The sequence below is a fragment of the Desulfovibrio sp. JC010 genome, assembly GCF_010470675.1.
GTDB lineage: Bacteria > Desulfobacterota > Desulfovibrionia > Desulfovibrionales > Desulfovibrionaceae > Maridesulfovibrio.
In genome coordinates this window covers 1-113,864 of record NZ_VOIQ01000001.1, presented here as the reverse complement: position 1 = coordinate 113,864, position 113,864 = coordinate 1, and the positions used below count along the sequence as shown (strand labels likewise).

Below are 113,864 nucleotides of genomic sequence, written 5' to 3'. Positions count from 1 at the left end.
AAAACCTGAAATTATATTTCCCGCCGACGTTCTGGGCACTCTTTCCTGTTGCTGTGGCTATCCCTACAAAATCAACAAGGTCAATCTCCCGGAGCAGAGGTAGTAAGGTTCCGGTTGCGTAATTACCGGCTCCGAATAATGACAAACCCAGAGCGTCATTTTCGACATTCTGAAAATGACGCCTGACAGAGTGGTCGGTCTCCACCGAAACGTTTGCATCATAGTCCATTATGATGCCCAGATATGGTTCTTTTGTTTTGCCTTCGATCACCGAGTATGCTTCCAAGGCTTCATCAATCATAAATCGGTGCGTAATGAGTTTTGTGACATCTATTTTTTTCTGAGCCAGAAGATCTAAGAATGATTCCATATTCCGCTGCTCGGTAAAGCGTACAAAACCTATAGGATAATCATTTCCCGACTCCTCATAGAATGGATCATACCTGCCGGGACCATATGATCTGGAGATCACGACGCTTATTTCTTTTTTAAAATAATCTTCCCTCGGAATATCCATCCTTACCGCGCCGACGACCACCACACGTCCCTTCTCACGAGTCACCACGCCGCATTGCTCTATGGGGGTATTGCTTGAGGTTCCTGCGCAAACAATAACACCATCAACACCACGCTCTTTTGTCAAAGCACGGCACGCCTGCACCAGATCCGTTTTACCGCTGACCCCGATTGCGCCATATTCTTCAGCTAAATCCACCTTATTGCGGACAAGGTCATATCCGATAACATTACAACCGTTTGCCTTGAGCATCTGCACTGTCAGTTGCCCTACAAGGCCCAGACCCAAAACAAGAAAAGTTTCGCCAAGCTTCGGATCAGCCAAGCGGATTCCCTGCAAAGCTATCGCCCCCATTGTGGTGAAGGCAGCCTCTTCATCGCTCACGCCTTTGGGAATTTGAGATACCAGATTTTTGGGAATTGAATTGAACTCAGCATGATTGGCATATCCTGCCCCGGCGCAGGCAACACGGTCTCCCGGTTTAAGCCCCTGAACGAGCCCTCCCACAGCAATAACTTCTCCCGCCAGACTGTATCCAAGAGGATTCGGGGCACCAAGACGGGTTTTAACCATTTGTATTGTCTTCGTCAGTCCCACTGATTTAACCTTTTGCAGCACTTGGCGTACTAAATCAGGGCGAGCCTTCGCCTTTTGCAGTAAATTTTTTTTGCCTATATCAATCTTAGTCTTCTCGGTCCCGGCACTTATCAGGGATTTTTTTGTCTGAACCAAAACAAATGAGTCATGCAGAGTCGGGACAGGAACATCCACTACTTCAACAACACCTGTTTTCAAAGTTTGTACAACCTGTTTCATAAGTCCCCCAAATAAATACAGCAAATGTTTGTGCAATACGCGAGAAACAAAGACAAAAGTCTTTTAAAAGGTATACACCAATCAAATCGATAAAGATACACTATGAATGGATAATCAGGGCAGGTTGTGCTTTGAGCTTACTTTAGCTGCGGGTATTCTCTATTGCCAGCTGGTCGCGACCGTTACGTTTGGCTTTATAAAGGGCTTTATCTGCCCGGTGCAGAATGTCTGATGCAGGGTTTTCTGATTGAGGATTGCCTTCAGCCATGCCTGCGCTGACAGTTAATTGGATCTGCATCTGTTTGCCATTGTCTGCTTCTGCTGACAGATATGTGCTTTTAATTGTCTCTCGTAATTTCTCTATAAGCTCAACTCCCTCGTCAAAAGTAAAGCCGCTGAGACAAATGGCAAATTCCTCACCACCGTAGCGTGCCGGGAAATAGACCCGCTCGCTCTGATCTGCAAATGCTTCGCCCGGCTGTTTCAAAATTTCAGCCACGGTTTTGAGTACATAATCGCCAACCGGGTGCCCAAAAGTGTCATTGACCTTTTTGAAGTGATCCAGATCCAGCAGGAAAAATTGCAGCCTGTGGTTTTCCGGTCCGTTTTTGTCCAGCATTTCTGAAAGAAAGGCATCCAGAGCACGGCGGTTGAAGAGACCGGTCAGGCCGTCCGTGTCAGTGATTGCCCGCAGGGATGCGATGTCCGCTTCCATTCCCGCTACAACCTCCCGGAAAGAAGAACGGATATTCTCGATCATGGTTTCAGGATCAACCCCGGATTCAATGTCGCGTACGGTGTTTTCGCCGAGGTCGGAAACCCGGTTCTTGTTTTTACTCAGGACACTGCTGTATTCGTTTGCAATGCTCATTGTCTCCAGTAACGCCTCTTGCAGTTTGCGTTGCAGCGGGGTGTTAATGATGTCCTGCATGTTCTGAATCAGGTCCCGGTAGCATTGGTCTGAATAGTCACGGGCTTGAATTGTGCGGATGACAAGTTGTTGCAGGTCTTTTTGCTGGTCTTGTTCCAGATGGGCCTGATCTCCCAGACTTCTGAAGTATAAAATCAGGGATCTCCATTTTCCCTGATTCGGAACACCGGCCCGTTCCAGGTCAACACACATGGGTCTGTTGCCGGAGAATATACAGTTTTTATGGTTGCAGGGTAATATATCTTTACTTGTACAGGGGGTGGACTTGCTTTTATTAAAGGTCATGAATCCTCAACTTTATGAAAATAAATTTATCCGGGAGTATAGCCGAAAGGTTTAAATTATTCCAACGAAAATATGTATTGTAAGAGATATATTAGTTTTGCTGTCAGTATTTTTTTAGTCCTTTCGTAATCCGGTTTCCCCGTGCCTCTCTAAATGATTTCTGTTATTCTTCCTCAGTATCTGTCTATCCCGGCAGCTGAAAACCCGTTTTGGAGGACAATATGAAAAAGATATCCGGCTTTAGTCTGATGATTCTGTTTGCTCTGGCATCTGCAGTGTGGGCCGGGCCGCCGTGTCCGGATTGCTGTTCCCCGGAATATGGGAATACTGTTATGGACAGCTACCGTAAGCTGATGTTTAAGGATTCGGTCTACGGTGAGTTGCCGGAAGAGGGGAAGGGGATCAGGCTTGGTGTTTATCAGGCACAGGCCGATTGCGGACCCGGTGCTTCCGTTAAAAATATGGATCGGTTGGAAAAGGTGGCCGGGCTGGCCAAAAAGCGCGGAGTGCAGCTGCTTTCCTTTCCTGAGCTCTATGTGACCGGGTACACATTAAGCCCGGAGCAGGCCAAAAAAGTTGCAGAGTTTAAGGACGGTCCCAGTATCAGCCGGGCTCGTGGTGTTGCCAAAAAACTGAATATGGCTTTGATCGTGCCTTATGCGGAAAAGGCCAAAACCAAGGCGGGCATGCAGTATTTTGATTCCATCGCCATCATTAATGAGCATGGCGAGCTTTTGGACAGTTATCGCAAGGTGCAGCTTTATGCCGGGCAGGAGCGGGCTAACTGGTCATTCGGTGACACTCCGCCCAAAATGTTTAAGGTGTTCGGTTTTCCGGTGGGTGTGCTCAATTGCTATGAAAATGAATTCCCGGAACTGGTCCGTTCCCTCGCCTTGCAGGGTGCGAAGCTCATCGTCGGTCCTACTGCCGCTGACTGTTATTACACCATGCCCAACGGCAAACGCAGCGATGTTCCCTATCCTGACATTTCGACTCTGCTGCTGCCTGCCTTTGCCTACGCAAATAACGTCTTTTACGCCTACAGCAACCGCGCCGGGTACGAGAAGCGGGAAACCGGGGAGTGGCATTACCGGGGCAACAGCATAATCATCGGTCCCCACGGGGATATCATCGTCAAGGCCGGGCACCAGCAGGATACCATGCTCATAGCCGACATCATTCCTGAATATTACGGCCCGACTCATCCTGAACAGGATTACTATTATCTGAAGGACCGCAGACCTGATCTTTACAATGAACTGCTCAAAACCAAAGTCGATTTCCTGAAGGGCGGGTATGAATATCCGGTTCATAAGGATGGTAAGGAAATACCGCGTTAACTTGAGTGGAGTGAAGCATGAACAGTCTTGTGGTTACCATTGCGGCTTTGGTCTGGTTTGTTCTCGGCTATATTTATTATGGCCGGTTTATTGAGAAAAAACTGGTGGAACCGGATGATTCCCGGCGAACACCCGCTTATGAGCTTGAAGACGGGGTGGACTACCACCCCAGCAAAACCCATATGCTCTGGGGCAACCATTTTGCTTCCATTGCCGGGGCCGGGCCGATCATCGGGCCGATTCTGGCGGTATCCATTTTCGGTTGGGGATACACTTTGCTCTGGGTTGCCATCGGTGCGGTTTTCATGGGCGCGGTTCACGATTACCTGACCATGATGATCAGTGTGCGCAATAAAGGGCGGGGCATTTATGATTTGGCCGAACCCATGCTTGGGCAGGTGGGGAAGGGGCTGGTCTCGGCATTGGTTTTTATGATGCTGACACTGGTCGTGACAGTGTTCATGGTTTCAGTGGCCGATGCCTTTGTGAGCAGGCCGGAGCTGGTTATTCCCACTTTTGGTCTGGTGGTTATTGCCATGGTTATGGGCTACTCCGTAACCCGCTTGGGGCTGAATGAGACTTTCGTCATGGCTCTGGGAATCATCGCGGCCTACGCACTGCTCTGGGTAGGAAATGCCCTTCCAGTGGCCCTGCCTGAATCGTGGGGCAAAGAGGCGGTCCTCATATTCTGGTGTACCTGTTTGACTCTTTACTGCCTGCTGGCTTCCATCTCACCCATCTGGCTGATTCTGCAGCCGCGTGATTTTATCTCCTCTGTTAAGTTGTTTGTGGGCATGGGGCTTGGGTTTCTAAGTATCATGGTTATGCATCCGACCATAAATGCTCCGTTCCACCGTGGGGAATTCTTCTCAGGGGATAAGCCCATCTGGCCGATTTTATTTATTATCGTAGCCTGCGGGGCCATCAGCGGATTCCATTCCCTGGTTTCCACCGGAACATCTTCCCGGCAGCTGGAACGCGAATCTTCAGGCAAGCCGGTGGCTTTCGGCGGAATGCTGGTTGAAGGTGCGCTGGCGGTGATGGTAATCATGGTCGTCGGGGCCGGGTTGAAGTGGGGGACCGCCCCGGAAGGAACTCCTGCCGCCGCAGCGGGAATGTGGTTCGGCAGTGCCTTGAAAGAAGGCTGGATCGTAGCTTTCGGCAACGGTTTCGGCAAACTGGTCAGCGGTATGAACATTCCCTATCTGACCCTGCCTATAGCCGGATTGCTGGGGGCGGTGATGGTCAAGTCCTTTATCCTGACCACTCTGGATTCCGGCACAAGACTGGGGCGTTTTCTGGTGGCGGAAACCCTCGGCGAAAAGATTCCGCTGTTGAAGAAAAACAGGCTGGCGGCAACTCTGGTCATGCTGGTTCCGGGATATCTTCTGGCGGTGACCAATTCATGGGAAAGCGTCTGGAAGCTTTTCGGGGCATCAAACCAGCTCATCGCCGCAATTGCGCTGACCACGGTGACAGCATATCTGTCCTCACAAAAGAAACCCCGTCTTTACACGCTTATTCCGGCCCTGTTCATGCTGCTGACTTCGGCGGCAGCACTGGGGTGGGAGGCTTTCGCCCCCAAGAGCGGCTACCTGACTGGACCCGAGCCTTCATATGATCTGGGGATTATCTCCATTGTGTTGCTGCTTCTGGCGGCTTTGACGGTTCTCCGGGCGGTCAAAGCAATTTCCGTTTCGCACAAGGAGGTCCCTCCGGTTCCAGAGCATAGCGGACATCCGGGCTTTCGATGATTTTTTTAGGGTGTTGAAAGAATTGATTTTATTATGTATTTAATTCTCTCGTTGTGTAGGTTGTGCTGATTTAAATGAATTGATCCAAGGAGTTACACGTGGATGGACTTCCACTCTGGTTGATCTGGCTGGGTGCCGGACTGGTGCTGGCATTGCTTGAGCTCGCAGCACCGGGGATGATTTTGATCTTTTTCGGTTTCGGATGTTTCGCTGCCGCAGTTGCCGCATACTTTTCAAGCGACGCGCTGATTATGCAGGTCGTTGTTTTCTGTATTATCTCGGTGGCAAGTCTGCTGCTCCTGCGCAAGTCCTTTATGGGATGGTTTCAGGGGCAGGTTTCCGACACAGCCGAGGACGGTTATGATGATTCACCCGAAGGTGCGCTGGCTGAGGTCTGTAAGGATTTCAATGCTGAAGGCTACGGTCAGATCAGGTACCGGGGCTCCTTCTGGAAGGCTGTTTCCCAGTCAAAACATAATTTTGTAGTTGGTGATCAGGTCCGCATAGTCAACTGGACCGATAAAAGTAAAACATCATTCTTTGTGGAAAAAATATAAAAGGAGAGTGGCTATATGGCTCCCGGATTGATCGCAGTAATTTTTGCTGCACTGGTTTTGATTGTAATTATTATTAAATCCGTACGCATTGTTCCCCAGAAAACCGAGATTATTGTAGAGCGGCTCGGCAAATACCGGGTTACCCTCGGTGCCGGGTTTCATTTTCTTTTTCCGTTCATTGACAGTGTGGCCTATCAGTTTTCCCTTAAGGAGGAAGCTCTCGATACCCTGCCCCAGACCTGCATCACCAGCGATAACGTCAGCGTGGTGGTTGACGGGCTTATCTTTATACAGGTGCAGGATGCCAAAGCTGCGGCTTACGGTATCGACAATTATCGATATGCGGCCTCCCAGCTGGCCCAGACTGCGCTGAGGTCCTGTGTCGGTAAGCTTGCGCTGGATAAAACATTTGAGGAACGTGACTCCATCAACGCTCAGGTTGTCGAAGCTATCGATGCTGCCGCCGCTTCTTGGGGAATCAAGGTCCTGCGCTACGAAATCAAGGACATCACTCCGCCGGACAGCGTGAAAGCGGCCATGGAAACCCAGATGATCGCCGAACGCCAGAAGCGTGCTGACATTGCCCGCAGTGAAGGTGAAAAGCAGGCTACCATCAACAAAGCCGAGGCCGCCAAGCTCGATGAGGTGCTCAAGAGTGAGGGTGAACGTGAACGGCTGGTGAACGAAGCCCGCGGTAAGGCCGGAGCCATAACCATGGTTGCTACAGCTAAAGCCAAGGCCCTGACAGTTGTGGGGGAAACCCTTCAAACAGAAGGCGGTGCGGACGCTGCTTCACTGCGTGTGGCTGAACGCTACGTAGAAGCCTTTGAAGGACTTGCCAAGGAATCAACAACTCTGATTCTGCCCGCCGAAGCAGGTGATGTAGCCTCTATGGTCGGTACAGCCATGAGTGTTTACGGCAAGGTTAAGGGAAACGGTGGGGCTGCCAAGGGTTCTAAAAAGCAGGAAGGGCAGGGCGAGTTCGGGTTTACTTTGGAGTAGGTTATTGTGCTGTCTGGCGTGTAAGGTTTGTTGATTAATGGAACGAAGGAGATGGGCGTATGCTTGTCTCCTTTGTTTGTTGTTTGGTAAGGGGGGAAGGGGTGTTTGTTTTGAAATTGATCAACCGATTTCTTTATACAATACAAGGATTAGTAATCTTTTTGTTGTTTTTTGTCGGGGTAGATGAAATCAGCTATAGCGTAATTGCTTTGTTTTTTCCTTTACTTGGTATGTTGACTGACTATTGTATCTTTGTTTCTGAAATAGTTGATGCAGATAGACAAAAAAGGAATATCTCAACAAGGCTGAGTTTTTTAATCGGAAAGTATAAGACTTCTTTCCGATTATTTTTGAAGTTTGATTATGAACCTTCCAGTTTGAAAAAGCCTCGACCGATAGTCTCTTTAGTAATTAATGTTTTATGTATTCTAATTTTAATCGGTGTTGCTTTAGATTTTTCATATGGCAAGTTTGTATTTTATACACGTGGTGGTTTTTACGATTTTGTTTCTAACTATTCTGCCGAACGTGATTCGTTGGAGGAGATAGCTCTTGAGGGAAATATTCCTGCTCAATTGAGACTTGGGTATTTGTGCAAGGAAGGACTGGGTGGCGATGTTGACTATAGGAAGTCTGCTGAGTGGTATGCTATGGCCGAGAAGCTCGGGTCAGCGAAAGCAGCATATGAACTTGGATTGCTCTATAGAAAAGGGACGGGAGTTCTTAAAAACTGTAGTTTGTCTTTTTCTTTGTTTAAGGAGGCTGCACACAAAGGATATGTTCAGTCTATGGGAGTGCTTTCTTTTTATTACTATACGGGAATGTGTAATGTTAAGGATTTTGGCCTAGCATATAAATGGGCAAAGATAGGTGCATCTAAAGGGGACATAGCTAGCAAAATAATGATCGCAGATTATTTTTATCGGGGAATTGGAATCGAAAAAGATGTTTTAAAAGCAAAGTTAATTTATAATGAATTAGATAATCTTGATGTTTCGTATGCACAATTTGAATTTGCTAAAAAACTTTTAGAAGAAGATGCAGAAAAAAATAAAGTTGAAGCAATTAAATTGTTGCAAAGAGCATCTGGTAATGGCGATGAAGATGCTGAAGAATTTTTATCTAAACTTGAAATAAAAGAAAATTAATACTCTATAAAATCCCACAATAAAACCCGGCTCTAAAGAGCCGGGTTTTACATATCAGGCGCACAGACTGCCCGTTTAGGCTTTAGTGTTGGCAATGGTCCCAACGCCGGAATAAGCGGCACTGAGTACACTTTTCTGGAAATCATAATCGCTATTGGTTGATCCACTGAACTGATCGGAGTTCATGTAATCAAGGGTCTTGGTTACAACCTGAGCTCCGAAAAGCTGCTTGTCACTTACCACTCGCGCGGTATCCATGGCTGAACTGATTGCTGATACGTCCATAAAACCCCTCCCGTAAAAGGGCAATATACGCGCCTATCTGGTGAATCGGCCAAAACTTGAAAATCTTTAGGGTAAAAATAAGATAAATTAATTTTGCTTAATCAAATATTGATAATGTTTAACTAAAAAGATCAAAAAAAATCCCGTCGCAAGTAATTACGACGGGATTTTTGCTGATCGTATGGCGGCAGATTTATTTTTTCACCTGCTCCCAGAGTTCGTTCTGTTCAATGAGGTTCATCTCGGAAATATCCTTGCCCTGTGCTTTGGCGAGGTCTTCCATTTTGGCGAAACGCTCAAGGAATTTGTTGTTGGTGATATCAAGGGCGGTGTTGGCTTTGATGCCTTTGCGGCGGCCCAGTTCAATCAGGGTGAACAGGTAATCGCCGAACTCTTCGTTAATGGCTTCCTGGTCTCCTGATTCAAGGGCGGAGTTCCATTCCTTCCATTCGTTATCCAGCTGACCGAGACATTGCTCGTCGGATTCAAAGGTGAAGCCGCTGCGAGCTGCCTTGGAGTTGATGCGGTATGCCTTGAGCATGGGCGGCAGTCCCTTGGGCAGGGAATCGAAGATTTTTTTGTCGTCTTTCTTTTCGCTGCGTTTGATTTTTTCCCAGTTGCGAAGCAGTTCTTCCTGATCCTCAACCTTGGTGTCAGCGAAAACGTGCGGGTGGCGGCGGATCATCTTTGCAGCGCCGGAGTCAACAGCATCGGCGAAGGTGAAAGCTCCTTCCTCTTCATAGCGATGGGCAATAAAGAGCAGCAGAAACATGACGTCGCCCAGTTCTTCCATGGCTTCCTGTTTGTCGTCGGCGCGGATGGCTTCCACCAGTTCGAAAGCTTCTTCAATGAGATAATCGCACATGGAGAGCGGGGTTTGGTCCTGATCCCACGGGCAGCCGCCGGGGCCGACCAGAGTAGAAACTACATCTTTCAGTTTTTCGATTGATTTTGAGTTCATTTTAAATGGTGTCGCTTAAAGGGTTAGTGAGTTCTGAGTGGTCGGGAAACATTGATTTGATGTCCAGTGAATCCAGCACATCGTCCGGTGCGAAGCTGATGAAAAAGCTTGCCGTGGACATTACTTTCGGGGCCAGCTTGGATTTGGTCAGGAATTCGGAATTGGGGGTAAAGCTGTTCAGGACCACAATGATAATGCCGCCTACAATGATCGCTTCAACAAATCCGAGAATTCCGCCGAGGACCTGATCCGCCCAGCTGAGCATGGTAACGGTCAGAATCTTTTTGATGGCAACCCCGATAAGGAAAGCCACAAAGAGTGTGGCCACAATGATGGAAAGATAGCTGAAAGCTTTGACTGTGCCGGGGCCGTCAAAAAAAGTCTCAAAGTAAGGTGCCAGCTTATAATGATATTTTGCAGCCAGATAAAAACCGAAAATCAGGGAAAAAACGGAAATAGCCTCCCTGACTATCCCGCGCAGCAGTCCCCTGAAAATCAACCCCCCGGCAATTACGATCAAAATTATATCCAGCGCGTTAAGGGCTAAACCGGTTGTTTGCATACTGAAATCCGTTAAATGATAGAGTTTGTGAAAAAATGCGCGATCGTCGCATGTGTCCTGATCTTTAAAAGAGTCAGCGGAAGCGTAGCAGACCCCAAGGGAAAAGTGAATATCATGAACCTCCCATAAAATAATAAAAAATATGACAATCAAGTGAAAAATGAGGTTGTGTCATTTCGTGATCTCAGGTAATTCTCGATTAATTTTGGGGGAACGGTTTTTTGATGTCAGGAACCTCATTGTTCATGCTTGGAGGATATGCGTGAAGTTGATTGAAACAGAATTTCCCGGACTTTTGGTTGTTGAACCCAAGGTTTTCAGGGATCGAAGGGGCTTTTTTCTGGAAAGCTTTAATAAAAATGTCTTTGCGGAAAAGGGATTGCCTACTGATTTTGTTCAAGATAATCATGCTTATTCATCCGGTCTCGGCGTTGTACGCGGCTTGCATCTGCAGATGCCGCCGCATGCTCAGGCCAAGCTTGTCTGGGTCACTAGGGGAGCGGTCAATGATGTGGTGGTGGATCTGCGCAAGGGTTCACCGACCTATCGGAGATCGTTCAAAATTGAACTATCTGCGGAAAATTTTCTCAGACTGTTCATCCCCAAGGGGTTTGCCCATGGATATGAGACCCTGACTGAAGAAAACGAGTTCATGTACAAGGTAGATTGCGGGTACGCCCCCGGCAGTGAGGCCGGGATCAGGTGGGATGATCCGGAACTTGAAATAGACTGGAAGACTGAAAATCCGGTACTTTCCGATAAGGACCGTGAGCTTCCGTTTCTGGCTGAGTTTGACTCACCGTTCCAGTTTTAACTGATTTGCGGGAAGTGCTTGGCAAAGGCTTTTCCGCACCCCTTTGTTAAAAAATAGAGGCTTTTTCTGTTTTTCGGGAGTTTGTGAAAAGTTTCATATTCTCTTGACAGAGAAAGATACTCTATTTTAGAAGAAATGGCGTTAATTGGTTGTTTATGTTTCACAAAACTTAAGGAGTAGTGGGGCGAGGTTATGGAGGAAAAAAGAACATCGAAGCAGTGTGGAGGAGTTCTTCCTTTCTTCATCGGTGTCCTTGCGAGCCTGATCGTCGGCTGGTGGGTTTTCCCGCAGGTTATTTATAGCCAGAAGACTCAGCCGATCGATTTCAGTCACAAGGTTCATGTTGAAGGTGAAGGTATGGACTGTGAGTCATGTCACATGTTTTTGGAAGACGGTTCCTTTGCAGGACTGCCTTCCAACGAGCAGTGTGCTGAGTGTCACGAAGACATTCTCGGTGAAACCAAAGCCGAGGAAATTTACGTGACCGAGTATCTGCAGAAGGGTGTGGAAGTACCCTGGCTGGTATATCAGTATCAGCCCGATAATGTTTACTTTTCGCACATGGCACACCAAGGCTTCGAGTGTACGGATTGCCATCCCGACGTAGGCAACAGCGACACGCTGCCGACGTATTACGAAAACAGAATCAGCGGTTACAGCAAGCAGACCATGAAGATGTGGCAGTGTGAACGCTGTCATGCGGAAGTTGGTACCAGCAACGCATGTTACGTCTGCCATAAGTAAGTGAGGGACTGCAATGGGTATTGATCGCAGAACTTTTATTCAATTGGTAACAGGTGGTGTCGTTGGTTCACTCTTCACCCCTGTAATTTGGAAAACTCTGGATGACGCTTCCATCTGGTCTCAGAACTGGCCCTGGATTCCCAGACTGAAATACGGTGCAATCACAGAACAGGCTTCTGTCGCCAAGTTCGGCGCGGCTCCCTGTGCGGAGATTGTAAAATCCGTGGGCGGAAGCCCTTACCTCACCAGAGGAAATGCTGAAAACGAAATGAGCAAGGGCGGCGTAGACTCTGTCAGCGCCTGCGGCCCGCAGCTCATGTACAGCCCTTCCCGCATCAACGGTCCTATGAAGAAGACCGCGGAAGGCAAATACGAGTCCATCTCCTGGGAAGAGGCTGAAAAGCTCCTCTCTGAGAAACTCGCCGCAGTTAAAGGACAGAAAGGCAAACTCGCTGTTGTTTCCGGTGATACCACCGGCAGTGCAACTGAGGTTCTGTCCGGTTTCGCCGCAGAAATGGGTGCTGATTGCTACCTGATGCCCTCTGAAGAGCAGGGCGCAGCCGCAGCACTGGCAAGCATGGGCGGAAAAGGTCAGATCGGTTATGATCTGGAAAATTCCGACTTTGTCCTTTTTGTAGGCGCAGACGCTATGGATTCATGGGGTTCGGTTGTGAGAAACCAGTGTGTTTACTCCGCCAGCCGTCCCACCGGCGAAGAAGTGAAAACTACTTATGTATACGCCGGTTCCTTCCAGAACAGCACAGCAGCCGCAGCAGACAAGTGGGTTCCGGTAGCTCCCGGCACCGGCGCAATCTTCTGCCTCGGTCTTGCTTATCACATGCTCAAGGCCGGAGCTTCCGCTTCCGCCTCCGACTTCGCCGATTTCAAGACTCTGGTCATGTCCAGATTCTCTCCCGATAAAGTGGAGAAAGCTACCGGCGTAGCTGGCGCGGAAATGGCCGCAATCGCCAAGAGCCTTATGAAATCTTCCGCTCCCGTTGTTGTTGCCGGTTCCGAGTTCGCTCAGGGCGCAGGCGCAGCAGACGTTATTGCCGCTGCTGCAGTGAACATGCTGCTCGGCCGTGTTAACGAAGAAGGCGGAATGAAGATTCTCCCTGAACTGCCCGTGGCTGTTGAAGCCGCTGCCGGCCGTTCCGAACTGGCAGCTAAAGACTTTGTCGGCTACCTCGCAGGTATTGCCGCAGGCAAGGTTGCAGCTCCCGCAGTAATGATGGCCTACGAAGCCAACCCGGTTTACGCCCTGCCCCAGAATACAGCTCTGGCTCCGGCGTTTGAAAAAGCGGGTTTCCTCGTAAGCTTCAGCACTTACATGGATGAAACAGCTTCCAAAGCTGACCTGATTATGCCCAACCCCACCAGCTACGAGCGTTATGAAGATGCCCAGACTCCTTACGGTGTCGGCGCAGCAATGCTCGCAGCCAGTGCTCCTGTTGCAGAGCCTCTCTACAACAGCAAGCCCACTGTAGACGTAATTCTCGGCGTGGCTTCCGGACTGGGTATCGACCTTGGATTTGAATCCGCAGACGCTGTTTATCAGGCGAAAGCCGAAAAAGCAGGCGCAGACTGGGATTCCCTTGTTGAAGGTGCTGCTTATGTATCCGATTCCACTGAATCCGGTTCCATCAAGTTCGCAGCTTCTGTCCTGTCCAAGGCAGTGGCTATGCCCAAGGGCGGCGAGATTGCTCTCGCTCCTTACTCCAAGCTCATCTTCGGAACCCCCACCACGGCTATTCCGCCGCTGAACGTGGTTGCCATCAGCAAGTTTGAGCTTCTGGGTAAAGACACCGTGGTTCAGGTCAACTCCAAGACCGCCAAGAAACTCGGCGTGTCTGAAGGTTCCAAGGTCAAGCTTGCCGGAGCAGGCGGAGAGTGCGCCGTAAGAATCCACATTAATGAAGGCGTAATGAATGATGTTATCGCCGCACCTCTTGGATTCGGTCACACCGCATGGGATGCATACTCCAGCGGTAAAGGCGAAAACATCTCCAAACTTCTCACCGTTGGCACTGAGTCCGGCACCGGTTTGTCCGTGTGGGCCAGTTCTTTCGTGAGCATCGCCTAAATTAAAGTCAGGGGATTCACGTTATGCAACAAATGGAATTTGATACTAAATGGACCATGGTAGTCGATGTCGACAAGTGTACCGGTTGCGGTGCTTGTATGGTGTCCTGCCAGGCTGAAAATAACATAGCTCCCATGGAGGAAGGGTCCAACAAGCTTAAGACCCTCACCTGGATGCTTGTTTACGAACTCAACAACGGTAAGGAATTCCCCAACAGGGAAGTTGCCTACCTGCCCAGACCCTGCATGCAGTGCGGACACCCTGCCTGCGTTCCCGTCTGTCCCGTAGTTGCTACTACCAAGGACGAAGAAGGCGGAATCGTCAGCCAGATTTACCCCCGTTGCATCGGTTGCAGGTACTGCATGGCGGCATGTCCTTACCACGCTCGTTACTTCGGATGGTTTGATCCGGTCTTCCCGGGCGGTATGGACAAGGCTCTTTCACCCTCAACCTCTGTCCGCCCGCGCGGTGTTGTTGAGAAGTGTAACTTCTGCCACTCCAGACTGCTGGACGCGCGTCAGCGTGCCCGTAACGAAGGTCTGGATCCCAATAAGCTGCCCGACGGCTGGTACCAGCCTGCCTGTCTGGAAGCCTGCCCCACCGGCGCAATCTCTTTCGGTGATATCAAGAACCCTGAGCACAAAGTTCATGAGCTGGTTAAGAGCCCCAATGCTTTCCGCATTCTGGAGTCTATCGGCATGGATCCTCAGGTTTACTACATCAGCCGTCGTGACTGGGTCCGTGAGCAGAGTGATAACCACGTCGCTGAAGACAAGCACTAGGAGGGAGGTTTACCATGGATAGCAATCTCTTCCCCGAAGGCACAAAACGCTGCGGATTGGCCAAGTTCCTGCTGTGGATGGCTTTTCCTGCTGCCATTCTGCTCTGGGGCGTCTACGCTGCCGGACAGATTTTCTATTACGGCATCGGCGTAACCGGCCTTGATAACTACTTCGGGTTCGGCCTCTGGATTACTTTCGACCTTGCGGTTATCGCACTTGGTGCCGGTGCATTTTTCACCGGTTTTCTCAAGTACATCCTCAAGATCGATCAATTAAAAAATATAATTAACCTTGCAGTAGTCTTAGGATTCCTGTGCTACTCCGGTGCCATGCTCATTCTGACCATGGATATCGGGCAGCCCATCCGCGCATGGTTCGGTTACTGGCACCCCAACGTGCACTCCATGCTCACAGAAGTTATCTTCTGTATTACCTGCTACTGCACCGTTCTGATCATTGAATTCATTCCGCTGATTCTCGAGCAGAAGCAGCTGAACAAGATTCCTTTTCTGCACCACTTTGCCCATCACCTGCACGTGAATATGGCTCTGTTCGCAGGTATCGGAACCTTCCTGTCCACCTTCCACCAGGGTTCTCTCGGCGGTATGTACGGCGTTATGTTCGGTCGTCCTTACGCCTTCCGTGAAGGTTTCTTCATCTGGCCCTGGACTTTCTTCCTCTTCGTTCTCTCCGCTGTGGGTTCCGGTCCGGTCTTCACCGTTCTGGTTTGTACCCTCATCGAGAAAATGACAGGTAAGAAACTGGTGGAATACAAAGTTAAAGCCCTGATGGGTAAAATCGCCGGTACCATGCTCTGCGTGTACATGTTCTTCAAGATCATTGACACCTGGGCCTGGGCTGTTGGTTACCTGCCTACCGTCGGCCTGACCTTCGAACAGATGTTCTACGGTAATGTCTACGGCCAGTGGCTGCTCTGGACTGAGCTCGTGCTTTGCGGCATCGTTCCCGCAATCATGCTGATCACTCCTTCCATCAGAAACAACCCCACACTGCTGTATTCCGCAGCAATTCTGGACTGCATCGGCGTATCCATCAACCGTTACGTATTCACTGTCCAGACCATCGCTCTTCCGGTTATGCCTTTTGATAACTGGGAGATCTATGTACCGAACTGGGCAGAATGGGCCACCACCCTGATGATCTGCGCATACGGTGCTCTGGTACTCAGCCTCTGCTACCGCTACCTGCCTATGTTCCCTCAGGAACTGAAGCTGAACAAGAAGTAGTCTACGGCTGATTACACAAGTTAAGTCAAAAGGCCCCGCTCGCGAGAGTGGGGCCTTTTCTTGTTTAAATTTTGGTGAAAGTGAGAGGTTCAGCGTGTTGTGTGATGATTCCAATTGCTGATTGAATCACCAAGGTGATAGAAGTCCTCTAAATTATTCCTGCAAAATGAATGAATGTGTCTCCAGTCTAAATTAGTGAAGTCGTGAACAGCAACAGAGCGAATCTTGACACTTGTAATCATAGTCGCAGTGATATTTAGAGAGATAATTTTATGCTTTTCAAGTTTTCTGAAGGAATCTTCAAGCGATGACGGAATATCTGACTTAGAGCACAATATTTGTGTGGCAATGTTAGCTTCTCGCTGTACTGCTCGTTGCAAATTAAAGATAACGATATCTTGAATATCTTCGTTATGAAGCAGTTTAGAAACATCGGAGGGTGTCTTGAGACGAATACGGTTTAAAGATTGATGAAGGAGTGCTATTTTGTCTTCGATTAGTTGTTTGTTCATAATTTCATTTTATCTGCTTCCAGATGTATATTCAATCAAATTAAAAAAGCCTCCCCGCAAACGCAGGGAGGCTTTCTCTTTCGTGCTATCCAATATCAACCTAGTACGGCAGAAACCATTTCATGCCTTCCATCTTTGCAGGGATGGGCTTTTCGTTAACAGGAGGGTGCATTTTATCCCAGCATTCCATTTCCTGCTCAATCCATGAAGGACGGGAAAGGCGGATGGAGTTTCCTTTGGTGATAGAATCATCATCTCCGCTGAAATGTTGCAGGATGAGGCTTACATTGCCGTCAGCGTCGCCCAGCGACCACTTCCAGACCTTGAGGGTTCCGAAAGGATTGCCGCGCCAGTCATTAGGCTTGCCGAACCTTTTTTCAATCTTGCTGTAGAGCTTGTTGAAAAAACTCATACTGGGGTCTTTGTATTTGAGCTTCATGCGCAGGATGATGTCTTTGCGTTTGCAATTGCCGACTACGATGTAGCCGCCTTTGTAGCCTTCCATATCCTTCAAACCGATCCGCCTGATATATTCTTCCTGCCAGGGGGAGGTCTCAGAAGCTGTTTCCAGCAGGGAACGGACGGTGGAGTAGTTGTTGCCGATGGTAATGCCTGCAACGGATTCAGGGGCATTCTGAGCGGCAAGGGCACTGGAGGCAAAGAGCATGCATGCGGCCAAAGTCATAAAGATAATCTTTTTCATTTGATCTATCCTGTAAGCCGTAAAGGCTTTTCTAAATGAGAGTCAGTCCGATTCCGGCGGAACATCCGGAACAACCTGAATTGTAGTTACTTATAAATCTTTCTTCCCAGTTGCTGATCATGTCAACTGTGGCTTTCAAGAATTTTTTGCTGATTTCAGGATACTGCTCCTGAGCTTTTTTGAATTTTTCACTGGTCAGCCGGATGCATACGCAGTCGGAAGTTGCCTTCAGGGTGAACAACCGTTTGGAGTCACCGATGAGTGAAAGTGCACCTACAAAATCACCGTCCTTAAAGGACTGGATTTTGGTCGGTCCGTTATCCAGATAGGCTTCCATGGTTCCATGGATGATGAAGTAGGCGGACTGGTCCAGATCACCGTTGGCGAAAACTTCGTCACCCTCGGAGAATTTTTCGCGAACACAAAGGTAGGCGATCAGTTTCTGAGCTTCAAGGTCCAGTCCTGAAAAGTACGGGATTTCCCGCATTATTTCCAAATGCTCCTGATATTCACTTGTTTCTGCTGCCATGACTAATGTGCTCCGTGTACGAGTTCATAAAGCAGTCCCTTTTTAGCCATCAGCTCGTCATAGGGACCTACTTCCATTAATTTACCAGCCTTCATGACTGCCACTTTATCGTAGTTTTTAATGGTATCCAGCCTGTGGATAACCGAGATAAGCGTTGCTTTTCCTTTCCACTTGGTTTCCAGCAATCCCTGAATGCGGTTCTGCGACCTGTTGTCCAGTGCGGAGGTTGCCTCATCCATGATCATAATCGGTGGATTCTTGAGGAAGGTCCGGGCGATGGCCAGCTTCTGGCACTGTCCGCCGGAAAGCTTATCACCCTTGGTGCCAACCTGGAATTCCATACCCAGTTCGACCACTGTTTCAAGCAGGTCTTCCTCAATGAGCAGCTGAATCATGGACTGGTTGATGGTATCCTGCACCTTGGGATGGTCAGTCTTGGGTTTACCGAAAAGGATGTTGTCCAGAATTGTCTGGGAGGGGATGAATTCAGTCATCTGATAGAAGCTGAAAGTCTCCGGCCTTTCTTCGGTAACCTTGCTATTGAACATCTTGCGTCCGTCAAGGATGAGTCCCTGCAGCACTGCCGGAAGGGCAACAATCTTGTGCTTGCCGGGAACAAATCCAAGGGCGAGGTGCAGTAGCATCTCGCGGTCCTTGCCCTCAAGTTCCTGCAGCGGAATATCATCAATACGGGCAGTCAGCTGCTTGTAGTCTTCGAATTCCTCGGAAGGAATGGGGCTTTGTTCAAAGAAGACTTCGTCTGGCGGGAGATTGCCCAGAATATCGACAGTCTGCTTGGCCAGTTCGCGTCCGAGGCTCAGCAGCGGTGTCTCAAGTTGTGCTTCTTTGAGGAAGGTCAGGAAGTATTCGTTGCTGACCAGCTTCCGCCCGGAGAAGCTTTCGTCATTGGCATGGCCGAAAGTAATGTTTCCGGCCACGCTGGAGTATTCCAGATATTCGCCGTCGCGGTAGAATTCCACATGTTCGGCAAGCTTGTCTCCGAAGTCGGCATGGAAGTTTTTGCGCACCCTGACCAGCCGTTCGGAAAGTTCGACCTTTTTATCAGGGTCGAGCAGGGTGTTCAGGCCGAAGCGGAGCACATCCACAAAGATTCCGGCCTGCTGTACGGCTTCAATCATGTTGTCGCGACTGGGCATTTTTTTCTCGGCATCGGGATCGCCTTCAAGAACAGCCGTGCAGGAGTAGAGCAGGTTGTCCTTGATGGTTCCTGAAAAGATAAACGGTGACTGGGCCACTATTCCCATGTTGTGGACCATATCGGCCTTGGTCAGTTCCCCGACCTCGTAACCGTCTATTTTTACCGAGCCGCCCGTGTATTTATATAATTGGGAAATGCATTGGGCCAGCGTACTTTTACCGCTGCCCGAGAATCCCACAAGAGCCATTTGCTCGCCGGGTTTAAGCTGCATGTTGATTTGTTTGAGCAGCCTGATGTTGCCGGAAACAGTGAAACCGAGGTTCTGGACTTCGATATCTCCTTTCAGTTTCACAGGAGCACGGTCTTTCGGTTCAAGCTCGAATTCGGGCTTGGTGTCGAAATATTCCATGACCCTTTTGTAGCGGACTCCGGCATCATTGTGGACCTGATAAAAGTCCATAAGCTCTTTCCACGGATCGTAAATTTTTTCATAAGCGGAAAGGAAGGCGACCAGCGCACCAAGGTCGAAGCGTCCCTGAATGGCAAGGTAACCGCCGACAATAAAGAGCAGGAACGGTCCCAGATTCTGGAAAAAGTTGTTCAGGACCTTGATGCCCTGCTTATAGAGAATCCAGGTGATTCTGATCTTAAACAGTTTGTCCACAAAAGCACCGTACTTGCGGTTCTCGATGCGGTAAGAACCGTTACCGTGGATTTCGTGGATACCGGAAATTGTTTCGTTGATATGGCTGGAGAGGTATCTGGTGGTATCAACCCTTTTCTTGTTTGCTTTGTTTGATCTTTTCTGGAGCTTGGGAACCAGATAAATCACAAAGGGGTAGAGGGCGATGGAGATACCGGCCATGATCGGGTTCAGATAGAACATATACCCTGCAAAAGCGATGAGCGTGAGCAGGTTGGTCACCGGAACGGCCACGGACTGACCTACATATTCACCTGCCGGAGCCAGCTCGGTCACCAGCGAGGAGACCACCATGCCCGGATTGGCTTTTCGGAAATAACCCAGCGGCAGGGTCAGGATGTGAGCGTAGAGTTCCTTACGCATCTTTGCCAGTGCTTCCTGACCGATATAAGTCTGCAGGACTGTAATCAGGTATTTAAGCAGGCTGGCGGAGACTACCGATGCAATGTAGAATCCACAATACATGAAAAGCAGGTCAACCTTGCGCATACTGATGGCCTGGTTGATGATTTTCTTCTGCATTTCCAGCGGAATCAGTCTGACTGCTACTGTGAAAAAGATGACAACAAGCAATATGAGCTGCAACTTCATATTACTGTTTTTCACCCAGTAGGTTAGCGGACGCTTGGTGATCATTAAGTACTCCTGTTGGTCTATATATCTAACAAAAATTTATTACCTTTTTGTTGACGCAGCGACAAGGGTTTTCTAACTTATGTGTGGTAATCGTATTTTCTGTCCATAATGAGAAAATTGAGGATAAGGCTTTGGTAAATAATATGGAGTCGCAGTTAGACAGCGGCGTCACATCTTCCTTCTCGCTGAAATCAGATATTGCTGAGCTCCGGGTTCTCGCTGAAAATATTGAGAAATTCGGACATGATAACGGTATCTCAGATAAGACTGTATTCGAGCTCAATCTTGTTCTGGATGAGTTGTTTACTAATCTTGTAAGTTACGGTTGCCAGTCTGATAAACACAATTTTGAAATCATCATGAATCTTGCTGACGGTCTCCTGACTCTGCTGATTGAGGATGACGGGCACAGGTTCAATCCTCTTGATGCCCCGGAGCCTGATATGGAGTGCGCTTGCGAGGAGCGTAAAATCGGAGGACTCGGAATCCATTTTATGCGCAAGATAATGGACAGCATTGAATATGCTTGGGAAGACGGCAAAAACAAATTGAAGTTGACCAAAAATATTCAATAATCATATGATGCAATATAGATAACCAGTCCGCTGGGCGGATTTTTATATTAACGGTGAATGATGCAAACCGCATTTCTGGCGGTAAAAATGGGAAAAACGGAGGAAAAGATGGGTCTTGAAGTTGGTGAAATCAAAAATGACGGAGTTATTACCTTTCAATTAAAAGGACGTCTTGATTCCAATACATCCAATGATTTTGAAGAAAGACTTCTGAATTCTATTCAGGGCGGGGAAAGCAAGATTATTCTGGATTTCGAAAATCTTGAATATATTTCCAGTGCCGGGCTTCGTGTGCTGCTCAAAGCCGCAAGGGAGCTTAAGGGCGGAGACGGGAAACTCGTGCTTTGTGCTCTTAAAGATTACATTCGGGAAGTTTTTGATCTGTCCGGTTTTGTCTCTTTTCTGCCTATCTACAATACTAAGGATGAGTGTCTGGCCGCTTTCTAGACATTTCAGGATAATCAGGCCATAATATGCCTTTATATATGAACTGCTTCCTGTGCGCTATCCTGCGGACAGGAAGTTTGTTTTTTGAAACTGTGTTTGTTTATTGCTATAATAGCCGGAGTGCTTTTCATATACAGCGGAGGAAAAAATGAGCGGAATATTTACATCACTCGCAGTGATGCTGTCCCCCAGAGGGCTTGAAGCTGTCGGGCACGGTGCCGGGCTGGGCGGAGCTGTTTTTATGGGATTGCTGGTTCTGGCCGCGCTTGTGTCTGTCTGCACCGCGCGTAGCATTGATAAACTTAATTCCGGGGAACTGCGGGCAACCCCTGTGGACCGTGTGGCCTTCGGATTTCTTGATGCAGCTCGTTTTTTTACCCTGACCGTTCTGGCTGTTTCCTGGCTGGGGATTGCAGGGTACGGACTCAACGAAATTTTTCTCAGTTCATTTCCCAATCTCGCGGCGTCCTTCACCATACTTGCTGTCGCCGTCTGGGCCTGTTTTCTGAATGATAAGTATGCCGGGGACCTTTTCGGGGGCAGTCTGACTCTGGCTTTTCTTTCTTTTGTATATGTAGCGGTTATGGTTAATCAGCCTGTTGCCGGGGGAATGGGCTATCCGACGTCATTGCCGGAATTTTTCACTCCGCTGTTTCCTGCCGGGCTGCTGGAAGCCGGTCCCGTGGGCTGGATGCAGCTGGTCTTTCTGGCTGTGCTGGTTTTCATCGGCTTTGATCTGCCGCTGGTTTTTGAAAATAAGAGTTCACGGGCCTATCCTGCTATTTTTCTGATTCTGGTTGCCTTTGCCCTTTTCAGCTGGGCGGCCCTGCTGGTTGAAACTCCCGAAGGTCTGCTCGGAACCACCGTTCCCCATCTCAAAGTCGCCGGCCATGTACTTGAGGGCAAAGGGCGTCTGCTTATGGGCGGAACAATTATTCTGGCAACCTTTGCAGCTATTTTCGGTCTATTCCAGCTTTTCGGGCAGCGGGTGCGCGGGGTTGTTGCTGAAAATTATTCCCGTTATGCCGCCGGGGGGGCCGCTGTTTTTATCGGTGGCGTGATCGCTGTCATGCTTGCCAAAGGCTGGGCCGGAAAAGATGAACTTGAATCCCTGATTTCCGCAGGACTCTGTTTCTGGTTCGGTTCCTACGCACTTATCGATCTGTTGGGCATCATCGCCATGCGCAAGGCCGGACGCTTTTACCTGCCCCGTCTGCTTACTCTGGCTCTGCATGCAATCGCTGCGGCAGTCTGCTGTCTGCATATTGAATTTACCAATTACTTCCTTTACGCTGTGGGCTGCATGGCCGTGGCCGGTATTGCCCTTGGTTTCAGTATGAAGGAGTATTGCAACTATCCTCCCTTGGAAGAAGCCGAAGAAGCTGAAGCCGAGCCTGTCTTTGACCCTGAGACCGGGGAAATTATCGAGAAGGAACAGAGTGATCCTGTGCAGGACGATCCTGAAGACGAAGATTTGAACATCGTCAGTTATAAATAATCCGGCTATTGCCGTTTTTTACTTGTCCTACCATTTTGATCTGATATTATGAAAGCGAGCCTCAGGGTTCGCTTTCTTTTTGTTTATCAAAATACCGGGAGGTAATAATGGGTAACCGTTTGATATTACTTGCCGTTGCTGTTGTTGCTGCGGCGAGTTTCATGGTCTTTCCTGTCTGCGCAAATGCGGCAGATGTTCTCCGGGTTTCTGCGGATTATCTGGAACGCAAGCTCGGGTCGGAAGGGGTTGTGGTGGTAGATTCCCGTTCCGGTTCCGACTGGCGGGGCAGCCAATTGAAGATCAAGGGCGCCATACGCGGCAAGCCGGGTAAGGAAAAGGAATGGTCTGCCGACCTGCCCAAGGATGCGGAGATCATCATCTACTGTGCCTGACCCAGCGAATACACAAGCTCCCGTGTGGGGCGAAAGTTGAAGAAGCTGGGTTTCAGCAATGTGAACGCGCTTCTGGGGGGCTGGCACCAGTGGCACAGGTTCGATTATCCCGTTGAATCAAAGTGAAAAGTGAAAGGGGGATTGCTCAGGCAATCCCCCTTTTTTATTCAGGCTTATCCATTTCGATTTTGTTCAGAAACCTGTGCTTGCGCAGTGCTGCCGACCTGAAACATTTGCTGACCAGCTTTCGCTTTTCTTTGAGTGCTTCTCGCCTGGCCGCAATCTGGGCCGCTTCGTCGCCTTTAGGTTTGTACTTGGTCTTGACTCCCCGGAAGGCGACTTTGATTTTCTTGCCTTGGAATTTCTGGTCAAGCTCATCCACGATATCTGATTCCGTGGGGAATTTATCCTCAAAGTGGCTGACCCAGAAAAGTATCTCAAAATCAAGGCCTAAGGTGCCGAACCTTTTGAAAAGGATATTGGGGGCAGGATCTTTGAGTACCTTGGGATGCTTTTTAACCACTTTCATCATGATTTTCTTGGCTTTCTTGACCTTTGAACCGGGGACAAGGGTTAGGGGAATGGTCGCCCTGATGCGGGTGTCCTGATAGTTGAGGTTGACAATTTCCCCTTTCAGGAAGCTGGAGTTGGGGATGATGACCATGCTGTTATCCAACGCCTTGATGGTGGTGTTGCGGATGGAGACATCAGCCACAGTGCCGATAATCTTCTTGTGTTGCAGGGTGTCGCCTTTTTTTATGGAACCGCCGAAGAGGATGATCAGTCCGCTGACAAAGTTGCTGACAATATCCTTCATGCCGAAACCGATACCGATGGAGAGGCCGCTGGCGATCCATGTCAGAGCGGACATGGGAATGCCCAGCAGGAAGAATGAGGTCAGCAGGAAGACCACCCAGACGATGTACGATCCGATGGTGGAAAGGGTGTGGGCCAGTGCCGATTCAATGCGCTGCCCGTTAATGGAAGCATTGCTGACAAATGACTTGAGCCAAAACAGGGCCAGTCGTGCGGCAAAAAAGAGGATCAGGATATAAGAGATGTTTTTTACCGATATATCCACCCCGGCAATATTCATGTCCAGATGCCGGAATACAAAGTGGGCAAAGGGAATGCCGCCCATATAGGCTGTAGCCCAGCCGATAAACAGGAAGATTATGATTGAAATGGAAAGCGGGTAGAAGAGCTGGACCATCTGGTTATGGTGCCGGGCCTGCCGGTATGCCTGTTCCATTTTTACCTGCTGCTCAGCATCAGGTTCTTCTTCCGGGGGCAGATATTCCGGCTGCGGCAGGTCGGTGATCATAATGGTTTTCAGAGCAGTGCATATTTTCATGGTCACCAGAAAGAGAAACCAGATCTGGGTCAGGATCATGGCCTGAGTACCGAAACCGACCAGTGTGAGCAGTGCTCCGCTGCCGAGTATTACTTTGTTTGCCTGTGATGTGGCCTGCGTGATCGGAAGTACGTATCTTCTGCGGTTAAAGTGCAGGGCGGCCAGTCCGCTCAGGCTGAGTACAAACCAGATTACGGATAGGCATTCCGCCGGAAGGGTCAGCATGTGCATTATATCCCCGGCGGTCATCAGGCTCCAGAGGATGAACATGGGCGTGTAAATCAACGGGGCGGGCTGAACTTTTTCCCGCGCCCAGAGGAAATTGCGGGTGCATATGATTGCCCCGAGGGTGATGATCTCGGTCCAGACCAGCCCGGTAACCTGATTGGCGGTAAACAGGGTGAAGAAGCGGGCAAAGAGGATTGCTGCGCCAAGTGAGATCAGGAACAAACCTTTATTATAAAATGAAAGCTGATGCTTGCTGAACATGGGGCGGCGCAGCATTTTTTTCACCAGATAGCGCAGGGTCAGCCAGAGAAAGACAGTTATGCCGGACATGATGAGCAGGAAATTTCCCCATTCAACCCAGACAATGAGCGGGTGATAAAATTTGGTATAACTTTCCTGCCATTCAGCAAATGAATATGAAATATCTTTCCAGGCCTGTGGAAAAAACAGAATCAGGTGCGGCTGGAAGTAAAACCGTTTCAGGGTGGATGCATAGAATTTTTCAGTGACCTTGGTTGCCTCTGTTATGTACTCCATCAGCCGGTCTGACTTTTCAAGCTCTGCATCAAGATTTCTTTTCACCGCAGAGGCATCGTCGCGGACTCTTTCGTATTCAGTTTTGGTTTCAATGAGTTTTTGTTTGAGCAGAGGGTCTGTGATTTTTGTTTTGAAATGAATTTCATTGATTACGTCAAAACCGGCTTTTATTTTTTTCAGTCTGTTTTTTTCAATAAGCAGATCGGCTTTTGCCAGCCGCACATATGAGCCCAGATCATGCAGCTGCATGAGAACCGTGCGGTAGGACCACGGAGTTTGTTTGGCCATTCCACGCAGCATCTTCAGCTGATCCATACGGACTTGCGCTTTATGCAGCCGCTGTTCATATCTGGCTGTCATGGAGGGGCTGTTCTTGTTGATCTCCGTGACAATCTGTTCCTGGTGCTGAATATCCGCTTCAAGGGTATTGACCATGTTAAGTAGTGTTTCAGTGGCCGTTTCTGCCTGTGATTCCGGGGTAGTGGAAAAACTGAACAGCAAAATAAAGAGGATGAGGGTCAGTCCTTTGTGTGCGCATCGTGGCATGGTTGTCTCCAAGGCTTGACAAGCCTGCTGTTTTTCCGGTTAATTGTCTTCAACCGCAGACTGCTTTTCAGTCCGTTTCTTCACAGTCCTGCCTGTGACCTTTTATTTCTTGAAAATTCTGCCCGCACCTTACTTCGGTGCAGTCGTCATTTCTTTTTAATCATTGTATAAATTTGTTTGTACTAAATGTGCCGGACAAATTAAACTCTTTTTACATCCGAATATCATCGGGGTTATTATGCCATCCAATATTTACCTGATAGGTCCCAGAGCCTGTGGCAAGACCAGCGTGGGAAAGCTGCTTGCCCGTAAGCTGCGGCTTGATTTTTTCGACAGCGACGAAGTTTTGGTCCGGAAAGCCGGCTGCGAAATTGCAGAGTTTGTTGAAAAGAACGGCTGGGATTCCTTCCGTGATCTGGAAGCGCAAGTGCTTCGTGAATTGTCGGAAAAAGACGGTGCGGTTATTTCCTGCGGCGGCGGCATCGTGCTCCGCGAGGAAAACAGACTAGTGCTGGGCAGCAGTTTTACTGTCTATATCAAGACGGATGTGCAGACCCTCGCCAATCGTCTGCAGCTTGATCCAAACCACGATCAGCGTCCGTCGCTTACCGGAAAGTCCATTGTGGATGAGATCCGGGAAGTGCTGGAAGCGCGGGAAGAACTTTATTCCGGGTGCGCAAGTCTGGTTGCGGACGGAGCAGGAACCATTGAAGAAATATGCCACACAATTCTAGAAAGTTACCAAGGCAGCAAAGGAGATAAATAATATGAGCGGCAATACATTCGGCCAGATTTTCAAATTGACCACTTACGGTGAATCCCACGGTCCCGGACTTGGCGGGGTTATTGACGGCTGCCCGGCGGGCATCGAACTCAGCGAGGAAATTATCCAGCTGGAGCTGGACCGCCGCAAGCCCGGACAGGGCATCGCCTCCACCGCCCGTAAAGAGGCCGACCGGGTCAAAATTCTTTCCGGGGTCTTTGAAGGGCGCACCACCGGGACTTCCATCGGATTTCATATTGAAAATACCGACCAGCGTTCCCGTGACTATTCCAAAATCATGAATGTTTATCGGCCCGGCCATGCCGACTGCACCTTTGACGCTAAGTACGGTTTTCGTGATTACCGTGGCGGCGGGCGTTCATCCGGCCGTGAGACAGTATCGCGCGTAGCCGGAGGGGCGGTGGCACAGGAGTTCTTGCGCCAGCAGGAAATTTCCTGTCAGGCATACACTGTGCGTATCGGCGGCATAGATGCTGAAGTTAAAGATCCGGCAAAAGCTTATGAAACCCCGTTTTTTGCTGCCGATCCTGAGGTCATTCCCCGCTGGGAAGAGCGGGTCAAGGAAGTCCGTTCACAGGGGGATACCCTCGGCGGAGTGGTAGAAGTGTGCATCAAAAACGTACCGGCCGGACTGGGCGAGCCTGTTTTTGATAAGATCGATGCCCGTCTGGCTTACGCGCTCATGTCAGTAGGGGCTGTGAAGGGCGTTGAAATCGGTTCCGGGTTTGAGGCTGCAGACATGCTGGGCAGTGATAATAATGATTTTATGGATGGGAATGGTTTTCACAGCAACAATGCGGGCGGCATACTGGGCGGAATTTCCAGCGGGCAGGATATTATTGTGCGTGCATACGTAAAACCCATCCCGTCCATCAGCAAGCCGCAGCAGACCGTTGACCGTGACGGCAAGCCTACAGAAATCAAGATCGGCGGCAGACATGATATCTGTGCCATTCCGCGTATTGTTCCGGTGCTCAAATCCATGGCCATGCTCACCGTGGCGGATTTTATTTTATTACAAAGGCGTATGGGCTGAAAATAGAAATGGCCGACACCTAAGTGTCGGCCATTTTTTATTGTTGAGTTTTGTTTAGTTGTTTTAATATGTTGCGTGTTTGAACGTCCCTGCTTAATATGTAAGTGCCGATTCTGTTTCCCTGACGAAAGTCGCAGACACTAGGCAATATCTCCATGAGTCTCTCGTGGGTGTATGAGTCTTCCACATGTTTTTCAAAGGGATTTCCTCCCCACTCGTCCTGCGGCATGTGTACTATCGGTATTGAGACAAAGATTACCTTTGTTATTCGCAGAAGTTCCAACAAAATCTCACGCATCTCATCTTCACTTATGTGTTCCAGAACATCACCGGCTATTATGCAGTCCGGATGTTTGATTTTGGAATAATCAAGGTAGCGCAAGTCGGCCACAATAATCTGGTCATATTTCTGTTCCAGATTGTATTCTTTTATGTATGGACCCCATATTTCTACGCCGGTCCAGTACACATCGGGGGCATGCTCCCGCAAAAGGTCAGAGTACGTTCCGCAGCCGGGACCTATATCCAGAACGGAATTGATTGTTTTCATCTGGGCAAGAGTGTAAAATCTCTTAAAAATCCAGTCTTTTCCTTCTGTTTCGCTTAGGGGCATGCTTCCCTCTGGCTATGTTTTGATTATGTGCAGTGTTTAATTAATTCTGCCACGCATAAACAGGTATTAATCTTGATTATTAACCTGTGCAGGTCTTACAGATTTTTAAATTTGTGAAATCTCCGGCATAATACTGGCGGATCAGGGAAATAAAATGATCCGAGTTCCAGATTTCCTTCAGGGTATTCTTGTAGAGGTTGCCGAGAACCACGGTCCTGCGCCAGTCGTGACAACAGATGATCACATCCCCGTTGAAGAGTACATAAGCCTGCTTGAGGAAGAGATCACAGTTGCGTTTGACCTTGGGCTTGTGAGTTCTGAGTTCACTGATGTCGTCTCCTGCGCGGTTGTCGACATTGTGGATTTTGAAAGTGACATCACGTTTGGCCCAATGCTTTTTAGCGTATTCCAGCTCATCGTGAACGATGGTGGTATCAAGGGTGGTGATGGACAGTTTGGGGCGTTTAGCACCTTTTTTGTCCCGGATATCGAGAAATCTGTCGATGTTATCGAGAATGTTGAATTTCTTGATGCCCATGGACTCCGTATAGGTCTCGGCAGAGTAGCCCTGTACGGAAACCCATAGGTGTCGCAGGCCGGAATCGATGAGTCTTTCACTCATATCTTCGGTGAGCAGCGCGCCGTTGGTATTGATCTTGGTCTTGGTAAAGGGCTTTTTATTTTTCTCTATGTAAGCAATGCGTTCAGGCAGCTTTTTATCCATGAGCGGTTCATTCATTAAGTATGGGCTGACCCGGCCGATGAAATGCCGGCTGGTCTCATCGATGATTTTTTTGAAAAGATCATCTTCCATATGGCCCTGAGGCTGTGTATTATGTGTGTGTTTCCAGCCGCAGAATAAACACATGGCATTACAGTAGCTTGTAGTCTGAATTTGGATGGCGCGCGGAAATGAGGGACGGGGACGCTTTTTGTCCTTGATCCAGGTCATCAATTGATTAAATTTACCTTCGTTTTCCGCAGGCATATAATATTCACCCATGTGATTTTACTCCTTGTAAAATTTATAGCGGGTAATTTAAGTGTCAATATTCGGGAGGCCGAACTTATAATGAGTTGACGAGCAGTGTCAACGTGTATGGAGAATCAGGAGATGAGTGTTCTTGTTGAACTTACAATTTTTCCTACAGACAAAGGCGAAAGCGTCAGCCCTTATGTGGCACGGGTTGTGAAAATTATTCGCGAATGCGGGCTGCCCTGCCAGCTCGGTCCCATGGGTACCTGCATTGAAGGGGAGTGGAATGAGGTCATGGCTGTGGTAACAAAATGTTATCAGGCCCTTGAAACTGATTGCGAGCGCATTTATATGTTGATGAAAGCCGACTGCCGCAAAGGTGCGGTGGACAGGCTGCACGGTAAGGTGAAATCCGTGGAATCCAAACTCTAGCCGGGGTCGGTTAGGAGAATTTAATGAAAATTTTAAAGCCCGTTGTTTGTGCAGGATTGCTGTTTCTGCTTTTTGCTGTGTCCGGCTGTGCCCATCTGGGAGTGTCGCATCTCAAGCGTCAGTCATGGAAGCTGGAGACTCCGCGGACCATGCAGATGGAGTTCATGACTTTTGATTATGAAATTGTGCCGCGCAAGGACAGTTTCGGGTTGCGGGGCATGGCCTACGTGAAAAAGAACAGCGTGCCCATGTGGGCCGGCTGGATCGGGGAACTCTGGATTCAGGGTTATCTGTCCGATATGGACGGCGAGGTATTAGCGCAGGGCTTGCAGGTCTTTTCCCCGGAAAAGCTTGAGGAAGGCAAGGGCATTCCCTTTGATTTCGAACTGAGGCCGGAGCAGCTTGATTCCGGGCCGCTTTATATTTCATTCGGATATCGCATGGCCCTCTACAAAAGCCGTGAGGATAACAACGGCCCGCCGTTTATGGCTATTGAGCGTGCTGTAAGTCATTAATTTGATGCGCTTGGCATTTTTAATGATAGGATTTCGCCTCCGGCGGCCAAAGAAACTTTTTGGAAAAAGTTTCTCTGGACTCTTCAAAAACTTTTATTATGCTTCGCAGCTTTGAGTTCTAAATGACTGAAGTTTTTTAGAGTGCTAATAGTTCCAGATCGCCCCATGCTCCGATTTTTGAATCGTACTGTACGAAAACACCATCAAGCCCGTGTTCTGAAAGAGCGCGGGCTTTTTCTATGACCAGTGGAACATCGGCAGGGGATTTGAGCAGGTTGGCGAGTGAGGTGGCTGCGGCGTCCGCAAATCGTGCGTCTTGAGCGCGGACAGTGACCAGATCACCGCTGCCGAGACTTAAGGAATGTCCGATAGTCCCTGAGGAGGAACAGATGGAAAGAGGAAAGTCTTCTGCTTCCACAGCCAGTCCGATTCTGGTCCCTGAATCAGGCTCGGAAAGCAACCCGATTTTTCGTTGGCGAGTGGAGTGCATGTAAATATCGCCGCCGTTCTCAACAATGACATTAGAAGAAAACTGCAGCAGCTTTTCCGCTACATACTGGGCCACAGCTCCGGCAACGGCAGCCATAGGACCGACTCCGCAGGCGAGTGCACCGTCGGCCATGGCCTTGATTACCGGATGAACATTCTCAGGCACGGCAACAGGGACAAGGCTGGTGGCGAAATCAGGATTAAGTACAAAATGAGCTTGCAGAATCCCCCTGATTTCGTGAATTGCATCAAGGGCCTGCTTACTTAAATCCTGCTCCGCAACAATAAATAAATCAGTCTGCTCAACAATAACCTGAAATGATGTTTCGTTTTCAGATGAGGCAATGCTGTCGCGATAGCCACGGGTATGATCTGTGTGAATTTTCTTGCTCAAGGTAGGATCTCGAAATTTTGCAAAATATTTAAAGAGAAAGCGGCGAAGCAAATTAAAAGGTTTTGGGAAGGGGGAGTCCAGAGGGGGAAACCCTTTTGCAAAAGGGTTTCCCCCTCTGGACGCCGAAGGCAACTAATTAGAATCCCAGATCTTCATTAATAAATACTACGTGGATACGGCCTTTGGGCGAGGACTTTTCAGTAATAGCCCAGACATTACAAATCCGGTCCTTGGAATTACAGTCCTGACACTTACCGGTAACTGCGCAGGGAGTCTTGCGCTTGAGGCGCATGGCATTGACCGGGGCGGCGTATTCTTTCACGCGGCTGACAGCGGCGTCGAGGTCGGGACAAAGCTTGTTGCGACCCACGAGTACGATGACGTTGCGGGGACCGAAAGCCATGGCGGCCACACGGTTTCCGGTGCCGTCGAGGTTGACCAGCTCGCCTTCTTCGGTGAAAGCGTTGGCGCTGGTGATGAACAGGTCGGTCAGCAGGGCCTGACGGCGGCGTTCGATTTTTTCAGCCATGGGCGGCTGGGTGTCGTAGGTGTCGATTACCTTTACCTTCTGAAGTTTTTTGACCTGATCGTAGATGCCGGAATCAACCACGGTCATGGAACCGCCGAAGCTGATGGATTTGGGTTTCAGCTTGGGGATGATTTTATCCAGAACGAGTGAAGCCGCTGCTTTCTGGCTTTTGACTACGGAAGTCTCGTAGCCGTTATCTTCGAAGACTTCTTTTATTTCACCAAGTTTGATGTCCCAGAATGTTTGTACGGGTTTCATTGGTTTCTCCTTGAAATTATTTCAGCCCATGGGAGTGGAGCTGTTAAAATGTTGCCGCTTGAAAATGTGTGAAAAAAGCGGTGAAAAAAAAATGCGTACGTGATAAGTCTAGACTACTGAATAGCGATTCTCGTCAGCATTATGTATGAATTAACTTTGACAGTATGGCCGCATCGGGTTATGCGGACTTGTTTTCGTTTTGCAGCAGCATAGATTATTCAGAGTGAGATTAAAAGCACTTAGCTGCACGGTCACATTGAAAACATTTCTTGACGATACCAGAAGTTAGGGATATATGTTCCCGTTCCTCGTAGCCGGAATTTTGTTGCCCGGCTTTATAACGTTATTAATTTTTGGAGAAATAGAAAATGAAAAGAACTTACCAGCCCAGTAAATGCAGAAGAAAAAGAACCCACGGTTTTCTCGTTCGCTCCCGCAGCAAAAACGGTCGTGCAGTTATCGCAAGACGTCGTGCAAAGGGTCGCAAAAGATTAGCCGTTTAAGTTGGACAAAGGAGCATAAGCTCCTCAGAAAGCCTGAATTTGATCTCTGCTATGAGCAGGGAAAAAAGCTCTTCACAAGGAGTTTTATACTCTTTGTGCTGTGTCATGGTAGCGGCCCCGGCGGGGTCCGTTTGGGCCTTACCGTGAGCAGAAAGAAAGGGCCTGCGGTAGTCAGAAACCGGATTAAAAGGATTCTGCGCAGTTTCTTCAGGCTCAATCAGGAAAATTTTCAGGTGCGTGCGGACATTATCATTGTGCCCAAGCGCGCGCTGGACGGCAGGACCATAACCTATGCCCTTGCCGAAAAAGAACTTCTCCCGATGATCGGAAAGATTAACAAGCTTTTTGCAGAGGGGGAGTAGTGAGAAATCAGGGAATGCGGACTCTGTTTCTTTATCCGATACGCTTTTATCAGAAGTTTATATCCCCGTTGTTTCCGGGGTGTTGCCGCTTTCATCCAACCTGCTCGCAATACGCCATAGAGGCTATATCCCTTCATGGAGTACTGAAAGGAGGGATGTATGCTTTGTGGCGTCTGATGCGTTGTAATCCGCTATGCAAGGGCGGATATGATCCCGTTCCCGCCCATAAAAAAGTACCACCGCGCAGTCCCGGCTTGATCTGAGGGACCAATTTTTAGTGAGAAAAAAAAGACATGGAAAATAAACGCGTTATTTTGGCTGTAGCCCTTTCGTTTGCAGTTCTTCTCGGCTGGCAGTTCCTTTTCCCTCCCCAGCCGCAGCAGCCCGCGCCTGCCCAGCAGGAGCAAACCGCTCAACCAAATCAGGCCGTTGATTCCATTGTCGCCGGGCCTGAGTCAAACCAGCTGCCTGATCCCGCTTCCACAAGTGCCATTGTTTCCGCCAAAGGAACAAAACTCACTGTGGACACCCCCCTCTATTCCGCTGTGATCAACTCACAGGGCGGACTTCTTGAAAGCTTCGAGCTGAAAAAATTCAAGGCAACCATTGATGCCGATTCCTCCAATGTGGACATGGTCGGTGCCAATGCCCTGAACAAAGCTCCCATGGGACTGATCGTCAACGGCATCCCCACCTGGGTAAACGGTGTCTGGGGTTATGAGGGCGGAAACCTCAGTCTCGAGGGCGACAAGCTCGGCACACTTATTTTCCGTGGCGATGTAGAAGGCTTCAGAGTTGAGCGTCGTCTCACTTTCCATGCCGACAACTACCTCATCGATGAAGATGTGAGGGTTATCAACAAATCCAATCCCAGCGGCATGGGACGCGTCGCATTTACCACCGCCACCAAAAGCCTGACCGCGGAAGACGATCGCTACAACCCCACCAGAATCGCATGGTACAATGCTGAAGGTCTGGTCGAGGAAAATGACCGCGAGGAACTTACCGAAACCGGCGTGAGCGAATCCGGCCAGATCGAATGGGCGGCCATTGATTCCAACTACTTTATCCTTGCCCTTGTTCCCGGTGCCGATTCCGTGACCATGAAGGGTAAACTGCAGGATAATATTTTCCGCATCGCAGCAGAGCAGAATGTTTCCTTGGACAAGGACATTGAGCGCAAGCTGGCCTGTTCCTACTATTTCGGTCCTATGGATGCACAGCTCATGGCTAAAGTTCCCGGCGAACTTTCCAAAGCTGTTGACTTCGGCTGGTTTGATATCATCGCCAAGCCCCTTGTTGTGGCTCTTGAATGGTTCCACCAGTATACCCACAACTACGGTATCGCGATCATCCTGCTGACCATCGTAATCAAGATTATTTTCTGGCCCCTGTCCCACAAGAGCTACAAGTCCATGGAGCAGATGAAACGTCTGCAGCCCATGATGGCCAAGCTGCGTGAGAAGCATGGCGACGACAGGGAAGCCCTTAACAAAGAGATGATGCAGCTCTACAAGACATACAATGTCAACCCGGCCGGCGGTTGCCTGCCTATGGTGCTGCAGATTCCTGTATTTTTCGGACTGTACAAGGCGTTGATGGGAACAGTAGCCCTCAGGCATGCTGATTTTGTCCACTACCTGCCTTTTACTGATATTGTCTGGCTGGCCGACCTTTCGGCAAAAGACCCGCTTTACATCACTCCTATCGTGATGGGTGCGACTATGTTCCTGCAGCAGAAGATGACTCCTTCCGCAGGCGACCCGACCCAGCAGAAAATCATGATGTTTCTGCCCCTCGTGTTTACTTTCATGTTCCTCAACTTCCCCTCCGGGCTGGTTGTATACTGGATGGTGAACAACGTACTTTCAATTGCACAGCAGTGGATGATGATGCGCAAAGTAAAGAATTAGCGCGTAAAAGCTGATCGTATTTAATGGAGTGAAGAACAATCAGGAGATAGAATGAGCGAATTCATGGAATTCCAGGGGAAGAATTTGGACGAGGCGATCAATACCGCCTGTGATCATTTTGGTCTGAATCGCGACAAACTTGAAATTGAGATTATCAGCGGAGGTTCCACCGGGGTTTTCGGTCTGGTGGGCAAGAAAAACGCTAAAGTCAAAGCACGTCCCAGAGGCGGTGATAGAAGCGCGGACAACCGTTCTGCAAACGATGATTCCAGAAGAGGAAGAGGTCGTCAGCAGAGAAGGGAATCTGAACAGAGAGCACCCAGAGGTGACCGTCGCCGCGAAGAGCAGGTTCCGGCTGCTAAAGAAGAAAATGCTCCCGCGCCGCGCACTGAGCCTGAAGTTCCCGCAGTCAAGCCTGATGCTGACTTAGCGGTGAAGGAAGAAGGCGAAGTTGCTGTTAAACCTGATAGCGAAGTGGCTGTAAGAGAAGATGCTCCGGCTCCGGCTGTTGCTGAAAGCTCCGATGCTCCGCAGGACGAAGTCAGGGAAGAGCGCGCTGAAGAACAGCGTGAACGCCGCGAACCGCGCAGCATTATGGAAGGTGATCCTGAAGAGATTGCCGCCGCTGTGCGTGAAGCCCTTGAAATGATGATTGAACCCATCATTCAGGATAAGCCCAACCTTGAAGTTGAAGTGGGTGAAGACCGCGTCAACGTTCTGGTTAACGATGAAGAAAACTCCGGCCTGATTATCGGTCGCGAGGGACAGACTTTGTCTTCTCTGCAATATCTCTGCAACCGTATGGTCTCCAAGAAATTGCAGACCTCCGTGCGTGTGCAGATTGACACCGGCGACTACCGTGAGCGTCAGGACGAAAAACTGCGTCAGCTGGCCTGGCATCTTGCCGATAAAGCCATGCATACCGGACGTGTTCAGTCCACCAAGCCTCTCAGTTCTTACCACCGCAGGGTTGTGCACATGGCCCTGCAGGAAGACAAGCACGTCAATACCCGCAGCAAGGGTGAAGGCCCCATGAAGCGGGTGCTGATCCTGCCCCGTCGCAGTCGCAGCGGAGGTCCCGGTAGACGCAACGATAATTACAGCCGCGGAAATGACCGTTACGATTCCCGCTCCAATGACCGCAGCAGAGGCCGCCGCAACGATCGTAATGATCGCAACGACAACTTCCGTGGTCGTCGCAACGAGCGTACTGAGCGTAATGATCGTAATGAACGCACCGAGCGTAATGACAATTATCGCGGTCGTCGTAATGACCGCAATGACAATTACAATCGCGGTCGCCGCAATGACCGTAACGACAATTATAATAACAGAAGTCGTGACGAGAACTTCGGCAACCGCGAAGAATTCAACCGTCCGGCTCCTTTTGATGATAATTACGGCAACCGTTACCAGCGAGACGACAACTTCGGTAACCGTCAGTCCCGCTACAATAACAATCGCCGTAATGACCGCAATAATGACCGCAATAAAGACGGTAACAGCACTAACTATAACAGCGAGCGCTACAACCGTTATTAATTGTTCACGCGCGGTGAATAATGATTTTGAAAACCCCGTGGACTCAGGTCTGCGGGGTTTATCCTTTCAGGGAGAATTCATATGTCCATAACTTCTACCGGAACCATTGCCGCAATCGCCACTCCTCCGGGTGACGGCGGGGTAGGGATTATCCGCATCAGCGGAGGAAAGGCCCTGTCCATAGCCAATGATATTTTTCGTCCGGCCAAAGATTCTTTTTTCGGATTCAAGCCTTACACCATGCATTACGGTACTATCCATGACTCCGAATCTGTAGAGATTGATGACGTGCTGGCTGTATTCATGCCCGGTCCCAATTCCTACACCGGAGAAGATACCGTGGAGCTGAACTGCCATGGCGGGCGGGCTATTCTCTCTGCCGTTCTCGGTGAAGTGCTTTCCAGAGGCGCACGACTGGCTAACGCTGGCGAATTCACCTTGCGGGCTTTCCTCAACGGACGTATGGACCTCACTCAGGCCGAGGCTGTCGCTGAAATGATCCACGCCCCCTCACGTGGTGCAGCCCAGCTGGCCAAGGTTAAGCTTTCCGGTGTGCTCGGCGAACGGATTAGCGGACTTCGCGCCCGTCTTGAGGAGCTTCGGGCCCAGCTTTGCGTGGCTGTTGATTTTCCCGAAGACGAGCTTGAATGTCTGCCTCTTGAGCAGATGCAGTCAGAAGTAGGGGATGCAGCGAAAAATATCGCTGAAATCCTTTCCGGCGTGGAGCGCACCAAAGCATGGCGTGAGGGCGGGTTGGCCGTTCTTTCCGGCAAGGTCAATGCCGGGAAATCCAGCCTGCTTAACGCCCTGCTCGGACGCAACCGGGCCATTGTCACCGATATTCCCGGCACCACCCGTGATTTTATTGAGGAAACCCTGAATCTTGACGGTTTGCAGGTTCGCGTGGTCGATACTGCCGGTTTGCGCGAAACCTCCGATGCCGTGGAGCAGGCCGGTCTGGACATGGGCCGCGATCTGGCTGCCCAAGCAGATTTGGTGCTACTCATCATTGACGGTTCCAAGCCTTTTGCCCTAGCTGATCTTGACCCGCAATTTGCTGATATGTCTGCCAAGTGTCTGGCAGTAATCAACAAGTCCGATCTTGATCAGGCTGCTCCGGCCCCTGCAGAAATCATGCGTGATGCCGGGTATGAGGTTGTTGAAATTTCGGCCAAAAAGGGCCAAGGTATTGAGCGTTTGGCCGCACTGATCCGTGAGCATATTCTCAAAGGAGCAGGCGAACCAGATCCCGACGAGCTGGTGCCCAACTCGCGTCAGGCTGCCACCCTCAAGAAGGCTCATGCGGAGCTTGAGGAGCTTATGGGTGACATTGAAATGCAGGTTCCTTACGATCTGCTCGGCGTGCGTCTTGAATCGGCCTGCAGTGCCCTTTCCGAAATAACCGGGGAGATCACTCCGCAGGAAGTTTTGAACTCAATTTTTGAAAATTTTTGCGTTGGAAAATAAAATGGAAGACAGTAAATTTGTTGATCTCAAAGGCGTTACCTGCGGCCTCGTGCCCATCATCGTGAACCATCTGGATACCACTTCCAATCCGGTTGTGGAATTTCAGGTACGGCTCAACATCCGTGAGGAAATCATCAGCGGATTCGGCTCAGGCGGGAACTGGGATATAGAAGTATTAGACGATCTCGGCTGCGACCGTCTGCGCTTCACCCGCCGTAAAGATTCTAATGAAGACCGCTTGAATATTGTAGAGTATTAGATAGATTAGCCTCCGGCGGCCCTACCGGGAGTCCCTCCGGGGGCCAAAGAACCCTTTTGCAAAAGGGTTCTCTGGACTCTCCCAAAACCTTTTATTGGTTTTGGACTGAGCTAGTGCGGCAATATTGTCCTTAAGATAGTAAAACTCTTGGGACATAAAGTCTGTGTTCTGGGATTGTTATGAAGTCTTTCTAAATCTTCCATTGTATCCATGTCTTGATGCTCCGGAAGAATGGCTGGCTGAATCTCTAATTTTTCCAGTCGGGAAATAGTTGTCCCAAAAACTCTCTTCGTGCTCCATTCCATATTTTTGAAGATGGAATCAGTTAAAGATTCTTTCTGAAAACCGACCAGGTAATAGCCCCCGTCATTTGCAGGTCCGATGCAGGCGGGGGATTTTTGTATGGATTGGCGGGCTTGAAGAATTAATTGCGGGTCGAGGTCTGGCAAATCGCTTCCGGTGAGGATGCAGGAATCAAAGTTAAGGTTGAAGGCGGATTGCAGGGCATTGAACATGCGTTGGCCGAGGTCGGCTCCCTGTTGAGATATGTAAGTTCTATCTCCAAGCCATTCCTGATATTTATCTAGAGGCTGAAATGGATCGTAAGCGATGACCGGGTAGAGCCCGGCTTGGTCAAGATTATCCAGCATATCTTCCACAAAGGCTGTGTATAGTTCGGCAGCTTTTTCATAGCCGATATCTTTTCCAAGACGGGTTTTGACTTTGCCCGGTTCCGGGAATTTAACGAAAACTATGAGTGCGCATTTCATTATTGCTTTTCCCGTCTGCGGTACATATTTTTAAGTGTGGCGTGCTTTACCCCGCAGAGGTGTAGCAAGCGCAGGAAAGTATTGCGAAGTCCGCAGCGCAAAGGACCTGTAGCCAGATAGCGGCGGGCGGAAGTGCTGATGGATTCTTTGAGGATGATGATTTCCAGCCGTCTTCTTTTGATGTTCTGGAAAAATTCAACATCTTCCATGAGCTGTATTTCAGGGAATCCGCCGAGTTCGTGAAATTTGGATTTGGAAATAAAAATGGCCTGATCCCCGTAGGGGACGCGCTCAACGCGGCAACGCAGGTCGGCGAGAAAAGCGATAACTTTTATGGTCCGTGAGGGAGCGTCGAAGCTGAGTTTGAATGCACCGGCAGTGGCGCAAGGCGCGCTAAGTGCTTTGCGGACAAGGCTGCCCGCAGCGGGCGGCAGGGTGGTGTCGGCATGCAGAAAGAGCAGGATATCACCTGCGGCTTTTTGCGCGCCGCAATTCATCTGGACCGCACGTCCGGGAGGCGATGCAAGCAGCATCACCCCGTCATCGTCAACAGCGGACAGGGTGGACTCGTCAGCGGAACCGTCGACGATTATTATCTCAGAATTTTCCCCGCAACATTCCTGCACATTCGCGATGCAGGAGCGAATAGTCTCCGCCTCATCATACACCGGAATGATGACAGATATTTTCAAGCTTGATGACATGGATAGATAACTATCCTTTTCCTCAAGCCCGATAAAGGGAATTTTTTTAAGTTACCAGCGGCGAAGCCAAATAAAAGGTTTTGGGAGTGTCCAGAGAACCCTTTTGCAAAAGGGTTCTTTGGCCCCCGGAGGGACCCGCGGTAGCACCGCCGGAGGCATTCTTTATCCAACGCGGCCGAGCTGGTCTTCTTCCATGCGTGACTGGCAGGACACGCAGAAGCGGGTGGTCGGGTTGGCTTTGATGCGGGCGATGGCGATTTCTTTACCGCAATCTTCGCAGATACCGAAATCCCAGTGATCGACACGTCCGAGAGTTTCTTCAAGTGCTGTGATCAGTTCAGCTTCACGCACGTGCAGCGCAAGGTTGATTTTTTGTTCGCTGATGCGGGACGCGTATTCGTTATCGTCTGCGCAGCTTTCAACGGCAGTGTCACGGGCCTGAGTGCGTTGGATGAGTTCAGCAAGCTTTTCTTCAAGATGTTTTCTGATGCTGGTCCTCTGAGAAGAATTCATAATAAACCTCCGACTTCAGTTGTGGAATTGATTATTAAATCCTTTGACTGTGAGGCTTATACGTCTCCCGGTCCCGGAAAAAATCGCATTCCTGTTACGGAGGAGAGACAATTTTATAACGCTATAAAAAGTCTAAAAATATCGGAGATTTTCCGTACTGAAATTAATCAATTTTACTGGTCCGCCCGAAAAGTTCTGTCATTTCACCTAATCGCTCACGGATGAGCGGGGTCAACTGGCCGGGGGTAAGCTTCCAGCCCCAGTTGCCGTCAGCTTCTCCGGGAATGTTCATGCGTGCGCTTCCGTCGAGGCTGAGCAGATCCTGCGCTTGAATGACGCACAGGCAACCTACGCTGGACATGAGCAGCCGGATCAACTCCCATGAAATCTTGGCATCGTCGATCCAGTTGTAACCTAGATAGGCAAGCAGATTCTTGCGGCTGATTTCGTCCGCGTCGTCAAGGAACCAGCCCCGGTTGGTGTTGTTGTCGTGGGTTCCGGTGTAGACTACGGAATTTCGTTTATGATTGTGCAGGGCATCGCCGCAATAGCCGATGTCATCGCCGAAGGAAAATTGCAGGATGTTCATACCCGGCAGCTGGAAACGGTCTTTGAGCCAGATGACGTCCGGGGTGATGTGACCAAGGTCTTCAGCAATTACCCGCAGGCATCCAATTTCGTCAGTGAGCTTTTCAAATAGCTGGTGGCCGGGCGCGGGTACCCAGTAGCCTTCGATGGCTGTTTCAGCATCGGCGGGAACTTCCCAGTAGGCCGAAAAACCTCGAAAATGGTCGAGTCGCACCCAGTGGTAAAGGCCGAGATTGTGCTTCATACGGCTGATCCACCAGCCGAAGCCGTCGCTTTGGAGCACTTCCCAATTGTAGACCGGGTTGCCCCAGAGCTGGCCGTCCTCACTGAAGTAGTCCGGCGGAACTCCGGCCACGCAATATGCTTCGCCTTGCTCGTCCAGCTTGAAAATTCTCCGGTTGGCCCAGACATCGGCACTATCGTGAGTCACGTAAATGGGCACATCTCCGATAAGTTCCACCCCGATTTCATCAAGATGATCCTTGAGCTGCCCCCACTGGCGGAAGAAGGTCCACTGGCAGAATTTTACGTAAAGGATTTCGCGGTAAAGCTTTTCACCCCAGTGGCGCAAGCCGTCTTCGGTACGGTTGCGGATATCATCCGGCCAGTTGAGCCAGCTTTCACCTTTGAAGTGTTTTTTCAGGGCGGTGAACAGGGCGAAATCATTTACCCAGTGCATGTTGTCCCAGATGAACTGGTTGAATACCACGTCATCAAGCAGGGTGTTGGCTACTTTTGAAAAGGCTTTACGCAGCAGCTCTTCCTTGACCTGTCCGGCCGTGTCGAAATCAGCTTTGTCTGATTCCGGTTGGGTGTGGCGGAGAATGTCCTCGTATTCGAGGAGTCCGTGTTCCACCATCAGCTCCGGGCTGATCAGCAGCGGATTGGCCGCAAAAGCTGAAAAGCCGGAATATGGGGAATTGCAGAGATCCGGGGCTGTGGGGGTGATAGGCAGCACCTGCCAGAACCGCTGCCCGGCTTCGGCCAGAAAGTCCGCGAAATCATAGGCAGCCGGGCCGAGGTCGCCGACGCCGAACCGGGAAGGCAGGGAAGTGAAATGCAATAATACGCCGCTGGAACGTTTCATGGGGAGATCTCCTGTTTACTCTGCAAAATATGCTGAAATCATTTACTGACTTTAACATTATCATAAAGCAGGGCAAGAGGGGAGATGTCCGGCAGCGATGTTTTTACCTGATTGAAATATCTTCGGCCCGGACCATCAGCTCGGAATACAGGAAAAGGGCAAAGGATTTTCCGGCAATGCTGATCGATCCGTCCTGCGGCAGGATTCCCGGCAGGGCGGCTGCGGTTCCGGCGTAAGGACTGCCCGCGCTGTATATTTCCGTGGTCCAGACTCCGTCCGGCAGGTGGCGGGCTACGCTGCATTCCGCTTCTTTGGTGCCGAAATTGAAGACAACGGCGGCGTATTTGCGGTCACCGGAAGTGGGGTTCCTGAAGATGAGGATAACACCCGGAGCTATTTCCTGTACCTGACATCTGCTGCGGCAGGGCTCGTGGATTGTGGGATGCTCTTTGCGTACCTTGAGCAGCTTGCGGTACAGGGCCAGCATGGCTTTCCCCTGTCCGTCTTCAATGTTCATCCAGTTCAGTCTGCATTCATCCATGGCGGATTTATTTTCATAGCCATCGAAAAAATTGAACGGTGCGGTCTCGCCATATTCCTCGCCCATGAAAATCATAGGCACGTATGGTGAGAGCAGGGTGGCTCCGGCACTGAGTTTTGCGGCTTCGAATCCGGCTTTTTCGATGATGCGGCACTTGGATTTTTGCCCGTCGTTTTCATCATGCCCCTGTGAATAAACCACGAATTTGCAGCCGCGCAGTTCAGCTTGACTGCGTCCCTGAAGCCTGAGGTAGTGGTCGGAGACTTCGCCGCGATATGCAAAGCCGTATTGCATGGCCGAAACCATGCGGTCCGGGTCGGAGTAGTCTTTGAAATGGCCTTCGCTGTTCCCGGTTATGCGGTTTTGCAAGGCACAATAGAAGTCATCGTTGTAGAGGGCATCGAGACCGTAGCCTCCTTGTTCCGGGGCCATTACCGGACGCAGGGCATTGCGTTTGTCGCCGGTGATAAGCACGCAGGTACGGTTGTTTGCCACGGCAAACGATTTGATGCGGGACGAGAGTTCTTCCAGAAAATGGACCGGAGTCTGATCAAAAATCATGTCGGCATCCTTGATGCGCAATCCGTCCACCCGGTAGTCATGCAGCCATGAAAGGGCGCACTGGATATAAAATTCGCGGACTCCGTAACTGTACTTTTCGTCAAAGTTCAGGGCGCGGCCTTTGGGGGCGTTGTATTTGTCGCTGAAAAAAGGAGCGTAGGCCGGAGCAAGACGGTCTACCGGGATCAGGTTGCCGAAGGAAACATCCAGAATTACCGCGATACCATTGCGATGGCACTCTCTGACCAGTTTTTTCAGTTCATCTGGTTTACCGTAGCTGCTGTGCACAGCGTAGGGGTAAACAGTATCGTAGCCCCAGCCGTGTGCAGTTGAAAACTGGGCCACGGGCATGAGTTGCAGGGTGTTTATTCCCAGTTCTTTCAGGTGGGCCAGCCGTGAGGTCAGTCCTGTGAAATTCTGTTCAGGGCTGAAGGTGGCGACATGTGCTTCATAAATAATCATTTCGCTCATGGGCAGGCCGGCAAAATTGTCCCGTTCCCAGTCAAAAAAATGATGGCTTATGATCGTTGACGCTTCACCCATCCCTGCGGGCTGCCATTGTGATGCCGGGTCCGGCATTTCCGGCCCTCCGTCGAGAGCAAAGGAATAAAGGTCTCCGGGATGGATTTTTTCAAGGGTGGTTTCATGAAAACCGTATTTGTACGGAGTCAGTTTTTCCACCCTATCCTGCTGACTTTGTATTTTTATTTTAACCTCTTGGGCGTGAGGGGCAAAGATTCTAAAAGAGCAATTACCATCTTCCTGAAGCCGTGCACCGAAATAATTTTTATGCATAGTAGCGCCCGTGTTAAAAATAAATTTGTTTTTGAGCTAGTAATAATGTATACTGATACCAACAGTCGGCTCGTCTTTTGCATGTGATTGAGTACTTGCATCTCGTAACAGCATCAGGAGGCAGACCATGAATAACCGTGAACACCGTGAACACCGTGAAGCGTCTGAGGAGCGGGTTAAGATCGCCCAGGTCATGGCCGGTGAAAGCGCAATTCTCCACGAACTGGATTTTCAGGATGTGGCAATTTCCACCAATGCCGTACGAACCCTGAAAAAAGCTGCCGTTGCAGTGATGCAAAGATTCATGCCCGGCAGCCGCCCCGAAAAGTTGACCAATTCACAAGCTATAGCCTTCTTTATAGATCGTGTGTTTTGGGATCAGGATACCAAGGGGTTGATTCTTTGTGCCGACGTGGCGGAACGCAGTTTCTGTATCCCAATCCCAAGGGATCATTGGCATATGAAAGCCGATCTTGGAACTATTCAATAGTTCCTTTCTGAACGTTTGACAAGTATTAAATAAAAGCAGGCAGAATTTGTCTGCTTTTTTATTTTTAAACAAGTATAGGATTGTCTATTCGGGTTTAAGGCTGGAAAGTTTAAAAATGTAAAACACATGTCACTGCAGGGTAACACATGCGGGCGGCTGCTTCGGTATTGTTGATAATTAAAAAAATCAATAGCAGGGAGCTGCCGATGGTTCGCGAAACATGTTCTGAACTGTTCAGTTTAAAATCTCCATTTGAGGATCCTTTCAGGGAAACTTTGTTCTCTCTGGTGGAAAAACCCTTGTCACATCTTTTATGCCTGCCGCGGTTGAATACATTGTACAGCCGGGTGCATGATGAAGAACATTGGGTTGAAAAGGATCATGAGGATTTTGTGAGCAAAGTGCTCAACTTACTGGGTGTGAGTGTTGAGCTGGATAGCCGGGAGTTGAAACGTATACCCAAAAGCGGTCCTTCTGTGGTGGTGGCCAACCATCCTTTCGGTGTTGTGGAAGGGTTGATTCTGATGCAGCTGCTGAAAGCGGTGCGACCTGATGTCAAAATCATGGCAAATTTCATGCTCGGCCTGATCCCGGAAATGAAGGAACACCTTATCGCAGTGGACCCCTTCGGACGCAAGGATTCCCATCTCGGAAATATTTCCGGCCTTAAAGAGGCAGTGAAGTGGGTCAAGGGAGGCGGCATGCTGGCGGTTTTTCCCGCCGGGGAAGTTGCCAGCCTGAATATCAAGGGTGCTAAAGTTGAAGATCCGGTCTGGAGTCCTACTGTGGGCGGGATTATCAAGCGCACCGGTGCCAGTGCCACCCCGGTGTTTTTCCATGGTCGGAACAGCTTGCTGTTTCAGGCTGCGGGCATGGTTCATCCCAGCCTGCGCACAGTGCTGCTGCCTCGCGAGAACCTGAAGAAGAAATCAGGTCCGGTGGAATTCGCAGTAGGTAACACTGTCAGCGGAGAACGCATGGACGCTTTTGACAATAAACGCGAGCTGATGGAGTATTTGCGTTTTCGTACCTACAGCCTGCGGTCCCGTTTCAAGAAGAAAAAAATTGCCCTGCCCGCGTTCAAGAAAAAAGAAAAGCCCATCAGTGACCAGACCGCACAGCGCAGGATTATTACCGAATTGACCATGCTCGGACCGGAGTCCGTATTGGTGGAGAATAACGAATTTGCCGTGCATGAAGTGCATGCCGCGAGCTGTCCGTTCGTGCTCCATGAAATCGGACGGCTGCGTGAAAAAACTTTTCGGCAGGTGGGCGAAGGCACCGGGCAGGCCGTGGATGTGGACCGTTTTGACAATACCTTCATCCATCTGGTGCTCTGGCACAAAGAAACTAAAGAGATTGCCGGGGCCTACCGTATTGCCCGTGCGGACGAGCAGATTGAGCGGTTCGGGTTGAACGGGGTCTACAGTCATTCTTTCTTCCGCTTTAAGCCGGAGTTTTTTGAAAAGGTTAGCCCAGCCCTTGAGTTGGGCAGGTCTTTTATCCGTCCCGGCTTTCAGAAGAACTTCTATTCTCTGATGATGCTCTGGAAAGGGATCGCTGCTTATCTGGCGCGCAACCCGCAGTACCGTTACCTGTTCGGCTGTGTGAGCATTTCCAATGACTACAAGAAAATATCCCGCGAATTCATTGCTGATTCACTCATGAAGTATAATGGCCGCGCTGATCTTGCGGAGCTTATTTCCCCGGCCCGGCCCTTGAAATTCAAGAAGCTGAAACGCTGGGAAAAGTACATGCCCGGCATCGCATCCTGCGATCCTAGTGATCTTGAAAAAGTAGTGCAGGATATTGAAGGCGGCCCCGGAATTCCAGTGCTGCTGCGTCATTACCTGAAGATAGGCGGCAGGCTGGCCGGGTTCAATGTTGATCCTGATTTCGGCAATGCCCTTGATGGTCTGATCGTAGTCGATCTGCTGGAGACTTCCGAGCGCAGTTTGTTCAAGTTCATGGGTAAGGAACAGGGACGTAAGTATTTAGATTTTCACAGGGCGAAGCATAACTAAAACGTCTTTGAAAGAGAGGGGATGGGGTCTGGGGAAGGGGAGAGAAAATCTTCGGGCGTTAGCAAAGTTTTCTCTCCCCTTCCCCAGCCGCCGGAGGCATTTATACTAATTCTTCCAACGCACTACAAAAATTATCAATATCTTCTTCAGTAGTAGACCATGAGGTCATCCAGCGCACTTCTCCGGTCTGTTCATCCCAGACGTAGAAGGGGAATCTTTCCTGTAGTTTTTCCACGGCATGTTCGGGGATGATGGCGAAAACGCCGTTGGCTTCCACCGGGCGGGTGATTTTTACGCCTTTGATGGCTGCGGCTTTGTCGGCCAGCTTGCGGGCCAGTGCGTTGGAGTGCTCGGCATTGCGTTTCCATAGCTCGTCAGTGAGCAGGGCTTTGAACTGCGCGCCCACGTATCGCATCTTGGAGATAAGCTGCATGTTCTGCTTGCGCAGGTATTCGAAATTTTCGCCCGCTTCAGGGTTGATGAAAACCGCTGCTTCCGCGCACATGCAGCCGTTTTTGGTACCGCCGAAAGAGAGTACGTCTACTCCGCAATCCACGGTCATTTCTTTGAAAGTAATCCCCAAAGCAGCTGCAGCGTTGGCAATTCTGGCTCCATCCATGTGTACGTAAAGTCCTTTGCTGTGCGCGAAATCGCAGATGGCTTTGATTTCGCCTACGGAGTAAAGGGTGCCCAGTTCGGTGTTCTGGGTGATGGAGATAACTGCGGGCTGAGCACGGTGTACGTCCGGCTCGGCAGGAACCAGCGGTTTGATGGTCTCCACGGTGATCTTGCCGTTTACGGTTTCTGCCAGCATGAGCTTGATGCCCATACTTTCCGGTGAACCGCACTCATCCACATTGATGTGCGCGTCGTGAGAACAGATAACGCTGTTCCAGCTTTTGCAGAGATGGCGCAGGATCAGGGTGTTGGTGGCGGTCCCGGTGGTCAGGAAGAAAATTTTGGCCTGCTGCCCGAAAATATCTTTGAAAAGTTTTTCCGCTTCTGCGGAAACAGGATCTGCGCCGTAAGAAGACATGTGGTCTTCGTTGGCTTCTACAATGGCTTGCATGATTTCGGGATGCACCCCGGAATAGTTGTCGCTGGCAAATGATCGCATGGGAAATATCCTTGTAATATTATTGACGGCATTTTCATATTACGAATGCTGTCTTCTTAGTGGGTGGTTTGGCGAAAAGTGCTTTTCAACTGGCATTCCGCAGGTGGGAATTAATGTCAGGACGTGATATGTCAAGGTTTACATGGCGTTAAATATCTTGTCGCAAAAAGATAGTGCAATTCATTCTCAATTGGGATATCAGCTTGGGTGCCGAATAAGATTAAACTCGGTAAAGGTTGCAAGTTATATGAATCAGGAAAAAGTCATAAGTTTTGCCGGGGTAAGCTTCGGTTACGGAAAGCATACAGTGCTCGATGACGTAAGCTTTGATATTCTCTCCGGAGATTATCTGGCCGTGATCGGGCCTAACGGCGGGGGCAAAACCACTCTGCTCAAGTTGCTGCTGGGGCTTATTGAACCGCAGCAGGGCAATATTGAAATACTTGGGCTGGAGCCGGGCAGACATGGTGGAAGCATCGGCTATATGCCTCAATATACGACGGTTTCCACTAGTTTTCCCATTACAGTGCGCGATGCCGTTCTTATGGGCAAGGTTGCTTCAGGATTGAAAGGTGTTTTCGGACTCAATTTCGGTAACGGCTCCGGTGGTGATGTGGAGAAGGCACTTGATCGGGTAGGCATGCTTGAACATATCGACCGCCGTATTTCCGATCTTTCCGGCGGGCAGAAACAGCGGGTGTTCATTGCCCGGGCAATTGTGGATGAACCGCAACTGTTGCTTTTGGATGAACCTGCGGCCAGCGTGGATCAGGCCGGGAAGAGCGGGCTGTACTGCCTGCTTAAGGAGCTTAATGAAGAGATGACCATCATCATGGTCAGCCATGATATTTCCGTGCTTGGGCAGGGTGTGAAGTCAGTCGCCTGCGTAAATCGCAAGGTACACCTCCACGACCAGCCCAAGCTTACCCATGAATTGCTCAGCGAAGCGTACGGTGAAACAATCAAGGGAACCTGCCCCATTGAGCTGGTTACCCACGGCGAGGTGCCGCACCGGGTGCTGGAATTCCATCCTGAATCCGATGACAACGAAGGAGACTGGAATGCTTGAGATGCTGAGCTATGAATTCATGCAGAATGCCCTTATGGCCGGGGTGCTCGCTTCCATCATTTGCGGGGTTATCGGTGCGCTGGTGGTGGTCAACCGGGTGGTGCTGCTGGCCGGTGGGGTTGCTCACGCTTCGTACGGCGGGGTGGGGCTGGCCTTTTTTCTGGGCTTGCCCATGCTGCCGGTCACAGCCGGATTCGCAGTCTGCGCAGCCCTGCTCATGGCGTTGGTAACCATGAAGGTAAAAGAACGGGCTGATGCTTTTATCGGGGTCATGTGGGCTGCGGGCATGGCACTTGGAATTATCCTGCTGGACATAACTCCCGGCTATAATGTGGATCTGATGAGCTATCTTTTCGGGGGCATTCTTGCCACTCCCAAGTCCGACCTGCTGCTTATGGGAGGCATGGCAACACTCGTGCTGCTGGTGGTTTTCGCCTGCTACAAGGGATTCTGGGCCATGTCTTTTGACGAGGAATTTGCCCGTGCGCGGGGCGTTCCGGTGACCATGCTGTATTTCATCATGCTGGCTTTGATCGCGCTAAGTGTGGTCATGGTTATCCGGGTGGTGGGGCTGATTCTGGTCATTGCTCTTTTAACCATTCCGCCCCAGATAGCCGAGGGCCGGACATCATCACTATTTTCCATGATGGTCCTGTCTTCAATCCTGAGCATGGTCTTCTGCGTAAGCGGACTTTTGCTTTCCTATCAGCTGAATCTTTCATCCGGGGCCACCATCATTGGAGTGAGCGTGGCGGGGTTTGTTTTATCGGCGGTTGTGGGGAAGGTGAGGAGTTATATTTAGCGACCCGTTTATAATTTTCTTTAAAAATAAGACGGTTTGGTATACCTAAGATCAGCTTAATTGATTTGGATTATTTTAAATTTTAAACGCTGGTCGTGGTCTGCAATGCAATGGGATTATATTAAAGAGGATTTGAAGATCGAGGTTGATGCTGTCAATTATGATCTTGAGCACCTCAAAACATCTGTTGATACTGTTACTATCCCGGCTAAAGGACGCTACCCGGAAGTTAAGCTGACCTTGGTTTTGAAATACAGCTCGCATTGTGTGACCGAAGGTAAACAATGGCTTTTGCGCAAGGGAGTTACAGCGTGTTCTTCAATTATTGATGAAGGTGGGCAGGAAAGGTGTTTTTCAAAGGAAAGGTATAAATTATCGTTGTCGCTTCCGGTAATTATGAAGGATATTGTTGAAAAACAGTGCTACTTTGGAAAACATAGGAATTTTATTGTTGTAGAACAGCTGGATAACTTTGGGCAGATCCAAAAATATCACGTGTTTTTCAATATCAGGAAGAAAGGAAAGGGTAGAATCGAAATCTATGTGGAGAGTGCTTACGTGCCCGTCCACAGCATGAAGTTGCATAAGAAAGTAAAAGGTTTTGTTTTGCTGGGGAAAACTTATCGTGGTGAAAAAATTAAAGCCCCTAAATAGGGGCTTTAAAAAATCGCGGGTACTCTTGATTATCCAGCACGGCTCGGACCATTTGCATGGCGGCAAGTAGAAACCGCTCATTACTGAACAGCCCCGTTCAATCTACCTGTATACAATATAACCACGTATGTTGATTTTGACAACATTAATCTACATGGATTCGTGTGTCGTTGCCTTCAGCCTAAACCCGCCCGGCCCCATGCTCCACAGCCCAGAGAGCGAGGTTCAGGATATTCCAGACAAAATTCTTGTGCTTTTTACGGCCTGACACATGTTCATTAATGCGTCTGTTCAGCATGTTCATATCAAAGAACTGCTGCAGGAACGGGGTTGCCTGACTGACGGCATCAAGGGTGAAGTCTGCGGAATCGCCGCTGGTCCACTTGGCAACGGGCATGGAAAAGCCCTGCTTGCGGCGGTAGAGGATGTCCTTCGGCAGATAGCGTTCGGCCAGTTTCTTGAGCAGGTATTTTGATTCGCCGCCCTTGAGTTTCAGTTCCGGGGGCAGGGTTGCCATGTAGTCGAAAAGTTCATGATCCAGCAGCGGAGAGCGCACTTCAAGACTGTGGGCCATGGAGGCGATATCCACCTTGACCAGCAGGGCATCGGCCAAAAAGTGGACTGTGTCCATCCAGAGCAGCCGTTCAGCCGGGGTGCGGGCATGGGCGCAGGCCTGCCGGGAAAGTTCGTACATCCATTTTAAATTAAAATCTCCCAGTTGCTCGCGGATATCGGTGCGGTAAACATCATTTTTGTAGCGGGATACTTTGTACTCGTTGCGCAGGATGCGTTTGAATTCCGGGTGGAATTTGCAGATCATTTTGCGGCGCAATTTACCCAGTGCGGTTTTGCTGTTGAAGGCGGCGGCGATATTTTGCTCCGGCAATATTTTTTTGCCGATCAGCGGAGCAAGGGTGGAGGCTAGTTTTACGTGGGTGTATGCTGAATATCCGCAGGCCAGTTCATCGCCGCCGTCACCGCTTAAGGCCACGGTTACGTGTTTGCGGGTGGCCTCGCTGAGCAGCATGGTCGCCAGTGCCGCGTCATCGGAAAAAGGCTCGCCGTATTGGCGGACTACCGCCGGGAGCATGTTTTCAAACTGGGACGGGTCCAGATATTCCACATGGTGGTTCACGCCTAGATGTCTGGCCACCTTGGCTGCATGGCCGGATTCATCATATTTTTTCTCGTGGAATCCGATGGTGAAGGTATCAATGGATTTACTGCCGCACTCGGCCATGAGGGCCACGATGAGGCTGGAATCAACCCCGCCGGACAGCAGTGCACCCAGCGGGACGTCACTTTCCAGCCTGATCCGGGTCGCCTCCATAAGTTGTGTATGCAGGGAGTCCAAAGCTTCGTCTTCGGAACAGTCAATTTTCTGCGTGAAATCAAGGGACCAGTAACGTTGCATGCGTAAGCCGGACGCGTTTACTATGCCGTAGTGCGCAGCCGGAAGTTTGCGGATGGCGGAATAAATGGAAAAAGGTGCCGGGACGCATCCGGTGCTCATGAACAGGTCAACGGCCTGTACGTCTATGTCTTTGGAAATATCCGGGTGGGCGGCGAGTGCTCGTATTTCGGACGCGAAAATGAAGCCGTTACCGCTTTGCGCGTAGTAGAAAGGTTTTTTACCCAGTCGGTCCCTTGCGATGAGCAGTTGCTGCTTTTCCTCATCCCAGATGGCGAATGCGAACATGCCGCGCAGCATGGAGATGCATTTTTCGCCGTACTCGGCGTAAAGCTTGAGCAGTACTTCCGTATCTCCGGATGAAGTGAAGCTGTGTCCTTTGCTGGCCAGCTTTTCGCGCAGGGATTTGAAGTTGTATATCTCCCCGTTGAAAACAATGGTGTTGCCGCTGTCCGGGGCGATCATGGGCTGGTGGCCATGTTCGGAAAGGTCGAGGATGGAGAGCCGGGTGTGCCCCAGTTCGATGCTGTCTTGCGTGTGAATATGTTGAAAGTCCGGTCCCCGGTGGGTGAGGAGGTCGAGTATCGGTTTGATGCTTTTGGGCTGTCTTCCGGGCTGGAAATATCCTGCAATGCCGCACATGTTTTTTATACCGCCGGGTCGAAGGGTTGATGTTTCAGTCTGAAAGCTGGTTACACATAGTTTTTTGCCCGGTCAAGGAAGGGGCATGAGCGCAGAAAAAAGGCGGTCCCCGCATGGGAGACCGCCGTTATTTGTACTTGTCCGCAGCTTTTATGACTGCATGTTGCGGATCAGTTCCTTGATGTTTGCGGCAAGTTTGGCAACTTCGGAAATAGCCATGGCCGACTGGACAGTGGTTTCAGCGGCTTCGGCTGAGATCACGTTGATTTCATCCGTTGCGCGGCTGATCTGTTCACTGGATGCGGACTGTTCTTCCGCTGCTGCTGCGATACCTTCAATCTGGTCTGCGGAAGCTTCCACCATGCGTACGATTTCATCAAGGGCATCACCAGATCTGGATGCCAGATCAGTTGATTGTACAACGGATTCCACTGCGCTTTCAGTTACCCGGATGTTGGTTCTGGTGCTTTCCTGAATGGAAGTGATGGCTTCGCCCACTTCCTTGGTGGCATCCATGGTTTTTTCCGCCAGTTTGCGAACTTCATCGGCAACAACTGCGAATCCGCGTCCTGCTTCCCCGGCACGGGCCGCTTCAATGGCCGCATTCAGGGCCAGCAGGTTGGTCTGGTCCGCAATGTCGGTAATCACGTTCATGACTTTGCCGATGGAATCAGTACGCAGACCCAGTTCTTCCATGCTCTTTTTCAGCTCTTCGGAATTCTGTTCAAGAACCTTGATGGCACTGACAACCTGTCCTACAAGATCCTGCCCTTCAACAGCCTTATCTCTTGTGGAACGGGCATTTTCAGAAGCTTCGCCTGCATTGCGGGCCACTTCCATTACAGTGGAGTTCATCTGCTCCATGGCGGTGGCGGTTTCACTGGCCCGCTGCTGCTGCACTTCCGCACCCCGGCGCGATTCTTCCACCTGTGCGGAGAGTTCGTCCGCAGCAGATGAGAGCTGGTCGGAGATTTCGTCCGCATCCCTTGCTGTTTCTGCAATGGTGTCGCGCTGGGCGGTGATTGCCTGCTCGTTCTCTTTGATGGCAGTGATGTCGTTCATGACCATAAAGGCACCGAGCAGCTTTTTATCGAGGTCATGCAGCGGAGCCACGTCGATCATGGCGTAGAATTCTTTACCGCCGGCGGCAGTGCCGTTGATTTCAATTTCAGAGAAGCTGTTTTCTTCTTTAATGCAGCGGTTGATAATTTCCTGAGCAGTGCTGACATTGATCAGTTCACGGATATGCTTACCCATGTAAGAGTCAGGCTGACCGCTCAGTCCGAACTGGTCGAGCAACTGCTGATTGATAAAGGAGACCTTTTCGTCAAGGTCCACAACCACGCAGGGCAGGGTCAGTCCGCTCAGCAGGCCGCTGGAAAATCCCAGTTTGTTTTTAAGTTCAAAGACCATATGTTTTACGGAATCAATGGTTTTTCCGATTACGTCATCTGCCGGGTATTCCAGTTCTGAATCATAGTCCCCTTCCGAAACTTTTGCTGTGAAGTCGGAAAGGTTTTGAAGCGGTTTTGTTGTTGTCTTGATCATCAGCAGAAAGACTATAGCTGCTATGGAGAGCGCAACAACAGCAATGATAACGTTGGTGATGAAAATATCCCTGTCCACACCATGGGACATATCCGCTTTGTCCATCATAAAGGCGAAAGACCATTTCCACGGCTTAAAATAAGTGGTGTAGGCGACTTTTTCCACACCATTCAATTTGTATTCAATCTCACCGTTCTCTACTTTTTCGAATTCCTTCCAGAAAGGGGCGTCTTTCAGGTTTTTCCCGGTCATGGTCGGATGGAGCATGACATCGCCGGTTTTACTGAAAATGGTGGCATAACCTTTTTCACCCACATTTGAGGCCAGCACGGATTTTTTGAAAGCTTCAGTAATGATTTTACGGCCGACATAAATGACACTGACGATATTTCCGCGCAGGTCGGTGAGGGGTTTGTAGGCGGTGATATACCACGCGTTGACCACATAGGCCATGCCGTAGAATGTTTTACCGGACATGACAGCTTTGTATACCGGGCTGGAATCAGGGATGTAGGTTCCTGTGGCGCGGTTGCCGTCCAGCTTCTTTACGTTAGTGGATACCCGCAGCAGCTTGCCGGGCAGTACTTCGAAAATAGTGGCGGTTCCGCCGATTTCTTTTTTGAGGTCATCAACGATATCGAACTTGCCGTTGACTGCAATTCCGCCGAATTCAAGGCTGGGGATAGTTACAGATTCGCTTTGTTTGGTAATCTGGTTGGTAATGGTGGTTTCAATGGGGTGGCGTTTGTTGAGTTTCGGGAAACCGAGTGAAAATATTTTTTTATCCAAAATATCAATGTCGCCTTTTACCTTGTCCAGCAGAATTCCATTTTGCAGTTCCATGAGCGAGTGAACGCTGTCGGCAATGGATTTCATGGAAGTCTGCCCCAGTTCATGCAGCGACCCCTGTACTTTGTACAGGTTGATCCCGGTCATGAACACAATGGTGGACAAAACGATTAGGATTGCTCCAAGCATAAGTTTAGTTTGAAATGCCAGCTTCTGTAACATGGTCTCTCCTGATCCGAAGTTAAATGCTTCAGCCTGATCAAATTTTCGTCTTCCCTCTACGCTTGTGTGATCCGGCTTTTAAAATATAATTAAGAACTGCAGGCAGTTCTTCTGGGCATTAAGTTATTCGGCATGAATTCAGTGTGTACTTCCCCTTGAAAATTTTGCTAGAAGCCGGACCACCGCATCTTCCTTTTCATGTTCGATGCGGGACACCCTCGGTGCGGCTTTGGCATAGTACACAACAACACTATCCCCTTGTGAAATCCTCCTCCAGAATGAATTTTGTACAGTAGCAGTCCTTTCCCGGGGCAAACCGGAAGGGTCTATAAAGCGATACCGTATGGTTTGACTGTCGTTTGTTTCTTCTTTGAAATTATGTTCGCCTATTCGGCTGTTTTTTTCAATCACTATACCTATGACTTTATTTTCACCGAAGGCTCTTATCCTTTCCAGCCTTATTTCCCTGTAGGGAATAAAAAAAAGTCCGGCGATAGCCAACAGAGCCGCACTGAAGGCGATTTTGGTTTTTATGCCGGAAGCAGGTGTAGTTTTAGAATATAACATGTCTAAGTCTAGCATTTGCGGACGGGAGGGGCAAGTTGCCGGTCTCGGTTACAGCAAAACAAAAGCCCGGAATCTGAAAGATTCCGGGCTGGATTTACGCGTGGCGCGGGAATTTGAATAGCTGTTAATTTTTGGCCAGAGCCATTTTCAGGCCGAGACCTATAAAGACAACACCGGAAAGTGCTTCCAGTCTTTTTTTGAATTTACCGCCGGAGACCAGATGGCGGACTCTGCCCAGTGCGAGGGTCACAAAGCTGAACCAGATGATGCCCATGCTGAAATGAATGGTCATGAGCAGCAGGGACTGGCGCAGGATGGATTCCCCCGGGGTGATGAACTGCGGGAGCAGGGCAAGGTAGAAAACCGCTACCTTGGGGTTGAGCACATTGGTCAGGAATCCTTCGCGGATGGAGGCGGATATGCCTTTGCTGCACGGCTCGGAGGAAAACTCGGTTTCTTCCTGTTTGCGGCTGCTGCGCAGGGATTGGATGCCCAGATATATGATGTAAAGGGCTCCGGCCATTTTGACCATTTCAAAGGCGGCAGCCGAGTTCATCAGGATCATGGACAACCCCAGTGCGGATGCTAAAGCATGTATCAATAATCCCGCATTAATGCCCGCTACAGTGCACAGCCCGTCCGTAGTGGAGCGGGTCAGGGTGTTGTTGACCACCAGCATGGTATCCGAACCGGGAGTGATGGTCAGAATTGCCGCAACGGGTATAAAAGCCAAAGTCAGTGCATCCATGTCAAATCCCTAAATCATTCCGAATTTACTCAGTTCCGCCTGAATCTTCTGGGCGGTTATGGGCTTGGTTATGTATGAAAGAGCCTCGCACTGGAAAAAAGCGCGCGATGCTTTGGTACTGTCATCCAGCGCGGTGGTCATGATAGCCTTGGCTTTCATGTCTTCCGGGACTTGTTTTGCCTGTTCAATGGCCCTGATTTTTTCGAGGGCCTGAAGTCCGTCCATGCCGGGCAGGATTATGTCCATGAATATGAGATTGTACGGAGTCCCTTCAAGCCATTTGTGCTCGAATTTCTCCAATGCTTCCTCGCCGCAGACAGCGCAATCTATGCTGGCATCAAGTTTTTTGGTGATCTGCCTCAGGATTTCCCTCAGGTACATCCTGCTGGTGTTGCTGTCTTCGACTATGAGAATCTGCATGCTGGCGCCTTTGCTGGAGTTTCGCCTATTCCTCGTTCAAATAGGGTTCAAGTTCGTTGACTGCTTCAAAGAGGAAGTGGTCGATAAGGTGGCAGAAGAGGTGCCCCGCGGCAATATGCACTTCCTGAATAATGGCTGTGTCCTTACTGGGTACGCTGATGATGTGATCACAGATGGGCAGCATTTCGCCGGCACTTATTCCGGTCATCCCAAGGGTGACCATGCCCTTGCGTTTGGCTTCCTTAAGGGCGCTGATCACGTTGGGGCTGGTGCCGGAAGTACTGATTCCTACAAGTACATCACCGGGCTGACCCAGTGCCTGAACCTGCTTTTCAAATACCATTTCATATGAATAGTCATTACCGATTGCGGTGAGGATGGATGAATCCGTGGTCAGGGCTATGCCGGGCAGGGGCGGGCGTTCAAGTTTGAATCTGTTGACCAGTTCCGCTGCCAGATGCTGGCAGTCAGCCGCGCTGCCGCCGTTTCCGCAGAAAAGGATTTTGGAACCAAGGGCAAGGCGCACGGCCAATGCTCTTGAAACATCTACCACCAGCTGGGAATACTGTTCGAAAAAAGACTCGCGGACTTCCAGTCCGTCACGGGCATGATCAAGTACTTTTTGCAGTGCTGTCTGGGACATTTATTTTCCTTCTTTTTGCAATTCATTATAAGCAAGTGGAGAAACCCGTTTATAGGAAATCATTACGGGTGGCAACATGCTTGCCTTCTTGCTAAATTGCAGGATGACCACTATAACATGTTTTTTTTATTCTGCATTCAAAAAGATCGGAGTTTCTTCTTTGAGAAAATTAATATTTTTATTCATATTTTCAGTCATGATTTTGTCCGGTTGCGCGTCGAAAGAAATTACTTCAGGACCTTCTGAACTGGACGTGATGATCGGTCAGATGGTCATGGTCGGATTCAGGGGACTGGAGCTTAACAATAATAACCCGGTTGTTGCCGATATCCGTGAATCGCGTATCGGCGGGGTGATCTTGTTCAGTAAGGATTGTGCTCTGAACAGCACGGTGCGCAACATCGCCGGGCCTGGTCAGCTTGTAAAGCTGACTTCCGATCTTCAGAGCCATGCGGAAATCCCGCTTTTTGTTGCTGTGGATCAGGAAGGGGGCATCATTAAAAGGCTTACCGGGGAGATGGGATTTCCGGAAACACCTTCCGCAGCCGAACTGGGCAACAGCGGTGATCCGCAAGCGGCATACCGGGCCGGGCGGACCATCGGTCGAACCTTGAAATCCATGGGAATCAATATGGATTTCGCTCCGGCGGTAGACGTGAACCGCAATGCTGCCAATCCGGTCATTGCGGCGTTGCAGCGCAGTTTTTCGGATGATCCCCGTATTGTGGCTCTTTTCGCGGAGTCATTCATTGACGGTCTTCATGCCGAAGGGATTTTTTCCTGCCTTAAACATTTTCCCGGTCACGGAAGCTCCCAAGGTGATTCCCATCTCGGATTCACCGATGTTACCGACTCATGGCATGCAGACGAGCTGTATCCCTTCCGCAAAATCATCAGCGACAATAAAGCGGATATGGTCATGACCGCCCATATCTTCAATGAACGTCTGGACCGTAATTATCCGGCCACCCTTTCCCGGAAGACCATTAACGGATTGCTGCGCCGTAAAATAGGCTTTGACGGAATAATCGTCACCGACGACATGCAGATGCAGGGGGTCAGCGGGGAGTACGGATTCAAGGAAGGAATCTACCGGGCCGTGAAAGCCGGAGCCGATATTCTGCTTTTCGGCAACAACCTTACTTTTGAACCCGGTTTGGGTACCAAGGCGGCTTCCACCGTGAAGCAGCTTGTACGCGAGGGAAAAATCACCGAACGCCGTATCAGGCAGTCTTATGAGCGGATTATGCGAATGAAGGGGGAGAAATAATTTGTTTTTTAGGTTCCCTTTACCCGTGTCCGCTTAGCTGTTAACTGAAAAGCAAGGTTATATGACAAGTCTCTTTTGTAAACCGCGAATAAAATTTTAAAGAGGATTGCACAATCTCATGAAAATATTTTCGTCAAAACGGATTTTTTCGTCGGCCCTGATTCTTGCCGTTTTTCTTCTCTCTTCTCCTGTAATTTCAGAAGCGAGTGTTTTGGGTACAGGGATAAGAGAATGCAATGATGCTTGCAAAAAAAAGGAAGAAAGCGGTTATTGTATGTATTTGTGCAGTAAAGCGGCAGACACATATATCCGGTGTAGAAATCAAGGACTTAAAGGTACGGATCCTACTCCGGGTATCTACGCTGCGGCCAAGAAGAAATGTATTGATGAATTTGAGAAAGAAGTGAAAGAAATTATCAAGAAAGAGAAATTTTTGAAGTAGAAGTCAGCCTTATCTCGGTAAAGAAATGATCAAACAATTGAAACGGCGTGCCTGCATTTCAGGTGCGCCGTTTTTATTTGCCGACATTTGGTTCTAATTATGTCTGCATAGAATTAATGTGCTTGAATTTTATGCTCTTTATTTTCTTTTGGCTAAACTTGAGTGTTCGTGTATTGTGTCAATAACTCTTGGTGGTGCGAGTAGTTGACTGGTTGTGATGATACTTTTTTTAAGTATGTGGGAGTGTTCTAATTTATTGGAACAGGAGATTGTATGAAAAAGTTCACCTTGAATTCCGGTGCCGAGATACCGGCAGTGGGTCTGGGAACATGGAAAGCAGCACCCGGAGTTGTCGGCAAGTCTGTTAAAACCGCTCTTTCTCTGGGCTACAAGCACGTTGATTGCGCTGCCATTTACGGCAATGAAAAAGAAATCGGGGAAGCTTTTGCCCAGTGCTTCAGTGACGGCACTGCCAAGCGTGAGGATGTCTGGGTTACTTCCAAGCTCTGGAACTGCTGGCAGGCTCCTGAAGATGTGGAAACCGCGTTGCGCCAGACTTTGAGCGACCTGCAGCTGGATTATCTTGATCTCTATCTCGTGCACTGGCCGGTCCGCTTTATTCCCGGAGTGGGCATGCCTGCAAATGCAGGGGAATTGCTTCCCTACACCGATGAGGACATGAAGAAGACATGGCAGGCTCTTGAAAAAATGGTTGAGAAGGGGCTGGTCAAGAACATCGGGGTCTGCAACTTCAGCGTGAAGAAGCTTAAAAACCTGCTGGACGGCGCAACCATCAAGCCGACCATGAATCAGGTGGAGCTGCATCCCTTCATGCCTCAGGATGACCTTTTTGAATTTTGCAGCGCGAACGGAATACGCATGACAGCCTACGCCAGCCTCGGTTCTTCCGACCGTCCTCCGGAACTGAAGGAGAAAGACGAGCCTTCAGTGCTGGGTAATGAACTTCTGGGCGAGATCGCAAAGGAGAAAGGGTTCAGTACTGCGCAGGTGGCCCTCACATGGGCACTTGAACGTGGAATTGTCATTATCCCCAAGTCCACAAATAAAGGACGTCTTGCCGAAAACCTTGCTGTTAATTCTTTGAATCTGGATGAGGATGCAATGAAGCGTATTGCATCGCTTAAGAATAATTTCAGGCTGCTGACAGGAGTCTGGTGGACCGACAAAATGATGGAAGGTTCTCCGTATACGGTACAGGGAATCTGGGATAAATAACTTTTATATAGTGAATTGAAAATGCCTTTGGATACGATCCAAAGGCATTTTTTTTGGGCAAAAAGGTTGACATAGTCAACTAAGTTTATATATTCCTCCCTAGCGAGGAGCAAAACCGATGAATGACAAGTATAAAGCTTTGGACAGCGTTCTTGAGATTGCATGGCATTTCAGTTCTTGCGGTGTTGATGGTGATTGCTGTGAGGATTTGTCTTTTGCAGAGTTCAGAGCCTTGCAGGCCGCGGTGGTAAACAGGGATTGCTCGGTGCAGAAGATCGGTGAGTTTCTGGGCTTCACCAAGAGCGGTGCTACCCGGATTGTAAACAGGCTTGCAAAGCGCGGTCTTGTAAATAAAGAGCGCAGTGCGGCGGACGGCAGGGTTTGTTGTGTTGTCCCAACTGAAAAGGGGAGTTCCGTATACAATGATGCCAGTGTTTTTTCTGATTCTGAGCTGCAGAAGGCTCTTGCCCGCCTCGGGGAATCAGAAAAATATACCGTAATTAAAGGGCTTGGTATTCTGGTTCAGGCCATTAAACAAAAATAGGCACAGGTCTTTTTTTTATAAATTTAGTTGACGATGTCAACTAAATTGAATGCTTTCAAAAAATAAGGAGAAACAAATGGATAGCATCTTAGCTGAAATGGATTTCGAAACATTGGCTCATGGCGAGTTTACTGCATCTCCGGCTGCTTTGCAGACAATGATCGATAAAGAAAAGGTTTTGATCCTTGATGTGCGCACTGACGTGGAAGCCATGCATTGTGAATATCCTTTTGCAATCAGGATTCCCCTGCAGCATCTGCCGGACAGGGTAGGCGAGTTGCCGGAAGACAAAATGATCATAACCTTGGCGGCCTCTCCGTTTCAGGCGGCTGTCGGATTTCTTTTCCTGCGTCAGAGCGGATTTGAAGAGGTTAAAACTCTGGTTGCCGGAACAGAGCAACTTGCCTCTATTCTGAAGCCTGCGCCTTTGCTCATGAATCAGTTTCCGAAACTGGATGTAATGAGCAAGAGATAAATATGGAGGAAGGAGCATGAATTCACTGGATACGCCGTTACTCCGTTTTACTTCGGAGCAGGTTTACAAGCAGTCGAACTGCATCACACCGGAACATGCTGCCATGGGATTGTGGAAGAATTACGTGATATTGCTGGATGTAAGGACCGCTGAAGAAGTACGTGCGATGCACATGCCCTTCGCCGTTCATGTCCCCTTAAGCGAATTACCGCAAAGAGCGGTTGAGGTAGAAAATTCTTTTGTCGTGCCTTTCTCCGGTTCCGTATTTCGTACCGGGCTGGCCTGGTTGTGGCTGAAGGCTGTGGGCTATTCAAAGGTTCTGGCCCTTCCTTATTCAATCGAAAACATACTTGGCCATTTGAAACCCTGCGGCATCAACCAGTTGGGCAACGGCCATGGGAAATACCCCGCACTTGAGCATGGTGTCGGATTAATAAATAGAAATTTAATGGAGGATATTCATATGAGTGATCTTGGCAGTGTATTGAAAGAGATGAATTTCAGTTATCTGGGCAACGGAAAACATTGTGTAACCGGAAGTGAGTTCCATAAACTGCTTAAAGTGGACGATGTGCTTTTTCTTGATGTGCGCACAGATGAAGAACAGCTGTATTCCAAGTATCCGTGGGCGGAGCATATCCCTTTGCATGATCTTCCGTCCCGGGTCGGAGAGTTGCCTGAAGATAAGCTTATTGTACCTTTCTGTTCATCTGTTTTCAGGGCCTCCATTGCCTGGGGCTGGCTTAGGGCCAAAGGATTCAGCAGGGTGCGGACGCTTATTCTCAGCACTGAGGAGATTTCAACCCTGATTAAACCTACTCCCCTTATTATGAACAGGTAAACGCATGCTTCTGTCTGCGGTTCTTTCTTCTTTGGGGTTGAGCTTTGTTTTTGCCCTTGGCGGAGTGGGCGCTGCTGCGGCTTTGGTGCAGGTTTTCCATAGCATTGGAATGATGCTCAGTGCGGCACGTCCTTTGGGGCTGCTTATAAACACTTTGAGTCTTTCCGGGGCCACTTATATCAACATCCGCAAAGGAGAAATCAGGTTGTTTGACTGGTGGTCGCTGATAGGGGCTTCGATCATCAGTGCTCCTGTGGGGGCATACGTTTCGGTCATGATTCCGGAAAAGATACTTTTATTAGTCTTCGGGCTGTTTCTCGCCATTTCCGGGTTGGTGATGCTTTCCGGAAAAAAGACAGAGGGCGGAAGGGAAACGGTATCTTTCCGGGGGCAATTAGTTCTGGGCGCATTGTCCGGTTTTATTTCCGGCCTGCTCGGAGTAGGGAGCGGGGGAGTTATCGTTCCGGTCTTGGGATTATTGAAATTCCAGCCCAAAAGGATTGCCGTGATCACAGCCTTGACCGTTCCCGTGTCGTCCTTTTCCGGATTTCTGGCCTATTTGCAGATGAGTGGGATAGATTGGAGAATGGCCGTCGGGTGCGGGGTGGCAGCCTTGGTTGGTGGGCTTATGGGAACCCGGTTTATGCATCAGCGGCTGTCGCAGACTGCTGTGCGTAAATTCCTTGCCCTGATTTTGATTGCTATGGCCGTTAAAATTATATTCATATAACAAAACGCCGGCGGGTAAATCTGCCGGCGTTTTTGTTAATTTTTAAGCGAAGGAAGCTGAATGGTAAAAGTAGTACCCATTCCGGGAGATGAATCCACTTGAAAGACTCCCCGGTGGTTCTGGGTGATAATGAAGTAGGATACGGAAAGTCCCAGTCCGGTGCCGCTGCCCGGTCCCTTGGTGGTGTAAAAGGGTTCAAAAACCCTTTTGCGCACATTCTCATCCATCCCCGGCCCGTTGTCGGCAACCGTGCATTTGACCATATTGCGCTCGTTGCTGATTTTAATTGATATTTCAGGATCTTTTCCCATGTCTTTCCAATCGTTCATGGCTTGCGCTGAGTTACGCAGAAGGTTTAGGAAAACCTGTTCTATCTCAGTGGTCGTACAGGGGGCCATGCTTAGATTCTCGTCATAATCTTTGGTGATGGTGATTTTTTTGAAATCATATCCCTTTTGGGGATTGTAATCCTGAGCGGCAAGCGTGGCTGCCTTGTCCATGATTTTGCGCAGGTCTCCGGGAGCTTTATGGGAGTCGCTTTTGCGGCTGAATTCCAGCATGCCGGAAACAATTGATGCCGCGCGGACTCCGGAATCGGTAATTCCGTTCAGGGTTTTGATGATCTTGCGGTCTTCCATGTAGTTTACGATGGAATCAATTGAGCAGCCCGCTTTTTCCGCAGCTTTGAGGTTGGCAGGCAGATCGGGCGAAACCCGGCGGATGATATTTTGAATTCCCTGCAGAATGCCGCCCAGCGGGTTGTTGATCTCATGGGCCATGCCTGCAGCAAGACCGCCGATGGACATCATTTTTTCTGTCTGAATCATCATTTCATCTATCTGGACCCGCTCGGTGGCGTCATCGATACGGATAACCGCACCTTTCATGCCGTCATTGAGGGGGTAGATGATGATGTCCTGATAGCTGTTCGGGGTTGTCATTCCCTGAGTCCTGATTCCTGTTTCGGGGATTCCGGTCTCAATGGCCTGAGTGATGCTGTATGCGTATTTTGTCAGGGGAGGAAATGCCTCCTCCACTTCTGATCCTTCGATTTCCCCTTTGGGGACCACGGCCAGTCTCTGGGCTGCTTTGTTGAAGTGGGTAATCCGGGAATCGTTATCCAGACCGATGACTACCGAAGGCATGGAGTCGATTATGTTGCGGATATAGTTTCTGGTATCCTGAAGTTCGATTTCCATTTTTTTGCGTTCAGTGATGTCCGTGCCCACGCAGAGGATTTCTATCAGTTTCCCCTCATCGTCAAACACCGGGTTGTTGGTCCAGTATACCCAGACACAGCTTCCGTCTTTACGGATGTTGCGGTTGGTATTGACCGGGAAACATTCGGGGCAATCAGTCAGGTCGCGGACCAGCTGTTCCAATTCTGATTGACCGTCTGCGGTTTCAGGTATCAGGGTGCCGATGACGCTCCTGCCGATAATCTCTTCCTCAGAGTAACCGAAGAAGGTCTGGGCGTATTCATTGAAAAATGTACATATTCCGTTGCGGTCTATTCTCAAGATGATGGACCGGGCGGTATGTACCAGATCGTGATATTCCTGTTTTGACTGAGTCAACTGCTGTGAATGCGAGGCAACCTCATCAAGCAGCTTAAGTATTTTTCCGGAGAAAAAGGCAGTGGCGGCAATATAGTTTCTGTTCTCAATAAATGACATTCTCCGGGCTTCGGTATCCCAGTCCACTTCACGGATTTTTCTGGCCGTGGCTTCAATGGCCGGGAGATAGGTGCTTTTTTCGTCCGGTGAGGCGGAGACTTTTTTCAGGAGGTTGTTAATCCTGATGAAGTCCTTTTCGTTTTTTTCCAGATCCCAGGTCAGGAAGGCCGACCTTTTGACCAGTATGCCCAGACATGCGGCAGTGAACAGGATAAGCAGCAGCCCTGCATAGAATTCAGTTGAGATGTCCTTGCCTACGGTCAGAGAGAATCCGCCGAAGTCAGTAACTTTAATTTTTGCAGAGGAAAAAACGTGAAAATTGGAAAAATGTAATTTCCCTAATTTGTAGGAGTCCTGGAAGTCTCTGTTTTCAGAATTGAAAATGCAGTTTCCGACCCTGTCTCTAATCTGCAATTCAGTGTTATGCGGCGAAACAGGCAGAAGGCTTTCGGATGGGACTTTCGCTATGGCAAAGCTGTGGTCCAGCCTCTGGATAAGATAAATCTGGCCGCAGTTACCGTCCGGTTGACGCATGAGTATTGATTGGCCGGGAGTGAAATTTTTAACTTCTTGAAAAATAAGTGAATCCGCCACGGATTTAATTTCAAGAGGAAATGGTCTGCTGTTCACCACTTCACCGTCCGGTGTCACCCTGAGAATGGACATGCCATGGTCAAATGTTGCTCGTGAGGTCACCACTGTTTCCAGAAAAGATATGCGTTCGACCAGATAGTTGGCCCAGGTAGACGCTTTATTGTCCACTTCCTTGGATACGTACCAGAAGAAGAGGAGTGTGAAGCAAAGGGAGCTTGCTATGAATATGGTCAGGAAAAGGCAGAGGTAGTTCCTGATGCGGTTATTAAGTCTGTGGATACTTCTTATCTTCATGAAAATATATAATCCGGTCGTTGCCGGGCAGTTTTTGGCTTCTTGCCGATCTTTTTCCGGGTCATATATTCGAAATATGATCGTGTAAACATTTTCCCACCCGGTTTATTGGGAAAGATTTTCCTCTTACTACGAGGCAGATCTTTCCTATTCTTAGTTTTTGTGTCGTTTCCTTTTTTAATATTAAGAAATATTTGTTTTTAAAAATCCTGTCTAAACAACATCTTGTGCATTCTTTTTGAAAATAAATAAACGCTGGCACTCCGGCAGGCATACCCATTGCAATTCTCCCCGCAGAGTAAACTTCTATCCAATCAACAGGGGGGATGTCCGGAAAAAACAGACCGATAGTTTCATGAGCATACAAAGGCATTAGGCCGATTGTGATTCTCGGAGGTTGGTATGTGCGCAAGCACTGCGCACGAGAGAATTTCCCATAAGGGACATGTGAGAATCGCTGCCGTATGGCCGTGCCTGTAACAGAGTCGCGGACTCATTCAACGGGAGTCCCGCGTCTTAATGAAAATTAAGCGGACACCTGCGTGAGTCCATATGCAGGTAATGCCCGAAGATGCTCAAAGCAATTGTCGGTGGTAATCCGGGCTGATCGGCCGCAGGCCGCATGTCGAACTGTTCCGGAGGGTATTTTATGCAGTAGAAATTCAAGCGGATTTTGAACTGACTAAATTAACCAGTAAAAGGTCGGAGTGGAAGGACCCACTCAGGCGAATTTTATAAATAATTCAAGGAGGAATTATTATGTCGCTCGTAATTAATCACAACTTGATGGCAATGAATGCGCAACGCAACCTGAGCGAGTCATACGGTGCTCTCGGAACCTCTACTCGTCGTCTGTCTTCAGGACTTCGTGTCGGCTCCGCAGCTGATGACGCCGCAGGTCTGGCAATTCGCGAACTCATGCGTGCGGACATTAAGTCCCTAAACCAGGGTATCCGTAACGCAAACGACGCCATCTCCATGATCCAGACTGCAGATGGAGCACTCGGTGTTATCGATGAAAAGCTCATCCGTATGAAGGAACTTGCAACTCAGGCATCAACCGGTACCTACAACTCTGACCAGCGCTTGATCATTGACTCTGAATATCAGGCCATGGCTTCGGAAATTACCCGTATCGCCAATGCAACCGACTTCAACGGAATTCACCTGCTTAACGGTAACATGTCCGGTGAGAACAGTGCTCACACTGGTGCCGGGCTTAAGTCCAACGGCCCTGTAAAGGTTCACTTCGGTACCGCTAACGACAGTGCAGAGGACTACTACTACATCTCAATCGGCACCTCCACAGCTTCGGCCCTCGGCGTCGGTGCAGGGGCTGCAAGTAATGAGGGCAAGAGCATCTCAACCCAGGAACTTGCGCAGAAGTCTTTGGACGCACTGAACAATGCTATTATCTCCAAGGATAAGATCCGCGCTAACCTCGGTGCTCTCCAGAACAGACTGGAAAACACCATTACCAACCTCTCTATCCAGGCTGAAAACGTTCAGGCTTCGGAATCCCGAATCTCCGACGTGGACGTTGCGACTGAAATGACCGAGTTCACCAGGAACCAGATCCTCACTCAGTCCGCAGTAGCCATGCTTTCCCAGGCAAACGGTATGCCCAGGATGGCTATGCAGCTCATCGGTGGCTAATAACCACGGATGGGTTATACTCAACTCAGAAAGGGAGGTCCGTTTCAACGGGCCTCCCTTTTCGTTTTTGCTTCATCGTGAATTTTGTACTGCTGGTCCACTGTGAATTTGATTAAAGTTCACTGTTTTTATTTTTTTGCGAAGTATGTGTTTTGAGGCTGCTCGCGCAGGGCCGTTCTTTACTTTTTTGCAAGAATGTCTTACATATGCGCTCTGAAATCGATTCTGCAGATACAATCCTGCCGTTTATCCAGCCTGCGGACGGAATCCATCCGGTTCCTCTTTTCAGTTTAATGAATGACTCGAAACGCCGTCCAGCCATGCCTGATGTCATTTCTTTCATACACAGGTATCAATTCACTGCGCAGCCTTAAGGAGCCGGAGCTGTGCCAGCAACAAAGGAGATCATTTTGTCCACTAAAACAGTATATTTTATCGAAGGTGATGGTATCGGACCCGAAGTATGGGGTGCGGCCCGCCCGATTATAGATGCTGCCCTTGAAAAAGCATACAGCGGCGACAAAAAAATTGAATGGGTTGAACTCCTTGCCGGGGAAAAGGCTTATGAAGCTACCGGCGAATATCTCCCGCAGGAAACCCTCGACACTCTCGCCAAGGCGGAACTGGCTATCAAAGGCCCCTTGCAGACTCCGGTTGGCAAGGGCATCCGCTCCCTTAACGTTACTCTCAGACAGGTTTTCGATCTCTACGCCTGCATCCGTCCCATCCGCTACTTTGAAGGCATTGAATCCCCGGTAAAACGCCCCGATCTGGTAGATATCGTTGTTTTCCGCGAAAACACCGAAGACGTTTACGCCGGGATCGAGTGGAGCTCTGAATCTCCCGAAGCCAAAAAAGTAATTGATTTTATGGTCAACGAAATGGGTGCCAAGGTTGATCCCACCGCAGGTGTGGGCCTCAAGCCCATTACCCCTGCAGGCTCCAAGCGTCTGGTGCGCCGGGCTATTGATTATGCCATTGACCAGAACCGCGAGTCCGTGACTCTGGTCCACAAGGGCAACATCATGAAATTCACCGAAGGCGGCTTTCGCCAGTGGGGTTACGACCTCGCCGAGGAAGATTATGCCGGAAAGGTTGTCAAGGAAGGCGAAGACGCAGATGGCAAGGTTGTCATCAATGACCGTATTGCCGACGCCATGTTTCAGGAGCTGCTCATGCGTCCCGAACAGTACAGCGTTGTAGCTACCACCAACCTCAACGGTGATTACCTTTCCGATGCCCTCGCCGCACAGGTGGGCGGACTCGGTCTTGCTCCGGGCGTGAACATGGGTGACAAGCTTGCCATTTACGAAGCCACCCACGGAACCGCCCCTACCATCGCCGGTAAGGATCTCGCAAACCCCGGAAGCATCCTGCTTTCCGGTGCCATGCTGCTGGAAAACAACGGCATGGGCGAAGCTGCTGAATTGATCAAGAACGCAGTTGAAAAAGCCCTTGCGGCCAAGAAAGTAACTGTTGATCTGGCCAGTCAGATCAGCGGTGCCGAGCAGGTCGGCTGCAAGGAATTCGGTGAGATTATTCTCTCCAATCTGTAGTAGGTTGTTTAGGAAGCTTACGCAGTAATTTACTAGAGGCTGAAAGTACTAAGCCCTCCCCGTGCCGAGCACGGGGAGGGCTTTTTGCGTGAATCAGAAAACGCGGTAAATTTACTCCACTTTGAATTTGATGCCTTGCTTGGATTGCTTCAGTTCAATATGGCTGTCCGGGTTGTCAATTTCAATGGATGTGATTTTATATTTATCCATATCATAGTCATATATGTTGGGAATGGTCTTGATGATCAGGACCTGTTTTTCAAAGCCCTTGAGCAGCTTTTTTGACTCGCCGGGCGCAATATTGAACTGGGCAACGCTGACCATGCTTTCCGCAATCGTAATCGATCCCGCTACGGTGTATTTGCATTTGTTTTTTATGGTCAGGGCGGCTGCAGGAGCGGCGGTGGCTATGAATAGTGCAGTAACTATCAATATTGTATAGATTTTGTTCATTTGTCTCTGGGGATGAATTTTAAAAAGATGCTAAAAAATGCCAGATTGTTTTCCGGGTAGTAAATTATAAATCAGTCTTTGCAGAAAGTTTTTACGATTCATACTTTTGTCTGATCAGGTGAGTGTATACCCCTGTTATTGAGGTTTATTCTCAGTTGACTCCGCTGGGAACTCACGTAAAGTGTGCCCGTCAGAAATAAAGTTATAATTAATATCGGAGCAGATCTATGCAACGGATACTATTTTTTTTGATTTTCATGCTTTCTTCCAGCCCGGCTTTCGCAGCTGAAGAAAAAGCACCCCAGATGCCGCCCGCCCATGTGGCGACATCCAAATCATTTGCCGGACAGGTCGCTCCGGAGTCTTCTTATATAGGTACTGTTTATTTTTCCGAGACTTCCGATGTTGCGTCTGAAGTGAGCGGGAAGATTGTCAGGGTTGAGGTGGAAGAAGGGGATATTGTCAGGAGAGGCGACGTGCTGATCCGGCTCAGCTCCGATCTGCTTAATACTGAAATCCGCGCGGCCAAGGCTGCCTATGCGGAATCAAAAGCCAACTACGATCTTGCCAAGCGTGATGATCAGCGTATCACCAAACTTTTCAAGTCCGGCTCCGTTCACGAAGGGGAGTACGACTCCAAGCGGTTCAAGGCTATCGCCATGGAGAGCGAGCTCGCTTCCTCGCAGGCCAAGCTGCGCCGTCTTCAGATTCAGCTTTCCAAAAAAATAATCCGTGCCCCTTTTGACGGTATTGTGCTCAAGCGTTCCGTCTACCTCGGTGAGTGGCTTTCCATAGGTGAAGATGTAGTCAAATTGGGTATGAACACCAGCTACGATGTTGTGGTCAACGTGCCGCAGGACGTGGCGCAGGTGGTCAAGCCCGGTCTTGAAGTGGGCATTACTGCCGGAGGCAAGGACTACAAGGGCAAGGTCTTTGCGGTTATCCCCCGTGGTGATATCGCCAGCCGTACTTTTCCGGTAAAAATCAGGATTATCAGCAACAACGGCTTCAAGCAGGGTATGGAAGCCCGTGTTTCCCTGCCCAACGGACTGGCCAGCGAAACCGTGGTTGTGCCCCGTGATGCGGTTCTCACCCTGCGCGGAACAACCATGGTCATCGGCGTTATCGATGGCAAGGCCCAGCCTTTCCCGGTGCAGGTGGTCGGCTTTAAGGGCATGAATGCCGGAGTGCGCGGCAAAGGTCTCAAGGCCGGAATGGATATCGTCACCAAGGGCAATGAACGCCTCAGGCCCGGACAGCCCGTAGTCATTGATAACAAGTAGCCCGGCGGGCCGGAGTAATTCATGGATTTTGTAAAATTTTCAATTGAAAAGCCTGTTTCGGTGCTGGTGGGGGTTATCCTGCTGGTGCTCTTCGGCGGATTGGCTCTTTCCGGTCTGCCGTACCAGCTTTCCCCGTCCGTCACCGAGCCGGAGATCACCGTTCAAACCACATGGACCGGGGCGACTCCTTACGAGATTGAGCGCGACATCATTGAAGAGCAGGAAAAAGTGCTCAAGGGTGTTACCGGGCTGCTGGAGATGGAATCCGAATGTTTTGACAGTTTCGGGCGTATCTCTCTGCGTTTTAAGATCGGCACCAACATTGATGACGCCCTGCTCAGGGTTTCCAACAAGCTCAACGAGGTGAAGAAATATCCTTCGGACTCGGACCGTCCGGTCATTTCGGCTACCGGTGCTTCTGCCTCCCCGGTAATCTGGATGATTCTGCGTACCCTTCCGGGCAATGAGCATCATATCAATGAATTTGCCACATATTTTGAAGACAGTGTGCGCCAGTACCTTGAGCGCGTTGACGGTGTCGCGGACCTGTTTATCGGGGGCGGTACTGAAAACGAGATGCACATCATCATCGCCCCGGAAAAGCTGGCCGCCTACAACCTGACCATCGACAAGGTCACCAAGGTCTTGAAGAGCGAGAATGCCAACGTTTCCGCCGGGAACCTTGGCGTAGGCCGCCGTGATTACCGTATCCGTACCACTTCTGAATTTAAATCACCGCAGGAAATTGAGGACGTGGTCATCACTTCTTCCGGCCAGCAGCGGGTGACCATCGGCGATGTGGGCAAGGTTGTGCCCGGCTTTGAAAAACAGACCGTGGCCATGCTGCACAACGGTATTCCCGGTATGGCCATCGGGGTTAAGCCCGAGCCGGGATCCAACGTTCTGGAAGTTACCGAAAACGTGCGCAAGGTTGTGGAGGAACTTAACGGCGGATTACTCGCTGACAAAGGTATCTTCCTTGACTGGGTTTATGATCAGGCTCCGTATATCAACGGCGCAATTGATCTGGTCAAACAGAACATCATCATCGGTGGTGTGCTGGCGATCATCGTGCTGCTTATTTTTCTGCAGTCCCTTTCCGCCACCGTTATTGTTGCCATTGCCATTCCCATTTCCGTGGTCGGTTCTTTTATCGTCTTCGGCGGTATGGGCCGGACCCTGAACATCGTCAGTATGTCCGGTATTTCCTTTGCCGTGGGTATGCTGGTGGATAACGCCATTGTTGTTCTTGAGAACATCGACCGCCACCGCGGCATGGGCAAGCCTCCGTATCAGGCTGCGTATGACGGAGCCAGCGAGGTCTGGGGCGCGGTTCTGGCTTCAACTCTGACCACGGTCGCGGTGTTTTTGCCGGTTGTCTTTATTGAAGAGGAAGCAGGGCAGTTGTTCAAGGATATCGCCATCGCGGTTACCTGTGCCATTTCCTTGTCCCTGTTTGTGTCCATCTCGGTAATTCCCATGCTGGCCAAGCAGTTTTACTCTTTTTCCAAGCGCAAAAAGAAGGTCAAAAAGAACGTCCTTACCGGGATCGGAGCGAAATTCTCCGATGCCATTATGGGCGTGCTCAGTCTTGCCATCCGCAACTGGGCTACAAGGCTTTCCACTGTGGCTATTCTGGTTGCCGCTTCGGTCTTGCTGGTAATTTCCTTTTTCCCGAAAATGGAATACCTGCCGCAGGGTAACCGCAACCTGATTCTGTCCATCCTCATCCCGCCGCCGGGTCTGTCATTTGAAGAGCGTGACTCCATCGGTGAATACATTGCCGCCCAGACCAAGCCGCACATGAAAACGGAAAAGGACGGACTCCCTTCCGTAGAACAGCTTTTTTACGTATCCGCCCCGGACATCAACCTCTTCGGCGCCATCTCCGGTGACGAAGAACGTCCAGCGGAACTGATCCCGCTTTTTAACCGGATCATGAACTCCATTCCCGGTATGTTCGGGGTCAGTATTCAGGCTTCGATTTTTGAAACCGGACTGGGTAAAGGGCGCATGGTCGCTGTTGATTTCAGCGGACCGGAACTGCCCAAGCTCATGGCTGCCGCCGGAACCATGTTCGGCATGGCGCGGCAGGCCATCCCCAATGCGCAGGTGCGGCCCATTCCGTCTCTTGAGATGCTTTATCCCGAAGTACGCATAGTGCCGGACCGTGACCGTCTGCGCGCAGCAGGCATGTCCAGTCAGGAAATCGGCGAGGCCCTTGATGTGCTCATGGATGGCCGCAAAATCGGCGATTATAAGGAAGAAGGTAAAAAGAAGATCGACCTGAAGCTCATGGCTTCCGAAAAACGGGTCGGCACCCCGGAAGACCTCTACGAATCTCTTGTGGCGACCCCGCAGGGCTGGGCTGTTCCGGTATCTTCGCTTTCCCATCTGGAACGCACCTACGGCATCACCCAGATTCGCCATCTTGAGCGGCAGAGAACCGTAACCCTGCAGATTACTCCGCCCAAGAGTATGCCTCTTGAACAGGCCATGGATATCGTCCAGAACCAGCTCATCCCCAAGGTCAAGGGAATGGGCCTCATGGACGGCGTCAACGTACGCATGTCCGGTGCGGCTGACAAGCTGACCCAGACCCGCGAGGCCATGCAGTGGAACTTCCTGCTGGCGGTGGTTATCACCTATCTGCTCATGGCCGCCCTGTTCGGGAACTTCATCTACCCGTTCATCATCCTGCTCACCGTGCCGCTGGCAGGCGCGGGCGGATTCCTCGGTCTGAAGCTGGAGAACCTCTTCATCGCTCCGCAACCGCTGGACGTGCTGACCATGCTCGGCTTCGTTATCCTGATCGGGGTTGTTGTTAACAACGCGATTCTCATTGTGCACCAGTCCCTGAACAACGTGCGCCATGAAGGTATGGAGCACCGCGAGGCCGTGCTGGAAGCGACCCGCTCCAGACTGCGTCCCATCTACATGTCGGCCACAACATCCATATTCGGCATGCTCCCGCTGGCCATCGCCCCCGGTCCCGGTTCGGAACTTTACCGCGGCCTCGGAGCAGTAGTGCTCGGCGGTCTGGCCCTGTCCACGGTCTTCACCGTGTTCATGATCCCGGCCCTGCTCATGTTCTTCATCAAGATGGAGAAGGGGGGGAGCGGGGAGGCTGGGGCATAGTCCGCAATATTCGATACTGAAAACCCCAAACTCCCTGCGAACATCACCGTCCGCAGGGAGTTTTCATTTCCAATTAATTTAAAATAACCAGCCTATTTAACTTCCCCATACTCGATGATAAATGCGTAGCAGCGGCCCGGAGTGCGTTTGCGTCCGTAGGTTCCTACATCATCCATGTAGTCTCCCCATGTGGGGACGGGCTTGTTCATCTCGCCGAAGCCCATTACCCGCTGTCCGAAGCCGGAATGGCCGGAATCGTTGGGCTGGGTGTTGTCGCGCGGGTCTTTATCGATCTCACCGTCATCAATATTTTGGGCCCAGTTTTCATATTGCCATTTCTCGCCGGAGAGCCATTGCCAGTTTCCGGCGGGTTCAGGTGAGCCGAGGGGCTGGTATCCTCCGAGAAAGGGACCGATTTTGATCTCATGATGATTCATGGGCTTGCTGCCGTTGTAAGGCGGGAATTTCCAGAAATATTTTTCATCATCAACCAGACCGAAGACAAAATCATTTTCCTCGGCACTGCTGATGGAAGCCAGATAACCTCCGGCATCTTCAGCCAGCCGCGCGGCCTGATACCAGTTCAGGTTGCCGCTTTTAACGTAAACGACTTCATATTCGTGAGTTTTACCATTAACATTGGTAAAGCTCTTACGGGCCATTCTGGTAATGGAAACGTCGGCAGGCAGATTTTTCCAAGTGAAAAAGCGGTAAGTGCTGTCCACTTTGAAATCTATCCCGTTGATGGTGACGATATTTGTTTCAGCGGGGGCGCGCATCTGCATTGGCGGGAAAAAGTGCTGCGCATCCGAGCAGCAGGGAAAACGAAATAGCCAGTATCGATTTAAATTTTGTTTTCATATTTAAGCTCAGCTCCTGATTTTTTGATACAATAGATCGTCAATCAGGAGCTGAACAAGTAAATATGGGTTAAAAATTGTTAAAGCCTACCCATTCTCCTTTACATACCTCTCCAGCCGATCCATCCCTTCAGCCAGATTTTCCATGGAATTGGCGTAAGATAAACGGATGAAACCCTCGGCTCCTTCACCGAAATCGATTCCCGGTGTGACCCCGATTCCGGCCTTCTCTAAGATGTCAAAGGCCAGCTTGAGGGAGCTTCCTTCGAATTTTGCGGCCAGATGCTTCATGTTGACCAGCACGTAGAATGCTCCGGTGGGTTCGACCTTGATATCAAAGCCGATTTCGCGCAGCCGTTTCAGCAGGAATCTGCGGCGTTCGTCGTAAATGCCCTTGATGCGGTTGACCTCGTCCCATGATTCGGTCAGCGCGGCCACGCCGGCATGCTGGGCCATGGAGTTGGCGGAGATGAAGAAGTTCTGGCAGAGCTTCTGCATGGGACGCACGTATTTTTCCGGGGCAATAATGTAGCCCAGCCGCCATCCGGTCATGGCGAAAAGCTTGGAGAATCCGTTGAGCACGAAAGCCTTATCCGTGTATTCAAGGATGGTGTGTTCCTTTTCCCCGTAAACAAGGCCGTGGTAGATTTCATCAGCGATGATCCACGGCCCCATCTTGGCAATCTTCTCCATGCGTTCCGGGGAAAGCAGGGTTCCGGTGGGGTTGGAAGGGGAGTTGATCAGGATTGCTTTGGTGCGCTTATTGATGGCCTTTTCGATTGCTTCCGGGCGGTACTGGAATCCGTCTTCCTCAAAGGTGCGGATGGAGTTGGCTTCAGCCCCGGAAAAGGAAATAAAGTTGCTGTAGCAGGCGTAGCAGGGGTCGGAGACAATGATGTTGTCGCCCTGATCCAGAATGAAGGTAAACAGCAGCAGCATGGCCGGGGAGGTCCCTTGCGTAATAATGACCCGGCCCGGATCAACATCCACCCCGTAGGTGTCTTTATAATAATTGCTGATCGCTTCGCGCAGCTGGGGGATGCCGAGGCTGTGGGTGTAGTGGGTTTCGCCTTCTTCCATGGCCTTGATGCAGGCCTGCTTCACGCATTCCGGGGTGTCGAAGTCCGGTTCGCCGATTTCCATGTGGATGATGCTGCGGCCCTGCCGTTCCATTTCCTGCGCTTTTTCCAGTACGTCCATGACTAAGAAAGGGGTGATCTCACAGGCTCTTTTCGAAATACAGTCCATTTTATTTCCTGAGGGATATGATGCGCTTTGCGCTTTTGTCGGGTGATTTCGCCTCCGGCGGCTTAAGGAGCTAAGCCCCTTAAGAATCCCTATCGGGGGGAAGGTCTTAATTGAATTAAACCGTTATATACTTATTGAATTGTCCAAATGCAACAATCCGGTTTTGAATTAATTTATCATGCTTGTGCCTGCTTGATTGATGAAGTACATACCCGCCAGACCATGAACATACTTCTTATTGATAATAACGACAGCTTTACCAACAACCTTGAGCATCTGCTGGCCCGCGAAATTGCGGGGGCGCGGATTGAGGTGCGACCATATGCGCAGGTTCTGGGATCTGGGGAAGGCGTTGATTTCAGCCCTTATCAGCTGATCATAATTTCTCCCGGTCCGGGCTGTCCGGCGGATTATCCGGGGTATGAAGCTGTGATTGAATCCGGCCTGCCTGTGCTTGGCGTCTGCCTCGGCATGCAGATAATTAATGAATACTTCGGTGGACGCACTGCAAGGCTGGACGGCTGTTTTCACGGGCGTACCGAGTGTATTGATTTTGATGGTAAAAAAATGGCTGTGGCCCGTTATCATTCCCTTTATTGTTCAGAATTGGGGCAGGGGGTGAGAGTGCTAAGTAAAAACAGCGCGGAAGTTCCCATGGCCGCAGCCCATGAAAGCCTGCCCCTGCTGGGCTACCAGTTCCACCCGGAATCATTTTTAACCGAGCAACCCGGAGTTTTCATTGCTTACGCCCTCCACCATTTCGGACTCCTGTAGTTTTGAGCGTTTCCGGGAAATCGCCTTCCATTTCGTGCAGGAGCAAGAAGCGGACGTGCTGCTCGGGTCTCCGGGCGCGCCTGATTCCTGCTTGAGTTATCTGGGTATAGAACCGCAGGATGAATTAGTTCTGCAGCCCGGTGTGTCCGCGACAGATGTTTCAGCACGCATGAAAGAGTTCTGTTTTGCGGATAATGGTCCGGTCATCGGTTATCTGTCCTACGAGCTTGGGCAAGAGTTGCGCGGGGTGGAAAGCTGCAAGGCTGCTGAGTTTCCGTTGCTTCATCTGAAAAAGTACCGCGGGGTGCTTATTTATGACAGTGGTAAATCGTCCCTGAAGCTGCTTTGTGCTGATGAAACTTATCGGTCGGCCATTGTTGATGCCATGCAGGAAATTTGTCCGATTCCGCATGTCCTGTTGCCGTCTTTTGAATTGAAAGATGTTCGTATGTCCTTGGATAAACAGGGATATGAAGATGGTGTGGCCCGTACTCTTGAATATATCCGTGACGGACTTACTTACCAGCTGAACCTGACCACCCGCTTGAGTATGCCGGGTGGGGATGTTGATCCTGTTCTATGGTTTTTTGCACTGCATAAACGTTATCCGGCACCGTATTACGCGCTCTTGCGCAGTGGTGGAAAAGTAGTTGTTTCCACCTCCCCGGAGCTGTTTTTACGGGTGGATCAGGGGCAGGTGCTTTCCGAACCCATCAAGGGGACCCTCCGGTTTGATGAATATTCAGAAGAGCTGGTTGAGTCGCTCCGCAGTTCTGTGAAAGAGGATTCCGAACTTTCCATGATTGTGGATTTGATCCGCAATGATATTTCTTCGGACTGCCGCTACGGTTCGGTGGTTGTTGAGGATCACAAGTCTGTTTTTGCGGTGGATAATCTGTTGCAGATGTTCAGCCGTGTACGCGGGGAACTTGCTGAGGGGCGCGATTGCATTGATCTGCTTTTGAACGCATTTCCCGGCGGTTCCATTACCGGATGCCCCAAGAAAAGTTCCATGGAGCTTATCGATAGGCTTGAGTCGCATGTGCGCGGGCCATACTGCGGCTCCATTGTGCTCATCACCGGTCCGCAGGATATGGTCTCATCCATCGCCATCAGGACTGCTGTTTATGATCAATACACAAAAGAGATAAACTACTGGGCCGGAAGCGGCATTGTCATTGATTCCGACCCTGAAGCAGAGTATGTAGAAACTATCGCCAAAGCCGGAAAAATTCTCGACCCGGAGTCGCTATGATTTATTATCGTAATGGTGAATTTCACGAAGATATGGTCAGTCTCGACCTCGCCCGGCCCGCTTTCAGGACCGGGTACGGTTTCTTTGAGACTATCTGCTGGAACGGTAGCAAAATCTGTCATCTGGACCTGCATCTTAAGCGAGCGCGTACAAGTCTTGCCGAGTTCTCCGTAGCTGAAGAAGCTTTGGACTATGAGAAAGTTATTCTGGAGGTGCTTGGTGCCAACGGTCTGGAAAGCGGATTTGCGCGGGTGAATATATTTTTCCCGGTTGAGCAGGGGAGTACTCAGCCTATTGTGGGCGCGATTCCGTTTGAGCGAGTACCTAATCGTACTTGGACCCTGAAGCCCTGCCCACATGTTTTTCTCACACCGCTCATGAGGCACAAATCCACTAACCGTATGGATTATCTTAATGCATGGAAAGATGCCCTTGCGGACGGATTTGATGATGCCTTGTTGCAGGATTTTGACGGCAATGTGCTGGAATCATCCTTTGCTTCCCTGTTATTTAAAAAGGGTGATATTTTTTTCGAACCGCAGACAGCTTACAAGCTCCCCGGTACTGCACAGAAAATAGCGGCTGAACATATTGAAATAGACGCAGCCCGGATTAATTTGTCTCAGATTGAGCAGTTTGACCATGTCTACGCCCTTAATTCGCTGGGAGGGATGATTCCTGTTACGGCCATCGGCGATGTGGAATTTGATGTTGATTTTGATACTGCAAAGCGGATCAGTGCTGCGGTGCTGGGCTGAGTTTTGCTGGTTGTTGAGAAAAGAGTCGTGTTTTTTAGTTTTAACGCTTATACGGAAGATGACTATATTAAGTGACGGGGGGGATTATGAAATATATTGCTCTGTGTGCAGTATTTATTGCCTTGATGTTGTGGATGCTTGTCCTGCCTCACTCAGCTATAGCTGAATCTACTACTGCGGCTACAGTTAAGATGATCAACATGACAACTATGAAAAAAACATCCAGAGTAGAAATCAAGGTGCCCGGTTGGTGTGGCACAAGAGAAGTTAAGATACTGTTTTTTATTCCCACGCAGCAACCTGTATATATTGGTCCAGAGGACAACAACCAGAGGTGTCAGAAATTACTTGATGTGATGACTGTTGAAGAAAAGGTTTATGCCGGCAAGGAATTTAAGTATCGTATAGGGTGTGGAGAGGATTATCATCATGGACGCTGCAAGTTTAATTAGACAGTGTAGCTTTAAAAGGGGTTGTGATGAAAAATATATTGTTTTGTCTTGGTCTTATTCTACTCTTTGCGACAAATTGTTTTGCAGATTCATTTGATTCTGACCAAGTAAAAATAGAAGGACATACGTGCTTTATTGTCAGTGATGCAAAGCAAGGTAAGAAGCAGACTCTTGGTGTTACACTGATTGGTAGAGATTCCTCCTGGGGTTGGTCGTGTACCGATTCTGGTAGTAATTTGAAGTACACTTTTTATTCCTGCTCCGGTGCTAAATATAAAGGACACATTCTTCTAGATGAAAAAATTAAATATTTGTCCCCTTTTACTTTTGAGTATGGGCACTTGGGTTCCAGTTATGGAATATGTGAAGAGTTCATGAAAAGACGTGATTAGCTTTTTGGGCAAGTGACGTTACGAAACCAGACCCAAAAAAACAGCCCCGGCACATCTGTGTAGGGGCTGTTTTTTTGTCTATGCGTATCGTCTTACCTGACGGTAGCTATGCGCGAGCGTACCGGAATATTTGTAGTATCCAGTCCGGGCTTTTGGCCGCGCAGGTCGAATTCCAGATTTACGCCGGGGCGGAAGATGAGCACATGGGTTGAGCCGCCGAAATGAAACATGCCCAGCTGATCTCCCTTCTTAACATGCTGCCCCTCATATACCGTGATCTCGTTTGAAGAAACCTCAGCCATGCCGACAAATATGATTGCCATTAAGCCGATGTCGGGATTGTCCGCTTCAATGAAGATTAAAGCTCTAGCCGCGACCTGGGTAAGATAGCCCTGAGATTCGTTGGGACTGGCCGGATCAAACCCCACCGTGGGTGATTGGGCGTAGTAGGATCCGTCAATCAGTTTTGTCTTTATAATCTTACCGCTTACCGGACAGTGCCAGCGATGGTAGCTGAGTGCGCTCAGAAATGCCTGATAAATGGTTCCGCCTTCAAACTGGGCAGCCAGCGGGTCGCCGTCGAGCATGTGATAAAGCGAGTACGGCTGGCCCTTAATCCAGAATTGATCTCTGAATTTTACATTCTTTGCCAGATTGAAAGGTGCGGATTCGCAGGAATTCGCGATAACAGCATCGTTGTCGGGTGCTACTACGGGGCGACGGCCTTTACGGAACTTGCGGGTGAAAAAATCGTCCCATGATTTGAAACCGTGATACGGCTTGTCCGGGTCGCAGACGAAGTCTTTTTCAAAGCCCGGCATGGCTTTTCGGGCATCACGGCCGAACCATCCTGTTTTTGGATCGTCACCAAGCACGTAGCGTGAATCTTCTGAACCCAGAAAAACAGCCCATTGTTTGAGTATCTTTTTCAGCTGGGAATTGACCCGGCTGTCGAGAAATGCATTCGTTCCGGCAGATGTCCCCATGGGCCAGTTCAAAACGGCGTTTATGGGGAATCCCACCAGACCGCTTGTGTTGAATTCCGGTGCCTGCTGTGAAATTTCACTTATTTTTTGCAGCATTTGAGTGTAGCTGCGGATTTGGGGATTGCCGTCGGGATCAGTTTTGAACTGGGGAGAGTCGGGGGGAACCTGCTCGAACATCTGCGTGAAAAGCATGAGCAGTTTCGGGTCGTTTTCAATTAATTCCTTGAATTCCTGTATCACAGGCAGAAGACGGGAGTTTTCGGCAGAAGTCTTTTGTTTTGATGCGCTGATTTCAGATACGGAAAGTCCAAGACAGAAGAGCAGGCCGCAAAAAAGGATGAAAAGTTTTTTTGTCCAATACCGGTAAACAGTCATTTCTGAACCTCCTGCACTGGGTGTTGCACGGGTTGGGTGATTAATTATCAGTCTTATAGCCTGCTGGAGGGGATGTTGCAAAGCCTGATCAATAAAAAAGCGGACCCGAGTCAGAAAACTCAAGTCCGCATTTGTTGAAAATTTGATTTGTTAGCGGGGGGGTTACGAAACCAGCAGATAATCCCGCCCCATCACATAACCGCGCGCGTCAAGAAACTGGGCAACCTCGTCCCGCGCGCCCCAACTGGCTACATAGGAGAGTAGAAAAGTATCTCCGGCCGTGGGAATTTCATCCCGATGCAATACTTTTTTGCCGTGGATAAGCATGCCTACCTTGCGCGGGTCCACGTCAACGTAGAAAGCTGTTTCCACGCCTAGATTTTCCAGCATCCGGTAACGCTTGCGGGAGGTGCGTCCGGAACCGATGATTCCTACTTTGAGATCCGGCCCGATCTGTCTTTGCAGCCAGCGGAAAAGATACTCGCTTTTGATGCGGTAAAATGCTTCCACCGTATATTTGGGGTGGTTGCGTGAAAGGCGGTCCGGCGGGTCGTTCCAGATGAGCAGTTCTTCATCCACCTTCTGCATTTTGACCCCGGCTTCCAGCCAGCGCAGGACCAGCTCATAATCTTCGGGGAAATCACCGTCACGGAAGGGGCCGTGTGCGGCGATCAGTTCTTTGCGCATCATGATGGACGGGTTGGCGAAAGGGAATTCCACAAAACGGTTCAGGGAAATTTCATCCGCGCCCACGAGAGTGTTGATCCAGTCCACATAATGGGCGTAGCCGCCGTTCTTTTCCCGGTCCCCCCCGAAGCCGACCCGGCAGGCGGTCAGTCCGGTCTGCGGATCGCGGTCCAGCAGAGCGGCCTGCTTGGCGATGCGCTCAGGCAGGGCCGTGTCATCGGCGTCCATACGCGCGATATACTGCCCGGAAGCCTCCTCAATAGCCGCATTGGCCGCTCCGACAACGCCTTCATGGTCCCGGAAAATCGGCTTCAGCCGTGTATCGCGGCCGGCGTATTCCCGCAGCACTTCAGCGGTGTTATCAGTTGAGCCGTCATCCACGGCCACCAGTTCGAGGTCTTCGAAGCTCTGGCCGAGAATGGATTCAATTGCCGCCCCCACAGTGGAAGCGCAATTGTAGCAGGGCATGGTTACCGATACTTTGGGGCTGCTCATGGCTATTCCGCGTCTTTGTTTTCCTGTTTGGCTGCTTCTTCTGCAAGTGACTCCTGCAGCTGTTTTTTCAGCCTGCAAATGGAGCAGACTCCTGCGGAGGTGGGGTAGCCGCATTCTGTGCAGGGATTGATTTCGTAATCCTTTTCTTCTTTTTCCAGAGCGGAGAAAGCGGGCCGGCCACGGTCCAGAAATCCCTTGTAAAAAGCACGCTTGGTGCCGGGGCTGCGCAGTTCCATATCCCGCCAGAGCATTTTGTGTCCGGTGAAGCTGGCTCCGGAACTGTAGGGGCAGGGCAGGTGATGGTACGGAATATCGGAAAGAAAAGAGAAGACCGCGCTTTCATATTCTGTAACCCGGAAAAGCGGTTTGACCTTCTTGGCAAAGCCGTTTTCAGCAGGCAGTACCGGCCCCTGATCGGACAGGTAGCCCTGATCCCAGCGCAGGGTATTGGCAAAAAGACGCGCAACTTCGTCATCAAGGTTGTGTCCGGTGGCAAGGGCGGTGTAACCTTCTTCAATGGCGACCTTGTTGAAGTAATGGCGTTTGAATTTTCCGCAGATGGCGCAGATGGGACGGCGGATGTGCTTTTTGATCAGCGGTATGGGCACGCCTTCTTTCTCAAGTTCCACCACCCGCAACGGGTAGCCTTTGTCCTTGCAGAAATCTTCCACCACCGTGCGGGCTTTGACGGATGAATCGAAGATTCCCAGATCAATGTGCAGTCCGGTCACGTCGTAGCCCAGTTCCGCCAGAGCGTACATGAGGCCCAGCGAATCCTTGCCGCCGGAAAGGGCGACCAGCACTTTGTCGTCACGCTCAAGGAGATTGCGGTTTTTGATGCCTTGTGCAACCTGCTTCATGAAAAAATTATTATAATGTTCTTCGCAGAACGCGGCATTGTGGCTGGGTAGCGAAACGACAGCTTTTGCTTTGCAGACCTTGCATTTCATATGATTAACCTACGGAAATTACTTTTCTAAGTTCTATTTCATCGCCCTGAAAAATCCGCTCATCCGGGGTGATCAGCTCGCCGTTACGGATGACCAGTGTATCAGTGTGGTGCAGACCCTGTTTATTGAGTAACTGCAGGACTGTATTGAGTTTTGTGTATTCTACTGTCTGGCCTTCCGGTTCGATAGTGACAATTACCATGGGCAGACTCCTTTCTTTTATTTATGATATGATGATGTCCGGGGCTTAGGGATTTAGCGTTTAAGTCTGTTTTCAGCAAGCTTTTCCTACTGTGCTGAGGTAGAATTTTTCATTGCACAGGTTACAATCTAGGAAAAATAGAAAAAAAAGCAGCCAGACTGGCAAAACGCTGTTATCTTATGTTAGAATTAAGTCATGAATAAGAAGACTGCAATCTGTGTAACGGGGTTACACAAAAAAAAATCTATAAATGTTGACCCGAACTTGAAAATTGAACTAAACTGGAAATAATGAAAAACGACTTTCAAGGAGTTGCATATGGCTCAGAAGACAATTTTAGTCGTTGACGACGAAAAGCATATACGGATGCTCTATCGAGAAGAGCTGGAAGCCGGGGGATACAAGGTGGCCACATCTGACGGCACTGAAGAGATCCTTGCGGTCATCGGGCGTGAGAATCCTGATCTTGTCGTCCTTGATATCAAGCTCGGTATCAACCGTTCCGGTTTGGACCTGTTGCAGGAGATCAGGCAGGAGGATCAGGAGCTTCCGGTTATCCTAAGTACTGCTTACGACAGCTTTAAGCATGATATGAAGTCCATTGCGGCGGATCATTATGTGGTCAAATCCGTTGATTTGAGCGAACTGAAGGAAAAGGTTGAGCAGGCTTTGGGGTAGGTTTGTCCCCTGTTTTTGTTGACTGATCAGCAAAATAATTAAACTTTTTTGAGGAGTCTATGAAAATAGACTCCTTTTTTACTTGCCAAACCAAAACGGTGGTGCTAGAACCCGCTTGGCTTTGACGGCAGAGATGTCCCAAGCCATAAATGCAGGCCAGTAGTTCCAACGGCTAGAACGTCGGTCTCCAAAACCGAATGCTGGGGGTTCGAATCCCTCCTGGCCTGCCATTTATCACTTCTAAAAAGCGAACAAGCTCACAATCCATGTTCGATATCGCCAATACAATCAAAGAAATAAGCATCCTTGCTTTACCTTTTCTGCTGGCAATCACCTGCCATGAAGCTGCTCACGGCTTTGCTGCATACCTTTTGGGTGATCCCACGGCCAAACAGGCCGGACGCCTTACCTTGAATCCCATTAAGCATCTTGACCCCATGGGGACTTTAGCCCTTGTGCTGACCCGCATGATCGGCTGGGCCAAGCCTGTTCCGGTCAATCCCATGTATTTCAAAAATCCGCAGCGGGATATGATGATTGTCGCTCTGGCTGGTCCGGCGGCAAACATGGCACTTGCGGTAATGTTCTCAATTGTCGTAAAGGTGATTCTTTCACTTGATGTGAATTCCATGTCGCCGCTGATGCTCAAGGTTCTTGAGCCGTCGGTGATGATTGCCAATGCCGGGGTTATCATCAATCTGGCTTTGTGTTTTTTCAATCTTCTGCCTATCCCGCCGCTGGACGGCAGTAAGATCATAGCCGGGTTCCTGCCCCGCGAGGCCGCATTCAAGTTTATGTCCTTCCGGTACGGTTTCATTATCGTCATCGTGCTGGCAATGCTCGGACTGCTCGGCGAAATAATTCGCCCGGCCATGGGTTTTTTCTATAATTTTCTGGTTCACTAGAACCGCAAAGCATACAAGATTTTTAAAATGAGCAAGACAAACAATCGCATAGTTTCAGGCATGAGGCCCACCGGACGTTTGCACCTTGGACACTACTTCGGTGTTCTGGTCAACTGGGTCAGGATTCAGGAAGATCACGAATGTTATTTCTTTGTTGCCGACTGGCACGCTATGACCAGTGAGTATTCCGACCCCCGCAAGATTTCCGGCTTTGTACCCGAGTTGGTCAAGGATTGGATTGCTGCCGGGCTTGATCCTGAAAAATGTGTGATTTTTCACCAGTCTCAGGTTAAGGAACACATTGAGCTGCACCTGATCCTCTCCATGCTGACCCCGCTGGGCTGGCTGGAAAGGAACCCCACCTACAAGGAAATCAAGCAGGAGCTGGTCCAGAAGGAACTGAACACTTACGGTTTTCTCGGGTACCCTGTACTCATGGCTTCCGATATCCTGATGTACAAGCCTTCGCTTGTTCCCGTAGGGCAGGATCAGCTGCCCCATCTGGAGCTGACCCGCGAAATCGCCCGTCGCTTCAACCACCTGAACGGTGAATATTTTCCCGAGCCCAACGCCATGCTCACCGAGGACGCCAAACTGCCCGGTCTCGACGGTCGTAAAATGTCCAAGAGCTACAACAACGGCATCTACCTCGGCGAACCCATGGAAGAGGTTAAGCCCAAAGTCATGTCCATGCTTACTGACCAGAACAGGCTCCGCAAGTCCGATCCGGGCGATCCTGAAGTCTGTAACCTCTATCCTTACCACAAGCTGCTCACCGATGCTGAGACCTGTGCCGAGATCGAGGAAGGCTGCCGTAATGCCAGCCGTGGTTGTGTGGAATGTAAGAAGCTGCTGGCTGAGAACATGGCCAAGTTCCTTGAGCCCATGCAGGAACGCCGCCGCCATCTGGATGAAAATCCACAGCTGGTCTGGGATATCCTCAACGACGGCACCAAGAAAGCTCAGGCCAAAGCCAAAGAGAACATGGACGAGATCAGGGAATTGATCGGCTTTAAATTCTAAGAAAGCCTCCGGCGGCTCTCCGAGGGCCAAAGAAACTTTTGCAAAATTTTCTCTGGACTCTTCAAAACCTTTTGATAGGTTTTTGCCGTTGTGAATATAAAATTGTCATTAAAAAGACCGTAATATCTTACGAGATATTACGGTCTTTTGGGTTTGGTCATTTTTAAAAGCTATATGCGAAGCTTATTAAAAGGTTTTGGGATTCTTAAACCCTTTTGCAAAAGGGTTTAAGCCGCCGGAGGCATTAAAATTTGCCTTTAATAAAATCCGTAATAGCCTGAATGGCGGTTTTTTTCTGCTCGGTGACTTCTTCTTCAGTTTCCCACCATTGCAGGTCGCTGAATTCCAGCGGCAACCGCAGTGTGAGAAAGGGCAGGAAAAAGCGGACTACATTTTCACGTGATGATCCTTTTGCGGAGTCAAAATGGAAAAAGACCTCGCCGATAAACCATGCCCGGTCCTTCTGGGTGGTCGGTTCCGGGGGCTTGATGTACATGAAATCCGGGTCGGTTTCGGATTTGAGTTCACTGTCATGAAAACGGGCGAACAGTTCCAGCACCTGCTTGCGGATCAGCTTGTCCCCGTATACATCTACGATGAAGGTGAACTTGAGAAAACCGGTATCCGGGGTCAGGTTGTGGCGCGAGATTTTGAGCACCCCGTCCTTGCGCTTGGATTCGTCATCATCAAGGAAAAGGTCAAAGGCGCAAAAACCGATAAAGTTTTCCGCTCCGCGCAACTCTTCAAGCTGGGCTTCGATTCCGGCAGTGCTTTTATTCATTGTCTTCCATCCGTTTTTTGTCCGTATCGGAATTATACCGGCCATATGAACCCAGTCCGTTCCCGTTCCTTTTTACCATCTTGAAGATGGCAAGGATCACGACCAGCATGACAATTATTGCTTCTACACCTTCACCCGTCATAAGAACTCCCTGCTTATTGTGAACAACCCTGCAATGATTCACCTTTCACTAAAGCTGTTACCTTGGGAACAGCGATTAAGGCAAGCAGAATGAGCGCGCAAACGGTGTAAAGCAGGCCGTGCCCGTGTTCGGTGCCGGATTGCACCCAGTCGGTAATGCTTAAACCCAGCGAATAGTAAAGCCAGTTGGTGACCATTCCCAATGCGAGGGAGCAGCCTATAATTGAACCGAGATAGATGAAAGCTGAGCGTTTGCCGAGCAGCTTTGCGACCACGGTGAAAGATGCCGCGTTTGTTGCAGGTCCGGCCAGCAGGAAAACAAGGGCTGCACCGGGTGAAAGTCCTTTCAGAGCCAGTGCCGCCGCAATAGGCGTGGATGCTGTTGCGCAGACATAAAGAGGGACTGCCGCCGCCAACATGATCAGCAGGGGGAAGAATCCGTCACCGAGGTTTCTTTCAATGAAACCGTCCGGGATGAGCGCGCTGAATATCCCGGCCAGCAACACACCGCCGAGGAACCATAATCCGATATCCTGCAGCAGATTGCCGAATGAATATTTCATTCCAAAGGACAGCCTGCCCATGAAGGAGTCGGGGCGTTGTCCTGCAGGTCCGTCACCGCATCCGCAACCGGAATCACAACAGGTGGATTCTTTATGGGTATGTTCTGAGTGTGAACCGCACCCGCAGCCTGATGATTCCTGAGTTGCTTCCATTTGGGGGAGCAGTACCGCATCCGGGATCGGCTTCGGGCTCTCTTTTTCTATTTTCTTATCGTCTCTGTCCACCAGAATGCCCGCCACTACAGCAGTAATGAAAGCGGCGAAAGGCCTGAATACTGCCATTACCGGGTCCAGCAGCGCATAGGTTACGGCAATGGAATCCACACCTGTCTCCGGTGTAGAAATAAGGAAGGAGGTTGTGGCACCCTTGCTGGCCCCCTGCTGGCGTAACTGGGCTGCTGCCGGAATAACTCCGCAACTGCATAAGGGAATCGGCACTCCGAGGATTGAAGCCTTGAGCACATCGCTGGTTTTTCCCGAACCCAGATTGCGGGAAATGAACTCCGGCCCCACAAAAGCTTTGAGCAGTCCGGCAATAAAGAATCCCAAAAGCATGAAAGGTGCGGACTCCAGCAGCACGTCCCATGATTCGTGGATAATGGAAAGCAGTGTTTCGATCATTTATTTCGCTCCTTGCGGCACATCGCAGCCATGGCCCTGCATATGGGCCAGCGCGGTCTGCATAATTATTTCAACGTGTTTATCATTGAGGCTGTATATGGCTCTACGCCCGTCTTTTTCAAAACGGACCATGCGGGCGGTCCGGAGTATGCGCAGTTGATGGGATACTGCGGAGTGGGTCATCTCCAGAAGTTCTGACAAATCGCAGACGCAGAGATTGCTGATGGACAAGGCGTGCAGTATTCTGATCCTGACCGGTTCGCCCATGATTTTGAAGGTGGCGGCCAGATCGTTCATTGTTTCCTTGGGACAACATTTGCTTTTCACCAGTTCAACCGCTCCGGGAGTGGGGTTGTGGGTGGTGCAGCAGTCTGATTTACTCGGCATTTTTAAACTCTATATGTTAATATGTGAACAGATGTTCATATATTAAGAAAGAGTCATTGGAAGTCAAGGTAAAAGAGGCATTTTTACAGCAGGCAGTATGGTATGCCGTTACATTCTTTTAAAAAATAATTTAAATTCAGGATATATTATATAAAAATAGTATGAATTAATTGTAAGGAGCTTGCTTTGCCAGAATTTTCCCGCAACAGAGTCAACGTTGAATCAGATCTTTTTGATCTGGTCCCCGTGCTCAAAGAATCACTTTCAGCAGAGCTTTGTGAGATCATCACAGGTTTGCAGGAAGGCGATTTCGCTCTTATCCGGGAGAAAGTTCATTCAGCCAAGGGTGCGGCCCTGACTTTCGGGTTCGGGGTTTATGCCGATGAGCTGGTCAACCTGCGGCAGGCTGCACTGGATTGTGACGATATTCGCATACAGCAGAGTATAGATAGGCTGAACTTGCTTCTTGAAACGTCTGTTTTTGTTCCTGCCGGATAGCCAGCAGGCTGTACAATAATTCCCGTATCTTTCGGCTTATGCCCGGAGCCCCGCTTTCTCTTGGGCCGGCCACATTCATTATCCCGATATTATTTGCTGCTATCCATGCCCTGATGGTTTCTACTGCGTCGGGGCTGTTCGGATCAACCACGGCAAGCGGCTTACCATGCTTGCGGGCCAGCCTGACGGTTAAAGCGGTGCCTTTGGATTCCTTTTCACCGGGAAAGATAAGGGTTCCGTCTGAATCGAGCACATTCTTTTCCGTTCTGATCCAGTATTGCCAGCCGATTGTCTCACGCATGTTGTAGCGTGCGGGAATGGGGCCGTCTTCTGCCTTGCGGCCTTTCGGGCACCAGCCCCGGTGGGGAATGCCCAGTTCAATGGCGGCGTCAAGCGCGCCCCGGTCCACTCCGGTCTGCCCGCCGGAAACAATGGTCATCCCTGCGGGCGGATGCTGCGGTCCTTTTAAAAATGAACAGCTCTCAGCTTCTGACTCCACCCCGCATTCAGGGCAGATCAATTTTAAATAATCAGGAAACAATCCCGCTTTCCTGCCGAATGAGGCAAGCGGAGCTGTGTATGAGCATTTTTTGCAACTGGCGTATTTTTTAATTCCGTATTCAGCTGGTCTTTCCATAGAAAGAGAGATATCAGCTTTCCGGTAAAATAACAATCTGTACGTCAGGGGTTTGTGAAAGGCGGTCCAGATCAAGGTTGCTGCTCAGTTCAGCAGTGATAAAAATGGTGCCCTTAAAACCGGAAGACACACGGGTCCAGAGGTCTGAGGGCGGGCAGTAATTGATTTTGCCCGGACAGATTACCAGCAGGTTTTCCGTTGGCGGTTCATTTTCCTTGCCCAGCACCATGCACGGATCAGACATGATCAGATCTTCCTGCAGCAGTCCGTGGATGGTTTCCACCAGCCGTTTTTCGTCGATGGGTTTGATCAGGGCTGCGTCTCCCCCGGCCTGTTGACCTTCTGCCAGAGCACTGATGACGATGACCGGGATATGCCGTGTTGAGGGGTCCTGACGCAGGGCGGCAATGGCCTGATCCCCGTTCATTATGGGCATCTTCAGGTCCATGGTGATCAGTTGCGGCATGCGGGTTTTGGCGGTGTCCACTGCTTCCTGACCGTTGGTAACCGTGATGATCCGGTAGCCTTCTTCTTCCAGAACCTGTGAGAGGAATTCGTTCAGGGCCGGGTCATCGTCAGCTACCATGATCAGCGGACTGTTGGAGCTTCCGGGGGTAGGCTGCCTGTGTACTGCTTTGGGGACTGATGCCGGAACCGGGATTTCCTGATCCGGGGTGTCGATTGCCAGTGTGAAATGAAAGGAACTTCCGTCGCCGAGCTTGCTGTCCACCCAGATGCGTCCTTTGTGGTGGTCGACAATCTGCTTGCAGATGGGCAGCCCCAGCCCGGTTCCTTTCGGTTTTCCGGTCAGGGTGTCCCCGGCCTGCTTGAATCGTTCGAATATTTTTTTCTGGTCTTCGGGAGAGATACCGCTCCCGGTATCACTGACGCTGACCATGATTTCATCATCGTGAGCGCGGGCTGTGCAGGTGATGGAGCCGGAATCCGTGAATTTTACGGCATTTGAGATGAGGTTGACCAGAACCTGCATGACCCTGTCCCTGTCTCCGTACATGGTGGGCATGTTTTCATCCACATCCACCATCATTTCCAGGTTCTGCGGTTTCCAGAGCGGGGTAGTCGTCTGGATTGAAGTGTCGATTACCTCCGTAATGTCGATGGGGACCTTTTTCCAGTCAATTTTACCGGATTCCATCTTGGCGATGTCGAGCACATCGTTGATAAGTTCAGTCAGCCGCTGGCCTTCGGAAACAATGATGCCGATGTTGTCCTGCACCTGATTGATGGCCCGTTCGGTTTTTTTGTCGGGTGCTTCACAGATGGGGAAAACCGACTTTTCAAGCTTCTTCTTGATGATTTTTGCAAATCCCAGAATAGAAGTCATGGGTGTGCGCAGCTCATGGGAAACTGTGGAGATGAAGTCCGTCTTCAGGTTATCCACTTCTTTTTCATAAGTGATATCGCGGACAAGGATTACCACACCAAGGCATACTTTTATGCCGTCATTGTCATCAAGTTTGTGGATTGGGGTGGCTACTGCCTTGCCTGTCTTGCGGCCGGGCAGGTGTATCTCTGCGGAAAAAACTTCGTGTTCACTCCCTTTGACCAGTTCGAAGAGGTTGGTCATTTCTTCGGGAAAGAAATTGGTCAGCTGTTTGTCCCTGATTTCATCTTCAGTCACCCCGAACAACTCTCCAAGGGCGGGGTTGGTCACGGATATCTTACCGTTGATATCCACAACCAGCAGTCCGTCCGCAAGGTTGTCCATGATGACTTCCATATAGGTCAGGGTGTCCTGCAGTTCACTGGTGGCGTTGTTCACCGCCCGTTCCAGACCGGAAATGAGGGTGGTTAATTCATCGGCCATATTTTTCATGGTTCCGGCCAGCAGCCCGATTTCGTCTTTGGATGTAATTTCGATATCGGCGGTGAAATCATGGTCGGATAATTTCTTGGCGTATTCAGTAAGCTGGTTGAGCGGTTCGGAAATGCGTTTAACCATCATATACAAAATGAAAACGCTGCCCCAGAAAATGAAGAACATGACAATCTGCAGCTTGGCAATGGCTGCCCAGACATATTTATTAATAATTCCTTTATCCATGCCTACATGAACGTACCCGGCCATCCCGGCCAGAATCGGTTTGGTTATGTCGATGACATCCCCGGTTCCGGGAACCTCCAGTTCACGGATGGAAATGGTTTTGGGATGGATGCTGGTTCCGCCCAGTATCTCAGGAACTTCAGGCACGAAAGTATGCGAAACAATATCTCCGTTGGAATCCTGAACGTAAACGTAGGCTGCCCCGTCGCTGTCCTTGAACTGGTCGATCATAGACTGAATGGTGGAGGCATCCCTGTTGAGCAGGATTTCCACGCTGGAACTGGCTATGCTGCTGGCAATGGCTTTACCCTTGCTTATATATTCGTTCACCATGTGGTCGTGCAGGGTCAAGGCCGAGACAAGAGACATTGAAGTTGAAATTACACCGAAGAGGACGAAGTTCAGAAGCAGGGTCTTCTGGAAAATTTTAGACATTCTCATCTTCATTTGCTCCACCTCTTCCAGTCTTTAAGAGGGACGAATTTACCGTCCGAAACAGTTGAATAATAGACTTCGTCAAGGCCCTGATGCTTGCCGCGTCCGAAGTTCACATCGGTCCCGATTCCAATGTCCAGATTACGGATGGACAGGGTTGCAGCGTAAATATTGCCCTGATACTGGGGCAGGGTCACCCGTTCCAGAATGCGGGCCATGACCTTGGCATTAAGGTACCCTTCAAAGCTGGTGAAGCTGTACTTCTGGAGCTGGTAATCTTTGCCGAACCCTTCCGGAGGCGGTGGGTTTTCCGCCATGAGTTCCCGGTATTCCCGGACAGCGGTCAGGCTGGTATCCTCGTAGCTGGGTACTGTCTGGGAGTTGATAAGGCTCTCGGTATAATCCTTGCCTGTTTTCTTGCCCAGCCCGGTCAGCAGTCCGAGCATGTTCTCACTGCCCACAAAAGATAGGTTGCAGATGGGCACGTCTATTCCGGCATCACGGGTATCGCGGATAAAAGCAGCGCAGGCTTCATAAGCCCCTACAGCGATAATGGCGTCCGGCCTGCCTCTGTTTATGATTTCCACCTGTTCTTTCATGGATTCTCTGAATGAGCTGCCTCGTCTGTAGGTGGCTTCAGCAACAATGCTTAAATCCTTTTCAGTCAGGGCCTTGCGGATTCCGTCCCAGCCGGATCTGCCGTAGGCGTCAGCCTGATAGAATACGGCAATGCGCTGGCGTCCGATCATATAAAGATTATGGACCAGACCCCATGTTTCCTGCCGGTAGGAAGCCCGCAGGTTGAAAACATATTCTTCATAGGGAAATTCGCGTTGCGGCTGGGCTCCGGTGAAGGGGAAGAAAAGATATTCCGGTTCCTGCGAATTGAAATGCTTGATGACCGGGAGCACGCGGGTGACAGTCGGTGTGCCTACATAGTTGAAAAGGCAGTCCACCCCGTCTTTTTCAATCAGCTTGATGGTATTGCGGATGGCCGGTTCGGGGTTGTAGCCGTCATCCATGTATTTGATGACCACCTTACGGCCATTTATGCCGCCTTGCTGGTTGATGCGGTCAAAATATGCCTTTGAACCCCGGTAAAGCTCAATCCCCAATCCTTTACTGGGACCGGTAAAGGCTGCTGACATTCCGAGCAGGAAAGGTCTGTTTTCTTGGGCTGCAGCCGGAGAGCAGAACAGCGTGATTGAGAGCAGGAACATAACGAGCAGTGAGAAGACTTTGTTCATACCGTAAATTCCCAGAGCAAAAAATTAATTCATACTACCGCGAGGTATCTTGCAGAATCTAGTTGATACCGGGCGGTCAAGGTCGATTGATTCCGCCCCGTTTTCAATTTCGGAAATATTATTAATGAACAGGTCCACCAGTGTGCTGTCCAGCTTGCCTTCCCCGGCTTCAAGGGCGAGTATTTTTAAAGCCCTTTCCTGCGGTGTGGCCGGTTTGTAGTGGCGTTCCTGAGTGATGGCGTCATAGATATCCACAATGGCCAGAATTCGGCTTTGGATGAGAATTTCATCGCCGGCAAGACCTTCGGGATACCCGGAACCGTCCAGTCTTTCATGGTGCTGGCCGATGATGGTCAGCAACTGGGACAGGTCGTCCTGAAAGGGAATGTGTTCAAGTATTCTTTTGCTTTCTGCGGGGTGTCGTTCGATTTCCATGCGTTCTTCTGCGGTCAGGTTCCCGCGCCGCACGGTCAGGCATTCCCTTTCATCTGGATGAAGCATGTGGATGGTGGAGCCGTTGACCTTGAATTTCATGGAGCTCATGGAATCCACAAAATCAAGGTCATCCTGTGCCGGACTGAGTGAGGAGTTGATCTGCTTGATCCGTTTGTAATCGTCTTCCCATTCGTGCATATGGTGGATGCCGAAGAGTTTTAAACGCATGCCGATGACATCAACCATGGATTTGGGCAGCCGTGTTTTCTTGGTCAGCACTTCTTCCTTGATGCCGATCTTGCCGATGTCATGGAGAATTCCGGAATAGAATATCTCGCGCAGCTGTTCATCCGTGAAATCTATATGCTTGAATTTTTCATTGTCCTGTGAAATCTGCCGTGCAAACGAAACCGCAAGGTGGGCGACACGCTCGGAATGCCCGGCGGTAAACGGGTCCCGGGCATCGATTGCTTCGGCCAGTGCTTTGAGCAGGGCGTCCATCAGCACCCGGATGGATTCGAAGTTGTAGGCATTGCTGATGGAGATTCCGGCCACCGAGGAAAGCGTACTTACGTGTTTGAGATGGGCGGCGTTGAAAGCATTCATTCCGGGAGAGGTCAGCACAAGGACTCCCTCACAGACATTGGGCGAGGGAATGGGCATAATCAGCATGGAGCGGATATTGCCGGAAAGTTTATCCCGGCAGCGGTCATCTTTACTTACGTCGTTTATGATCTCACCGCGCAGGCTGGCTATAATATCTTTGAAAAGAGTGCATTCAACAAGGTTTTCCAGCTCGTCTGCCGAGAAATTGCCGAAGCTGTCAAAGATGGTGAACCCTTCTTCCTCCGGCAGGTAGACAGCACCCATTTCAGCGGGCAGGGCGGAGGTTTTGCATTCGTTGGTCAGGGCGGTGATCACATCTTTCAGCCGCAATGAATTATTCAGCTCCACAATGGAACGGTGCAGCAGGGCCAGTTCCCGGTATTTGGAAAGGGTCTCTTCGCCGATCAGCCTTCTGGCTGTTTCGGATTCAATGTAGTTTGAGATGGAAAAGGCGGTGAATTCCAGAACAGATTTTATATGGTTCAGTTCCGGTTCGCAAAGTTTGTCGCGGTTCTGGATGAACGCGCCGAGGCATAGATTATCACCGGAAGGGTTTTTTACCGGACTGAGGATGGTTTCTTCAAAGGAGTGGCAGATCGGTTCAGCACAGAAAATAGGGGTGCCGTCAATATAGACGCAGAGCACAGAATTTTCAGGAAGCAACGGCAGGGCTTTACCCAGAAACGCTCTCAGCTTCTTGGGTTTAATGATTCTTTTTAACCGTGTTTCCGGATTCAGTCCTGTGTTCATGGGGATAACATCAGTCCTCAATGTTCAGAATTGATTTGGCTACCTCAAGAATCTCGTCCGGGTCGAATGGTTTGGTCATGTAGCGTTCGGCACCCAGCTCAAGGCCGTGTTTGCGGTCGGCTTCCTGACCTTTGGCAGTGAGAAGGATGATATTAACATTGGAAAGATTCGAATCTTCACGCACAGCCTGACAGACTTCATAGCCGTTCATGTAAGGCATCATGATGTCGAGAAAAACCAGTTCCGGGCGTTCCTCGCGGATCGTATCGAGCCCTTCTTCTCCGTTTTCAGCTGTCAGCAGCTCAACATCATAGTCGTCTTCCAGTTCTTCCAGAGTCTGCTCTAGAAGCATCCTGATGTGTACTTCATCGTCCACAACTAGAATCTTACCGGCCATGCGCCCCCCTCTTTGTTGCCAAATTGTGATCATATTTACATATTGTTTTCAAACTCGGCAAGGGGTAGGTTCAGGAAAATAAAAATTAATTAATTTTGCTTAAATGTAGTGTATACTGTTATCAATAGTAAGGAAATGCTCACTTAATGCAGTGGTGACCTTTTGTAAGAATTAATATATTTTGAACTGTAAATGTGTGTCGTTAAAGGAATGAAAGAACTTTTAATTTCCGTAACAGATTTTATTTTATGATACAGTCCAAGGTTGATTCAAGATTCCTGGGAACCATTCAGGATACTTTTCACGGCCTGCCGCCTATGCCGGATGAGGTCAGGACCTTTTTTATGGTCCTGTCGGCGGTGGTTCTGGTGCTTCTTTTTGCTTACTGGTTGCGTAAATACGGGGTTAAAAAATTTCTTTCTGTTTTATTGAAAAAAACACCCTGGGGCGTAGACGCCGAGGAAGGTGAAGGAAAGCCTGAAAAAGGAAGCGCACGGGTATCGCGAAATGCAGCTCCGGGCAACGGGGTATGGAAAGTCACAAGCGATGAAGACATTCTTAATAAGCTGGTCATGAGCCGGGCCCAGGTGGATGTTCTGGTGGAACGGTCCGGGCAGCGTTCTCTGGCGGCGGTTGTTAACGCCGCCGGGGTGGAGAGTCTTGACGTGGTTGTGACTTTCAAGGATCTGGTCAGCGAAGACCTTCTCGCGCCCGGCGCACAGGTTAAATGTATTTTCCCCGAGATGATGCGGGACAAGAAAAAGGTCAATGCCTTTGTCGGACAGGTGAAAAGCAAGTCCGAAGAAAAAGGCATGGTCATTACCCGTCGTTCTTCTTTCGGTTTTATCAAGCGCAGGGTTTTTGCCCGGCGCAAGGTTGCGGACCAGCGTTACATCAAGGTCAAGATCTGGCGTCTTGAGGCTGAAGATTACGATGTTGATTATATACTCGACAGTTCTGAGCCGGACGTACTTATCGACAACCGTAAATTCAAGACTCCCAACCCCTCAGCCGAGCAGGTCCTTGATATTTCCAAAGGCGGCATCGCCTTGACTGCAGTAGTTCGGGAGGGGGGAAATGCTATCTCCCGCAATGACAAGGTGATTCTGTGTATGCTGATCTACCAGCCGAAACGTCAAACTTTTCAGCCGCACCTGATTTATGCTGAAGTACGGGCAGCGAAGGCCATGGGCCGGGGGATGACCCGTTTGAGTTTTCAGTTTTTGCGCAGTCTGAAGATTCCGCCCCGGAAACGGAGTTCCCTCTTTAAGGGGCAGGCGGTTATGGCCATGAGTCTGGCCCATCCTGAACACGAAAATTAGGTTATGAAAAAGATACTATTACTGGTTTTATTTCTGTTGTTCATTGCCTGCGAGCGCACTGTTTCAATTGAGGTTGAGGAAAGTGAGAATGCGGGAATTCTCCCGGATAAAGTGGTGTTCGGGGCCTCGCTGGCCCTCGAAGGGCATGCCAGTTATCTGGGAACCCAGACCCTGCACGGAGCATTGGCCTACCTGAAACATATCAATGCCAACGGCGGGGTCCACGGACGCACGGTGGAAGTAATTGCCTATGACGATTCCTATGATCCGCCCAAATGTCTGATCAACACTCAGAAGCTGATCATCGAGGACAAGATTTTCGCTTTGTTCTGCTATGTGGGAACCCCGACAACTGTTGAGGTCCTTCCGCTGGTGGAAGATGCGCGTATCCCTCTGCTGGGCATGTTTACCGGGGCCGATGCCCTGCGCAAGCCGTTCAACCGCTATGTCATTAATATCCGTCCTTCCTATTATCAGGAAACCCGTGAGGCCGTGCGCCACATGGTGGAAGATCTCGGAATTACAAAGATTGCCGTATTCTACCAGTATGACGCCTTTGGATTTGACGGTCTGACCGGGACCGAACTGGCCCTGAAAGAGTATGATCTTGAGCCGGTGGCAAGGGGGTCCTACACCCGTGGTTCCCTTGATGTGGATGAGGGAGTTGAGCGGATCAAATATTCCGGGGCCGAAGCGGTTTTCATGATCGGGACCAGCGGACCATGTATCAAATTCATGAACCGGCTGCATACGGAAGGAGTCAGTCCGGCCTACTACACTGTATCATTCATGGGCGCACGTGAATTTGCCCGCAATCTCAAGTCCGAAAATGAACTGGTCATCATGTCGCAGGTGGTGCCGCCCTTTGCCGATGACCGTGATCTTTCCAGCTCAGAGGCAGCAAGTTACATCCGGCTGCTCAAAGAATATTATCCACAGGATACCCCCAGCCTTGTAGGATTGGAAGGGTTCTTCAATGCCCGTATTCTGGTGGAAGGTTTGAAGCGCAGCGGGCGTGAACTCAGCCGGGAAGCTTTCATCAAAGCCATTGAGTCCATGAACAAATATGAGATAGCTCCGGGGATTACCGTTTCCTACGGAAACAGAGATCATCAGGGCATGGATAAAGTTTATTTTACCCGTTTCAAGAATGGCAGATTCGAGCTCATCAGAGATTGGGCGGAACTGAAGAAGGGGGCTTTGAAATGAGATTTTTTTCAAAGCAGGAGCTTGTGGAACGTTTTTCCGGGCTGACCCTCAAAAACAAGATATTTTTTTCCACCCTTGGGGTTATCCTGATCATCAGTGCCATCATTGCTTTACTGGCCCGCTGGATACTGGTTTCCTCCCTGACCAAGGAACTGGAGTTGCGCGGGGTGGCCATTGCCTATTCAATTGCCGAGCGTGGGGGCGGATACATTCTCGATAAGGATTATCCCAAACTGCTCAGCCTTGCTTTTGAAGAAGCCAAGCTGCGTGAACGGCAGCACCTGATCACCTACATCTATATTCTTGGGAAAGACGGAGAGGTGCTTTGCCATACCTTTACCAAGCCTTTTCCCAAGGGACTAGATCTTGCCAACCCCATCAAGGAAGGGGAGATCAAGTCTGTCCGGCGTATTGATCTGGGCAAAACTTCCGCTTACGACATTGCCGTTCCTATCAAAGAGGGGCTTTACCGCATCGGCACGGTCCATGTGGGACTGAACAAGATTCATATCGATCAGCTGGTCTCAACGCTCAGGTTTACCTTTCTCGGTTTTATTTCTTTTGTGGTGGTCATCATTTTTGTAATCAGCCACCGTCTGGCGAAGTACATCACCCAGCCGGTGAGTACCCTGACCCGTGTTTCCGATGAACTTTCGCGGGGTAATTTTGATTTCAGCCTCGATCTGCTCACCGGGGGCACGGACTGGAATGCTTCCAATTGCCCGGCCTATTACAATACGGATTTTCCCTGCTGGCATTTTGATCTATCCACTTACGGGGACAATCGCGATGTGGACGGTCAGGCCAATCTGCAGCAGTGCCGCGATTGCCATTTTTACTACAAGCGTGAAGGCGACGAGGTGGTTCAGCTGGCGGACAGTTTCCGCAATATGGTCTGGTCCATCAAGCTTTACCGTCGTAAGCTGCGCGAGTCTGAAGAAAAGTATAAATCCCTGTTCGACAGCGGGCCGGACCCGGTGCTGGTTGTTTCCTGTGATGACTTTACCATCATCGATGCCAACCCGCGGGTGACTGAGCTTTACGGCTACTCACGCAAAGAGCTGATCGGGGAGGATTTCCTGCGGCTCGGGCCGGAAGCAAACGAGGAATGCATCACCGCTTTTGCAGAGTACGGCGGGCCTTCCGGCTGCATCTACTATCCCAAGATCATTCATTACCGGAAGGGCGGCAGCCCTGTGTATGTTAACATGCATGCCTGCCCCATCACTTACCGGAGTCAGCCGTCCATGATTGTGGCGGTCAACGATGTTACCGAGATCATTGAAAAGGATGCCCAGCTGGTGCAGGCAGCTAAGATGAAATCTTTGGGTGAAATGTCCGCCGGGGTGGCCCACGAGGTCAATCAGCCGCTCAATGCCATTAAGATGGGCAGTGAATATCTCGCGCTTATGGCCGAGCAGGGACGTGACCTTCCCGCCGCCCAGCTTGAGGAAGTCGCCAAAGAGGTCAGCAATCAGGTGGACCGTGCAGCCGAGATTATCAGTGCCTTGCGTGCTTTCGGCCGCAAGTCCGGTTTCAAGACCGACAAGGTGGACATCAATGCTCCGGTGAACGGGGTCCTGCGGCTGGTTACCAAGCAGTTTGAGCTGCAGAATATATTCATCCGCCTGAATCTCGGTGAAGGGCTTCCCAAGGTGGTTGCCGAGGATAACCGTTTGCAGCAGGTTTTCTTTAATCTGGTCAACAATGCCCGTGACGCTATTGCCGAGAAACGGGATAATCTCGGAGTGGACAGCGAGGATTTTATCAACATAGATACTTATGAAAATGGAGAGCTTGTCTGTGTCCGGGTTTCCGATACCGGGGCGGGCATAACTGATGAAGTGCGCAATAAAATTTTTGAGCCTTTTTTCAGTACCAAAGAGGTAGGATATGGCATGGGCTTGGGCCTTGCCATCACCTATGGCATAGTAAGAGACTACAAGGGCAGCATTGATATTGAAAGCGAACCCGGAAAGGGAACTTCTTTCATAATATCTTTTCCCGCTGCCCCGGTGGAATAAATTATAATTAAGTTTTAACTTGAAATAGACAGGATATTCAGGGGTTGGGCGTGAGCAAAATTCTTGTAATTGATGATGAAAAAGCGACCTTGAGCATGTTCCAGATGCTGCTGAAAGCATACGGACACGAGGTGCTGACAGCAGAGAACGGCGAAGCCGGGATCAGCCTTTTTGATACGGAAAAACCCGATCTGGTCATGACCGATATTAAGATGCCCGGCATGGACGGACTTCAGGTGCTTGGAAAAATTAAGTCCATTTCTCCGGATTCCGAGGTGATCGTCATCACCGGACACGGTGACATGGAGCTTGCCATCAAGGCTCTCAACCTCGATGCCACCGACTTCCTCAATAAGCCGGTCAAGCGCGAGGAGCTTGAAAAAGCCCTCAAACTTTCCGCGGACAGGATTGAATTTGCCCGCAGCAGGCAGAAGGATATCGTCCTGACCCTTGAAGATGACCTCGCGGTGATCAATGTCAGCGGTAACCTGACTTCCAAGTCAGAAGGATTATTGCTGGACGTTTTTGACGAGGCCCTAGCCACAGCCAAGGGTAATTTCCTGCTTGTCTTCGAAGAAAAATCCTCCATCAACGGTGCAGCCATGGATTCTCTCTTCAAGCTGGTGGAAAAGGCCCGTACCCGCGGCTGCGGCATCCACATCGCCGGGCTGTCCGAGAATTTCCGCTCCGTGCTCGATTCCATGGGCATCACCCAGATGGCTTCGCTGTATGAGACTGAAGCGGAGGCGCGGGGGAGTCTATAAGATGCCTCCGGCGGCTTAAACCCTTTTGCAAAAGGGTTTAAGAATCCCAAAAACTTTTAATTTTTTTCAACTAAAAACGGACCAGAATCATGCTATTCTGGTCCGTTTTTTTGTGAGATTTGTATGGACTAATTATACGACCGATACGTCTTCCGATTCCGCCGCAGCTGATACTTCTTCACAGCAGCATTATGCTCCTTCAGCGACTTACTGAAATAGTGTGAGCCGTCGCCCTTGGCTACGAAATAGAGGTAGCTGTGCTTTTCCGGGGTGATGGCAGCCCTTAGCGAGTCGAGGCCCGGTGAGCAGATGGGGCCGGGGGGTAATCCCCGGTGCTGGTAGGAATTGTAGGGGTTGGATTTGTCGGTCAGGTGTTTTTTGCGCAGGTTGCCGTCAAAGGTCTCGCCCAGACCGTAGATGATGGTCGGGTCGCATTGCAGCAGGTAGCCTTTTTCAAGGCGGTTGGCGAATACCCCGGCAATGGTGCGCCGCTCGCTTACATCCCCGGTTTCTTTTTCCACGAGAGAAGCAAGGATTACGGTATCATGGATTTCTTTTGGAGAAGGGAGTTTACCGTCCCAAGCCTTGTTTGCAGCCTTGCGGAATTCTTTGAGCATGGTTTCTACCATGACTTTTCCGGTCTCATTCTTGGGCCGGGTCAGCAGATATGTTTCCGGGAAAAGATACCCTTCGGCATTCTTGGCCGGGATTTTATATTTTGCCAGCAGGGCCGGATCGGATACCGCCTGCTTGAATAATGCGTAGTCGGTCAGCCCGGATTTGTCCGCTTTATCAGCTGTGGCCCACCATGTGAGTCCCTCACGCACGGAAAACTTATGCATGATGCCGGATGAGGAAGTGATGGTCTCAAGCACCTGCGGGGCGGTCATGTTGGAGTAGAGCCTGAATTCTCCGGCCCGCACTTTTGATGCCATGTCCTGTGCCTGTGCGTATTCGCGGAACTGCTTAACGTCGGTGATCAGCCCGGCCTTGGCAAGGTCGGAAGCTACGGTCCACAGGGGCTGGCCCGGTTCAACGGTAAAAAGAATCTCGCGCCCTTCCAGTTCCGGGGGAACGTTAAGGAAGGTCCAGTTGCGGTACAGGAACCATCCTGCCACCAGCATGAGAGCCATGCACCCGAAGGCGATGGTCGGCATGACATAGCGCAGGACTATGCTCGGGCGAGCCACGTTTCCAGAATTATTTTCGCTGCCTGACTGTCCAGATTCTTCTTTCTTTTCCGGTCCCAAAGTCCGGCCTCCTTCATTTCATCTTCAGCTGCAATTGAGCTTAGTCTTTCATCAACAAGATGGATGGGCAGGTCTACCCTGCGCTCCAGCGAGGCCGCAAAATTACGCACCTGCCGGGTGGTCAAAGTATCTTCCCCGTCCAGAGATAAGGGAAGGCCGATGACGATGTCACCGACCTTCTCATTTTCTATAATTTCAAGCAACTCCGAGAACATGGCGTCGCGGGTGGTGCGTTCCATTACTTTGTACGGAAAAGCGAAAACTTTATCCGGATCAGTAATGGCTAACCCAACACGCTTAGTCCCGAAGTCAATACCGAGAGCTTTCATATAAATCACAAATTAAAACTATTAAAAGTTTTTGGGATTCTTAAACCCTTTTTTCAAAAAGGGTTTAAGGCCCCCGGCAGGGGCGCCGAAGGCATACTTATATCAAAACAAGTTCATCCTGACGGACAGCGCGTTCGAGTTCTTTTTTGAAATCTTTGCGCCATTTGGGTCCGCCGATGAGTTCCGCGAGGTATTCCACGGTGTGGAGTACGCGGTTCTGTTTCTTGAGATTCTGCATGTTGCGTTTGATACCCACTTTGCAGGACGGGCAGCCGACCAGTACCGGAGTGGTCTTGTCGTGTCCCTGAAGATCGGCCTTGAGCTGTCCGCCTTTGCGGTCGCGCAGCTTGTTGTAGATTTCAGGGCTGGTGACGGAACCGAGACCGGATTCACCGCAGCAGCCGGGGGAGAGTGTTACCTCGGAACCGATCATATCTGCAACAGCTTTGCGGTACATTTCCGGGGCTTTGTTCTTTTTCACGTCTGTCCATTCGGTATGGCAGGAGGCATGGTAAATAACTTCCTGCGCACCGCTCAGGGTGTTGAAATTGAGATTGCCGGGATTCAGCAGCAGATATTGCACGGCATCACTGCGCTTGAGTTCGTAGCCCAGTTCTCTGAATTCGTAGGACTCAAGGGATTCGCGGCAGGTTCCGCAGGCGGTGATGAGAGTGGAAACCTTCATGCCCGCGATGGAAGCCTTGGCGATGCGATACTGAATATCGCTGATATTGCGGTGGCGGTTGGTGTTGTATGCCTCAACGCAACCGCTGGCCAGCAGCGGGTAGCCGCAGCAGAGATGCTTGGCGGGCATAGCAACGTTCACGCCGGATTTGAGCAGCAGATACAGGGTCGCCATACCGATGTCCTTGGAGAACAGGGATGCGCCGCAACCGGGGAAGTAGTAAACACTGTCCGGTGCCGGGGTGTTCTGCAGGAACATGGAACCCTTATCGAGCTGGATGGTCTCGGAAAGGTTCTTGAAGTCCATGGGCGGAGTCTTGCTGGAAATCATGGGCGATTCAATGCGCCTGCGCCAGTGGCCGGGAACAAGCCCAATGGCCTTTGATTGCAGCCCTGCGGACAGGGACAGGAACTTGGCGGCTTTGGGCAGCCTGCTTTGCGGGTCCTTGGCTACAAAACCGAGCACGGCGTTTTTGATGGGATGCCCTCCGGTTCCCTTGTATTCAAGGAAAGAGCGGATCTGCAGAGCGGCTCCGGCGGAGTCGATCTTGATGGGGCATACTGAAGTACAGCGTCCGCAGGCGGTGCAGTGCTCCATGATCTTGCGCAGCTTGGTCATCAGGTGCGGAGAAGGTTCACCGCGCTGGACCTGTGAATAGTAGATGGCCTCGATGAGCGCGCCGAGCGCAATGTTCTTATTGCGCGGGTGGTACATGAGTCCCTGCTCCGGGAAATACATGGGGCAGACCTGCTTGCATTTACCGCAACGGGTGCAGGTCTGGATGTTCTGGAGCAGCTCCATCAGATGTTCCTTATCCTTAATGGCAGTCTTGTTCAGGTCGTTGATAAGCCTGTTGAACGAGAATGTGTAGGCGGGAGAAGGAAGATTCCTGCGGGTCAGCTTGCCGGGGTTGAGGATGTTCAGCGGGTCCACTTTGAGCTTGTATGCTTTGATGGCCTCGATTTTTTCCTCGGAAAGGTAATCGATCTTGGTGATGCCGATACCGTGCTCGCCGGAGACTTCGCCTTTGAGTTCAAGAACTTTCTTGAATACATCGTCCACTGCTTCGTGAGCACTGTGCAGCATTTCCGGGTCGTTGGAGTTGACCGGGATGTTTACATGGCAGTTGCCGTCACCGGCATGCATGTGGTTGGCGATGATGATGCGCTGTTCCTTGAGCTTTTTGAGAATCTTGTTGATCCTGGAATCCAGCTTGGGGAATTCATCGCGCAGTTCCTGAAAGAGATAGTGGACCTGTCCTTCCAGTTCCTGATCACTCATGTCCTTGCCGGTAATCTTGCCTTTGAGGATGTTGGTGGTCCGCTCAAGGGCCAGTTCAACTTTTGGTTCCTCAATGGGGAAACCATGCAATTCCTTGATGGAGAGCAGGGAGCGGCGGTAGATTTTTGCAAGGTAGATCAGGTTCAGGTCTTCAAGGAAGTCTGAGAAGTCCGGGATTACTTCAAGGGGGATAACGATATCTTCGTTGACCTTGAAGCCGGAAGTGCGTTTCGCGATTGCGGAAAGTTTGTGGCGGTCTTCCCAGAAGAGCTCTGCTTCTTTTTCATCGCGGGCTGCGAAAATATCCACATTGTCGTAGGGCTGGGCAATGGAAATGATGGTGTCCACCGCGCTCTGCAATGCGGCCTCATCCTGCGAGTCGAGCTGCAGGATGAGTACGGAAATGGGGTCGCCTTCGTATTTTTCGGATTTTTTTACATACTTGATGGCCTGTACGTATTTGGGTCCGAATTCTTCCAGCGCGGATATTTTTACAAGGTCGCCTTCATCGCGGATGGTATCGCGCAGGGCAACGACATCCTTGATGACCAGCATGGCGTCGCGCATGGAACGTCCGAAGAACTCAAGACAGAGCACACGGGAATTGGCCTGCTTGGGGTAAAGGGCGAAACAGCATTCAGTGATGATGCCGTCGACCCCTTCCTTCTGTACGCCGGGCAGTCCGCCGAGATATTTGTTGGTGACATCTTTGCCGAGTCCCTTGGTGCGGATTTCTTCGGCTGTGAGCTCGATGGTATCGATCAAACGGTCTTTGGAATCATAGATTTCAAAGGTCGCGTTCTCATCGGCAAAAATCTTGTGTCCGGGATGTCCTTTGCGGCGCACTTCAATGAGTTCGCCCTTGGGCATGACCATCTTGTAGCTGATGATGTTGTCGATGGTGCAGCCGTATTCAAAAGCAAAAGGACCGCCGGAGTTTTCGGAGATATTGCCGCCCAGTGAAGATCCGGCCTTGGAAGCCGGGTCTACGGTGAAGAGCACGCCTTTTTTGTCCGCAGCCTTGATGGCGTCAAGGGTGATGACCCCGGCCTGTGCGCAGAGGGTCATGGAGTCGGTATCCACGCTGAGGATTTTCTTGAAGCGGGCAAGGGAAAGCACGGCAGTGCGGTCAAGGGCCGGGATTGCGCCCCCGGTTGCTCCGGTTCCGCCGCCGCGCGGGATCAGGCCGAACTGCATTTCATTGGCAAGGCGCACGATGGCCCGGACCTGTTCGGTATCTTCAGGAAAGAGCACCGCGATGGGCAGTTCGATACGCAGGTCGGTAGCGTCGGTTGCGGACTGTACCACAGTGTGCGGATCAAGTCCGATACAGTGCTCGGGCAGGATCTCTTTCATCTTTTCGATAAAGCGATCCTTGAATTCCTTGTCCGCATCCTGTTTGAGCCAGAAATTTTCCACGGAGCGGGTCAAACGCTGCGGATATTCGCCGGAAAGGGTAGGGCGGGCAAGGGTCAGGGTGCGCGATACTGATTTACGGACCAGTTCGGGATCGATGAACGGGTTGTAACGCACAAGGAAAAGCTCTGCCGCAATGGATTCCGCAAGGGTGCGAACATCTTCGGGCCAGCCTTTAAATTCAAAGGGATCAAGGCCGAGTACCCGTTGCAGCAGGGCTTCGGCGGGAATGGAAATATGGGGACCTAACTGAGGCATAATTATCTTACCGTGAATAGTTTTTGTTTGTCTTGTAGGTGGGACATCTTCATATGAAGAGAGGAGGGAATATAATGGTCGCTGGAACGATTGTAAAGGGCTGTGAGCGCATAAAGCTTGACATAGTAGGCTATCTGAATGATTATTTTTTCCTTCATATTTCTCATATTTGATTGTTTCTTGAAAAACATTTCGAAATTCGCAATAGCGACCTCAATTATTAATAAATTTGGAAAAGAGAGGGTCTAATAATGATCGGTGACGATTTTGCAGAACTTCAACTTTTTATCACCGGCCCCATCCTTCTGCGCGAGGAAGTGCGTAAGGCCGGGCTTCTTCCTGAATTCGGGCACCGGGATGCTGAGAATCCCAAGCGGTTCGAACCGATTATGCGCAATCTAAAGGCTATTGCCGGAGATCCTGACGGGTATACCCCGGTCATTTTTAATGGTTCCGGCACCAATGTGCTTGAAGCCTCAATTCGCTCCCTTGTTGCGGATTCCGATAAGGTGCTCAATGTTTCCGTGGGCGCATTCGGTGATCTTTACCACAAGCTAGCGGTTCTCAACGGCAAGAATGCGGTACAGCTGAAATTTCCTTACGGAAGTGCTATCGATCTGGAAAAACTGGAGGAAGCACTCAAGGGACACAAGCCTAATCTGGTAACTTTCACCCATAATGAGACTTCCACCGGGGTCATCAATGATGTGGTTGCGATTTGCGAAATGATCCGCGCCCATGGTGCCCAGCCGATCATTGATGCGGTTTCCATTTTCGGCGGTGCACTTACATTAATAAATGAGTGTAAACCGCTCATGTACTGCACATCTACGCAGAAATCATTGGGGCTGCCTGCCGGGTACGGTATAGGTTTTGTCAGCGAGGAGGCTTTGGCTAAAGCTGAGACTGTTAGCAATCGTGGCTACACCACCGACATCATTGCCCAGTTCGGCAAGGCTAAAATCAACCAGACCCTGACCACGCCCAACGGAACCCTCGCCAACCAGATGTGCGTGCAGCTTGACTATATAGTTAATGATGAGACCGTGGCGGGGCGTTTTAAACGTCACGAGGATATGCGTACTATCGCTCATAAATGGGCCGAAACCATGGACGGCTATGAACTCTTTGCGCAGGAAGGTCACCGCTCCCCCAGCCTGACCACCTTCAAGACACCCTCGCACATGAGCATCGATAAGCTCAAGGAAGTGAAAGAACTCATGCGCGGCCACGGTTACCTTTTTGATCCCGGTTACGGCAAGATCAACAAGGAACTCGAAGAGCAGGGCGAATCCCCCATTTTCCGTGTAGGTCATATGGCCGACATCCAGCCGGAGATGCTGGAAGAGTACCTCAGGGTGCTTGGCGGGGTGCTGAAAGGGTTTAAATAGAGCCTACATATATATAGATGATTGAAAACCCGGTCCCGCGAAAGCAGGGCCGGGCTTTTTTTTTTGAGAAACGAAAGTTTTTTTGTGGTGTACACTCAGTTTTTCTTGATAAAATAAAAAAAATTGTCAGTAAAAACCGAGTGCTAACTCAGTTTTTAAATGAAAATTAAACTATGTGAAAAAAATATCATGGTGTTTTTAGGTGTTTTGGACGTCTAAAAACTATATAAATCAATTAGTTGTGCATATAATTAAGTGGTGTTTGTGAAAAAATGGACGGGTTGACATTGAACCCGGATTCAGATTATTTTCGTTTCCGACTGAGTGCTCAGTCGGTTTTTTGTAGAAAGGAGAACAAATGACCAAGATGTCCAAAAAGAAGGCGGCAATACTGGAGGCTGCCACCATCCTTTTCGCCAATAAAGGATTTGCAGACACTTCCATGCAGGAATTGTCCAAGATGACCGGAGCGGCGGAGGGGACCATCTTTTATCACTTCAAGAACAAGGAGCACCTTTTGCTGACCATCCTTGAGGCAACCAAGGATCGTATACTGGAGGAGTTCGAGGCCCACATGGAGCATCATGAGCCGGGTACCGGGATTGAAGAGATGGAAGAGGTGGTTGCGTTTTACCTCCTTCTGGCCGGACGCATGGAGTATCAGTTTCTTCTTCTGCACCGACATTTCCTGTATCAGTTCGCCGAAAGCCGACCTGAATTCCGGGAAAACCTCGTGGCTATCTATAATTGCCTGGTCATTCTCTTTGAGCAGGCTATCCAAAAGGGGTTGGATGATGGCTCCATCGGCGAGGTCAATCCTCGGAAGACTGCACTCATCATATTCACGATGGTCGATGGTTTAGTGAGATTCAAGAACTTTAATCTCTACGATGCGGGAGCTCTGTTCAATGAGTTGATCGAGTCAATCCGCAGGATGTTGAAACCTAACTAGGGGTGTTTATCTCATGCTTACTAGAATTTTTCCTTTTCTGGGCTGGTTCAAAAAGTACAGCGGCGCGGCTTTCAGAGCGGATATTATTTCCGGTCTGACCGTTGCACTGGTACTTATTCCCCAGTCCATGGCGTATGCGCAGCTGGCGGGCATGCCTGCTTACTACGGTCTTTACGCCTCACTGCTTCCGCCCATGGTAGCGGCACTGTTCGGCTCCAGCCGCCAGCTGGCTACCGGGCCCGTTGCTGTTGTATCCCTTATGACCGCAGCTTCCCTTGAACCTCTGGCAACCGCAGGCAGTGAAGGCTATATCGCCTACGCACTGCTGCTGGCCCTGCTGGTCGGTGTTTTCCAGTTCCTGCTCGGCGTTCTGCGCCTCGGACTGGTTGTTAACTTCCTTTCCCACCCGGTTGTTAACGGCTTCACCAACGCAGCGGCTATCATCATCGCTTCTTCCCAGCTTTCAAAGATGTTCGGCGTCTATGTGGACAAAGCCGAGCTGCATTTTGAAACCATCATGAGGGTTATCAAGGGCGCGATCCACTATACCCATCTACCCACACTGGGTATGGGGGTACTGGCCTTTGCCATTATGGTCGGGCTTAAACGGGTCAACCCCAAGATTCCCAACGTGCTTTGCGCGGTTGTAATTACCACCCTGCTTTCATGGGCCACCGGCTTCAACCATGATACCAAGGTCGATATGGCTCACATTCAGGATCAGCAGGCTCAGACCACGATCGCTGAATTCAACAAAGCCGTCACCGGTATTGAGAATCTGGCAATCAAGCGTACTGAAATTGCTGCTCTTGAAGATAAGGCCAAGGCAGAAAAGAACCAGATCGGCTACTACGATGCCGAACACGATATCGCTGTGGTCAACTATCAGGTCAAGCTGCTCAAACATAAGGCTCACGAGCTTCGCTTTGCCCTTCGCTCCATGCATTTCAGCGGAGTAGAGCAGACTGACGGTTCCATGGCTTTCTATGCGCAGGGTAATGTGCCCAACGGCATGACTGACGATGGTCGCACCTGGCGTATTAAAGTCGGCAACAAAGTGCTCGACACCACCTCCCTGAAAATGATGGGCGGCGGCGCGGTTGTCGGAACCATTCCTTCCGGTTTCCCCGCTATCGCTGTTCCCACCCTCGACTTCAAAGTTATCCTCAAGCTCTTTCCCTTTGCGATTATCATTTCCCTGCTCGGTTTCATGGAAGCGATCTCCATTGCAAAGGCCATGGCTGCAAAAACCGGCCAGAGACTTGACCCCAACCAGGAACTTATCGGTCAGGGCCTTGCAAACATGCTCGGTGCCTGCGGTTCCGCATACCCCGCTTCCGGTTCATTCTCCCGTTCCGCAGTCAACCTGCAGGCCGGTGCTGTAACCGGACTTTCCAGTGTTTTTACTTCCGCCATTGTGGCTGTAACCTTGCTGTTCTTCACTCCGCTGCTCTACCATCTGCCGCAGGCTGTTCTGGCTGCTGTTATCATGATGGCTGTTATCGGGCTGATCAACGCATCCGGTTTCATCCACGCATGGAAGGCCCAGAAATATGACGGAGCTATCTCAATTATCTCATTTATTGCAACTCTGGCCTTTGCACCGCACCTTGATAAGGGTATCATGATCGGTGTGGCCCTTTCGCTTGGCGTATTCCTCTACAAGAGCATGCGTCCCCGTGTTGCTGCCCTGTCCAAGGGTGAAGATGAAGTCCTGCGCGACGCCAGCATCCACGGCCTGCGCGAATGCGACCACATCGCGGTTGTCCGTTTTGACGGTCCCCTGTTCTTCGCAAACGCAAGTTTCCTCGAAGACCAGATCACCGACCGCATCATGGACATGCCCAACCTGAAACACATTATTCTGGTCTGCAGCGGTATCAACGACATTGACGCATCCGGCGAGGAAGCACTCTCCCTGATCGTGGATACCGTAAGAAGCGGTGGCCGTGACATCTCCCTTTCCGGTGTGAATGAGGCGGTAATGGCTGTGCTTGAACGCACCCACCTGCTCGAAAAGATCGGAATGGATCATGTTTATGCCGATACTGAGGACGCTCTCTGCAAGACTCACGCTCTGGCCCACAAGGATGGTGCCGAGTCTGATTGCCCGCTCACAACTTACTGCCGTATCAGCGGTAACGCTTAGTGGAGGTTGTTAATGTCTGATCTGTTTATCTTCAGCGGTCTGTTCTGCCAGGAAGAGGCCATTGTAAAACGTTTGATCGATGATATCGATTTCAAGCTGGTTACCGACAGCGATCTGGTGGCCGATGCCGCCGCTCTCGGCGGGATGAGTGAAAGTGCTGTAAACAAGGCTTTTTCACCCAAGACTTCCATCTTCAATAAATTCAGCCATGAGAAGGAACGCGCCGTATCATGGCTGCGTCTGGCTCTGGCCAAAAAACTTGCTGAAGGTCAGGCTCTGCTTGTCTCCGGTATGGTTACCCAGCTCCTTTCTCAGGAAATCAGCCATGTTCTCAAGGTCTGCATCATTGATGATCTGACCAAGAGAATGGAAACCGCTCGCAACGAGTCCGGTATTTCCGAAGTTGAAGCTGAAAAGGCAATTCAGCAGAGCGATGAAGAGCGTACCGTCTGGGTTCGTGAAGTTGCCGGGAGCAATGATCCCTGGGCTTCCTCCCTCTATGATATGGTCATCCCTGCTGATAAAACCGGGGCGGACGAATCCGTGGCCCTGATCAAGGAACAGCTGAACAACGCCGCAGTAGAAGTTACCGAAGCTTCCAAGCAGGCTGTGCAGGATTTTCTGCTCGCCGCCAGCGTTGAAACTGAGTTGGTTTCCAAAGGACATAACGTTACCGTTAAAGCGGCAAGCGGCAATGTCACCCTCTCCATCAATAAGAAAGTGCTCATGGTCGAGCGTCTTGAAAAAGACCTGCGTGAAATCGCCGAACCCATCGAAGGCGTTAAGAGCGTGGAAGTGGCTTTCGGTAAGGACTTCTATGAAGCGGACATCTACCGCCGCATGGATTTCGAACTGCCTTCCCGTGTGCTGCTGGTTGACGATGAGCGTGAATTCGTTAAAACCCTGTCTGAACGACTCCTGCTGCGCGATCTCGGTTCCGCAGTGGTTTACGACGGTGAATCCGCACTTGACGTGGTACAGGATGACGAGCCCGAAGTAATGATCCTCGACCTCAAGATGCCCGGCATCGACGGTATCGAGGTTCTTCGCCGGGTTAAGTCCGACCGTCCCAGCATCGAAGTCATTATCCTGACCGGTCACGGTTCCGACGACGACCGCAAGACCTGTATGGATCTCGGCGCGTTCGCTTACCTGAACAAGCCTGTGGATATTGATGTGCTCAGTAAAACCCTTAAGGATGCTTACGCCAAGGCGCGTAACTCTTAACCGATAAACTCTCCGGGGCAGGTCATGAACATAAAGGGAATATTTAAACCGGAATTCTGGGATGCGGACACTCAGTCCGCAGGACCGTACAAGCAGCTGTTTGACTACAAGCGAATCTGGCAGCTTTGTTTCGGAATCCTTGTGGCGGTTTCCCTTGTTCCCATCCTGATCATGGCCTCCATTGACTTCAGCGTCACCCGGAGTGCGATCATATCTGAGAATACCCTTGAGGCGGCAAGGACCACGTCCAACACCCGCCGCTCGGTATCCTACTTTCTGGAGGAGCGGAAATCAGCATTACAGCTGCTGGTTGAACTGCATGATTTCCGCTCCTTCGATGATCGCAAAAAGCTATCCGGGATGCTGGAATCCCTGAAGAACAGCTTCGGCGGATTTGTTGATCTGGGCGTTATTAATAATGAAGGCAGACAGGTTGCCTACGTCGGCCCGTACAAACTTGAAGGCCGCGAGTATGCCGGACAGGACTGGTTCAAGCAGACCGTGGAAAAGGGCATCTATATCAGTGAAGTCTTTCTGGGCTTCCGCGACAGCCCGCACCTTGTTATTGCGGTCAAGCATATGCTTGATGAGAAAAAGAATCGCTTCAAAATCCTGCGCGCCACACTGGATACCACTCAGTTCAACGGTATTCTTACTTCCCTTGATCTTTCAGAGGGTGAAGATGCTTTTCTCGTCAACCGGGAAGGAGTGCTCCAGACTCCGTCCAAATGGAACGGGAAGATTTTTTCCAAAGTCGGTTTTGAGCTTCCGGAAAAATCCTTCCGCACCAAAGTTAAAGAAATTTCCTATCGCAAAGGCGAACCGGTCATGCTCGGCTACGCCTATGTCGAACATACACCTTTTGTGCTGCTCTACGTGAAGACTGAAGCTGAATTCATGGGCGGCTGGCAGAGTTCTCGCGATACAGTGACATGGTTCACAATCGTCAGTGTTGCCTTGATCATTTTAGTTATGTGGGCAGTGGCATCCTATCTTGTGGAGCGTATTTACATTGCGGACATGACCCGCTCCAAGGCTTTGCAGCAGATGGAGCACCATAACCGTATGGCTTCCATCGGACGTCTTGCCGCCGGGGTGGCTCATGAAATCAACAACCCGCTGGCCATCATCAACGAGAAGGCCGGGTTGCTTAAGGACCTGTTCACCTTTAGCAAGGCCTACGAGGCGGATGACCGTCTGCTGGGATTGGTGGATTCCGTTATCGGTTCAGTGGAGCGTTGCGGACGTATCACCAAGCGACTGCTGGGATTTTCCCGTCAGACAGACATGGAGTTCCGTCCGGTCTATCCGCGCAAGGTCATTGACACCGTGCTGAGTTTTCTGAACAAGGAAGCCGAGTACCGCTGTATTGATGTCAGCGTTGATGTTGACGATAAAATTTTTGAAGTGGTCACCGATCGCGGCAAGCTGGAACAGGTGCTCTTGAACCTGATCAACAACGCCTTTCAGGCCATGAAGGACGGTGGGGCCTTGCAGGTCAAAGTTGTTCGCTGCGATAACGGATTGGTTCATTTTTCGGTAAAGGATAACGGATGCGGAATTCCGGCGGCTGATCTCAAAAGGATTTTTGAGCCGTTTTACTCAACCAAGAAACAGGCGGGCGGAACAGGACTGGGTTTGTCCATCACTTACGGTCTGGTGCAGGACCTCGGTGGTGAGATGAGAGTGCAGAGTGAGTTGGGGAAAGGCACTGAGTTCAGTTTTTCACTGCCCAAGGTTCCCGATATGAGTGGGGAGAGTCGTTAGTATGAAGATTTTATTGGTAGATGATGAGTCCGAGCTGGTTTCAGCTCTTGCTGAGAGGCTTTCCTTTCGCGGGTTCGATGCCGAGTGGGTCTGCTCCGGAGCGGAGGCCATAGAAAAGGTAAAAGAGAACGAGTACGACCTCGCGGTTCTGGATGTGAAAATGCCGCGTATGTCCGGTCTGGAGTTGCGGGCCGAACTGGAAAAGGTTCGTGCAGGCATGAAATACATTTTTCTTTCCGGGCACGGTTCGGAAGATGACTACAACGCGGGCGCGGCCAGGGCCGAGTGCTATCTGGTCAAACCTGTGAAGATTGAAGAGCTGGTGGAAAAAATTAATCTGGCTCTGGGCTTGTAAATAACATCCATAAGGAGAAGCGCATGGGATCAACTATACCAAAAGACCGTGACGGACTCGAATTTTTCGGGCAGATAAGCGCGGCTATTTCCCATGATCTCAAAAATGTTCTGGCAATCATCAATGAAGATGCCGGCTTATTGCAGGATTTTTCATTAATGGCTGCGCAGGGCATGGAACTGGATCCGGCACGGCTGGTCAAGCTGGCTGAGAAGATTCAGGGGCAGGTCAAGCGGGGGGACGGAATCATCAAGAACATGAATCGGTTCGCCCACAGTGTGGACCTGCCGGTGTGTGAAGTTGATTACCGCGAACTTTGCGCGCTGGTTATTTCATTGCTGACCCGCATGGCTTCACGCAAATGCGTGACGGTCAGCCTCAAGGACGGCGAACAGGCCAAGGGCAAGGGTGACCCCTTTACCACCCAGATGCTCATCGCCAAAGGACTTGAGTATGCCATGGACAGTGCCGGGAAAGATGGTGAACTCGGCATTGATGTAGCTTCCGCTGATGGCGGATGCATGATGAATGTTTCAGGCTTGAATGCTCCTTTGCCTGAAGACGCATTGGCCGAACTGGAATCAATTGCTGATAAAGCGGGTGCTGAAGTTGCCGTAGACCCGCAGGTAAACATATTAAATTTTAAGTTTTAATTACTTTAAACTGCATCATGCAGGTGGAGAAGAAAGATGGCAGAAAAAGTACTTCTGGTTGATGATGAAAAGGAATTTGTTGAAGGTCTGGCAGAACGCATGGAACTTCGCGGCATGAACGTAACCGCATGCACCAATCCTCAGGATGCCCTCGACAAAGTAGACGCCGAAGGATTCGACGCAATCGTGCTCGATCTCCAGATGCCCGGAATTGACGGTATCGAAGCACTCAAGCATATCAGGAAGTCACGTCCGGAAATGCAGGTAATCCTGCTCAGCGGTCACGCCACCGTTGAAAAAGGCATCGAAGCCATGAAGCTCGGCGCAATGGATTTCGTTGAGAAGCCCGCCGACATCAACGTGCTGACCGATAAGATCAAAAAAGCACAGGCCAAGAAAATGATCCTCGTGGAAGAAAAGACCGAGGAAAAAGTTAAGGATATCCTCAGCCATAAGGGCTGGTAGGAATTTGCCTAGTACGTCTTGATTGACGTTGTTTAACCAATTAAACAGTTGTAATTTTGCATGGCAGACCGATTTTGCCTTGGTTTTTTAAGACCGTGCCGGAGCTTGGGTCGTCATGCTTTGTTCTTCTAACCCGAACCGTTGCTTGGGAT

General features: G+C 50.1%; 109 protein-coding genes and 1 tRNA gene (1 of these 110 running past the window's edge). 64 read left to right on the top strand and 46 right to left on the bottom strand.

Annotated elements, in window-relative coordinates:
• Both FMR86_RS00545 and FMR86_RS00540 read right to left on the bottom strand, forming a co-directional pair.
• Positions 1–1,333, bottom strand: the 5' portion of a protein-coding gene (locus tag FMR86_RS00545; protein ID WP_163349123.1) for a bi-domain-containing oxidoreductase. The gene continues 848 nt to the left of window position 1, outside the view; only the first 1,333 of its 2,181 coding nucleotides appear in the window; it begins with the start codon at positions 1,331–1,333; the stop codon falls past the left edge of the window.
• Between the two features lie 142 nt (positions 1,334–1,475).
• Positions 1,476–2,456 (bottom strand): GGDEF domain-containing protein, encoded by a 981-nt coding sequence (locus FMR86_RS00540; protein WP_163349122.1) that lies wholly within the window; start codon positions 2,454–2,456, stop codon positions 1,476–1,478.
• A 314-nt stretch (positions 2,457–2,770) separates the two neighbouring features.
• Between FMR86_RS00540 and FMR86_RS00535 the strand changes: the two genes are divergently transcribed.
• The 5 genes from FMR86_RS00535 (at position 2,771) to FMR86_RS00515 (ending at position 8,350) form a co-directional block, all read left to right on the top strand.
• Positions 2,771–3,889, top strand: coding sequence for a carbon-nitrogen hydrolase family protein (locus tag FMR86_RS00535; RefSeq protein ID WP_163349121.1), 1,119 nt, complete (start codon positions 2,771–2,773; stop codon positions 3,887–3,889).
• Positions 3,890–3,906: 17 nt separating this feature from the next.
• On the top strand, positions 3,907–5,643 hold the full coding sequence (locus FMR86_RS00530; protein ID WP_163349120.1) for a carbon starvation protein A: 1,737 nt from the start codon (positions 3,907–3,909) through the stop codon (positions 5,641–5,643).
• A gap of 98 nt (positions 5,644–5,741) precedes the next feature.
• Positions 5,742–6,200 (top strand): NfeD family protein, encoded by a 459-nt coding sequence (locus FMR86_RS20490; RefSeq protein ID WP_163349119.1) that lies wholly within the window; start codon positions 5,742–5,744, stop codon positions 6,198–6,200.
• A 15-nt stretch (positions 6,201–6,215) separates the two neighbouring features.
• Positions 6,216–7,202, top strand: coding sequence for an SPFH domain-containing protein (locus FMR86_RS00520; protein WP_163349118.1), 987 nt, complete (start codon positions 6,216–6,218; stop codon positions 7,200–7,202).
• Between the two features lie 59 nt (positions 7,203–7,261).
• On the top strand, positions 7,262–8,350 hold the full coding sequence (locus tag FMR86_RS00515) for a tetratricopeptide repeat protein (RefSeq protein ID WP_163349117.1): 1,089 nt from the start codon (positions 7,262–7,264) through the stop codon (positions 8,348–8,350).
• 75 nt (positions 8,351–8,425) lie between these two features.
• Here the strand turns inward: FMR86_RS00515 and FMR86_RS00510 are convergent, their stop codons facing one another.
• The 3 genes from FMR86_RS00510 to FMR86_RS00500 form a co-directional block, all read right to left on the bottom strand.
• Positions 8,426–8,635: a hypothetical protein gene (locus FMR86_RS00510; protein WP_163349116.1), complete on the bottom strand. Its 210-nt coding sequence runs from the start codon at positions 8,633–8,635 to the stop codon at positions 8,426–8,428.
• 193 nt (positions 8,636–8,828) lie between these two features.
• Positions 8,829–9,596 carry a nucleoside triphosphate pyrophosphohydrolase gene (gene mazG, locus FMR86_RS00505; RefSeq protein ID WP_163349115.1) on the bottom strand — a complete coding sequence of 256 codons (768 nt, stop codon included), beginning with the start codon at positions 9,594–9,596 and terminating at the stop codon, positions 8,829–8,831.
• Between the two features lies 1 nt (position 9,597).
• Entirely contained in the window at positions 9,598–10,158 is a 561-nt protein-coding gene (locus tag FMR86_RS00500; RefSeq protein ID WP_163349114.1) for a CvpA family protein, read from the bottom strand.
• 262 nt (positions 10,159–10,420) lie between these two features.
• Between FMR86_RS00500 and rfbC the strand changes: the two genes are divergently transcribed.
• The 5 genes from rfbC (at position 10,421) to qrcD (ending at position 15,828) form a co-directional block, all read left to right on the top strand.
• Positions 10,421–10,972, top strand: coding sequence for a dTDP-4-dehydrorhamnose 3,5-epimerase (gene rfbC / locus FMR86_RS00495; protein WP_163349113.1), 552 nt, complete (start codon positions 10,421–10,423; stop codon positions 10,970–10,972).
• Between the two features lie 192 nt (positions 10,973–11,164).
• Positions 11,165–11,716: a menaquinone reductase multiheme cytochrome c subunit QrcA gene (gene qrcA, locus FMR86_RS00490; RefSeq protein WP_163349112.1), complete on the top strand. Its 552-nt coding sequence runs from the start codon at positions 11,165–11,167 to the stop codon at positions 11,714–11,716.
• A gap of 13 nt (positions 11,717–11,729) precedes the next feature.
• Positions 11,730–13,799 (top strand): menaquinone reductase molybdopterin-binding-like subunit QrcB, encoded by a 2,070-nt coding sequence (qrcB, locus tag FMR86_RS00485; RefSeq protein WP_163349111.1) that lies wholly within the window; start codon positions 11,730–11,732, stop codon positions 13,797–13,799.
• A gap of 23 nt (positions 13,800–13,822) precedes the next feature.
• Entirely contained in the window at positions 13,823–14,581 is a 759-nt protein-coding gene (gene qrcC, locus FMR86_RS00480) for a menaquinone reductase iron-sulfur cluster-binding subunit QrcC (RefSeq protein ID WP_163349110.1), read from the top strand.
• A gap of 14 nt (positions 14,582–14,595) precedes the next feature.
• Positions 14,596–15,828: a menaquinone reductase integral membrane subunit QrcD gene (gene qrcD, locus FMR86_RS00475; protein ID WP_163349109.1), complete on the top strand. Its 1,233-nt coding sequence runs from the start codon at positions 14,596–14,598 to the stop codon at positions 15,826–15,828.
• 89 nt (positions 15,829–15,917) lie between these two features.
• On the opposite strand, the gene FMR86_RS00470 is transcribed toward qrcD, so the two are convergent.
• The 4 genes from FMR86_RS00470 to FMR86_RS00455 form a co-directional block, all read right to left on the bottom strand.
• Positions 15,918–16,340 (bottom strand): HepT-like ribonuclease domain-containing protein, encoded by a 423-nt coding sequence (locus FMR86_RS00470; protein WP_163349108.1) that lies wholly within the window; start codon positions 16,338–16,340, stop codon positions 15,918–15,920.
• A 100-nt stretch (positions 16,341–16,440) separates the two neighbouring features.
• The gene (locus FMR86_RS00465) at positions 16,441–17,043 is read right to left on the bottom strand and encodes a hypothetical protein (protein WP_163349107.1); all 603 of its coding nucleotides are present in this window, start codon (positions 17,041–17,043) and stop codon (positions 16,441–16,443) included.
• Between the two features lie 31 nt (positions 17,044–17,074).
• Complete coding sequence (locus FMR86_RS00460; RefSeq protein ID WP_163349106.1) at positions 17,075–17,572, bottom strand: Crp/Fnr family transcriptional regulator; 498 nt, start codon at positions 17,570–17,572, stop codon at positions 17,075–17,077.
• Positions 17,573–17,574: 2 nt separating this feature from the next.
• Entirely contained in the window at positions 17,575–20,070 is a 2,496-nt protein-coding gene (locus FMR86_RS00455; RefSeq protein ID WP_163349105.1) for an ABC transporter ATP-binding protein/permease, read from the bottom strand.
• Positions 20,071–20,213: 143 nt separating this feature from the next.
• Between FMR86_RS00455 and FMR86_RS00450 the strand changes: the two genes are divergently transcribed.
• The 4 genes from FMR86_RS00450 to FMR86_RS00435 all read left to right on the top strand — a co-directional run bounded on the left by FMR86_RS00450 (position 20,214) and on the right by FMR86_RS00435 (position 23,108).
• Positions 20,214–20,645 (top strand): ATP-binding protein, encoded by a 432-nt coding sequence (locus FMR86_RS00450; RefSeq protein WP_163349104.1) that lies wholly within the window; start codon positions 20,214–20,216, stop codon positions 20,643–20,645.
• Between the two features lie 108 nt (positions 20,646–20,753).
• Complete coding sequence (locus tag FMR86_RS00445) at positions 20,754–21,092, top strand: STAS domain-containing protein (RefSeq protein WP_163349103.1); 339 nt, start codon at positions 20,754–20,756, stop codon at positions 21,090–21,092.
• A 148-nt stretch (positions 21,093–21,240) separates the two neighbouring features.
• The gene (locus FMR86_RS00440) at positions 21,241–22,590 is read left to right on the top strand and encodes an APC family permease (protein WP_163349102.1); all 1,350 of its coding nucleotides are present in this window, start codon (positions 21,241–21,243) and stop codon (positions 22,588–22,590) included.
• 107 nt (positions 22,591–22,697) lie between these two features.
• A complete protein-coding gene (locus FMR86_RS00435; protein ID WP_275406750.1) occupies positions 22,698–23,108 on the top strand; it encodes a rhodanese-related (seleno)protein in 411 nt (136 codons plus the stop codon).
• A gap of 37 nt (positions 23,109–23,145) precedes the next feature.
• Here FMR86_RS00435 and FMR86_RS00430 read toward each other — a convergent pair whose 3' ends face one another.
• Positions 23,146–25,647 carry a mechanosensitive ion channel family protein gene (locus FMR86_RS00430; RefSeq protein ID WP_163349100.1) on the bottom strand — a complete coding sequence of 834 codons (2,502 nt, stop codon included), beginning with the start codon at positions 25,645–25,647 and terminating at the stop codon, positions 23,146–23,148.
• Between the two features lie 238 nt (positions 25,648–25,885).
• Between FMR86_RS00430 and aroL the strand changes: the two genes are divergently transcribed.
• Entirely contained in the window at positions 25,886–26,413 is a 528-nt protein-coding gene (aroL, locus tag FMR86_RS00425; RefSeq protein ID WP_163349099.1) for a shikimate kinase AroL, read from the top strand.
• Position 26,414: 1 nt separating this feature from the next.
• Positions 26,415–27,467, top strand: coding sequence for a chorismate synthase (aroC, locus tag FMR86_RS00420; protein ID WP_163349098.1), 1,053 nt, complete (start codon positions 26,415–26,417; stop codon positions 27,465–27,467).
• 37 nt (positions 27,468–27,504) lie between these two features.
• Here aroC and FMR86_RS00415 read toward each other — a convergent pair whose 3' ends face one another.
• The gene (locus tag FMR86_RS00415; RefSeq protein ID WP_163349097.1) at positions 27,505–28,080 is read right to left on the bottom strand and encodes a bifunctional 2-polyprenyl-6-hydroxyphenol methylase/3-demethylubiquinol 3-O-methyltransferase UbiG; all 576 of its coding nucleotides are present in this window, start codon (positions 28,078–28,080) and stop codon (positions 27,505–27,507) included.
• 79 nt (positions 28,081–28,159) lie between these two features.
• Positions 28,160–29,083 (bottom strand): radical SAM/SPASM domain-containing protein, encoded by a 924-nt coding sequence (locus FMR86_RS00410; protein ID WP_163349096.1) that lies wholly within the window; start codon positions 29,081–29,083, stop codon positions 28,160–28,162.
• A gap of 111 nt (positions 29,084–29,194) precedes the next feature.
• On the opposite strand from FMR86_RS00410, the gene FMR86_RS00405 reads away from it, so the two are divergent.
• Positions 29,195–29,488 carry an MTH1187 family thiamine-binding protein gene (locus FMR86_RS00405; RefSeq protein ID WP_163349095.1) on the top strand — a complete coding sequence of 98 codons (294 nt, stop codon included), beginning with the start codon at positions 29,195–29,197 and terminating at the stop codon, positions 29,486–29,488.
• A 23-nt stretch (positions 29,489–29,511) separates the two neighbouring features.
• On the top strand, positions 29,512–30,003 hold the full coding sequence (locus FMR86_RS00400) for a hypothetical protein (protein ID WP_163349094.1): 492 nt from the start codon (positions 29,512–29,514) through the stop codon (positions 30,001–30,003).
• A 136-nt stretch (positions 30,004–30,139) separates the two neighbouring features.
• Here the strand turns inward: FMR86_RS00400 and FMR86_RS00395 are convergent, their stop codons facing one another.
• Complete coding sequence (locus tag FMR86_RS00395; RefSeq protein ID WP_163349093.1) at positions 30,140–30,886, bottom strand: UPF0280 family protein; 747 nt, start codon at positions 30,884–30,886, stop codon at positions 30,140–30,142.
• 136 nt (positions 30,887–31,022) lie between these two features.
• Positions 31,023–31,673, bottom strand: a complete 651-nt coding sequence (locus FMR86_RS00390) for a lactate utilization protein (RefSeq protein ID WP_163349092.1) — start codon at positions 31,671–31,673, stop codon at positions 31,023–31,025.
• A gap of 368 nt (positions 31,674–32,041) precedes the next feature.
• On the opposite strand from FMR86_RS00390, the gene rpmH reads away from it, so the two are divergent.
• From rpmH to FMR86_RS00355, 7 genes are all read left to right on the top strand, one after another.
• Positions 32,042–32,176, top strand: coding sequence for a 50S ribosomal protein L34 (gene rpmH, locus FMR86_RS00385; RefSeq protein WP_136674522.1), 135 nt, complete (start codon positions 32,042–32,044; stop codon positions 32,174–32,176).
• The gene (rnpA, locus tag FMR86_RS20355) at positions 32,164–32,538 is read left to right on the top strand and encodes a ribonuclease P protein component (RefSeq protein WP_163349445.1); all 375 of its coding nucleotides are present in this window, start codon (positions 32,164–32,166) and stop codon (positions 32,536–32,538) included. The genes rpmH and rnpA overlap by 13 nt, the downstream gene beginning before the upstream one ends.
• A gap of 14 nt (positions 32,539–32,552) precedes the next feature.
• A complete protein-coding gene (yidD, locus tag FMR86_RS00375; protein ID WP_163349444.1) occupies positions 32,553–32,801 on the top strand; it encodes a membrane protein insertion efficiency factor YidD in 249 nt (82 codons plus the stop codon).
• A 30-nt stretch (positions 32,802–32,831) separates the two neighbouring features.
• Entirely contained in the window at positions 32,832–34,451 is a 1,620-nt protein-coding gene (gene yidC, locus FMR86_RS00370) for a membrane protein insertase YidC (RefSeq protein WP_163349091.1), read from the top strand.
• Between the two features lie 51 nt (positions 34,452–34,502).
• On the top strand, positions 34,503–35,993 hold the full coding sequence (gene jag, locus FMR86_RS00365; protein WP_163349090.1) for an RNA-binding cell elongation regulator Jag/EloR: 1,491 nt from the start codon (positions 34,503–34,505) through the stop codon (positions 35,991–35,993).
• Between the two features lie 87 nt (positions 35,994–36,080).
• Positions 36,081–37,460 (top strand): tRNA uridine-5-carboxymethylaminomethyl(34) synthesis GTPase MnmE, encoded by a 1,380-nt coding sequence (mnmE, locus tag FMR86_RS00360; RefSeq protein ID WP_373682442.1) that lies wholly within the window; start codon positions 36,081–36,083, stop codon positions 37,458–37,460.
• A 1-nt stretch (position 37,461) separates the two neighbouring features.
• Positions 37,462–37,719: a hypothetical protein gene (locus FMR86_RS00355; protein WP_163349088.1), complete on the top strand. Its 258-nt coding sequence runs from the start codon at positions 37,462–37,464 to the stop codon at positions 37,717–37,719.
• A 110-nt stretch (positions 37,720–37,829) separates the two neighbouring features.
• Here FMR86_RS00355 and FMR86_RS00350 read toward each other — a convergent pair whose 3' ends face one another.
• From FMR86_RS00350 to FMR86_RS00330, 5 genes are all read right to left on the bottom strand, one after another.
• Positions 37,830–38,489: a TIGR04282 family arsenosugar biosynthesis glycosyltransferase gene (locus FMR86_RS00350; protein WP_163349087.1), complete on the bottom strand. Its 660-nt coding sequence runs from the start codon at positions 38,487–38,489 to the stop codon at positions 37,830–37,832.
• The gene (locus FMR86_RS00345) at positions 38,489–39,193 is read right to left on the bottom strand and encodes a TIGR04283 family arsenosugar biosynthesis glycosyltransferase (protein ID WP_163349086.1); all 705 of its coding nucleotides are present in this window, start codon (positions 39,191–39,193) and stop codon (positions 38,489–38,491) included. The genes FMR86_RS00350 and FMR86_RS00345 overlap by 1 nt, the downstream gene beginning before the upstream one ends.
• A gap of 162 nt (positions 39,194–39,355) precedes the next feature.
• Complete coding sequence (locus FMR86_RS00340; RefSeq protein WP_163349085.1) at positions 39,356–39,706, bottom strand: TraR/DksA family transcriptional regulator; 351 nt, start codon at positions 39,704–39,706, stop codon at positions 39,356–39,358.
• Positions 39,707–39,869: 163 nt separating this feature from the next.
• The gene (gene malQ / locus FMR86_RS00335) at positions 39,870–41,381 is read right to left on the bottom strand and encodes a 4-alpha-glucanotransferase (RefSeq protein WP_163349084.1); all 1,512 of its coding nucleotides are present in this window, start codon (positions 41,379–41,381) and stop codon (positions 39,870–39,872) included.
• Positions 41,382–41,484: 103 nt separating this feature from the next.
• Positions 41,485–43,278 carry an alpha-amylase family glycosyl hydrolase gene (locus tag FMR86_RS00330; RefSeq protein WP_163349083.1) on the bottom strand — a complete coding sequence of 598 codons (1,794 nt, stop codon included), beginning with the start codon at positions 43,276–43,278 and terminating at the stop codon, positions 41,485–41,487.
• A 127-nt stretch (positions 43,279–43,405) separates the two neighbouring features.
• Between FMR86_RS00330 and FMR86_RS00325 the strand changes: the two genes are divergently transcribed.
• The gene (locus tag FMR86_RS00325; RefSeq protein WP_163349082.1) at positions 43,406–43,768 is read left to right on the top strand and encodes a hypothetical protein; all 363 of its coding nucleotides are present in this window, start codon (positions 43,406–43,408) and stop codon (positions 43,766–43,768) included.
• A gap of 299 nt (positions 43,769–44,067) precedes the next feature.
• Positions 44,068–45,792 carry a lysophospholipid acyltransferase family protein gene (locus FMR86_RS00320; protein WP_239057099.1) on the top strand — a complete coding sequence of 575 codons (1,725 nt, stop codon included), beginning with the start codon at positions 44,068–44,070 and terminating at the stop codon, positions 45,790–45,792.
• Between the two features lie 100 nt (positions 45,793–45,892).
• On the opposite strand, the gene FMR86_RS00315 is transcribed toward FMR86_RS00320, so the two are convergent.
• Positions 45,893–46,909 (bottom strand): low specificity L-threonine aldolase, encoded by a 1,017-nt coding sequence (locus FMR86_RS00315; protein WP_163349080.1) that lies wholly within the window; start codon positions 46,907–46,909, stop codon positions 45,893–45,895.
• Between the two features lie 247 nt (positions 46,910–47,156).
• Between FMR86_RS00315 and FMR86_RS00310 the strand changes: the two genes are divergently transcribed.
• Genes FMR86_RS00310 through FMR86_RS00300 form a run of 3 tightly spaced genes read left to right on the top strand, consistent with a single transcriptional unit; the run spans position 47,157 to position 49,434 of the window.
• Positions 47,157–47,978, top strand: a complete 822-nt coding sequence (locus tag FMR86_RS00310; protein ID WP_163349079.1) for a metal ABC transporter ATP-binding protein — start codon at positions 47,157–47,159, stop codon at positions 47,976–47,978.
• Entirely contained in the window at positions 47,971–48,780 is an 810-nt protein-coding gene (locus tag FMR86_RS00305) for a metal ABC transporter permease (protein ID WP_163349078.1), read from the top strand. The genes FMR86_RS00310 and FMR86_RS00305 overlap by 8 nt, the downstream gene beginning before the upstream one ends.
• A 60-nt stretch (positions 48,781–48,840) precedes the next feature.
• On the top strand, positions 48,841–49,434 hold the full coding sequence (locus FMR86_RS00300) for a hypothetical protein (protein ID WP_163349077.1): 594 nt from the start codon (positions 48,841–48,843) through the stop codon (positions 49,432–49,434).
• Positions 49,435–49,615: 181 nt separating this feature from the next.
• Here the strand turns inward: FMR86_RS00300 and asnB are convergent, their stop codons facing one another.
• From asnB to FMR86_RS00285, 3 genes are all read right to left on the bottom strand, one after another.
• Positions 49,616–51,487 (bottom strand): asparagine synthase (glutamine-hydrolyzing), encoded by a 1,872-nt coding sequence (gene asnB, locus FMR86_RS00295; RefSeq protein ID WP_163349076.1) that lies wholly within the window; start codon positions 51,485–51,487, stop codon positions 49,616–49,618.
• Between the two features lie 150 nt (positions 51,488–51,637).
• Positions 51,638–54,046, bottom strand: a complete 2,409-nt coding sequence (locus FMR86_RS00290; RefSeq protein ID WP_163349075.1) for a Cache 3/Cache 2 fusion domain-containing protein — start codon at positions 54,044–54,046, stop codon at positions 51,638–51,640.
• 138 nt (positions 54,047–54,184) lie between these two features.
• Positions 54,185–54,613 carry a hypothetical protein gene (locus tag FMR86_RS00285; RefSeq protein WP_163349074.1) on the bottom strand — a complete coding sequence of 143 codons (429 nt, stop codon included), beginning with the start codon at positions 54,611–54,613 and terminating at the stop codon, positions 54,185–54,187.
• Between FMR86_RS00285 and FMR86_RS20655 the strand changes: the two genes are divergently transcribed.
• On the top strand, positions 54,612–54,734 hold the full coding sequence (locus tag FMR86_RS20655; protein WP_275406747.1) for a hypothetical protein: 123 nt from the start codon (positions 54,612–54,614) through the stop codon (positions 54,732–54,734). The two genes, FMR86_RS00285 and FMR86_RS20655, sit on opposite strands and share 2 nt — an antisense overlap.
• 3 nt (positions 54,735–54,737) lie before the next feature.
• Here FMR86_RS20655 and FMR86_RS00280 read toward each other — a convergent pair whose 3' ends face one another.
• Genes FMR86_RS00280 through FMR86_RS00270 form a run of 3 tightly spaced genes read right to left on the bottom strand, consistent with a single transcriptional unit; the run spans position 54,738 to position 56,424 of the window.
• The gene (locus FMR86_RS00280) at positions 54,738–55,361 is read right to left on the bottom strand and encodes a LysE family translocator (protein WP_163349073.1); all 624 of its coding nucleotides are present in this window, start codon (positions 55,359–55,361) and stop codon (positions 54,738–54,740) included.
• Positions 55,362–55,370: 9 nt separating this feature from the next.
• Complete coding sequence (locus FMR86_RS00275; RefSeq protein ID WP_163349072.1) at positions 55,371–55,781, bottom strand: response regulator; 411 nt, start codon at positions 55,779–55,781, stop codon at positions 55,371–55,373.
• 25 nt (positions 55,782–55,806) lie between these two features.
• Positions 55,807–56,424, bottom strand: coding sequence for a D-sedoheptulose 7-phosphate isomerase (locus FMR86_RS00270; RefSeq protein WP_163349071.1), 618 nt, complete (start codon positions 56,422–56,424; stop codon positions 55,807–55,809).
• A gap of 160 nt (positions 56,425–56,584) precedes the next feature.
• On the opposite strand from FMR86_RS00270, the gene FMR86_RS00265 reads away from it, so the two are divergent.
• The 7 genes from FMR86_RS00265 to FMR86_RS00235 all read left to right on the top strand — a co-directional run bounded on the left by FMR86_RS00265 (position 56,585) and on the right by FMR86_RS00235 (position 61,962).
• The gene (locus FMR86_RS00265; RefSeq protein WP_163349070.1) at positions 56,585–57,694 is read left to right on the top strand and encodes a glycoside hydrolase family 3 protein; all 1,110 of its coding nucleotides are present in this window, start codon (positions 56,585–56,587) and stop codon (positions 57,692–57,694) included.
• Between the two features lie 118 nt (positions 57,695–57,812).
• The gene (locus tag FMR86_RS00260) at positions 57,813–58,136 is read left to right on the top strand and encodes a hypothetical protein (protein WP_163349069.1); all 324 of its coding nucleotides are present in this window, start codon (positions 57,813–57,815) and stop codon (positions 58,134–58,136) included.
• 273 nt (positions 58,137–58,409) lie between these two features.
• Positions 58,410–59,372 carry an aldo/keto reductase gene (locus FMR86_RS00255; protein ID WP_163349068.1) on the top strand — a complete coding sequence of 321 codons (963 nt, stop codon included), beginning with the start codon at positions 58,410–58,412 and terminating at the stop codon, positions 59,370–59,372.
• A 118-nt stretch (positions 59,373–59,490) separates the two neighbouring features.
• Complete coding sequence (locus FMR86_RS00250; RefSeq protein WP_163349067.1) at positions 59,491–59,916, top strand: MarR family winged helix-turn-helix transcriptional regulator; 426 nt, start codon at positions 59,491–59,493, stop codon at positions 59,914–59,916.
• Positions 59,917–59,992: 76 nt separating this feature from the next.
• A complete protein-coding gene (locus FMR86_RS00245) occupies positions 59,993–60,391 on the top strand; it encodes a rhodanese-like domain-containing protein (RefSeq protein ID WP_163349066.1) in 399 nt (132 codons plus the stop codon).
• Positions 60,392–60,407: 16 nt separating this feature from the next.
• Positions 60,408–61,232, top strand: a complete 825-nt coding sequence (locus tag FMR86_RS00240; protein WP_163349065.1) for a rhodanese-like domain-containing protein — start codon at positions 60,408–60,410, stop codon at positions 61,230–61,232.
• Between the two features lie 4 nt (positions 61,233–61,236).
• A complete protein-coding gene (locus FMR86_RS00235; RefSeq protein WP_163349064.1) occupies positions 61,237–61,962 on the top strand; it encodes a sulfite exporter TauE/SafE family protein in 726 nt (241 codons plus the stop codon).
• A gap of 35 nt (positions 61,963–61,997) precedes the next feature.
• Here the strand turns inward: FMR86_RS00235 and FMR86_RS00230 are convergent, their stop codons facing one another.
• The gene (locus FMR86_RS00230) at positions 61,998–64,526 is read right to left on the bottom strand and encodes a PAS domain S-box protein (protein ID WP_163349063.1); all 2,529 of its coding nucleotides are present in this window, start codon (positions 64,524–64,526) and stop codon (positions 61,998–62,000) included.
• Between the two features lie 759 nt (positions 64,527–65,285).
• On the opposite strand from FMR86_RS00230, the gene FMR86_RS00225 reads away from it, so the two are divergent.
• Together FMR86_RS00225 and icd are read left to right on the top strand one after the other, a co-directional pair.
• A complete protein-coding gene (locus FMR86_RS00225; protein ID WP_163349062.1) occupies positions 65,286–66,182 on the top strand; it encodes a flagellin in 897 nt (298 codons plus the stop codon).
• A 410-nt stretch (positions 66,183–66,592) separates the two neighbouring features.
• A complete protein-coding gene (gene icd, locus FMR86_RS00220) occupies positions 66,593–67,738 on the top strand; it encodes an NADP-dependent isocitrate dehydrogenase (protein ID WP_163349061.1) in 1,146 nt (381 codons plus the stop codon).
• A gap of 111 nt (positions 67,739–67,849) precedes the next feature.
• Here icd and FMR86_RS00215 read toward each other — a convergent pair whose 3' ends face one another.
• Positions 67,850–68,191, bottom strand: coding sequence for a hypothetical protein (locus FMR86_RS00215; protein WP_163349060.1), 342 nt, complete (start codon positions 68,189–68,191; stop codon positions 67,850–67,852).
• 227 nt (positions 68,192–68,418) lie between these two features.
• On the opposite strand from FMR86_RS00215, the gene FMR86_RS00210 reads away from it, so the two are divergent.
• Together FMR86_RS00210 and FMR86_RS00205 are read left to right on the top strand one after the other, a co-directional pair.
• Positions 68,419–69,474 (top strand): efflux RND transporter periplasmic adaptor subunit, encoded by a 1,056-nt coding sequence (locus FMR86_RS00210; protein WP_163349059.1) that lies wholly within the window; start codon positions 68,419–68,421, stop codon positions 69,472–69,474.
• A 21-nt stretch (positions 69,475–69,495) separates the two neighbouring features.
• Positions 69,496–72,612, top strand: a complete 3,117-nt coding sequence (locus FMR86_RS00205; RefSeq protein ID WP_163349058.1) for an efflux RND transporter permease subunit — start codon at positions 69,496–69,498, stop codon at positions 72,610–72,612.
• 92 nt (positions 72,613–72,704) lie between these two features.
• On the opposite strand, the gene FMR86_RS00200 is transcribed toward FMR86_RS00205, so the two are convergent.
• Complete coding sequence (locus FMR86_RS00200; RefSeq protein ID WP_163349057.1) at positions 72,705–73,397, bottom strand: hypothetical protein; 693 nt, start codon at positions 73,395–73,397, stop codon at positions 72,705–72,707.
• 162 nt (positions 73,398–73,559) lie between these two features.
• Entirely contained in the window at positions 73,560–74,720 is a 1,161-nt protein-coding gene (locus tag FMR86_RS00195; protein WP_163349056.1) for a pyridoxal phosphate-dependent aminotransferase, read from the bottom strand.
• Between the two features lie 222 nt (positions 74,721–74,942).
• Between FMR86_RS00195 and FMR86_RS00190 the strand changes: the two genes are divergently transcribed.
• The 5 genes from FMR86_RS00190 to FMR86_RS00170 all read left to right on the top strand — a co-directional run bounded on the left by FMR86_RS00190 (position 74,943) and on the right by FMR86_RS00170 (position 78,351).
• Entirely contained in the window at positions 74,943–75,494 is a 552-nt protein-coding gene (locus tag FMR86_RS00190; RefSeq protein WP_163349443.1) for an aminodeoxychorismate/anthranilate synthase component II, read from the top strand.
• The gene (locus FMR86_RS00185; RefSeq protein WP_163349055.1) at positions 75,460–76,749 is read left to right on the top strand and encodes an anthranilate synthase component I family protein; all 1,290 of its coding nucleotides are present in this window, start codon (positions 75,460–75,462) and stop codon (positions 76,747–76,749) included. The genes FMR86_RS00190 and FMR86_RS00185 overlap by 35 nt, the downstream gene beginning before the upstream one ends.
• Positions 76,746–77,507, top strand: a complete 762-nt coding sequence (locus tag FMR86_RS00180; RefSeq protein ID WP_163349054.1) for an aminotransferase class IV — start codon at positions 76,746–76,748, stop codon at positions 77,505–77,507. The genes FMR86_RS00185 and FMR86_RS00180 overlap by 4 nt, the downstream gene beginning before the upstream one ends.
• An 86-nt stretch (positions 77,508–77,593) precedes the next feature.
• Entirely contained in the window at positions 77,594–77,959 is a 366-nt protein-coding gene (locus FMR86_RS00175; protein ID WP_163349053.1) for a hypothetical protein, read from the top strand.
• A gap of 26 nt (positions 77,960–77,985) precedes the next feature.
• Positions 77,986–78,351: a hypothetical protein gene (locus FMR86_RS00170; RefSeq protein WP_163349052.1), complete on the top strand. Its 366-nt coding sequence runs from the start codon at positions 77,986–77,988 to the stop codon at positions 78,349–78,351.
• Positions 78,352–78,443: 92 nt separating this feature from the next.
• Here the strand turns inward: FMR86_RS00170 and FMR86_RS00165 are convergent, their stop codons facing one another.
• The 4 genes from FMR86_RS00165 to FMR86_RS00150 all read right to left on the bottom strand — a co-directional run bounded on the left by FMR86_RS00165 (position 78,444) and on the right by FMR86_RS00150 (position 82,046).
• Positions 78,444–79,712, bottom strand: a complete 1,269-nt coding sequence (locus tag FMR86_RS00165; protein ID WP_163349051.1) for a phosphatidylserine decarboxylase family protein — start codon at positions 79,710–79,712, stop codon at positions 78,444–78,446.
• A gap of 162 nt (positions 79,713–79,874) precedes the next feature.
• A complete protein-coding gene (locus tag FMR86_RS00160; RefSeq protein WP_163349050.1) occupies positions 79,875–80,894 on the bottom strand; it encodes a glycosyltransferase in 1,020 nt (339 codons plus the stop codon).
• Positions 80,895–80,896: 2 nt separating this feature from the next.
• Positions 80,897–81,844, bottom strand: coding sequence for an ATP-binding protein (locus FMR86_RS00155; RefSeq protein ID WP_163349049.1), 948 nt, complete (start codon positions 81,842–81,844; stop codon positions 80,897–80,899).
• 4 nt (positions 81,845–81,848) lie between these two features.
• Entirely contained in the window at positions 81,849–82,046 is a 198-nt protein-coding gene (locus FMR86_RS00150; RefSeq protein ID WP_163349048.1) for a MoaD/ThiS family protein, read from the bottom strand.
• Between the two features lie 318 nt (positions 82,047–82,364).
• Here FMR86_RS00150 and FMR86_RS00145 point away from each other — a divergent pair, with 318 nt between their 5' ends.
• The 4 genes from FMR86_RS00145 (at position 82,365) to trpS (ending at position 84,652) form a co-directional block, all read left to right on the top strand.
• Positions 82,365–82,724, top strand: coding sequence for a response regulator (locus FMR86_RS00145; RefSeq protein WP_163349047.1), 360 nt, complete (start codon positions 82,365–82,367; stop codon positions 82,722–82,724).
• 153 nt (positions 82,725–82,877) lie between these two features.
• Positions 82,878–82,954: transfer RNA gene (locus FMR86_RS00140), tRNA-Trp, on the top strand.
• Positions 82,955–82,990: 36 nt separating this feature from the next.
• The gene (locus FMR86_RS00135) at positions 82,991–83,629 is read left to right on the top strand and encodes a site-2 protease family protein (protein WP_163349046.1); all 639 of its coding nucleotides are present in this window, start codon (positions 82,991–82,993) and stop codon (positions 83,627–83,629) included.
• Positions 83,630–83,656: 27 nt separating this feature from the next.
• Positions 83,657–84,652 (top strand): tryptophan--tRNA ligase, encoded by a 996-nt coding sequence (gene trpS / locus FMR86_RS00130; protein WP_163349045.1) that lies wholly within the window; start codon positions 83,657–83,659, stop codon positions 84,650–84,652.
• Positions 84,653–84,896: 244 nt separating this feature from the next.
• Here trpS and FMR86_RS00125 read toward each other — a convergent pair whose 3' ends face one another.
• From FMR86_RS00125 to FMR86_RS00110, 4 genes are read right to left on the bottom strand one after another with little or no spacing between them, the layout of a single operon-like run.
• Complete coding sequence (locus FMR86_RS00125) at positions 84,897–85,433, bottom strand: hypothetical protein (RefSeq protein ID WP_163349044.1); 537 nt, start codon at positions 85,431–85,433, stop codon at positions 84,897–84,899.
• Positions 85,426–85,575, bottom strand: coding sequence for a hypothetical protein (locus FMR86_RS00120; protein WP_163349043.1), 150 nt, complete (start codon positions 85,573–85,575; stop codon positions 85,426–85,428). The genes FMR86_RS00125 and FMR86_RS00120 overlap by 8 nt, the downstream gene beginning before the upstream one ends.
• A 13-nt stretch (positions 85,576–85,588) precedes the next feature.
• Entirely contained in the window at positions 85,589–86,755 is a 1,167-nt protein-coding gene (locus FMR86_RS00115) for an SO_0444 family Cu/Zn efflux transporter (protein ID WP_373682441.1), read from the bottom strand.
• A gap of 3 nt (positions 86,756–86,758) precedes the next feature.
• Entirely contained in the window at positions 86,759–87,145 is a 387-nt protein-coding gene (locus tag FMR86_RS00110; RefSeq protein WP_163349041.1) for a metalloregulator ArsR/SmtB family transcription factor, read from the bottom strand.
• Between the two features lie 186 nt (positions 87,146–87,331).
• Here FMR86_RS00110 and FMR86_RS00105 point away from each other — a divergent pair, with 186 nt between their 5' ends.
• Positions 87,332–87,643, top strand: a complete 312-nt coding sequence (locus FMR86_RS00105) for a hypothetical protein (RefSeq protein WP_163349040.1) — start codon at positions 87,332–87,334, stop codon at positions 87,641–87,643.
• Here the strand turns inward: FMR86_RS00105 and FMR86_RS00100 are convergent.
• From FMR86_RS00100 to FMR86_RS00080, 5 genes are read right to left on the bottom strand one after another with little or no spacing between them, the layout of a single operon-like run.
• Positions 87,537–88,280, bottom strand: coding sequence for a putative molybdenum carrier protein (locus tag FMR86_RS00100; RefSeq protein ID WP_203544739.1), 744 nt, complete (start codon positions 88,278–88,280; stop codon positions 87,537–87,539). The genes FMR86_RS00105 and FMR86_RS00100 overlap by 107 nt on opposite strands.
• Positions 88,281–88,293: 13 nt before the next feature.
• Complete coding sequence (locus FMR86_RS00095) at positions 88,294–90,786, bottom strand: ATP-binding protein (protein ID WP_239057098.1); 2,493 nt, start codon at positions 90,784–90,786, stop codon at positions 88,294–88,296.
• A 2-nt stretch (positions 90,787–90,788) separates the two neighbouring features.
• On the bottom strand, positions 90,789–92,027 hold the full coding sequence (locus tag FMR86_RS00090) for an ABC transporter substrate-binding protein (RefSeq protein ID WP_163349038.1): 1,239 nt from the start codon (positions 92,025–92,027) through the stop codon (positions 90,789–90,791).
• Between the two features lie 24 nt (positions 92,028–92,051).
• Entirely contained in the window at positions 92,052–93,818 is a 1,767-nt protein-coding gene (locus tag FMR86_RS00085; protein ID WP_163349037.1) for an HD-GYP domain-containing protein, read from the bottom strand.
• 10 nt (positions 93,819–93,828) lie between these two features.
• Positions 93,829–94,215 (bottom strand): response regulator transcription factor, encoded by a 387-nt coding sequence (locus FMR86_RS00080; RefSeq protein WP_163349036.1) that lies wholly within the window; start codon positions 94,213–94,215, stop codon positions 93,829–93,831.
• A 248-nt stretch (positions 94,216–94,463) separates the two neighbouring features.
• Here FMR86_RS00080 and FMR86_RS00075 point away from each other — a divergent pair, with 248 nt between their 5' ends.
• From FMR86_RS00075 to FMR86_RS00060, 4 genes are read left to right on the top strand one after another with little or no spacing between them, the layout of a single operon-like run.
• The gene (locus FMR86_RS00075; protein ID WP_163349035.1) at positions 94,464–95,537 is read left to right on the top strand and encodes a hypothetical protein; all 1,074 of its coding nucleotides are present in this window, start codon (positions 94,464–94,466) and stop codon (positions 95,535–95,537) included.
• 3 nt (positions 95,538–95,540) lie between these two features.
• Positions 95,541–96,746, top strand: coding sequence for an ABC transporter substrate-binding protein (locus FMR86_RS00070; RefSeq protein WP_163349034.1), 1,206 nt, complete (start codon positions 95,541–95,543; stop codon positions 96,744–96,746).
• The gene (locus FMR86_RS00065) at positions 96,743–98,770 is read left to right on the top strand and encodes an ATP-binding protein (RefSeq protein WP_163349033.1); all 2,028 of its coding nucleotides are present in this window, start codon (positions 96,743–96,745) and stop codon (positions 98,768–98,770) included. Before FMR86_RS00070 ends, FMR86_RS00065 begins: the two co-directional genes overlap by 4 nt.
• 50 nt (positions 98,771–98,820) lie before the next feature.
• The gene (locus FMR86_RS00060; protein ID WP_163349032.1) at positions 98,821–99,534 is read left to right on the top strand and encodes a response regulator; all 714 of its coding nucleotides are present in this window, start codon (positions 98,821–98,823) and stop codon (positions 99,532–99,534) included.
• A 128-nt stretch (positions 99,535–99,662) separates the two neighbouring features.
• Here FMR86_RS00060 and mltG read toward each other — a convergent pair whose 3' ends face one another.
• The 3 genes from mltG to FMR86_RS00045 form a co-directional block, all read right to left on the bottom strand.
• Complete coding sequence (gene mltG, locus FMR86_RS00055; RefSeq protein ID WP_239057097.1) at positions 99,663–100,784, bottom strand: endolytic transglycosylase MltG; 1,122 nt, start codon at positions 100,782–100,784, stop codon at positions 99,663–99,665.
• Positions 100,706–101,113: a Holliday junction resolvase RuvX gene (gene ruvX, locus FMR86_RS00050; RefSeq protein WP_163349031.1), complete on the bottom strand. Its 408-nt coding sequence runs from the start codon at positions 101,111–101,113 to the stop codon at positions 100,706–100,708. The genes mltG and ruvX overlap by 79 nt, the downstream gene beginning before the upstream one ends.
• Positions 101,114–101,210: 97 nt before the next feature.
• Positions 101,211–104,753 (bottom strand): FAD-binding and (Fe-S)-binding domain-containing protein, encoded by a 3,543-nt coding sequence (locus FMR86_RS00045; RefSeq protein WP_163349030.1) that lies wholly within the window; start codon positions 104,751–104,753, stop codon positions 101,211–101,213.
• Positions 104,754–105,004: 251 nt separating this feature from the next.
• Here FMR86_RS00045 and FMR86_RS00040 point away from each other — a divergent pair, with 251 nt between their 5' ends.
• The 8 genes from FMR86_RS00040 (at position 105,005) to FMR86_RS00005 (ending at position 113,712) form a co-directional block, all read left to right on the top strand.
• Positions 105,005–106,144, top strand: a complete 1,140-nt coding sequence (locus FMR86_RS00040) for an alanine--glyoxylate aminotransferase family protein (RefSeq protein ID WP_163349029.1) — start codon at positions 105,005–105,007, stop codon at positions 106,142–106,144.
• A 358-nt stretch (positions 106,145–106,502) separates the two neighbouring features.
• Entirely contained in the window at positions 106,503–107,096 is a 594-nt protein-coding gene (locus tag FMR86_RS00035) for a TetR/AcrR family transcriptional regulator (protein ID WP_163349028.1), read from the top strand.
• Between the two features lie 13 nt (positions 107,097–107,109).
• Complete coding sequence (locus FMR86_RS00030; protein ID WP_163349027.1) at positions 107,110–109,245, top strand: SulP family inorganic anion transporter; 2,136 nt, start codon at positions 107,110–107,112, stop codon at positions 109,243–109,245.
• 12 nt (positions 109,246–109,257) lie between these two features.
• Positions 109,258–110,472 carry a response regulator gene (locus tag FMR86_RS00025; RefSeq protein ID WP_163349026.1) on the top strand — a complete coding sequence of 405 codons (1,215 nt, stop codon included), beginning with the start codon at positions 109,258–109,260 and terminating at the stop codon, positions 110,470–110,472.
• Positions 110,473–110,496: 24 nt separating this feature from the next.
• A complete protein-coding gene (locus FMR86_RS00020; protein ID WP_163349025.1) occupies positions 110,497–112,239 on the top strand; it encodes a PAS domain-containing sensor histidine kinase in 1,743 nt (580 codons plus the stop codon).
• 1 nt (position 112,240) lies between these two features.
• Positions 112,241–112,594, top strand: coding sequence for a response regulator transcription factor (locus FMR86_RS00015; protein ID WP_163349024.1), 354 nt, complete (start codon positions 112,241–112,243; stop codon positions 112,592–112,594).
• A 23-nt stretch (positions 112,595–112,617) separates the two neighbouring features.
• On the top strand, positions 112,618–113,247 hold the full coding sequence (locus tag FMR86_RS00010; RefSeq protein ID WP_163349023.1) for a HAMP domain-containing histidine kinase: 630 nt from the start codon (positions 112,618–112,620) through the stop codon (positions 113,245–113,247).
• Between the two features lie 36 nt (positions 113,248–113,283).
• The gene (locus tag FMR86_RS00005; RefSeq protein WP_163349022.1) at positions 113,284–113,712 is read left to right on the top strand and encodes a response regulator; all 429 of its coding nucleotides are present in this window, start codon (positions 113,284–113,286) and stop codon (positions 113,710–113,712) included.
• Positions 113,713–113,864 lie beyond the last annotated feature (152 nt).

Excerpts from the sequence above, each read along its gene's own strand:
- FMR86_RS00080 (WP_163349036.1), bottom strand. The coding sequence starts at position 94,215 with ATGGCCGGTAAGATTCTAGTTGTGGACGATGAAGTACACATCAGGATG.
- FMR86_RS00090 (WP_163349038.1), bottom strand. The coding sequence starts at position 92,027 with ATGAACAAAGTCTTCTCACTGCTCGTTATGTTCCTGCTCTCAATCACG.
- FMR86_RS00045 (WP_163349030.1), bottom strand. The coding sequence starts at position 104,753 with ATGCCTCAGTTAGGTCCCCATATTTCCATTCCCGCCGAAGCCCTGCTG.
- FMR86_RS00275 (WP_163349072.1), bottom strand. The coding sequence starts at position 55,781 with ATGCAGATTCTCATAGTCGAAGACAGCAACACCAGCAGGATGTACCTG.
- FMR86_RS00120 (WP_163349043.1), bottom strand. The coding sequence starts at position 85,575 with ATGACGGGTGAAGGTGTAGAAGCAATAATTGTCATGCTGGTCGTGATC.
- qrcB (WP_163349111.1), top strand. The coding sequence starts at position 11,730 with ATGGGTATTGATCGCAGAACTTTTATTCAATTGGTAACAGGTGGTGTC.
- FMR86_RS00190 (WP_163349443.1), top strand. The coding sequence starts at position 74,943 with ATGAACATACTTCTTATTGATAATAACGACAGCTTTACCAACAACCTT.
- FMR86_RS00290 (WP_163349075.1), bottom strand. The coding sequence starts at position 54,046 with ATGTTACAGAAGCTGGCATTTCAAACTAAACTTATGCTTGGAGCAATC.
- FMR86_RS00405 (WP_163349095.1), top strand. The coding sequence starts at position 29,195 with ATGAGTGTTCTTGTTGAACTTACAATTTTTCCTACAGACAAAGGCGAA.
- FMR86_RS00255 (WP_163349068.1), top strand. The coding sequence starts at position 58,410 with ATGAAAAAGTTCACCTTGAATTCCGGTGCCGAGATACCGGCAGTGGGT.
- FMR86_RS00510 (WP_163349116.1), bottom strand. The coding sequence starts at position 8,635 with ATGGACGTATCAGCAATCAGTTCAGCCATGGATACCGCGCGAGTGGTA.
- FMR86_RS00030 (WP_163349027.1), top strand. The coding sequence starts at position 107,110 with ATGCTTACTAGAATTTTTCCTTTTCTGGGCTGGTTCAAAAAGTACAGC.
- yidC (WP_163349091.1), top strand. The coding sequence starts at position 32,832 with ATGGAAAATAAACGCGTTATTTTGGCTGTAGCCCTTTCGTTTGCAGTT.
- FMR86_RS00330 (WP_163349083.1), bottom strand. The coding sequence starts at position 43,278 with ATGCATAAAAATTATTTCGGTGCACGGCTTCAGGAAGATGGTAATTGC.
- FMR86_RS00040 (WP_163349029.1), top strand. The coding sequence starts at position 105,005 with ATGATCGGTGACGATTTTGCAGAACTTCAACTTTTTATCACCGGCCCC.
- FMR86_RS00520 (WP_163349118.1), top strand. The coding sequence starts at position 6,216 with ATGGCTCCCGGATTGATCGCAGTAATTTTTGCTGCACTGGTTTTGATT.
- FMR86_RS00235 (WP_163349064.1), top strand. The coding sequence starts at position 61,237 with ATGCTTCTGTCTGCGGTTCTTTCTTCTTTGGGGTTGAGCTTTGTTTTT.
- FMR86_RS00430 (WP_163349100.1), bottom strand. The coding sequence starts at position 25,647 with ATGCCACGATGCGCACACAAAGGACTGACCCTCATCCTCTTTATTTTG.
- FMR86_RS00175 (WP_163349053.1), top strand. The coding sequence starts at position 77,594 with ATGAAATATATTGCTCTGTGTGCAGTATTTATTGCCTTGATGTTGTGG.
- jag (WP_163349090.1), top strand. The coding sequence starts at position 34,503 with ATGAGCGAATTCATGGAATTCCAGGGGAAGAATTTGGACGAGGCGATC.
- qrcA (WP_163349112.1), top strand. The coding sequence starts at position 11,165 with ATGGAGGAAAAAAGAACATCGAAGCAGTGTGGAGGAGTTCTTCCTTTC.
- rpmH (WP_136674522.1), top strand. The coding sequence starts at position 32,042 with ATGAAAAGAACTTACCAGCCCAGTAAATGCAGAAGAAAAAGAACCCAC.
- FMR86_RS00305 (WP_163349078.1), top strand. The coding sequence starts at position 47,971 with ATGCTTGAGATGCTGAGCTATGAATTCATGCAGAATGCCCTTATGGCC.
- FMR86_RS00160 (WP_163349050.1), bottom strand. The coding sequence starts at position 80,894 with ATGAGCAGCCCCAAAGTATCGGTAACCATGCCCTGCTACAATTGCGCT.
- yidD (WP_163349444.1), top strand. The coding sequence starts at position 32,553 with ATGCGGACTCTGTTTCTTTATCCGATACGCTTTTATCAGAAGTTTATA.
- malQ (WP_163349084.1), bottom strand. The coding sequence starts at position 41,381 with ATGAAACGTTCCAGCGGCGTATTATTGCATTTCACTTCCCTGCCTTCC.
- FMR86_RS00020 (WP_163349025.1), top strand. The coding sequence starts at position 110,497 with ATGAACATAAAGGGAATATTTAAACCGGAATTCTGGGATGCGGACACT.
- FMR86_RS00010 (WP_163349023.1), top strand. The coding sequence starts at position 112,618 with ATGGGATCAACTATACCAAAAGACCGTGACGGACTCGAATTTTTCGGG.
- FMR86_RS00345 (WP_163349086.1), bottom strand. The coding sequence starts at position 39,193 with ATGTCATCAAGCTTGAAAATATCTGTCATCATTCCGGTGTATGATGAG.
- FMR86_RS00200 (WP_163349057.1), bottom strand. The coding sequence starts at position 73,397 with ATGCAGATGCGCGCCCCCGCTGAAACAAATATCGTCACCATCAACGGG.
- FMR86_RS00065 (WP_163349033.1), top strand. The coding sequence starts at position 96,743 with ATGAGATTTTTTTCAAAGCAGGAGCTTGTGGAACGTTTTTCCGGGCTG.
- FMR86_RS00450 (WP_163349104.1), top strand. The coding sequence starts at position 20,214 with ATGGAGTCGCAGTTAGACAGCGGCGTCACATCTTCCTTCTCGCTGAAA.
- FMR86_RS00230 (WP_163349063.1), bottom strand. The coding sequence starts at position 64,526 with ATGAAGATAAGAAGTATCCACAGACTTAATAACCGCATCAGGAACTAC.
- FMR86_RS00085 (WP_163349037.1), bottom strand. The coding sequence starts at position 93,818 with ATGAACACAGGACTGAATCCGGAAACACGGTTAAAAAGAATCATTAAA.
- FMR86_RS00015 (WP_163349024.1), top strand. The coding sequence starts at position 112,241 with ATGAAGATTTTATTGGTAGATGATGAGTCCGAGCTGGTTTCAGCTCTT.
- FMR86_RS00470 (WP_163349108.1), bottom strand. The coding sequence starts at position 16,340 with ATGAACAAACAACTAATCGAAGACAAAATAGCACTCCTTCATCAATCT.
- FMR86_RS00455 (WP_163349105.1), bottom strand. The coding sequence starts at position 20,070 with ATGATCACCAAGCGTCCGCTAACCTACTGGGTGAAAAACAGTAATATG.
- FMR86_RS00465 (WP_163349107.1), bottom strand. The coding sequence starts at position 17,043 with ATGAAAAAGATTATCTTTATGACTTTGGCCGCATGCATGCTCTTTGCC.
- FMR86_RS00315 (WP_163349080.1), bottom strand. The coding sequence starts at position 46,909 with ATGCGATCATTTGCCAGCGACAACTATTCCGGGGTGCATCCCGAAATC.
- ruvX (WP_163349031.1), bottom strand. The coding sequence starts at position 101,113 with ATGAAAGCTCTCGGTATTGACTTCGGGACTAAGCGTGTTGGGTTAGCC.
- FMR86_RS00440 (WP_163349102.1), top strand. The coding sequence starts at position 21,241 with ATGAGCGGAATATTTACATCACTCGCAGTGATGCTGTCCCCCAGAGGG.
- FMR86_RS00195 (WP_163349056.1), bottom strand. The coding sequence starts at position 74,720 with ATGGACTGTATTTCGAAAAGAGCCTGTGAGATCACCCCTTTCTTAGTC.
- FMR86_RS00225 (WP_163349062.1), top strand. The coding sequence starts at position 65,286 with ATGTCGCTCGTAATTAATCACAACTTGATGGCAATGAATGCGCAACGC.
- FMR86_RS00165 (WP_163349051.1), bottom strand. The coding sequence starts at position 79,712 with ATGACTGTTTACCGGTATTGGACAAAAAAACTTTTCATCCTTTTTTGC.
- FMR86_RS00070 (WP_163349034.1), top strand. The coding sequence starts at position 95,541 with ATGAAAAAGATACTATTACTGGTTTTATTTCTGTTGTTCATTGCCTGC.
- FMR86_RS00500 (WP_163349114.1), bottom strand. The coding sequence starts at position 10,158 with ATGCAAACAACCGGTTTAGCCCTTAACGCGCTGGATATAATTTTGATC.
- FMR86_RS00280 (WP_163349073.1), bottom strand. The coding sequence starts at position 55,361 with ATGGATGCACTGACTTTGGCTTTTATACCCGTTGCGGCAATTCTGACC.
- FMR86_RS00210 (WP_163349059.1), top strand. The coding sequence starts at position 68,419 with ATGCAACGGATACTATTTTTTTTGATTTTCATGCTTTCTTCCAGCCCG.
- FMR86_RS00410 (WP_163349096.1), bottom strand. The coding sequence starts at position 29,083 with ATGGGTGAATATTATATGCCTGCGGAAAACGAAGGTAAATTTAATCAA.
- FMR86_RS00025 (WP_163349026.1), top strand. The coding sequence starts at position 109,258 with ATGTCTGATCTGTTTATCTTCAGCGGTCTGTTCTGCCAGGAAGAGGCC.
- FMR86_RS00240 (WP_163349065.1), top strand. The coding sequence starts at position 60,408 with ATGAATTCACTGGATACGCCGTTACTCCGTTTTACTTCGGAGCAGGTT.
- FMR86_RS00035 (WP_163349028.1), top strand. The coding sequence starts at position 106,503 with ATGACCAAGATGTCCAAAAAGAAGGCGGCAATACTGGAGGCTGCCACC.
- FMR86_RS00415 (WP_163349097.1), bottom strand. The coding sequence starts at position 28,080 with ATGCCCCTAAGCGAAACAGAAGGAAAAGACTGGATTTTTAAGAGATTT.
- qrcC (WP_163349110.1), top strand. The coding sequence starts at position 13,823 with ATGCAACAAATGGAATTTGATACTAAATGGACCATGGTAGTCGATGTC.
- FMR86_RS00400 (WP_163349094.1), top strand. The coding sequence starts at position 29,512 with ATGAAAATTTTAAAGCCCGTTGTTTGTGCAGGATTGCTGTTTCTGCTT.
- mazG (WP_163349115.1), bottom strand. The coding sequence starts at position 9,596 with ATGAACTCAAAATCAATCGAAAAACTGAAAGATGTAGTTTCTACTCTG.
- FMR86_RS00530 (WP_163349120.1), top strand. The coding sequence starts at position 3,907 with ATGAACAGTCTTGTGGTTACCATTGCGGCTTTGGTCTGGTTTGTTCTC.
- FMR86_RS00170 (WP_163349052.1), top strand. The coding sequence starts at position 77,986 with ATGAAAAATATATTGTTTTGTCTTGGTCTTATTCTACTCTTTGCGACA.
- FMR86_RS00145 (WP_163349047.1), top strand. The coding sequence starts at position 82,365 with ATGGCTCAGAAGACAATTTTAGTCGTTGACGACGAAAAGCATATACGG.
- FMR86_RS00515 (WP_163349117.1), top strand. The coding sequence starts at position 7,262 with ATGCTTGTCTCCTTTGTTTGTTGTTTGGTAAGGGGGGAAGGGGTGTTT.
- FMR86_RS00005 (WP_163349022.1), top strand. The coding sequence starts at position 113,284 with ATGGCAGAAAAAGTACTTCTGGTTGATGATGAAAAGGAATTTGTTGAA.
- FMR86_RS00460 (WP_163349106.1), bottom strand. The coding sequence starts at position 17,572 with ATGGCAGCAGAAACAAGTGAATATCAGGAGCATTTGGAAATAATGCGG.
- FMR86_RS00215 (WP_163349060.1), bottom strand. The coding sequence starts at position 68,191 with ATGAACAAAATCTATACAATATTGATAGTTACTGCACTATTCATAGCC.
- FMR86_RS00245 (WP_163349066.1), top strand. The coding sequence starts at position 59,993 with ATGGATAGCATCTTAGCTGAAATGGATTTCGAAACATTGGCTCATGGC.
- FMR86_RS00270 (WP_163349071.1), bottom strand. The coding sequence starts at position 56,424 with ATGTCCCAGACAGCACTGCAAAAAGTACTTGATCATGCCCGTGACGGA.
- FMR86_RS00155 (WP_163349049.1), bottom strand. The coding sequence starts at position 81,844 with ATGAAATGCAAGGTCTGCAAAGCAAAAGCTGTCGTTTCGCTACCCAGC.
- FMR86_RS00540 (WP_163349122.1), bottom strand. The coding sequence starts at position 2,456 with ATGTGTGTTGACCTGGAACGGGCCGGTGTTCCGAATCAGGGAAAATGG.
- aroC (WP_163349098.1), top strand. The coding sequence starts at position 26,415 with ATGAGCGGCAATACATTCGGCCAGATTTTCAAATTGACCACTTACGGT.
- asnB (WP_163349076.1), bottom strand. The coding sequence starts at position 51,487 with ATGTGCGGCATTGCAGGATATTTCCAGCCCGGAAGACAGCCCAAAAGC.
- FMR86_RS00535 (WP_163349121.1), top strand. The coding sequence starts at position 2,771 with ATGAAAAAGATATCCGGCTTTAGTCTGATGATTCTGTTTGCTCTGGCA.
- FMR86_RS00260 (WP_163349069.1), top strand. The coding sequence starts at position 57,813 with ATGAAAATATTTTCGTCAAAACGGATTTTTTCGTCGGCCCTGATTCTT.
- FMR86_RS00205 (WP_163349058.1), top strand. The coding sequence starts at position 69,496 with ATGGATTTTGTAAAATTTTCAATTGAAAAGCCTGTTTCGGTGCTGGTG.
- FMR86_RS00135 (WP_163349046.1), top strand. The coding sequence starts at position 82,991 with ATGTTCGATATCGCCAATACAATCAAAGAAATAAGCATCCTTGCTTTA.
- FMR86_RS00310 (WP_163349079.1), top strand. The coding sequence starts at position 47,157 with ATGAATCAGGAAAAAGTCATAAGTTTTGCCGGGGTAAGCTTCGGTTAC.
- FMR86_RS00125 (WP_163349044.1), bottom strand. The coding sequence starts at position 85,433 with ATGAATAAAAGCACTGCCGGAATCGAAGCCCAGCTTGAAGAGTTGCGC.
- FMR86_RS00250 (WP_163349067.1), top strand. The coding sequence starts at position 59,491 with ATGAATGACAAGTATAAAGCTTTGGACAGCGTTCTTGAGATTGCATGG.
- FMR86_RS00350 (WP_163349087.1), bottom strand. The coding sequence starts at position 38,489 with ATGAAATGCGCACTCATAGTTTTCGTTAAATTCCCGGAACCGGGCAAA.
- FMR86_RS00340 (WP_163349085.1), bottom strand. The coding sequence starts at position 39,706 with ATGAATTCTTCTCAGAGGACCAGCATCAGAAAACATCTTGAAGAAAAG.
- FMR86_RS20655 (WP_275406747.1), top strand. The coding sequence starts at position 54,612 with ATGTCTAAGTCTAGCATTTGCGGACGGGAGGGGCAAGTTGCCGGTCTC.
- aroL (WP_163349099.1), top strand. The coding sequence starts at position 25,886 with ATGCCATCCAATATTTACCTGATAGGTCCCAGAGCCTGTGGCAAGACC.
- trpS (WP_163349045.1), top strand. The coding sequence starts at position 83,657 with ATGAGCAAGACAAACAATCGCATAGTTTCAGGCATGAGGCCCACCGGA.
- FMR86_RS00110 (WP_163349041.1), bottom strand. The coding sequence starts at position 87,145 with ATGCCGAGTAAATCAGACTGCTGCACCACCCACAACCCCACTCCCGGA.
- FMR86_RS00325 (WP_163349082.1), top strand. The coding sequence starts at position 43,406 with ATGAATAACCGTGAACACCGTGAACACCGTGAAGCGTCTGAGGAGCGG.
- FMR86_RS00445 (WP_163349103.1), top strand. The coding sequence starts at position 20,754 with ATGGGTCTTGAAGTTGGTGAAATCAAAAATGACGGAGTTATTACCTTT.
- FMR86_RS00075 (WP_163349035.1), top strand. The coding sequence starts at position 94,464 with ATGATACAGTCCAAGGTTGATTCAAGATTCCTGGGAACCATTCAGGAT.
- qrcD (WP_163349109.1), top strand. The coding sequence starts at position 14,596 with ATGGATAGCAATCTCTTCCCCGAAGGCACAAAACGCTGCGGATTGGCC.
- FMR86_RS00180 (WP_163349054.1), top strand. The coding sequence starts at position 76,746 with ATGATTTATTATCGTAATGGTGAATTTCACGAAGATATGGTCAGTCTC.
- FMR86_RS00390 (WP_163349092.1), bottom strand. The coding sequence starts at position 31,673 with ATGAAACCCGTACAAACATTCTGGGACATCAAACTTGGTGAAATAAAA.
- FMR86_RS00150 (WP_163349048.1), bottom strand. The coding sequence starts at position 82,046 with ATGGTAATTGTCACTATCGAACCGGAAGGCCAGACAGTAGAATACACA.
- FMR86_RS00355 (WP_163349088.1), top strand. The coding sequence starts at position 37,462 with ATGGAAGACAGTAAATTTGTTGATCTCAAAGGCGTTACCTGCGGCCTC.
- FMR86_RS00285 (WP_163349074.1), bottom strand. The coding sequence starts at position 54,613 with ATGTTATATTCTAAAACTACACCTGCTTCCGGCATAAAAACCAAAATC.
- FMR86_RS00100 (WP_203544739.1), bottom strand. The coding sequence starts at position 88,280 with ATGGAAAGACCAGCTGAATACGGAATTAAAAAATACGCCAGTTGCAAA.
- FMR86_RS00095 (WP_239057098.1), bottom strand. The coding sequence starts at position 90,786 with ATGAGAATGTCTAAAATTTTCCAGAAGACCCTGCTTCTGAACTTCGTC.